We start from the raw sequence: 115,343 nt of genomic DNA, 5'->3' as shown, positions 1-115,343 counted from the left end.
AAATCGAAGATTTACAACAGTTAGCAAATCAAGAAATGCCGAGTGTCTGGCCTTTAGCTAGTGATTCTGACACTATTGGCTGGCTAATTATTGGTAATGCTTCTAGGGAAATTCTCACAGCATCTCAACTCCAACTAAAATCAGAATTATTGACCAGGGTGGCTCAATATTGTGTTGAGGCTTTAGTACGACTTGAACAAATCAAATCTTGGCACCAGCAGTCTCAATATTTAGGTAGCTCTAATCAAGAACTACAAAGAACGAATCAACTCAAAAACCAATTTCTGGCAAACACCAGTCACGAAATTCGCACGCCTCTGAGTTCGATTATCGGCTTTACCCATCTGCTGTTAGCTCAAGGTTATGACCCAAGCAGAGAACGCCATCAAGAATATTTAAATATTATTCAATCTAGCGGTAAACACCTTTTAGCACTAATCAATGACATTTTAGACCTCTCTAAAATTGAGGCTAATCAGTTAGAAGTGCAGTATGAAGAAGTGGATGTACCAGAACTGTGCCGTAATGTTTTAGCTTTAATCAAAGAGAAAGCTGCTAACAAAGGTTTGAAATTGTGTTTAGAACTAGATCCTACAGTTAAAACTCTCGTTGCTGATCCTTTACGGCTCAAGCAGATGTTATTAAATTTGCTATTTAATGCCGTCAAATTTACTCCAAGTGGTTCTGTTGGCTTACAAGTTTTAGTTCAAGGTACATTTTTACGTTTCACAGTTTGGGATACGGGGATTGGTATTTCTCAAGCAGACCAAACTCAAATTTTTAAACCTTATGTTCAGATTGCTAACTCTGTAACTACTCGTGAAGAAGGTACAGGCTTGGGTTTGGTTGTGACTCGCAAACTTGCTGAAATGCACGGTGGTTCCGTAACAGTAGAATCCGAAGCTAACTGTGGTTCGCGGTTTAGTCTGATTTTGCCTGTGAAACAAGTAACAGAAGTGGAGGGAATTGAGGGAGATTCTACCAGAGATATTACGCCTTCATCTCATCTACCTATTACCTCTAGCTGTAACTCAAGCATTTTGTTGGTGGAAGATGACTTACCTAATGGCAAGTTGATGCAAACGTATCTTGAAAGGTTTGGTTATCACGTAACTTGGATTAAAAACGCTAGCCAAATGTGGGAAGCACTCTCACAGAAAAAACCAGGGCTAATTTTAATAGATATTAAGTTACCAGATGAAAACGGACTGAAGCTAGTACAGCAAATCCGTCAGCAGCCTGAATATCAAATGATTCCGATAATTGCCCAAACCGCAATGGCGATGAAAGGCGATCGCGAAACTTGTTTAGCATCAGGCGCAAATGAATATATCTCTAAACCTCTTGACTTGCCACTGTTAGCCAATCTGGTAGGTAAGTATATTAAATTACCGCAACAAGATAAAACTACAAGCAGCTAAAACACTGGTTTCGGCTATAGCTCTAAAATTAAATGTATTAGGAACTGTAAAGCTTTAGCCAGGATTGGGGAAATGACGTTAATAGAAAAACTTGAGCAATTAAAAGCCTTATTTAGCGAAATGGAACGCGCGTTAATTGCTTACTCTGGGGGTGTTGATAGTACTTTAGTTGCCAAAATTGCTTATGATGTGCTGGGCGATCGCGCAATGGCGGTGACAGCTGTTTCTCCTTCGTTGTTACCAGAAGAGTTAGAAGACGCAAAAATTCAAGCCGCAACTATTGGGATTCCCCATCAAATCGTTCAAACCTACGAGATGGAAAATCCTAATTACACATCTAACCCTGTCAACCGTTGTTATTTTTGCAAAAGCGAATTACATGACACTCTCAAACCATTAGCTACCCAGTTAGGCTACCCCTACGTAGTTGATGGGGTAAACGCTGATGATTTGCACGATTACCGCCCAGGAATTCAAGCCGCCAAAGAACGAGGCGCGCGATCGCCTTTAGCAGAAGTTGGTGTATCAAAATTAGAAGTCCGTCAACTTTCCCAACAGCTTGGCTTACCTTGGTGGGATAAACCTGCTCAACCTTGTTTAAGTTCCCGCTTTCCTTACGGTGAAGAAATTACTATAGCTAAGTTACAAAGAGTCGGTAGAGCCGAAATTTATCTGCGAAAACTCGGATGGGATAACTTGCGTGTGCGTTCTGAAGGTGATACAGCACGTATTGAACTAGCACCAGAAAAAGTTAAAGATTTTGTTGTGTCAGTTGATTTACCCTCCGTAGTTTCCGCATTCCAAGAATTTGGATTCATTTACGTCACCCTCGACTTAGAAGGTTATCGTAGCGGCAAATTAAATCAAGTGTTACACCAGAATTTAAAAGTTACAAATTAGATTTAACTTACCAACACTTTCGATATTTAACTGATTACTGTTTACTGACATTAAATAATTTCCGCTTCTACCGACACTAAAATACAGCCGTTGATTCTCCAAGTATCATCGGGTTGTTTTTCCATAAAATATAATGCCCTCAACGGCACGCCATGAGGACTCAGAAGTAACACAGGCTGAGTGATATTGTCTTGGACAGTGGTAATTTTTTCAAAAAAGACTGAACGAGGACGGTAAACTGCTGGGTAATTCAGCATTACCATCCGCAGAAAATTTTCTGCACTTTGAAACTGTTCTTGAATTGCTGGACTAGCAAAAGCAAAAGCTGCTTCAGCATCATCTTGTTGAAAGGCGGCTAATTGACTTTCAATGACAGTTCGGATGGCTATAGAATCTCTATCATTAACTATCATAAATTTTAATATTGCGATCGCAATCTTTCATTTTCACGCTGAGTAGCCTTAAACTCCACTTGTTCAAGAGCCGAGCGCCAAACATCATAACCCTCGTGCGATAAATGCAGTCCATCTGTCGTTAACTCTAGACGTAAATTACCTTCAGAATCGGTAAACCAACCGTGAATATTTAAATAATTAGCTCCCTCTCGTTGAGCAATCACAGCCAGTTGTGAATTAATTTGACGAATCCGACTATTAGAAATTTTTGTTAAGCGTGTTGGTAAAATTGATTGTACAAATATCTGAGTATTTGGGTGAGCCTGCCTTAAGTAGCGAATAATTTGGCGATGATTACGCAAAATAATTTCATCATCTATCCCTTTGCGTAAATCGTTAATTCCCGCCATCACATAAATAACTTCTGGTTTTGTTGCTGAAAATGCTTTTAATCTTTTTAAAATTCCACCAGAAGTATCACCTGATATACCTTGATTGAGCCAGAGTTTGCCACTAGGAAGTTTTTCTGGGGGAAACCACATACTTAAAGAATCGCCAACCATAATGCTCAAATAGTTATGGCCTTGTCCTTTAGTAACGGCTTTTGCTTCTAAAGCTAATAAATTTTTCCAATCTTCATAAGTTAGCTGGTTTTTTTTACTTAACTCCGAAGCCGATTGCGAATCATTATATATACGTGTATAAATTTGACCTGTTTTTAAAGCCGCTAGTCTTTGGTAATAAAGTTGATTACCTGATATCAGTGGTAAACTCGGTGTTTGAAGGCTACGCTCAAATAATGATTGGCTTGGTACTAAAAAACCTTGCTCAATATTTTCTGGCAATGATTCATTAGAATCAAGAATATTTTTTTCATCAATTCTTGACTGTACATTTTGTACAAGTTGTAAAACTTGACCACTAAATTGGGATGATGAGATATTAACACTTAAGTCAAATTTTGATTGCGCTTTTAAAGCTGATAGAGATTGATAACTAAATTCTGATGAGGATTTATTTATATTAGGAGAGTTTTTAATTTGTGCCGTTGAAAATGAATTATTTTGTGAATGCCACAGGGAACTAGAACTTACTGCCAGAATATTCGACAGATGTGTAAGAGCCGATGCTGGTATTACCAATCCTGTTAACAAGCTGGCTGTCAACAGATAATTGTTCCTCATCGCTTTATATTTCCTCATACTTAGTACTTTTCCTTATGACAGCATTAGTTACCTGTGTTCAGGATCAAATTTTGTAGTTAAACTATGATTTTTATGTAAATTTTGTAGTAATGTAAAGTATTTTATCAAGATTATATTGCGATTTTAAAATCTCTTTAAAGAAGCTTTTTCTCAAAAAAGGACATTCTCAGCTATGGAGATAAATTTGATCAAGCACTCATGAGAGTATGTGAACTATTGACTTGTGCAAATTTAAAGTCACACCAAGCTATAAAAACTCAAAGTTTTTTGGTTAACGTAATTGTATTGCTCCTAATTTTGCTATTTACATATACTTTACATTTTGACTTAAGTACTCAATATATTTACGGAACTTAGTTAAATTTATACTTAAGTATAGAATAATACTTGATTTTTGTTTATTCTACGGGTATGAGGACTACTATTTGACTAAAGTATTTTCTCTAAGTTTGTTATTGATGTAAAGTGAATAATTCAAATTCATGTCAAGGCTTACACGCGATCTCTATTTTATTACTGTGTTAAAAATGTATCTCCAAGCACGCTTGCGGATTTGCTAACTAAATACGGACACTGCAAAAATAACTAACAACAACGAGCAAAGTTATTTAAGTAAAATTACTTGTGTTTAAGTATGCATATACCCTCTTTTGAGAAATTAAATTGAATATAAGTTATCTACAAGAACTTAGAGGGAAATGCTAAGATTTAGGCGGTGTCTTGAATGATTTAAATTTGTTTTGTGGCTAGAGCAAGTACAGCGATCGGTGTTAGTCCGATTATTAAGGAGATTGTGCAAAAACAGGCACATTCAACTCGTTTAACTCTCAAAGAAGTCATCCTCATGGGGATGTTAGCGATTGATAAGCTTGACGATGAAAATCGTCAAGACTTGGCAGATCAGGTTCATAAGATGCAAGTGGATGGAGAGATTTAAGTAAAAATTCCTCAGTTTTTACTTTAAACTCTCAATTAGATTTGGCTACTCAACAAACCGACAACGACTCCCCGCAACATAATCCTGATTAATTTCAAAAGAAATCCATTGGCGATGTAAAGTCTCAGCAACAAAACCAGTTGTGTTTGAACCAGCAAATGGATCTAAAACCAGATCACCTTCATCAGTTAGGAATTTGATAAAAAATTCAGCAAACCCCTGAGGGAAACGCGCCGGATGGGGGTGAATTCCTAAAGCTTTACAGCGACGTAAATAAGCACTATTTGATTCTGTGTTGGGAATTTCTAGTAAATTCGGTGGAATTGCACCCTGATTATCTTTTTGAAATTTATCAGAGATTTCATGTCCACTAGGACGCATTTTAGCTTTATAACCAACTTTGAGTAATCGCTGCATACTTTGGCTATAAGGCTTTAAGACTTTTCTATTATCCGCTTTGGGATTTGGCGTTTTAGACAACCACCAAACCACATTAACTGCATCTTTGACCCTAACTCGCCTAATTGTCACCCACTCAGCCGGGGTAGGTAGTCGTGCTGGGTTGTAGTGATAAAATTCTTGCGCCAAAAAAAAGCCGACTTCCTTACATAATCTCACCAGTAATTCGTATTGATAAATACTCCGTACAGGATTACCAGGAAGATAAGCACCACCTAAATCTAAAATAAATGAGCCGTTATCTGTAAGAACCCTTTTAAATTCACAAGCAAAAGGCAGAAACCACTCGATATATTTTTCTGCACTTTCATTGCCATATTTTTTTTTGCGTATCAAAGCAAATGGTGGTGATGTCAAAATTAAGTTAACGCTGCTTTCTGGCAAAAATTTAATTAGTTGCAGACTATCACCTAAATAAATTGAGCCGTAATTTTGCGTGTAATAAGGTGTGAAATGATTAAGTTGTGTTGTATTTTCTGGTTCAGTTGCCAAGACTAATAAATATTAAAAACTATATTATTGATTAATTTAAAGTGGGTTACACAAATTTTTAAAACCCCTCTCCAAACCTCTCCCCTGCAAGGAGAGAGGCTTTAAAAGCTTATTTTCGCATTAAAAACTAATGATATTTAAGCCCCTCTCCGCGTCGGAGAGGGGTTGCGGAGAGGTTCAATAAATTTAAATCTTTCAGGTTTCTATTATAAAATCCTCTGGGTCAGTTTCCCCATTTACCCAGCGAATTGCTTCTCGTGCTGACACCATATTTGGTGGAACGCACAAGACATGAATAAATCCTGTACTTGGACAAGTCATTTTTAATAAATAGATGGGTTCAATATCAATATCACTATCAATTCTCAACAGGGTATATTCAGCCCAATTATCTAATTCAATAGCTTGTAAATCTTGGCAAATGCGACTGTAACCAATCCCTTGAATTAACACTCGTCGCAGTTCAGCATTGGTTTCTGTTAATAACCATTGAGCTTCCCATTGCTGAGGATGAATCTTACCGTATTTTTCAGGCAAGTTTACGCCATGATAAGAGTAAATGCTATATCCATCAGCAAATTGTATTGCAGGTTCCCCTTCGGCGTGGAGGCGGTTTTCGTTATCGAAGCGCAGATGAATCGGGCGATCGCATAAAATTGCTATATTTTCATCAGGGAAAATCCAACCACAATTTTTAATTAAATTTTGTAATATAACCCAATTTTGTTGAAAGCAATCACAATTTAACTCAGATATACCAAAATCAATAAAACGAACTTCCGCTATCAATAGTTCCGGCAATATGTAATTCAAGCTAAAAATATTAAGGTCTAATTGCAGTATAGACGGAGCATATATTGGTAATCTACTATCTATTAACTTGTAAATAATTTCTTTTTTAATAAAATTGACTAGTTCTTTACTCTGTAATTTAAATTCTATATGATTGCTTAACGGACTAAAAATTTTGTTTTCAATTCTGTAAGCATTTATATTAGAAATAGGCTTAACTAATTTCAGCGAAAATTCTTGTAAAGCTGCATAAGGGCTATCAAAAAATACAATCTCTGGTTCATCGAAGCCCATAAATTGATAAACAGCTTTCACAGCTTCAGCCGCTTTCTCTCTATCAATCCGTTCCGTAGAAAGCGCAGTCTTTCGCCACTTCTCTCGATAAACTGGAATCAAAGCCTCTTGCTCAGGCGTTAATTTTTCAATCAGCGACATATCGCCAACCTTCTGGCTCATACTCACGCTGAATTTTAACTACCCAGTTACCTTGAGGTATAGGAATTGCCTGATGTTCTTCATGAGTTAACAAGGCAGTCTCCGATAAAACACGCAGATACAGGCTACCATCCTGCTCATATAATTCTGCTTGTCCCTGACTAATTCGGTGCTTGTGTCCTGTGACTTCACCTTCTGCCAAAATTAAATCAAGCTTTTTTTGCCCGTCAACTTGCTGTACAGGTAGTAAAATGACATCACCTTGACGAATCGCTTTCATTGTCTTAACTCCTAGCAATCAGTAAGAAAATCTACTTCGCTTTTCATCTCAATTTTGATTTAATTTTGGCACAACCTAAAAAGTTACAGAGAGTAGCATACCAGTCAGGATAAATACGTAGTATCAATCTACGCTTACTATGTTTCTGTATTTTCTGTAGTTACAAAATATAAAAAGTACCGTATTAATACACTTGGGCAGTATTTTGCTAACTGTAGTCGCCAATTTGCCTGAGATAAGTTAAAGATTGAAATAGTTGGAAATTCACATCCAACCTTCTCCTATCCTATGCTTTAGGAAAGGCTACACCTGAAGTTTGGCGATTTTCGCACTAACAGGCAGTTTGTGTGAGGATTAAATCACAGCCTCCAAGCTCGAAATTTTATCTTGACATTTCACAAAAATTGCCCCAACTTGACTTTTTAGCTTGACAGCTATCTTTTTTTTTTAAATCTCCATGTCAACTCTCGTCATCGTCGAATCTCCCACAAAAGCTAAAACCATTCGTAACTACCTGCCAAAAGACTATCGGGTAGAAGCGTCTATGGGTCATGTCCGTGACCTACCCCAGTCAGCAAGTGAAATCCCTACGACTATCAAAGGGGAAAAATGGGCGCAGCTAGGGGTAAATGTGGATGCAGACTTTGAACCGGTGTATGTTGTCCCCAAAGACAAAAAGAAAGTTGTTACCCAGCTGAAAGATGCCCTGAAAGAGGCAACAGAACTCATTCTGGCAACTGACGAAGACCGGGAAGGAGAAAGCATCAGTTGGCATTTGTACCAGTTGCTCAAGCCCAAGGTTCCTACCAAGCGGATGGTGTTTCACGAAATCACCCAAGAGGCTATCAAAAAAGCTTTGAAAAACTGCCGCACTATCGATGAGCAGTTAGTACGCGCCCAAGAAACACGGCGGATTTTAGATCGGTTGGTGGGATATACACTCTCTCCCTTACTGTGGGAAAAAATCGCTTGGGGATTATCTGCTGGGCGAGTACAGTCGGTAGCAGTAAGGTTATTGGTGAACAAGGAACGCCAACGCCGCGCCTTCCATGAAGGAACGTATTGGGATTTAAAAGCTTACTTAGAGCAAGGAAAAGCCCCGTTTACATCTCAGTTAGTCACCTTGGGTGGTACGAAAGTCGCCAACGGTAGCGATTTCGATTCGGCAACGGGACAAATTGCGGCTGGGCGCAATGTCGTGTTACTCCAAGAAGCTGATGCTATAGCCCTGAAAGAACGGCTGGCGGGTAAAACTTGGAATGTAACAGATATTGAAGAACGCCCAGTGACGCGTAAACCTGCGCCACCGTTCACGACATCAACCCTGCAACAAGAATCGAACCGCAAACTACGGCTTTCGGCACGTGACACCATGCGGACTGCTCAAAGTTTGTACGAGCAAGGGTATATTACCTATATGCGTACAGACTCGGTGCATTTGTCAGAACAGGCGATCGCAGCTGCCCGTGACTGTGTAGAAAAACTTTACGGTAAGCAATATCTCAGCCCCCAACCCCGGCAGTACACCACCAAATCCAAAGGCGCGCAAGAAGCCCACGAAGCCATTCGCCCAGCTGGTAGCACCTTCCGCACGCCCCAAGAAACTGGGTTAAGCGGACGAGAACTAGCCCTCTACGACTTAATTTGGAAGCGTACCGTCGCCTGTCAAATGGCAGACTCCCGCCAAACTCAAATTACCGTGCAGTTGCAAGTCGAAGATGCAGGTTTTCGTTCTTCTGGTAAACGCATTGACTTTCCTGGTTACTTACGCGCCTACGTTGAAGGTTCAGACGATCCCGAAGCCGCACTAGAAGACCAAGAAATCATCTTGCCCAGCCTGAAAGTTGGGGATCATCCAAATTGTAAAGAACTGGAAGCAGTTGGTCACGAAACTCAACCACCAGCCCGATACACTGAAGCCACCTTGGTCAAAACCCTAGAAAGTGAAGGTATTGGTCGTCCTAGTACCTACGCCAGCATCATCGGCACAATCATCGATAAAGGTTATGCTCAATTAACGAATAATGCCTTAATTCCAACCTTCACAGCCTTTGCCGTCACTAGCTTACTAGAAAAACACTTTCCCGATATTGTCGATCCTGGCTTTACTTCTAAAATGGAGCAAACTTTAGATGATATTGCCGAAGGTGAAGTTAGCTGGCTACCTTACCTCAAGGAATTTTATCTGGGTGACAAAGGTTTAGAAACCCTAGTCAAAGAACAAAAAAGTCAAATTGATGTTACTAAGGCTAGAACCGTAGAGCTAGAAAATTTAGAAGCGAAAGTCCGCATTGGCAAATATGGGCCATACATCGAAGTCGAAAATGGTGAAGGTGTAGTTACAGCCTCTATTCCTAAAGATTTAACACCTGCTGACCTCGATCCTGAACAAGTCGAAGTTTTGTTGCGGCAAAAAACTACTGGCCCTGACGAACTCGGTCGTCATCCCGAAACAGGTGAGCCAATTTATATCAAAATTGGGACTTACGGCCCTTATGTCCAATTGGGCGACAAAACAGAAGAAAATCCTAAACCAAAACAAGCCTCAATTCCCAAAAACTTGCCAAAGGAAAATGTCACTTTAGAAATAGCTGTTGGTCTTTTGGCCCTTCCGCGTACCTTGGGAACTCATCCAGCTACGGCTGGCAGAATTCAAGCAAGTATTGGCCCCTACGGCCCTTACGTAGTTCACGACCAAGGCAAGGAAGGCAAAGATTACCGTTCTTTAAAAGCTACTGATAATGTCTTAACAATTTCTTTAGAACGAGCTTTAGAAATATTATCAGAACCTAAAAAAGGTCGGAGTTCTACTAACAGCAAATCCAAAGCAGCCTTACGCGAATTGGGTTCCCATCCCGAAGACGATTCACCTGTGAATATTTACGATGGCCCTTATGGCCCTTACATCAAGCATGGTAAGACTAACGTAAGTGTTCCAGAAGGGCAATCGGTAGAAGATATGACACTATCTAAGGCTCTGGAGTTGTTAGCTAGTAAAGCATCGTCATCTAAATCTACTCGCAAGACAAGCAAAACAACTAGCTCACGCACTAAATCAACTGCTAAGTCAACCAAAACAACTGCTAAAAAAAATGATGGGTAATACTTAATTAATGTCACAAGTCAAGGGTCAAAAGTGTTAGAACATTTGACCAATGACTATTGACTATTGATACAATATAACCTTCCATCCCTAGAAGCAGTTCATTAGGTTATTGATGTGATACTCTAAAAAGTAAGGGAAATCACAACAGAAAACTTTCCAAATGGCTAATACCAAAAATAAAAAATTTTGGATCAGCCAAGTTAGCAGCCAAACGTGTAATATTAAGCCAATTTCCGCGTAGCTGTTAATTGCAAGAGGTAGTATCTCAGGAGCGGTCAGTTCATGGACTATATAGAAAAGGTACTGGAAAAGCTGAAGGAAATGGCACGCAAGCTGATTGAAGCCCTGCTAGGGCCAGAAGCCGAGCCGGAACCGGAACTGATTCCGATTCCAGTCAATGAACGCTCCCGTCGTCGCTAAATCTAAAGGGACTGAATTTGAGGGTGCAATCTTTAAGCATTTTGGTACTGCATGGGCCAAACCTGAATTTGCTGGGACAGCGAGAGCCTGGGATTTATGGTGCGCTAACTTTGGCGGAAATCAATCGCTTGTTGCAAGAAAAAGCAGACCAGGTAGAGGCGAGTATTTTTGCCATGCAGTCCAATCATGAAGGGGTTTTAGTAGATGCAATTCATGAAGCTTTGGGAAAGCACCAAGGCATCTTAATTAATGCTGGAGCATATACACATACTAGTGTGGCGTTAAGAGATGCGATCGCAGCAGTTAATTTACCTACAGTAGAAGTACACCTGAGCAATATTTACCGTCGGGAAGATTTTCGTCATCATTCTTATATAGCTCCTGTAGTTATAGGACAAATCAGTGGTTTTGGCGCACAAAGTTATCTGTTAGGTTTACAAGCTTTAGTGCATCATTTGAAGAGTCAATAGTCAATTGTCAATGGTCATTTGTATTTTGTAACTATCCTAGCCCCTAGTCTTAAGTCCCTGAATATATGCGCTATTCACTTGTCAGCCGGTTTAGAGGAACTTTACTAGGAACTTTACTAGGTACTAATTTAGCCATAACTAGAGAACAACAAGCTGAAAGTTTCTCCCAAGCGGGTAAATTAATGCTATTGGGTGCTAAAAGCCTGCTGGAGTTAGGCAAATTAGATTTAAATGATTGGCAACAGCGTCAGCAACAAATACTACCTGACTTAAATACAAGTAATAAAGTTACTTTAAGATTAATCATTGCCACCTTACCAGTGGCACTTTTTGTTCATGAACATCCGCAAAAATTGCGCCAAAAACTGTTGGAAGCTTCCCAAATTTGGAGTGATGATTTAGTTGTACGGGATGGAGTATTAGCTATAGGATATGCGATCGCTCAATCTTTAACTGAAAAACTTGATTCTCAAACTCTTATCCCCCAAATAAATGCTTTTATTGGTGAGACACCAACATCATTACCACAAAAATTATTACAAGTTAATGATTTGTTAGCTCAATATGCTGGGTTAGATAAAGCAGCTGCTGAGTTAAGTACTCAAGATAAAACAAGTAGTGCGATCGCAATGGCATTCTACTACTTTCTTAGTACTTTAGAAGACTTTCGCCTGACACTCTTACGGGCGACTCAGCATCAAAGGCTGTTAGATTCCCAAATTATAGGTGCGATCGCAGGAGCATTATCTGGGGCTTACAACAGTACAGCAGGGATTCCTCCCCAATGGAAGGTTCTGTCCTCATCAACAGATTCTGCGGCTGAGGAACGGCTCAATTTTTTGCAAGTGTTAGAATTGGCTGATGCACTTGTGGCTGTGTGGTCGGGAGTATATAGTCTGTCTCTACATTCTAGGCACAGCCAGCTAGAAGGATGTATGATGCCTAACCAACAAGTTTCTGCCTTTGCCGCGCCTCGCGTCATTCGTTCTCGTTAATGCTGTGCCACTATTGATCAGTAAGAAATCTATTAATTTTTTCACAAATTATTTCTGTAGACAGATATCTTAGGTTATCCTTGCTAACTATTTCTGAACACAGCTTAAACTTTTCTTAGGATTGTCTTGTTTTGAGCTATCAAAGTAAGCAACCACAGGTGATGAAAAAGCAGCATTTGTTTAAGAATTTAACCCAGAAGTTGAGTTACTGGCGAGGTTACATTGTATGCCGAACTGAAAAATTCCTGGCTAAGAAAAATCAAAATAGCTATAGCTGCCGTGGTAACTCTGAAAATAACATACTCGGCAATTTACGGCTGTGTTTGTTAAAAATTACTAATGACAGCAAACACCAAAAACGAGCAACGGTATCCAGATCAATGGCAAAATCGGTTAAAACTCATGGTGGAATTAATACAGTCGTTTTAGGCTGGATACACAAAAAACGTTCCTCAGTTGTGTTTGCGATCGCCGTAATATCTCTGACAGGATTACTAGGCCATAAGCTATATAACCAACCAGAATTACAAATAAGTACTCCCTCACCCCAGACGTTTAAAGCACCTTACTCTACTAGTCTTGAAGATAAACAACAAACTGAAGCTCGACGTAAAGCTGTTAGAGGAAAATCTGTAACAGTATTAATGGTCGATACCAACACGACTAAGAAAATTGAACAAAATTTGCAGGAAATTATAGCTCAAGGTAACGAAATTCGGAATGCTATTGGCTCTTTTCCTTTTTTTGATATCTCAGTTCTGTCAGTGAGTACCCAACAGTATTTGCGCGCTTGTTCTGATTTAGAATGGCAAGCACTCTTACTAGGTTTAGAGAATACGATTAAACAAAAACTAGGGCTTTTACAAGGTAAGCAAACTAGTACCGATCAACAAAAACCAGGGCAAGAAAAATTTAGAAAAAGTTATACTTCTCAATATCTTTCTTTATTACGATTATCGACGGATTCCGACAATTTAATTCTGCCCAAGTTATCTAAAGAAGTGCAATTTGTTGAAGTACCCGAAAACAATAGCTTTAAGCAAGCGTTAGCAGAGCTAGACGCTTACCGTATGAGTACCTCTGTGCAGAACTTAAATTCGTTATTAGAGCAAATATCTCAAGTACGCAAAGCATATTCTCAAGCTAAATCGCAACTTTCCCAGTTAGAAAATAAGAATCCAGAGACAGTTTACAAAGAAACTGTGATTTTAGATTTATCTGATGATGATTGGACAACTACGCACACAGCAGTTCGTCAAATAGCCGAGCGCATTCTGACTCAAGGAATCCCAGAAGGCTTACCGCCTGATGTTTTAGAGAATGCAGTGAATCTACACGTGCAAGCTGCTATCCCAAATGATGCTGAAGCTTTGGCGAATAAGCTGTTATTGAAAGTCCTAGAACCAAATTTAAAAAAAGATGAAGAAAAAACCCGACAGCAGGCACAGCAAGCCGCAGAAGGAGTTTTACCAGTAATAGTGCCACTTAAGCGAGGTGAGGTGATTGTTTATAAAGAGCAAAAAATTACTCCTTGGCAGTTTGAGGTGTTGGAACACTATCAACTAATTCGTCGGGAAAATAACTGGCAAGGGTTAGGAAAGTTAGCAGTTTTAGTTACCGGCGCAATTGGAATTTTCATTTGGATAGAAAAGCGAAATAAGTATGGGTTGCGACAACGTGATCATCTTTTGGTATTGCTGTTGGCACTGAGTACACCAGGAGCGATCGCAATGGGTATCGTTCACACTAGTTGGAGTGCCGTTGGTTTATTGTTAGGAAGTTTTTACGGGCGAACTTTGGGTGCAACTGTAGTCGGATTACTCTTTTTGGTTATACCTATAAGTTTAGAAATCAGTAAGATCTCCCTAATAGCTGGTGCAGCTGGCGGGATATTAGCTAGTTGTATAGCTCAAAGACTGCGATCGCGTGAAGAACTAGCACTATTAGGTGTAGCTATTGCTGCCACTCAAGGCAGTGTTTACTTGATTTTAAATCTCTTGAGTGGGGCAGCATTTGGTGCAAGTTGGTATTTAGTTTTTCAAGAAGCCGGGTTATTCACTCTGTCAGGTTTAGCTTGGAGTATCGTAGCTTTGGGTGTCAGCCCCTATCTAGAAAAGCTGTTTGATTTAGTCACTCCAATTCGGTTAGCAGAACTGGCGAACCCTAATCGCCCTTTATTAAAAAGACTGGCTACCGAAACCCCAGGAACTTTCCAACATACATTATTTGTGGCTACCCTTGCTGAAGCGGCCGCTAAACAACTAGGATGCAATGTCGAACTAGTCAGGGCTGGAACTCTTTACCACGACATTGGCAAGATGCATGATCCGCTAGGTTTCATTGAAAATCAAATGGGCGGGCCAAATAAACATGAAACCGAAATTCAAGACCCTTGGAAAAGTGCAGAAATCATCAAAAAGCACGTCAGCGAAGGGTTAGCGATGGCACGCAAACACCTGTTACCAAAAGCAATTCAAGCGTTTATTCCTGAACATCAAGGTACAATGCTGATTGCTTATTTTTATCACCAAGCACAGCAGCAAGCCCAAGCAGACCCCAATTTAAAAGTAGACGAAGCTGATTTCCGTTATGATGGGCCAATTCCCCAATCACGAGAAACGGGAATTGTCATGTTAGCAGATGCTTGTGAAGCCGCATTGCGATCGCTCAAAGATGTCACACCTGAACAAGCTTTAACTACACTGAATAATATTCTCCGTGCCAGATGGCAAGACAATCAACTTGTAGACTCAGGGTTAACACGCGATGAAATGTCACAAATTGCTCAAATTTTTGTAGAAGTTTGGCAGCAATTCCATCACAAACGCATTGCTTACCCTAAGTTAAAGACTAGTAATGAGAAACTGATTAAATAGTCTGTGACATCCACCAAAGAATTAATGCAGTTCCGACAACGCAAATAATCCCTGCTACGCCAGCTAGGGGTTTATTGTACTTACCTGTGTACCACACTGAAACTTTACCTGTGTAAGTTATCAGTTGGGCTGTATCTATACTAGCGATCGTCCATACTAATGCTGTGTGAAGCCCCCAGGCAATACCTAAACTACCCTTATCTGCAATCCTGGCCATAACTAACATCATGCCCATCAGCCACAGTCCAGGTATTTGTGGTGTAGTTTCCTGCTGTTCCCAAACCAAATGCAACAAAGCAAAAATAGAGCTAGAAATTACCGCAGCTAACCAAAGCGGATAATCCCGTTCTAATTCAGTTAACAAAAAACCACGAAAAACTAACTCTTCTATACCACCGACTAATAAAGCTACTAATAAAATCGGCAGCAAGATAGATGGCAGTAATTTGAGATTAGACTTTTCAAAATTACACCAACCCAACCATAATTGCGCCAAAAACATTAAGCTGAGGCTGAATAGTCCCACACTAAAGCCCAGCCCTAACCCTTTTAGTAGAGAAAGATTAACTATTAAGCCATAATTAGCAAAAGACCGTTTATATAAGTAAATAACTCCCCAAAGTACTAAGGGAGCTAATAAATAAAGTGAAACAAGTAAAGGTAACTTTTGCTCTGGTTGTAAAGGTTTGCTAGGTTCCCAATGAAGAAAAACAGCTGATATAGCTGCTAAGGGAATCCAACATCCTACCCAGCTAATAAAAAAAGCCATCAATACAACAGGTACTGATGCATTTTCCATAAATGACAGTGGGATGTTGGCTGATGGCTGAATAAAATTTTTCCAAATAAATAAAAAAAACACGCTAGACCGCTTGCACAATAAATTTTAGGTTTCTTGTCAAGACTCTACTAAAACTTGTAGCTTTAGCCACTTATCTAATCGTATCTTTTTATTGGTACAGCATTCCTAAAAGAGTTATTTACTTTTTTGGTAGGAATAAGTATTACAGCTTTTACCTGCTACTTTCCCCTACCAATGACGAATTTACTCTTCTTCGTCTAAATCTTCATCTATCTCATCAACATCATCTGGGGAGATGTCTTTTTTATCGCTTTCACCTAGTTGAATCAGATGAATATGCTTGTATCCCAGCCTAATTTCAAACTCATCTCCTGGTTTTAAACCCATTGCTTTGGTGTAAGTTGCACCAATCACAATTTGACCATTTTGATGAACACTAACTCGATATGTCGGTTCGCGTCCACGGCCATCTTTAGGAGCTTCTGGACTTAAGGGAATTCCCCTAGCCGATAGCAACGCGTCATAAAAATCAGTGAGATTGACACGTACTTGATTATTCTTAGTAACAGTGTAATAGCCGCACTGCTTTGCTCTTTCTCTTCTTGGTAAATTAGAAAGTTCTTTTACTTTAGCAAGCAGCGCTTTTCCAGTTAATGGTGCGGTTGCAGTTTCAGTCATTACGCTCAATTTTTCCTTACTCTCTCCAAACTGATAAATTAAGTCCTCTGATGCCAGTATTTAAATTTTGAGTATCTACACCAAGATGCTCAAAATACTGGGGTGAAAGATGAATTCCTGCTGATAGAGGAGCCACAAGCGCCTATATTCTGCTTACCTGCAACAGATTAGGGTCAGGATTGTCACAGGTATTTAATTTGGTGATTTTAAGGCACTTTTAACCATGATTTGCCAACGAAAATAAAATTATTTTTTCTTTTGGCACTAGTGTAGCGGTGTAACTTTAAGCCACCTTTACAAATGAGGTTGTTTCTACTCTCAATAATGTAGTAGACCCAAGAAATTGCAGGTTTTCCACTTTCAGTGCTTGTCTTTATTACTCTTGAGTTGTAGGCTTTAACTACTCTTCCTCTTAAGCTTAAGACAGCATGGTATTTGAATATGGTCTGAGAACATACATCCTTGTATCCCAGTTGTAGAGACACAAAATTTCTGTCTCTACATTACGATAAAACAAAGCAGCAGAACCGCGCTTATACGGCGATTAAGACTGATTTAGTTACTTCGTAATTGTATATTAAATACTAGCATGGACTAATAATAGCAAAATAGTTGTTTAATTTTGAATTTAAATTGCCAGCAAATTTTTATCTAAATCATCTAGCTCAAGGACGCAAAAACCAGTAAGGGATTTTCTTTCTGCTTTATTAGCTAGTGTAAGTATTGCTGGATCACTTTTATAAAAATTTATCTAAATTTAGATAAGCAGTTTTGAGCAATCAGCAACATTCTTTGATGTTGGAGATTGAACATAGACAAAAATACAGTCAGGCTTCACCTGTGGGTTTATTGTTGCGTGGCAATCAGCAGACAAGTATTTTGAGGATATGTCTTTAGGGGGAATAAATATGTTGCACATCTGTCAAGTGCTTTAAAACTACCATTAGAAGTTTATTATCAGCTTGAACACATCCAGATCAGGAAAATAAGTAACCATCATTTATAACTATTTCTGAATAGGTAGCTTCTGGCTGTAGCTGATATCTTATAAAGATCTATTAAGCATTTGAGGTATATTGTGTGAGAATAATTTCGCTATGTAAGGAATTAACTTAGCTCACTCTCCGGGAAAGACCTTTTGTTTTGAACTTTTAAACAGGTAAATTGAACACTCAGATGCGATCGCCTGTTTAGTATCAAAGCACAGAGCTTAACATAAATCTTGGTCAAGAAGCTAATTCAACTAAAATTTTAATGGTTATCCTTAAAAAGGAATCAGTAGCTCTTTACTCATCAGCCTATTAACACACGGCAGGGAATTAAGAGCAACAAGAGTATAGCCCAATTTTCGGACTTATCAGCCTTTACTCATGATTTATCTGGCTGATAAAGCAATTTTAAGATGTTGGTTGGTGATAATGGAAGTTATTTTTAAGGTTATTCGGCAACAACAAAATTCTGCTCCTATTTGGCAAAGTTACAGTCTAGAGGTAGAACCTGGTAATACCATTCTTGACTGTCTAAATAAAATTAAATGGGAGCAAGATGGGACATTAGCATATCGTAAAAATTGCCGCAATACGATTTGTGGCAGCTGCGCGATACGAATCAATGGGCGTTCTGCTTTAGCTTGTAAAGAAAATGTTGGCAGCGAAATCGCCAGATTACAAAAAATACAATCCTCAGCAAACACTGCAAATTCAATTCCAGAAATCACGGTTGCGCCTCTGGGTAATATGCCCGTGTTGAAGGATTTAGTAGTAGACATGAATAGTTTTTGGAATAATTTAGAAGCAGTAGCACCTTATGTAAGTACAGCCGCTAGACAAGTACCAGAACGAGAATTTTTACAAACACCGCAAGAGCGATCGCTCCTCGATCAAACTGGTAATTGTATTATGTGCGGTGCTTGCTACTCAGAATGTAATGCCCGTGAAGTGAATCCAGATTTTGTCGGCCCCCATGCTTTAGCCAAAGCCTATCGCATGGTTGCAGATTCGCGTGATAGTGACACAGAAAATCGCCTCGAAAATTACAACGAAGATACTAAAGGAGTGTGGGGTTGTACTCGTTGTTTATATTGCGATTCAGTTTGCCCAATGGAAGTTGCACCCCTAGAACAAATCACCAAAATTAAACAAGAAATTCTCACCCATAAAGAAAAAACTGCCTCTCGCTCAATTCGTCACCGCAAAGTTTTGGTTGAATTAGTAAAAGAAGGCGGCTGGGTTGATGAACGCCAATTTGGTTTACAAGTTGTGGGTAATTACTTTCGTGATCTCAGGGGATTACTCGGTATCGCACCGTTAGGCTTGCGAATGATTGTTCGGGGTAAATTCCCCTTGTCTTTTGAACCATCAGAAGGCACAGAACAAGTGCGATCGCTCATCGAATCTGTACAAAAAACAAAGAAGTCAGAAGGCTAAAATTTCAGACTTTACACTTCAGACTTCATACTTTATTTCATCTAGGGTCTTGGGGTATATTCAAAGGTCGCCCAAAACGGTCATAAACTAAAATATCCCATTGCCCGTTATTGCTCGATTCAAACGCTATCCTACTACCATCAGTACTAATAGTAGGATTGCGAACTTCTGCTTGTAAATTACTCGCCAAATTCCTTGATTGGCGAGTTTCTCTGTCATATAAAAAAATAGCCGATCGCCCCTGACGACTAGCAGCAAACACCACATAACGTCCATCTTGAGAAACACTAGGGTGAGAGGCGATCGCATCTAAAGCATTTAAACCCGGTAAATCAACTAAATTGCGAGTTAGGGTATCAAACATATATACATCTTGGCTACCCCGGCGATCGCTAGTAAACACAATATATCTCCCAGAAGTTTGGGGATTTAATTCTGAAGCCAAACTATTAATACTCCGTCCCCCAGGATCGAAAGGATAACTCACCAACCGGGGATAACCAAAACAACCAGTTAGCAAACTACAGCAAGCAAATATAGGTATAAAAATAGTGCGGTTAGTCATTGGTCAATTGTCAATAATCAATAGTTATTCCCCCCTGCCCCTCTGCACCCCAGCACCCTTACCTCATCAATTAGGCGGCGCATCTACAGTTGCACCATTAGGAATATCTAATTCAACATTGGGGCCACGGTCTAAAACTTCAATATCCCACTGACCACGGCTAGCAGTTTCAAACACAACATAACGTCCATCAGGACTAATACTAGGATTTCGCACCCAACCGCGATAGGCAGGCGTTAAAACTTGTGATTGTTGCGTAGCGCGATCGTAAAAAGCAACTACTGGTCTACCTTGATCGCTAGTCAAATAAACAATATAACGCCCGGTATAACTCAAGCTGGGACTTTCTGCGATCGTCTCTGGTCGATTTAACCCAGGTGTCCTCAGGAATATTTGCTGTTGTAAGTCGTACACCAATAGTTGGTGACTACCGTTACGATTTGATACAAATGCTAAAAAACGCCCATTTCCACTCAATGCCGGTTGTTCTTCTGTGTAGCGGCTATTGAGAGAAGTAGGCCCAAAGGGAATATCACTAGAACTACAGGAAACAAGCAAGCTTGTTAAACTAAAAACCAGGCTCCAATGAATCGGTCTTTGGAGCCAAAAAGTAGGCGGAAAAATTTTCACCTCAACTGTTATTTTTTACATCGCCTCTAGCTTACATCTATCCCAACAGTTTTATACATCATCAAAATTTGTCGAATTATCCGATTCATCATCTGAAGAACCAATCGGTTTATATGGGACATAATCAGCCGGAATTACGTCATCATCTATACTGTCTCGGCGAGAAGTTGTTTCAGTTGGGGGACGGCGTTTTCTTGGTCTGGGAGGAACATCATCTTCACGGCTTTCAGGACGCGGCGTGCCATTACTGCCACGACGAGAAGGTTTTCTTGTCTCATCACTGGAACTTTCCCAATCGTCAACCGGCCTAGTCGAAGAAGAACCCCAACTTTCTTCATCTTCATATCTTTCCGTAGGACGACTGGTTGAACGCCCAGAAGTGCGGCGACGATTTTTATCGGTTGTTTCTGGCCGTTCATTACTAGTGCGACGAGTTGAACGGCGGGGTGGTTGTTCCTCATTGTAGTCATCACGAGATAAGCGTTCATCTCTGCTACCCCGAATTCTTGGGCGTACAGGAGGCTCTTCTTCTTCATAAGGCAGAGGCTCATACTCGTCTTCTACTTCAGCCTCATAGTCTCTGCGTCTCTTATATGAATAGTTATCGCTGACCTCTCGTTCTCTATCCACAATTGGAGTGTTGCGCTTGGCTTGCTGGGTAGCGATACTCCGCAGACGAATACTTTCAACCGCAAAAAACACCGTTGTCCCGACCAAAAGCAACTGACCAAATTGCAGAATTGGGTCTAAACGCCACCCTTGGAAAATAAGAATAAAACCACAGAGTAAGCCGACCGCAGCAAAAAAGATATCTTGATCTCGTGACAGTTCTGGGCGTACAGTCCGCATAAAATACAGTGCTGCCCCAGCCACAGCCAAGAAAATTCCTATAATACTGGCTGAGTTCGTCCCTACATTGACCTGAGCCAGAACACTGGCTGAGTTCAGCCCAAAATTTAGCATTGTTCTTTATCCCAATATCACGATCTATGTTAGCGAGTCACAATTAAAATCACTACTTTAATTAATCACAATATATTTAAGCTTCCAAGCTTTTGGCAAATAACTTCTGAAGCTGTTTATTTATCACCAGCCTAAAAACTGATATCTGTCAGCTAAGTATACCTTGTCCTCACTATGAGGGTTGTTTGCTGTTATGCAATTAGGTACATAGCTGACAGACAATGGATGTATGAGCCTAAATGACCCACCAAAAGATTAAGAACGCTGAATTTTATCTTTTTGACTAATGAAAATTAGGCCAACGGTAGCAGGGATAACGACAATCAAGGTACCCCAAAGCAGACTCCAAAGAAAATTTGCTAAAGATGGTGTCATTGTTCTCAACCTTTTTTTACATACTTCATCATAATTCTAATGGTGTAGCAGTTTCTTGAGAAGTATCTGAACATAAGCTGTAAAGCTAGGGGTTAGAGGCTAGAGACTGGGGACTAGTATTTTTGTCGCCGTATTTCTTGAAACTAGGCGTATATTTTTTAGCTAAAACCTTTAAATATCCTAATATTTAGCAGCAATATTGCTTCTGTGTTATTCAGAACTGGCATTTGAAATAAGATATATATAGAGAAAGCTTTACAAAGCTTAAAATTTTCTCACTTTCGTCTCAGAATTTTCTTTGTTGAAAGATAGTAGCTAAAACTGATGACTGGCGTTAACTTGGCTGTTTGGATTCTTGGCCCTTTGTTGGGGTTGATGACATTTCTATTTATTTTCCGCATTATTCTTACTTGGTATCCGCAAGTAAATTTGAATCGGTTGCCCTTTAATCTTATCGCTTGGCCCACCGAGCCATTTTTAATTCCGTTGCGTAAGCTAGTACCACCAATCGGTGGGGTGGATATTACCCCAATTATTTGGGTAGGTATTTTCAGCTTGTTGCGGGAAATTCTTTTAGGTCAGCAAGGATTAATCACCATGATGTCTCATGTTAGCTAAGGAATAGGGGATGATGCGTTAGCGCAGCTTAACGAAGTTATCGCCTAATTGTCAATCATATAGTAAGGGCGATCGCTCTCTGTACACAGAGGAGCGGAACAGATATCGCTACTGCCTAATAGCCCTCTAGTTGCATATCTACAGATAGTTTAGATGTCGAACATTCCCAATCACCCGCCGCAGAAAACCTCTCGGCGGTCGGTGTGCATTGGGGTTGTTAGGCTGCCACAGCCTCGTTGTCAAATGCAACATCAACCCGCCTGTTATTGATGTGCCTCCATATACGCTCTTAGCAATTTATTGATTTGCGTCTGATAGCCTCGCCCTTGAGACTTAAACCACTCCAATACATCACTATCGATGCGGAGTGTAACTTGAGCCTTGGCTTTTGTCGCAGGTAAGCCCTGTCGTACAACTGCCTTCGCAAACATTTCCGGTGTAATTTCTGGGCAATCTGATAAATCAATATCTTCATCGCTCATCGCATCCAATCGTTGCCAATCAGTTTGAGAGTTGCTCGAAGTAGGTTCGTTGTTCATATTTCGTCGCTTTTCTTGCAGAAATAATACGGGTGCAATCCTCACGTTCTGTATGGACAACGGCAATGACTCGCCCTTGCAACAAACCGAATGTGACAAAACGCTGCTCTCCATAACTGTAACGATTGTCCTCAACCGTTAAGATATCGCCATCAAATACGGTTGGAACATCGATAAAATCGATGCCGTGTTTACGGAGATTAGCAAGACGTTTTGCTTCATCCCATTCATATTCCATAACTGAACGACAGCTACAATAATCAATTGTAGTTACAAATTGTCGTTACAGCCACCATGCCAAGTAATTTTGATTGTGATTACCCCGCAAGTAACTTCAAACTACTGTCCCAACCTCTGACACGAGTTAGCTAGGCAATAGGGCATGATGCGTTAGCGCAGCTTAACGAAGTTATCGCCTAATTATCAATCGTATAGGAAGGGCGATCGCAATCAAGCACAAAATACATTGGCAAATCCACTGCCAATGACTCTCGACCTTACCCTGCTATGCGGAATTAATACCTATCAAGCGCCCTTGCCTAACATTGCAGGCACATCAATCTCTTTAATGCAGGTGGCTCGTGATAAAGAGAGAATGCAATCAATAATGCTGAGAATATCTGTTAAAGGAATTGCCTCACCGCCTGTGAGATTATCTGCTGCGAGATCAGCCAAAACTTCGGGTGTGCCAACATTACCAGGATTAATCACTGTTACACTTATTTGCTGCGATCGCAACTCTTCGCGTAATGAATGCACCACACCCCGTAAGCCAAACTTAGATGCACTATTGGCAACTTCTCTCCCTGGAAAATTATCTCGACCAGAAAGCGCACCCATAAAAATAATTTTCGGATTTTCTGAGCGTCTTAGGGCAGGTAATAAAGCTTTAACCAGCAGAATTGGAGCCACCAAATTCACGGCAATTACCTGAGCAATATCCGCATTAGAGCAATCTTCAAAGCGGTACTGGCTGGTAAACGCATGGGTTTCCCAGGTTCCTCCCATGTATAACAACGCATCCAGGCAATCATCTGCGATCGCTGTTTCTACTGTTTCCACACCTGCCATATCTGATAAGTCCACTTGAAGCCATTCTCCAAAAGGAGCCTGAGTGCGGGATACTGCTAGTAGGCGATCGCACTGGGATACCAGATGTTCGGCAACAGCCAACCCAATGCCACGACTTGCACCAGCAACAAGAATTGTCTTAAATGACATTACTGCTCTCCCAGTTAGTTCAGGCAAAGACCGAACTTAGTAATACCTGAAAGTTTAATCTTAAAATTGCTTCAGAAAGTAATCAAGCGAGAAGCAGATACGTATAGCTTCACTCCTCCCAGAGATTTGGATCAGGAATACTATCTAAATCGTGATTACCTAATGAAGGTCTGTGATGTACCTGCTGACCTTGCGATTTTAGATAGTCACTATATCCCTGAGTTACTTGCTTTCTCAGCGCAATGCAAAACTCAATCTCATTTTTAATCTCAATATATTTTGACAATTTCTTCTTAAGAATATCTTTTCTTGAGGAAAAACTCTCAAGCTCAAATAGTTCTTCTGATGTTGCCTCTATGACATTCTCTTGTAAGTAATCTTGCTCAAGACTCTCAATTCTGTTTTTGAGCCAATCTTAAGAGGGATTCAAACCTTTCATCGATACTTTGCTTACTTTTTTGCGACATTTGTAAACCTCACCCCAAAAATCAACATTGATTTAGGCTTCCTGCCAGTCAGTATTCCCTAAACTTTTGGAGAGGCTAACAGCTTAATTACGATTAATTTAAATTAACCTGAGTTCAGGATCAGGAAAGGGACAGGTATTCAGCTGAAAATAGGATATCTCTCAGCCTTTTACGCTTTCCCTTTACCTTTCTACTTCCTGATTTGCTAAAGTTTCATCTCTTGAATGAAATTGGTGTAAACGTTACCTTGTAAAAACTGTGGGTTTTCCATAATTTTTTGATGAAACCCAATAGTTGTAGGTAGCCCGGTAATAGCACACTCCCGCAGGGCGCGCTTCATGCGGTTGATGGCGGTTGGGCGGTCTGGCCCCCAAACAATTAGCTTCCCAATTAAAGAATCATAGTAGGGCGGAATCTGGTAATCGGTGTAAACGTGGGAATCGATTCGCACACCAGGGCCACCAGGAGGAAGATAACCACTAATCCGTCCCGGTGCAGGACGAAAATCATGATCAGGATCTTCGGCGTTAATTCGGCATTCTATAGCATGACCACGCAAAACTACTTGGTCTTGAGTCAGCTTTAGCCTTTCTCCTTGAGCAATCCGAATTTGTTCAGCTACTAAATCCACGCCAGTAATCATCTCGGTTACAGGATGCTCTACTTGAATTCGGGTGTTCATTTCCATGAAGTAGAATTTACCAGACCGATCTAAGAGAAACTCAATTGTTCCTGCCCCTGTAAAGTTAATAAATTGAGCAGCTTTAACAGCAGATTCACCCATTTTTTCCCGCAAATCAGAGTCCAGAGCCGGACTAGGGGCTTCTTCTAATAATTTCTGGTTACGACGTTGAATTGAACAATCTCTTTCGCCTAAGTGAATAACATTGCCGTAGTTATCTGCCAAAATTTGAAATTCAATGTGGCGTGGACGTTCAATAAATTTTTCTATATAAACGCCAGAATTACCAAAGGCTGCGCCTGCTTCTCCTTGGGCAGCTAAGAAAAGTTTTACAAATTCATCTTCAGAACGTACTAAACGCATCCCGCGTCCACCACCGCCAGCAGTGGCTTTAATCATGACTGGATAGCCAATTTCTTTAGCCAGTGCCAATCCTTCTTGTTCTGACTCTACCAAACCATCACTACCTGGTACTGTTGGCACTCCAGCTTTTTGCATCGTTTCTTTGGCTGTGGATTTATCTCCCATCAACCTTATAGCTTCAGGGGTTGGGCCAATAAAAGCAATATGATGGTCGGCACAGATTTCGGCAAACTTAGCATTTTCTGATAAAAAGCCATAACCTGGATGAATGGCAGTTGCATTGCGCGTTAAAGCGGCAGCAATAATATTGGGAATATTTAAATAACTTTTACTGCTGGCAGATTCGCCAATGCAAACGGCTTCATCAGCGAGTTGAACATGGAGAGCATTCCGGTCAACGGTGGAGTGAACTGCAACAGTCGCAATTCCCATTTCTTCACAGGCGCGGAGAATGCGAAGAGCAATTTCTCCCCGATTAGCAATTAATATTTTGTCAAACTTCATTTTCTAGCGTCGAAATATTAGTACCCGTAGATTGACATTTTCTCTTATCTGATTTGCAACAGAGTTTTTACTTGGTTGCAAATTAAGATCCGAGTTTCCCTAAACCTCATCCTGAGCATTGTATATACGCTCTTAACTGTAAGCCTCTACGGGTCTTAACTAGACTAACAACATCACATTTGCCTGTCTGGGTTAGTTTCCCGCACTAGGCTGATTAAGCGCAGAGCATCTGAGTAGTAGCTATACCCTTTTAAATATCACTTGTGCGCTATTACATTTCTGTTAGTCTGATATCCACCTTCGGGAAATTTGTGAATATGTTCATCTAAATTTTTGGTAAATTTTGCAAAATTAGATATTACCTTACTATAATCACTTTGTTATGCTATATTGGTCATTTAGTGAACTCTCGCGGATGTGGCGGAATTGGTATACGCGCACGCTTGAGGTGCGTGTGGCTTTGCCTTGCGAGTTCGAGTCTCGCCATCCGCATTTTTTGGTGAATAGTCAACTGTCAATAGTCAATAGTCAAGGGTAAAAAGCCTAAGACTGTTGACTATTAACTTTTGAGGCCAGCATGAGTGGAGGTTTTTTGTGCTTTTATAGAAATAGATGAACTTTTGTAAATAACATTGACTGCTATTTTTTCTCTGACAAACAACTCAACAATGCCAGCAGCTTGGCATCGCCTAACTCCAATTTGGCAAGGGGATGAGCAAATCATCCAAAAAAGTTTGCCGCACACGCAGCTAGCTCCTGCCTGGCAATTGCTGCTGTTAGGTGACGGTTCTCCAACTAGGCATTTAGAATTACTGACAGGCGAGCCAACTGAAGTTGATGTCATTGATATGTCATTGATTGGTATGGACTCGGATGATGCGCCGGATTTAATTCAAGCTGTACCAGGGCCACGACTAAGACGACAAGTTTGGCTGCGGACTGCTTCGGGTCAGAGATTGGCTTATGCTACATCATGGTGGGAAGCGAGCCATGTAGACGATTATTTGCAAAATCGTTCATTGCCGATTTGGGCAAGTTTAGCTCGTTTACGCACAGAGTTGTATCGGGATGTGCGAGGGATTTACTATGGAGAATCGACAGCACTCCAGTCTGGTTTTGATGTGGCTGGGCCATTTTGGGGTCGTCACTACTTGTTTTGGCATCATGGGCAACCTCTAACTTTAATTTATGAGGTTTTTTCGCCTTATTTAACCAAATATTTAGGGCCGATGCAGTTGGTTTCTGCTAATGGCAAAGTATAAAATGAGGCAGCGATCGCTAACACTAATTTAACAACTTATTAAAATTGCTAATTAAAGTTAATTTTTAGACCATTAAATGCAAAATCTTTAAGTTATGTCAGTAATAAAGGTTACAGATTACTGATTACTTGCAGCTTTTTGCAGTTAGTTATATCCTCAGAATGTTTGGAAAAAATTATCCCTCATCCTAAGTCTTTCCTGCCAAATAGAACAAAGCGTGTTAGAAAGGTTAACTAATAAAAGTACTACTTTATATAGCTGAACTCGATTATCCTAAGATGATCAAAAGTTTAGAGTAGAGAAATTTATTAAAGAAATGCCCACAATTATGGGAAAAGCTTGAGTTTACTTGACCAAGCAAAGAATTCGCAAGTATGAGGTATTGGTTTCAATGGCGATGCCTATTGTGTCTATTAATAAGAAAAGAAAGCAGAAACCGTCTTTGGCACTAACGCTCTCGGCTACTGGGTTGTTAATTATTGGTGGCGGCGTTGCCTATCGGTTGTTAAACCAAGGAAGTTTATTTTCGCAAAATTCCCTAGTAGGTGCAAATATTATTCCGAGTGATGCTTTGTTTGCAGTTTCTCTAACTACAGACTCCCAACAATGGCAGAAATTACAGCAGTTCGGCACAAAAGAATCGCAAGCAGAGTTACAAAAAAATTTACTACAGTTACGCGATCGCTTTCTGACTAGTAACGGTTATAACTTTGAGCAAGATATTAAACCTTGGGTAGATGAAGAAGTTACCTTTGCAATTCTAGCTCCAGACACTACTCAAGCTACCGCCAAGCCTGTGGCAATTGATAGCGTTGCTGTTAATAGTCAACAATCAATGGTGATGGTTTTGCCAGTCAAAAACTCTGATCTGGCTAAGAAAATCTTGGCTCAACCCAAAGGTTTAAAAACAGGCAAATGGACTGAGCGCACTTATCAAGGGATCGCTATTAAACAAAGCGAAGGAGAATCTGGAACAAACCTTTCAGCGACATTATTGGATGGTCGCTATTTAGTTATCACTGATAATCCGAAAACTACAGAACGGGCAATTGATGCCTATAAAAATAAAACATCTCTAGCCACAGTTGGTGGTTTTGCTGATAATTTTCCAAAAATTGCTGAGAATGGTGCTTTTGCTCAGTTTTATGTGAATGTGCCAACAGCAGCTAAAATCGCTACTACTGCGCCTAATCGCCGCTTACCAGCCCAAGTTTTGGCGCAGCTGCAAAATAATCAAGGTTTGGCCGGAACTGTTACTTTAGAGTCAGAAGGCATACGTTTAAAAGGCGTTTCTTGGCTGAAGCCGCAAAGCCAACGCCTACTATCACTAGATAACACCGCAGGCAATATGCAGGAACGGATGCCAGCAGAAACCTTGATGATGTTATCAGGTAGTAACTTACAACGTTTGTGGGGAGAGTACGTTTTAACATCGCAAGGGAATCCGCTTTCACCCGTATCACCAGACCAACTGCGGAGTGGTGTAAAATCTCTAACGACTCTCGACATGGAGCGAGATTTCCTGAGTTGGATGAAAGGTGAATTTGCTGTTTCTTTAGTTCCTAATACACCAAAAAACAATACCCCAGGAGATTTTAGAGCCGGGTTGGTGTTTATGGTAAAAGTGAGCGATCGCAAATTAGCTGAATCTTCTCTGCAAAAGCTCGATGATGTGATTAAAACTCAATATCAATTTCAGATTCAGCAGGGAACCGTCGCCGGTCAACCTGTTGTTAACTGGATTGGGCCTTTTGGAACTTTAACTGCTAGTCACGGCTGGTTAGATAAAGATATCGCTTTCTTAGTTTTAGGCGCGCCGATCACCGATAAGATTGTTCCTAAACCAAACAAAACACTAGCTAGTAATCTGTCATATCAACAAACAGTTCCCACAGAACCCAATCCCACCAATGGGCAATTCTTCTTAGATGTGGAACGGATGGTAAATAACTTTACTCTTAATACTCTGTTCCCCAAACAAAAAAATTTCTTAGAAGCAACTCGTTCAATTGGTGTAACAACGGCTGTGAGCGATAGTCGCAGTACACGCTACGATATTTTTCTATCTCTAAAAAAAGCTAGTAACTCAAACGCTTCAAGTAATTCAAATATTCATCCCAACATTAGTAGTTCAAATCGTTGAATTTAAACTTAGTTGGGGAATATTGAGGAAAACACCTGTTTTTCTCTATGTTAGTGTGTTTACTTTTATATAGCCTTGATTTATCTATCTATCGTGAGCATATAAATAGGTAGGATCAAAACAGTCAAAATTAAAATTTTCAGAAATCGACTGGGGAGAACACTTTATGAATCTGGTTGTACTCCAGAACTGGCTAGACAATGCCGCATTTGCTGTACTATTCCTCACCATGTTGGTGTATTGGGTAGGAGCAGCTTTTCCAACTCTGCCAGCAATAGCCGCCTTGGGAACAGCCGGAATGGCGATCGCTAATCTTTGCATTGCTACCCTGCTCGGTGCAAGATGGATAGAAGCAGGTTATTTTCCCCTGAGCAACTTGTACGAATCTTTGTTTTTCTTAGCTTGGGGAATCACGACAGTCCATTTAATTGCCGAAAATGGTAGTCGTAGCCGCTTGGTGGGAGTTTTTACTACCCCCGTAGCAATGGGAATCACAGCCTTTGCTGCCTTGACGTTACCATCAGATATGCAAGCAGCAGAACCCTTAGTACCTGCGTTGAAATCTAACTGGCTGATGATGCACGTCAGCGTTATGATGTTGAGCTACGCTGCTTTAATGGTAGGTTCAGTGTTAGCGATCGCTTTTTTGGTTGTTACTCGCGGTCAAAATATTCAACTACAAGGTAGTTCTGTCGGAACTGGTGGCTACCGCTTACACAAAGCAGGTCAACTGATTACTCAGCCAACAACACCGCCTGTAGATAATAACGGTTTTGCGCGTCGTTTTGAAACTAACACTAACAACGGTAACGGTAGCACTGCCGTTTTGAATTTAGTGACTAATCCGCAATCAGAAAGCGCGGTAGTTGCTGAACCGCTTTCTCCTCAACGCTTGGGACTTGCCGAAACTCTGGATAACATTAGCTATCGCATCATTGGGTTAGGATTTCCGCTGCTAACAATTGGAATTATTGCCGGTGCAGTTTGGGCAAACGAAGCTTGGGGTTCTTACTGGAGTTGGGATCCCAAAGAAACCTGGGCATTAATTACTTGGTTAGTTTTTGCAGCTTACCTCCACGCTAGAATTACTCGCGGTTGGCAAGGTCGTCGCCCCGCAATTTTAGCTGCAAGTGGCTTCGTTGTCGTTTGGATTTGTTATCTCGGTGTGAATCTTTTAGGTAAAGGTTTACATTCTTACGGTTGGTTTTTTTAATAGCTTTACCCCTCTTTGCCCATAAAGAGGGGTGAAATTGATTGGTAATTTTTAACTACAAATTATTAATGGTATGGACTCCCCTACATGCAAAAATTCATCGAACTATCAAATCGCGTTATTTATTTAAACAAAATGAACGGCTATTAGTTGCTGTTTCTGGTGGGCAGGATTCTCTCTGCTTAATTAAATTACTATTAGATTTACAACCAAAATGGGGATGGCATTTAAGTATTGCTCACTGCGATCATCGCTGGCGTGAGGATTCGCAAGCTAATGCTCATCATGTAGAAAAGTTAGCTAAAAATTGGGGTTTAAATTTTTATTTAGAAACTGCCCATAAACCTGTAAATAGTGAAGCGACGGCGCGTGATTGGCGGTATCAAGCTTTAAGCGTGGTCGCCCAACAATACAATTATCAATACATAATTACTGGACACACGGCAAGCGATCGCGCCGAAACCCTAATTTATAATTTAATGCGTGGCACTGGTGCAGACGGTTTGCAAGCCTTAACTTGGCAACGTCCTTTATCTGAAGATATTACGCTAGTGCGTCCACTTTTAGAAATTACTCGTCAAGAAACAGGGCAATTTTGTCAAGATTTTCAATTACCTGTTTGGGAAGATTCTACCAATCAAAATGTTAAGTATGCCCGTAATCGTATCCGTCAAGAATTAATTCCCTATTTGCAAGCAAACTTTAACCCCAAAATAGAATCAGCTTTAGCTCAAACAGCAGAATTACTGCAAGCAGATGTAGATTATTTAGAACAAGCCACTCAGCAATTGCGAGAAGAAGCGGTTATAGGGAGTGGGGAGTTGGGAGTTGGAAGTGGGGAGCAAAATTTTCTAACACTAAATCGTCGGGTATTACAGAAAGCACCAAAAGCTTTACAACGTCGAGTTATGCGACAGGTATTGCGAGAAATTTTACCGGAAGCACCTAATTTTGAACATATTGAAAAATTAACGGCTTTAATCATAGCACCTAATCGCTCACAAACCGATCCCTTTCCTGGTGGTGCGATCGCTCAAGTACAAGGTGATTGGATTGTCATATTGTAGAGACGTTGCACTGCAACGTCTCTAATTCTCAAGACGCTAATAATTCTGGCTGACATAACAAACTTTGGAGAGTTTGACGCATCTCGGTAATAATTTGTAGTTGATAATCACCAGTTTCTTGCACGTGAGCCAAAGAATCACTAATTCCTTGTAGTTTGTGCCGCAAACTGTCCAAAGAATCCTGAATTGGCTGTAATGTATTTTGATATAAATTGACTCGGCTCCAGCATTCAGCAGCAGCTACTCTTAAAGACTCTAAATTAGCTTCTAAAGTTTTAACTTCTTGTTGTTTTTGTTCTAAATCATGAGTTTGGTTATCAATCATTCCTTGATCTAGGTCAATTGCAGAGCGCATTTGCTCAATTTGCTGTTCGATTTTTTGTAGCTCTTGCGATTGTTGTTGTCTTTGGCTATTGATTTGAGACAAAATCGGAGCAAAGTCAAGGTGGTTAACTTCTTCTCTAGCAGCAACGGGTTGTCCTTGTCGCTGGAGCAATATATTTTGGTGCTGCTGAATAATTTTTTGATGCTGCAACAAACTACGGCGTTGACCTTCTAAAGTCTTGTTGAGCATTTGATAATGGTCTTTTTCATCTGCCAGTTCAATTTCCAAATTGCTATGCTCCTGGCCAGAAGCTTGGCTAAGTTTGCGTTGTAATTCTTCTATATCTGCCTGCTTATATTGCAGTTCTTGTTCCTGCTCGTGGACGAAGGTAGAATCAATTTCTAATTTTTTTATTAATTCCTGAACTGTTTTTTGCAGTTCATCTAAAGGCATTTTTTCTAATGCTTCTATATCAATTTTATAATTAGAGTTATCGCTAGAAATGGCAGATAAAGAGTTAATTTTATGAGATAAATCTTCTTGATATTGCAACTGTTCTTTGATTAGTTGAGCATATTCTTGCTTACTACTAATCGTTGCAGTATTTACTTTTAATTGAGCCGTTTGCTGTTCTAAAGAATTACGTAGTTGTTGCAATTCGTTTTGGCGATCGCTTAAAGTTTGGGCAAGATGCTCAACTTCTTCTTGCTGTTGTGCTGCTAAGGTTTTTTGCTGCTCCAGTTGTTCCCAGTGAGGGTTTAAAGCTGCTTGTTGCTGTTCGACTAATTCAAAAGCTTGATGCAGATGTTCTCTGACTGTTTCCGTTGGTGCAACACGGCTAGATAAGCGATTTAATAAATCACTCATCACCCGACTTTGTTCTTCATCTAAAACATTACCTTGTTGCAACTGGGCTTGTCGTTCTTCTAAGCGTCGCTGTTCGCCGCGCAGATGCTCCCACGCGCCTTCTAACTCTTGACGGTTACGCTCAATTTCAGCTTTTAATTTTTCAACTTCTTCTCTAGATGAGTCAATTTCCTGTTTTTGCTCTTCTAGACGTTGACAATCATCTTCCAGTTGTTGCAACTGTTCTAAGCGCACCTCCATTTCCATTTCCCGGCGATTCATTTCTTGCGCCTGGAATGTTAGTGACTGCTTCCACTGATCTATTTCATCTTCCTTTAATTTAAATTTTTCTAGCTGACGAGAAAAATTTTGCAATATATTCACTAATGGCCGCCCTGCTTCTTGAATCCTCTGTACTTGACGATTAGGATTCATTTCTACTAGCACTAGTGCGCCATCATTTAATTTACTTGCTTCCTCTGCGGTGATCACATCTTCCGACACAGTACTCCAATTCTGGTCGGTTCGCTGACAAGCTAGCAGTTTCAATTCGGTTTTAGAACCACCACTAAGTAAGCCGCCTTTCTGCTTTTGTACTTCTGCTAAATACAGCACACCGTTCGTCCTTTTGCGTACTTAATGCCCGTGTTTTGAGATATACCTCAGATAATTCTGTTAGCTTGTCTTATTTCACTTTAGTGTAGGAAAACAAGACAGACAAAACTATTTATAGAAGCGATTTGCTCCCGCCTTATATTTTGTACTGTAACAGTGATGATGACTTCCGTGTTATCACTATCTTTACTCAAGCTCTATTACGAAAATTTACGGTTTGTGACTAGATGTATCTCCTGATAGACATTAGTTGTAATAGAAATAATATCGCTAAGACACGGAGCTAATAAGTTACTGTACCTATGGTCAATTTATCAGAAATTAAAGGGCAAACTTAAGCCAGGAATAAAACAAGGAGTAACGTTGAGCTAAATGCAAGGAAATTTAAATGAAATTGATATTCGCAGTATATTGCAGTTGATTGAGTTAGGGCAGCGAACTGGACAACTTTTAGTCGAAGCAGGTTTTGATACACAAGAGAATCTGGCACAAGATGAGTCTGTAAAAAATCACCATAGCAGAAAACAATTTTGGTTTGTCTTTTTCCTTAATGGTCAAATTATTTATTGCCAAGCAGGCGATAGTAATTTATCGCGGATTGACGATTACTTACGTCATTACCGAGTCGAGACTCAATCTAATAATCAAAAGCAGAATATTTACTTAGCAACACAAAATGTGCCTGAGTATGGCTATCTCTGGACACTTTTAGAGCGAAATATTATCAGCCCTAAGATAGCTCATAGTATTATTAATCGCTTAGTGCAAGAAACTTTATTTGACTTGCTGAGTTTACACCAAGGTAATTTTATTTTTCGTCAAGGAGCCGCCCTAGCACCACAATTAATTAGTTTTGAGATTGCGCCTTTAATGGCGAAAATTACACAGCAAGTCCAAGGATGGAAGCGATTATATCCGCAGATTCAGTCGCCTGAACAATTACCGATATTAGCTGACACAGTAGAATTAAACTCGTCACTGTCAGAAACAACGTTTAAGAAGCTACAGCATTGGGCAGATGGCAAAACTACCCTACGCCAAATGGCACGTTATCTCAACCGAGACTTGTTGACAGTTGCTAAGGCTATCTCTCCTTACGTGCAGCAAGGTTGGTTGCAACTAGTAGACTCAGCTACAAATAGTTTGCGGACATTAACACCAGAGTCAGGAGGAGAAGAAAACTATTACCCACGAATAGTTTGTATTGACGATTCAACAACGATATGTGAGGCTGTAGAGTCAATTTTAAAGTTACACGGTTATGAAGCGATCGCCCTAACTAAACCCCTAGAAGCTCTGGGTTTAATGTTTCAACTGCGACCAGATTTAATTTTGTGCGATATCGCCATGCCCGAATTAGACGGTTACGAAATTTGTAATATGTTGCGGCATTCCACGGCATTTCGCTTGGTGCCAATTATTATGCTCACTGGTAAAGACGGGTTTATCGACCGCGTTAGAGCAAGAATGGTCGGGGCTACAGATTATTTAACCAAACCGTTTGATGATTCTGAATTAGTCATGCTGGTTGAAAAATATGTTAATTACAAGTCTTTTATGGGAACACCAAAGAAATAGAAGACTTGTGGAATCGATAAACATGGGGTAAAAAATGTTATCACAGAATCAACCAACCCCAGTGCCAAATTATTATCTAGGAAATAGAAAAATAATAGCATAATTTTATACATAACTTATTACGGAGATTCAGGGAATGTTCCAAAAAGGAACGTCTACATCAGGAGGTAGATGAGCATTTATGAGTACAGTTCTGATTGTGGAAGACAGTATCGCGCAGAGGGAAATGATTATTGACCTCCTGAAAGCCACTGGTTTAACAGTCATCTATGCCAGTGACGGATTAGAAGCCTTGGAGGCCATTCAAAGCTCTCATCCAGATTTAGTGGTCTTAGATATTGTCATGCCGCGAATGAATGGCTACGAATTGTGCCGTCGGTTAAAATCTGATCCCAAAACCCAAAATGTTCCCGTAGTGATGTGTTCTTCTAAAGGTGAAGAATTTGACCGCTACTGGGGGATGAAACAGGGTGCAGATGCTTATATAGCCAAACCATTTCAACCAACTGAATTGGTAGGAACAGTCAAACAATTGCTGCGAGGATAAGGATGAATACAACATGGGCAAGTTACCGGACTTTTTGAGTGGAAATGGTCAAGACCACTTTCGTCCTGAATTACAAGTAGAAAGTCCTGAAGGTGAGTTACATTTACGGTTTTACATTCCCTCGCATCAGGAGTTTGCACTACCAGCCACTGGTATTCGTGAAGTCATGGAATTAAGTCCTGATCGAATCACGCCAATACCTAATGCTTCGCCTTTACTTTTGGGTACTCTAAATTTACGAGGTCGAGTAATTTGGGTGGCTGATTTGGGTCAATTTCTTGGCGAAGTAACTGCGTTAAATACTGATAGAGCAGAAATTTCAGTGATTGCGATTGAGGAGCAAGAAACAATAGTTGGTTTGGCAGTGGACGAAGTTGGAGGCATGGATTGGCTGGATGTCCAGAATTTAATGCCACCAACAAATCTACCAGATACAATGGCTCCCTTTTTGCGTGGCGAGTGGTTAATAGGTGCTAAAAAAAACCAGTGTCTTCGACTGCTCGATCAAACGGCAATTGTGCGGAGTGCGAGGTGGGCAGGATGATATTGGAGGGGAGTAAATGGCAGCTAGTATAGAAGATTACCTGGAAACATATCAGCAGGCTTGTACAGCCTACGCTGAACAAGACTATGAATTTGCCGCTACCTTAGTTGATCAGGTAGTGCAGAATGTACCAGATGACCCCAACTGCCATTTATTGAGGGGTCACATCTACTATGTTTTGCAGCAGTATGATGTCGCCAAAGCAGAATATCAGAAAGTTTTGCAGTTGACTGATGAACCAGACATTATTAGCTTTGCTAAAAATGGGCTGGAGAATATCAATCAATATCTACAGCCGTTAGAGGCTCAGGTAAACCCTGGAGAGCTTGATGAACCAATAAATTTTGCAGATATTGATGCTGCCGAATTAGATACATCAGATTTACAAGATTTAGGAACGTTTGCTAACCTAGATAGCCACAACACTGAGCTAAACAGTTTTGAAGAATCTCAACAATCTTTAAATCCGTTTGATATTCCCACAGATAGTATTGTCATTAAGAAAACGGCTGAGGAATCATCTATTATTGATGATCCCTTTGCATTAAGCCAATTTTCAGATAGTCAGGAACTTAATGCTAACTCAGAGGCACAAATAACATTAGATTTACCAGCTTTCTGGCAAGAAGAGATACCATCGCTAGATTTAGACGAGTCCGAAATTTCTACTAACTCCTTTGACAGTGACATAGATAAAAGTTACGAAAGCTCACCTTTTGCTAGTAATAGTGTTGATTCTCCGTTTGCGCCAGTTGATTTATCAACAACTAATAGTTTAGATACCTCATCTGAATTTATCGGAAAAAAATATCCAGAGCCAGGTATGGCAGATTTGGGATTGAAAGTGGGTACTCTGGATGAAAGTTTACCGGAATCCTCCAAGGATATCCCCAATGTGACAGCACCAAACAATGAATTAAAAAGCAATCAAGAAAATTTATTTACAACTACATCCAGTAATTGGTTAGACCAAGTAGAACTTAGTGGGAATTCTTCAACAACTAACTCATCTGCTACTGATGATTTCTCTTGGCAAAGTCCACTAAAGGCTGGTACTACCTTCGATACCAACTCCTTTGATGGGGATGATAATTTTGACTTTGAAGCATTTGAATCAGCCTTTGGCTCAGATGACGATAATAAAGGTAGTAACAACAGTTCTAAAAGCAATATCGAGTTTTTAGACGATTTTGATGAATTTGATGATCTGGGCAACATTCCTGGGTTTGAATTAGCAGATGCAGAAGCTAGCTTTGGGGATGTGATGTTGTCCGGGCCATTAGAAACTGCTGGTAGTCCCCACAATAAATTTACAGAACCGACAACCAATAATTCCGCAAGCGATCGCGATGAGGAATTGTTCACCATTACAGGTTCTCAAGAAGCAGTCCCGATATTTACGCAAACTGATGTCTCAAAACTAGAAGCGGTTGCTAGTGTTGAGCAAGGTTGGTTAGCACCCTTAGAAAATGCTTCCTTAGATAAAAAGCCTTTATTAGTTGCTGGTACTGTAGGTATATTCTCGGCGTTAGTTGTAGCTATTGTTAGCTTTGGTGCTACTTCCTTTTCGCCAGCATCACAGCGAGAATCCATCCGCAATACAGGTTGGGCAATGTCCCTGGCTGCCGGACTGTCTGGATTTGCAACTGCCGCTTTTATGGGCAATCTCACTATCAAGCAAATTCGTCGGACGACTAAGGATCTGCAAAATCAGTTTGATGCCGTCCGTCAAGGCAATCTCAATGTTCAAGCAACAGTATATTCCGAGGATGAATTAGGACTCTTGGCTACCGGCTTTAACGAAATGGCACGGGTGATTTTCACAACTACCAATGAAGCCCAACGCAAAGCCGATGAACAAGAAGAAGCCAAAGAAAACTTGCAACGTCAAGTAATTCGTTTACTAGACGACGTAGAAGGAGCAGCCAGAGGTGATTTAACAGTGCAAGCTGAGGTGACAGCCGACGTACTAGGAGCCGTTGCCGATGCTTTTAACCTGACAATTCAAAACCTGCGCGATATTGTCCAACAGGTAAAAGTTGCAGCCAGGGAAGTAACCAAAGGTGCGACAAATTCTGAAACCTTTGCGAGAGCTTTATCTAGTGACGCTTTGCGACAAGCAGAAGAGTTGGCAGTCACCTTAAATTCTGTGCAGGTAATGACCGACTCCATTCAACGGGTAGCAGAAGCAGCGCGGGAAGCTGAAACCGTTGCCCGTGATGCTAGTAGCATCGCTCTCAAAGGTGGGGAAGCGGTAGAGAACACCGTCGCCGGGATTTTAGAAATTCGAGAAACTGTAGCAGAAACTACCCGTAAGGTGAAGCGACTAGCAGAATCTTCTCAAGAAATTTCTAAGATTGTGGCCTTAATTTCGCAAATTGCCTCCCGTACCAACTTACTCGCTCTCAACGCCAGTATTGAGGCAGCACGGGCAGGCGAAGCCGGAAGAGGATTTGCGATCGTAGCTGATGAAGTCCGCCAGTTAGCAGATAAATCCGCTAAATCCTTAAAAGAAATTGAGCAGATTGTGATGCAAATCCAAAGTGAAACTAGCTCAGTAATGAACGCAATGGAAGAAGGCACACAACAGGTAATTAAAGGCACAAAACTGGCTGAAGAAGCCAAGCGATCGCTGGAAAATATTATTCAAGTAGCGAATCGGATTGATATTCTTGTGCGTTCAATTACCAGTGATACGGTAGAACAGACCGAAACTTCCCGTGCTGTCGCCCAAGTTATGCAATCAGTAGAACTCACAGCCCAAGAAACCTCCCAGGAAGCACAGCGAGTTTCTGGCGCACTCCAAAACCTAGTGGGTGTATCCCGTGACTTAATTGCTTCCGTTGAGCGTTTCCGTGTAGATACCCTCGAATCAAAGTAATTAGTCATTAGTCCATAGTCAATAGTCCATAGTTCAACTTATTGACTGATGACTGATGCTATTGATTATTGACCTTGACCATTGACTCTTGACCATTGACTCTTGACTAAAAAATTATGCTGCCGGAACAACAACAGCGGATTTTGGGTTACTTTATCGAAGAAGCGCGAGACCACCTGAACACTATTGAACAGGGGTTATTGAATCTTCAAAGTACCTTGAACGACCCGGAAATGCTCAACGAAGTCTTCCGGGCAGCCCACTCCATTAAAGGAGGAGCGGCAATGCTGGGTCTGAGTAGCATCCAGCACACGGCTCATCGTCTGGAAGATTGCTTTAAAATCCTCAAAGAGCATCCAATTCGAGTTGATGAAAAATTAGAGTCTCTATTTTTGGGCGTAGCTGATACCCTCAAAGCTTTGTTAGAACATTTGAGCGGGCCTTTTGGTCTATCGGAAGAAGCCGCCAACACTCTAATGTCGGAAGCTGAACCAGTCTTCACATGGCTGAATGATCATTTAGAACTGCTAGTACAAAAAGGTAATAGTGGCCCAGACCATGATGAAAAGACAGTACTACAAACACCGACAATTGAGAGTGTTAATTCGCTGACAGAAATTTTCTGGCGAAGGGATACTTCAACAGAACAAGAAAAGACTCAACAACCAGCCACATCGCCTTTATCTACGTCATCCCCAGCCGTAACCGCACCAGATAATTGGAGTGATTTTCAAAATCATGTTCTACAAGCTCTGCGGGAAATGTTGCTACTCTTTAAACAACAAGCAACATCCGAATCACGGCAAAATCTTCAACAGTGTTGTCGTCAATTAGAGAAGTTAGGGCAGAAATGGCATCTTCCTAATTGGTCTAATTTATGTCAATCAGCAGCTAATGCGATCGGCAATTATCAAAATACTTATCTTACTTTAGCCAAAATTGTTATTACAGAAATTAAACAAGCTCAGGAATTAGTTCTCCAAGGTAGAGAGGCTGAGATTGTTATTAGTCAGCAACTAGAAGCACTGCTGAGTTTACCCGAACTTGATTTATTTGACTTGACTCTGGGTTTATTTGACGATGAACCAGCTGCAACCAGCGAAACCCAGACTCATGAAGAAGTTTTGCCTGTTGAAACTGTACAACCAATAGACAGTGTTACAAGCCTGACAGAGATAACCCAACAGCTAAAACAAGAACCGAGTGCGATCGCCAGCGATAATATCGATAATCTGACTAAAGCACAGACTGGGAATTCTTTGTTTGGTGAAGACGATACGCCACTAACTGTTAATAGAATTCACCATCACGGGCCAGAGGTTGGATTAGCAGAGTTAAATACTTTAGCTGATTTATTTGAAGGCGAAACGCCAGAATTAGATGAAACTTGGCAACAAGAAGAAATTATTGATATTAATTCTGTTAATGAATTAGGAATAGATATTACAGATATTCCTGCGGAAGATAATGATAGTGACCTAGCCGATTTTCTAACTTTTGATGAAGAAATAAGCTTCGATGATCCATCTGCTACCTTCAGCACAACAGAAGATTTAGGATTATTATTTGATGATAATTTCTTAGAAAAAGAGAATACAGAACTCCAAACTGCTACAAACTCAGCAGAAAGCTTACAGGAATTGTCAGAGGTTGCTAGTCAACCCCAGCAATCTACTGCACAAACAAGTAGAGAGGAAGCAATAGATGACTTATTAAACCTGGCTCACAACGAAGTAGCTCAACCAAAAGTTGAGGTTCCAGTTAATAAAGTATCTGCTGCTCAACAAAGCATTTTAGATGAATTATTCTTAGAAACTTCAGATACAAATATATTAGAAGAAAAACCTAACGAATCTGTAGCAGAGCTTCAGTCAACATCATTTGAGTTAAACACTTTAGATGGACTGTTTGCTGAAACTGAAGAAAATGTCCTGATACCTACAGATAACTTAGAAATCAATGACTTATTTGATAGTCCTGTTGTTATAGAAACAGATTTTGCTCATTCTGATGAAGATTTGAGTAGCTTTTGGAATTCTACTGAGGAAGTAGAAACACAGTCAGAATTTGATGCAGTTATAGAAGAAGATGTCGCCAAAGCTTTAGAAGAAAGTTTATTCGCGGCTGCGGCTTCTGGGGAAATTTTTGGTAATGTTCAAGAATCTGGTTCTGGAATTACAGAAGATTATGGAGATGATTTTGAGCTAACTTTCCTCCAACCAGATATTGAATTTACTTCAGATATTCAAGATGATTTATTTGGGGAATTAATGACCCCAACCTTTGGCGATCGCAATTTGTCTTTGCCAGAGATGCCCAGTTTTAACCAACCTGAGGCTGTAGATTTCACTCCAGAATTCACCTCTTCAGAAGTCTTATCTGGGGATTCTCCGCAAACCTTCGGGGAGCTAGAACTAAATCTATTTGATTCTTTAGATACACAATCTGAGGAAAATCAACCTAGTTCTCTTGAGGAATTAGAATTGTCAGTTGATAAAACTAATATTCAACTAGACATTACAAATAATGCATCTTTGAATTTATTGCCAAATAGCAATTCTCAAGAATTATCTGAAACTAACATAGAAGCGATCGCATCTTTTAACGAAACTATAATTCAGGAAGATGTAGAATTAGGTTTATTAGATGAGTTATTCACTACAGAAACTAGTGAATCAGATGCAGACTTAGATAAGTTAATTGCAGAAACAGAAATAATCGAGTTTTCGCAGTTGCCAGTCCTTGAAGATGATGCAGCACCTTTATTTGCTGAACTATTAAATATAGAAAATAGTCATAGTTCTGAAATCAAAGAACAAACATCTACAGACAATTTTGATTTATTTTTAACAGAATTTACTCCATCAGCCGATGCCAGCTTAGAAGAACTAATGGCAGATCAGGTGGCGGAGGAAGAGGGATTAAAACTAGAGATTTATGAAAATATTAATGAAACTATTGCAATTGATGTATTAAGAGAAACAGCAGATTCATCAGAACTATTATTAGAAACTAGCGAAATATCATTAGATGTACCAATCACTGAGGTGGAAAACATTAATGTTGACATCCCAGAATTAGAGGCAATCTCTCCAACAGAGTTAACAAAAACACCAGAAACACAGGACAATCATGATGAATTTGCTGATCTAGAAGCATTGCTAGGTGAGACACAACCACCAAGCGATGCTGGTGCGATCGCCGCCGAAGATTTTGCTGCTTTGGAAGCATTATTAGGTGAAGACAATCAGCCAACTCCAGCAATTCACAACAGTTATATCCAAGACGTTCCGCCAGCTGCGCTGAATCATCCTGCAAACAGTACTATTTCATCACCAGAATTAGAAGATGAATTTAGTGATTTGGAAAAACTGTTAGCAGAAGCAGATAAAACTATATCTCACGCCTCGCCAGTCAAACCAAACACCAGTACAGTGAATCGTTCTACGGGTCGGCGCAGTGCCAGATTTGAAGAAACGATGAAAGTGCCAGTTAAGCAACTGGACGATATGAGCAACTTAGTTGGGGAATTGGTTGTCAATCGTAATACCTTAGAGCAGGATCATGAACGGCTGCGACAGTCACTTGATAACTTATTAATTCAAGTGCAACAGCTTTCGGATGTGGGAGCAAGAATGCAGGAGTTATATGAGCGATCGCTTTTAGAAGCTTCTTTGCTAGCAACTCGCCACAAAAAACCCAACCACCAGCCAACTTCAGAACATGATACAGACAGGGGTTTTAGTGAGCTAGAAATGGATCGGTTCACCCCATTCCATACGCTGTCTCAGGAAATGATTGAACTGATTGTTCGGGTGCGAGAGTCGGCGAGTGACATTGACTTTGTGACCGAAGAAACTGAGCGAGTCGCAAGGCAATTCCGTCAGGTAACAACCCAACTGCAAGAAGGATTAACACGCGCTCGCATGGTGCCGTTTTCTCAGGCGATTGACCGCTTGCGGCGTGGTGTTAGGGATAACGCTATCAAGTGCGGTAAACAAGTGGAGTTGGTCATTGAAGGTGGTGATACCTTAATCGACAAGATGATTTTGGATCATCTCACCGATCCGCTCACTCATATGCTAAATAATGCGATCGCTCATGGTATCGAAACACCAGAAGAACGTCAAACATCAGGAAAACCACCTGTAGGAGAAATTACAATCCGTGCCTTCCATCAGGGGAACCAAACAGTAATTTCTGTGGGTGATGACGGTGCAGGTATTGAGCCAGAACGTGTTAAAGCGAAGGCTGTGAAAGTTGGGATGATTACTAAAGAGCAGGCAAGAACTATCTCCCGAATGGAAGTGTATGACCTGTTGTTCCAGCCTGGTTTTAGTATGAAAGATCAGGCTGATGAAATCTCCGGTCGTGGCGTGGGGATGGATGTTGTGCGTTCCGAAATTAGCGAAATTCGCGGAACTGTCAATACAGATTCGGCTATTGGTAAGGGAACGACATTCACAATTCGCTTACCACTAACTTTAAGTATTTGTAAAGCTCTCTGCTGTGTCTCCGATAAAGCGCGGATAGCCTTCCCGATGGATGGTGTGGAAGATACTTTAGATATACCAGCCAAGAATATTCAGCATAATGCTGATGGGCAATCGTTTATTTCTTGGCGCGATACAGTATTGCCATTCCGACCACTGAAAGACCTGTTATCTTTTAATCGCCAGTTGAGTCGCGGTAATGTTTACGGTGGTACTCGTGATGATGATACTGTTTCTGTAGTTGTGGTGCGATCGGGCAATACCTTAATTGCTTTACAAATTGACTTAGTACTCAGCGAACAAGAAATTGTAATCAAGCAATTTGAAGGGCCAGCACCGAAACCAATTGGTGTCGCAGGTGCTACCGTCCTGGGCGATGGTCGAATTATGCCCATTGCTGACGTGTTAGAAATTATCGACATCTTCCAAGGGCGGATGTCTAAATACACTGGTGGTTCTACTTGGCAGCAAAAAGCTCCACCTGCTGTTATCGAAGCTCAGGCTGAGAAAATTGATCCAACTGTGCTGATTGTTGATGACTCAATTACAGTTCGAGAATTACTATCTCTGACATTTAACAAAGCAGGTTATCGGGTTGAACAAGCCCGTGATGGACAAGAAGCTTGGGATAAACTTCGCTCTGGATTACCTTGTGATATTGTATTCTGCGATATTGAAATGCCCCGTTGCGACGGTCTGGAGTTACTCTCACGCATCCAAAAAGATTCCAGTCTCAACCACCTACCAATCGCAATGCTCACCTCACGCGGTGCTGACAAACACAGACAAATGGCAATTCAACTAGGCGCAAGCGGTTACTTTACTAAACCTTATCTGGAAGAGGCTTTACTTGAAGCCGCAGTTAGAATGCTCAAGGGCGAGAAACTGGTTAGCAGTAGCTAGGTAAGTAAGTACAAATAATATAGAGACGTAGCATTGCTACGTCTCTACTTAACTATTAATTAAAATAACCTACTGCTGGCTGAATATGAAAAAGCCTGTTTGGAATAACCCAATAATAAAACCTAAAACGCCTCCTAAAGTCACGATCGCCTGTAATTCATTTTTGACAATTCCTTCAATTGCGTCTTCTAAATCAGCCGGAGAAGTTGATTTTACTCTGTCAATAATTACTTGGTCTATTGACAAAATGGGAATTACTTGAGCAACAATAGCTTCTAAATCTTTTTCTAAATAACGTTCTAAAATCAAAGCTAATTCTTGGCTGACAACTTCCAAAGAGGAATTAACAACAGGCGAAGCACTCAGACGATTTAATAGCAGCGTGGCAATATTATCCCAATTAACAGAATCAGTTAAGCCTTGTAACAAATCACTACCACTGGTTTGAATATAATGACGAACTGTTTCGCGTGTCGTTTTGCGTAGCTGACGCACTGTACCAATAGGTAAGTTTTGCAATGATAAATTTTGCAGGATTTTTTTCAAGCGATCGCGCAGTTGCAAATCTTGAGTTAATTCTTGCAAACGCGCATTTGTCGCTTCTTTTTCATCCAAACAAAAAGTTCTTAATCTGGTCAAAGTATTGCGTAAACCAAACAGATTCGCTACTACCCAATAAGTTCCACTGGTTTTTTCTCGAAAGCTTTCATCGATAATTTGAATCGTGCGATCTGTTAAAAAATCAATAATCGCTTGACGCAATACATCTGGTGGTACAACGGTCTGTAATAACCAGTCAGCGAGACGCGTCGCTTGTTCGTCACTCAGTTGTAATTCCAGCAGTACTTGGTCAAATATCTGATTGATTTGCGCCTCTAAAAAATCTTCTCTTCGTGCTAAAACCTTCAGCAACCGTGGCAACGATTCTCCTAATAAGTCACGTAAAATCCCTGCCACAATTTTGGTGCTTTTTTGGTTTTTTTCTGGTTTAATTTGTTCAATTGCTAGGCGTAATAACCATAAAATCGCTCCTTGCACTCGTTCTGTTTGCAACAAGCGCCGCGCCAGTTTTTGTAATTCTTCTGGCGTAAGCAGCGACCCCATAATTGTGTTGGAAATGTTTTTAGCTAGACGTTCCTGGTTGCGGGGGATCAAACCAGGCGTAAAGGGTACTCTTCGTCCACCAATGTATATGGCTCGGTAAGGACGAAATAACATTTTGATGGCTATATCATTTGTGAAATAGCCAATTACTCCGCCTAGAATCGGAGGAGACACATAAAGCCAAAGATGAGACCAATCCACGAGATTTTGGACTTGCCAATTTTGAGTTTGGAAAATTTAGAATCAGGTGTTAATTTCTGGATAATTAAGCTTCTGCTTTGTTACCAGCAGAGCCAATCTAGAATTTAACTCGAAAATCTAAAATTTACTGAGTACCAGCACTCCCATCATACCGTTCGCAATGGGGTAGTGTGTAACTGATGCAAAACCAGCTTGGATAGCTAATGCTTTCTGTTCATCTCCTGTCGGAAAACGATCCAAGCTGGGACTGATATAGGCATACTCTTCTTTTAAGCCCATACTTTCAGCCATTGGTACAACTATAGAGTTTAAGTACCACTGTTGAAAAGCGCGGAATTGCTGATTATTAGGTCGATGAAAGTCTAAAATCGCTGCCTTTGCACCTGGTTTTAAAACTCGGTGAATCTCTCTCAGGCTGCCAGGAATATCTTTAACATTTCTTAAACCATAGCCCATTGTTGCAGCATCGAATTGATTATCCTCAAAGGGCAAATTGAGAACATCTGCTTCTATCCAAGATATAGGAGGCTGGGGATATTGTTGTTGAGAGCGTTCTTTAGCAGTTGCTAGTAAGTTGGATGAAAAATCCACACCATACACTTGTCCTGTTGTACCTACACGTCGTGCCAAACGCAAGGCTAAATCGCCGCTCCCACAACATAAATCAATACAAGTATCTCCAGGTTCAACATCACACCACTTGATAGCCATTTCTTTCCAGATGTGGTGTTGTCCCAGACTCAACCAATTATTTAGCTGGTCATATACTGGAGCAATACTGTTAAAAATGGCACGAACATCTTGATTCATTGGTTAATAGTCAATAGTCAGTGGTCAAGAGTTAACATAACCTCGCTATGGACTATGGACTATGGACTCTTGACTAAACTTGTGCTTAATGGCAACGACTACTATTAAGTGCGATCGCTACCAGTTGCCCTGATAAATTAATCAGGTTCAGTTCATCCTCACGCAGGGAGCAAGGCTGCTTCCATTGGAGTGACAACACTCCTAAGATACCATTCCGGTAGGTAATTGGAATAATTAAATGTGCTTGTACGCCCGAATCTTGATAGTGTGCCAAAGCTGCCAGTTTAGGATCTTTACCTACATTTAAGGCTACTTGCATTTTTCCGGTAGCGATCGCTTCATTTGCCAAGCTGTCTTTTTCTAGCCAATTTACCAAAGTACCAACCTGGCTATGGCTACCTTGAGTTGCAACTAGTTGGTTTCCTTCAACTAACTGCAAAATGCAGCCATCAGCAGCAAAACTATCACTAAAAGCTGTAGCTATCGGCTCCAGAATAGATTCTAAGCTATCTGCGGCTTGAGTAACTTGCACTAAAACCGACAGCAAAGCCATTTGAGCATTAGCACGACGCAATTCTTCTGTACGCTGCTTTAGCAAGTCATAGGTTTCGGCGGCTCTTTGAACTACAGCCTTAAGTTCACCTGGATCCCAAGGCTTTGTAATGTATTTGTAGACTTGTCCAGCATTAATTGCTTCTACTAAGTCCTCAATATCAGTGAAACCAGTTAGTATTATCCTGACTGTATCTGGAAACTGAGGCACAGTTTTGCTGAGAAACTCAGTGCCTTTCATTTCTGGCATTCGTTGATCAGAGATAATGACTGCTACTTCACCTTCAGCTGCCAAAACTTCTAGGGCATTGATCCCACTCTCAGCTTTTAAAACTTGAAAGTCGCGGCGAAAAGTACGATAAAGTAAATCAAGATTATCTGGCTCATCGTCAACTACCAATATCTTCAGTTTTTTTGCTCTTTCTAAGGTAGCCACTGAACGACGACTTGTATTTATTTCCTGTATGGGATTATCCATGAGATAATTCCTGTAAATATTCACTATATTGTTATATTCCAAACTAAGCTTAGTTGATATCGAGTTACTAAGCCTTGGGTAAAGCTACTGATATAGTTCCAAGCATAACTTGTGTGTATTATTCATAACTTATAATTTGGTTTGGCGGTAGAGTGTAAAGGTATTCGGCTGTTAAAGATTAAAATAAGATTTGCCGATCAAATATCAGTACTATTCTCAATTGTTATTTGTCACTTTAGCTTATGACTGATTTACCACCCAACACACAAAATCCTCAACCTCTCGCAAATGATGAGACACAAGAGTTACTTCGCAAGCTGAGGCAAAAGCAAGGTAATTGGGTGGAGTGGGGATGGGCGATCGCTACTCTGCAAAAATCTGGTTATAATCCCCAAGAAATTTTTGAAGCCACGGGATTTGAGCCGATTCAACAAAATCAGGTAGTGGTTGGCGCGCAAGTTTACAATTCTATAGAAAAAGTTGGGATATCAGAAGCAGCGCGATCGCACTACAGTACAAGAGGTAGTGATGTATTGTATGAATTACGCTTGCTGACTCAAGAAGAACGGGCGGCGGCGGCAGAACTAAGTTTTATTCACAAACTTGATATAGATGGCGCAAGAGATATAGCTAAAGCGATCAAAGATTACTTTTGGTTACGTACATTACCAGAGGGATTTTCGGCTCATGTAGGGGATGCAGTTGCTTACCAAGCATGGAAATTAGCACGACAAAATTCAGATTTGGCAGAACGCTCTCGTTTAATTGCTAAAGGATTGCGTTTTGCTCATACCGATTCAGCCAGGAAGCAATTAGAACAACTGCTAGTTGATTTTTCCGTGGTTCCTAAACGTCCGGCTCCCCTGCTGCCTTTCTACCGCCTTGATTCCGAAGAAGAATTACCTCGGATTGTCCCGGTTGTGGGTAAATTTCCTTTGACAGCACAAGACTTGCAAGCTGTACCTATGATTACAGCCATAGAACCATTTCAGATGGTTAAGTTTGCTGGCGAACAAGCTTGGGTACCAGTACCTGGTTGGCAAGTGTTGTTAAATGCACAAGATCCGGTAGTGATGTTAGCAAACAGCGATCGCCTTCCTAATCAAACAAAAACTAGCAAAGAAGAAGTGCTGATAGTTGTAGATCGCGCACAAAGACAATGGGATGCTAATAGCTATTTTGTTGTTGATCATGCTGGAGATTTAGATATTCAATGGCTAGAAACTGAACCAGATATCTCCATTCTGGGAAAAGTTATTGTAATTGTGCGTCCCAAGAGAATTTTGGATGAAGAAGTCATCAAAGAACCCTGGCTGATTGACGAATAGTTAATTTTTTAAAAGTGACGTGGATAGTCGGCTGCTGAAATTATGTTTTGTTACAGCGATAAAGTTGATAGGGAATCCCTAGACGATAGTGCTGTTTAGGATCTATATTGCAAAGAATTTTTTCAGCTAGTGTAATCTGTGGTTGATAATCGCGTCTTCTCATACCAGGGCCGACTATCCATAAATTCAACTGAGGAGTAGCGGGAATAGCTAATTGTGAAAGCTTATTCCAGAATACCGGTAAATTAGATTGATTTTTGATAAAAGCAAAATTATCTAATTTTCTCATTGATGTATTTACATTTCTTAGCGGTTCTAATGCTAAAGCGAAACTTAATCCTAATGCCACATCTTGATAATTACCATAGCCAGTAATTAGCATTAGTGGAGTAGCTGGCTCTAAATTCATATTTTGAGCAACTCTATCTGGTTGAAATGGTTTTTGAAAGGCTAAGTTAGATACAACAAAGGTACAGCTAATAATACTAATAATTACAATTTTTGAGATTAATTTATTATTGTTAAAATTTGACTTTGGCTTGGCATTAATACTAGCTGCTAAAAGCGCGCACATACTTGGATAGTAAACAAAATTATATCTAGGAACAACAGTAATATCTTTGCCAAATAGATAGGTAATAATAAAAAATTCTAAAATTACAAATATACTAAAACATAAAAGTGTCTTGGTAGATAAATGAGTTGTATTGTGTTTCCACAGAAGACTCAAGCCTTGAAATATTTTTAGCCCTAACCAAATAAAAAAGATTACCATTAGTAATCCATTAATGATCATAATTGTTAGCGGCTGGTTTTCTACAGGCAGTGCAATTATCATCAACACCCAGTTAATTATAGTTTGATAAATGGGTGAAATGAAAGTAGGCGTAGGCAACCAGTTTGTTTCTGTACGCTGAACATGATTGAAAATTGCTAGCAACCAAGGAATAAAGCTAATAACAACGCTAGTAAGGGAAATAAAAAGGAAAATAAATATTTTTTTTGTTAAAGCAAAGTCTATTTTTTGATGATAAATTATAGTAATTAAAGTAAGAACTTCTGCGATAAATGCTAAACTAAAAAAGTAGTGAATATAAATACCAATACTATTAATAATAGTCCACAATAGCCAAAGCCAGAATCTCAGACGCGATCGCTCAAAGATATCCCGTTGAATTTGCATCAGTCCTAACAACGATAAAGTGATCAGGAACATCGGCGCAGTATAATGTCTTGCCTCTTGGGATAGGTAAACGGCAAAGGGCGAAGTAGCCATAATCAAGGCTGCTGTAATTCCAGCAGCCTTGGAAAAGGCAATGCGATTTACCAAATAAATTGCAGGGATTATAGCTACACCTAATAAGGCAGGTAGCGATCGCATTTTTGCTACCCATTCTGTGCCTAAAGGACTCATCCAACTTAGCCATTTATACATGGCGCAGAAGAATAACGGTGGATGAGTAGACTGAGTATTGAGAGTCATGGCAATTTGTGAACAGCTTACCCCAGCTTGAAAGGTGAAAAGTTCCTGGACTCGTTCTAAAGGAAAGACCACATCCAAAGGCAAATCTTGATAATTTTTACCTAAACTAAAGATAGAAGTAATTACTTCATCCATCCATAAAGGTTTTAAATCTAAATGCCAAAAGCGCAAAATAGCACCTAGTGCGATCGCCCCAGTTAAACTTAGATAATGTAGATAAAGTCTGTTATTGGTCATTATTGAGTTATGAAAGTTGTTCACCATAAATACACATAAACAAAAATGCCTATTTGTATCTATTGCTTAAAAATTATATAAATTACTCAAGTTAAATATTCATTTCTGAGACATATAGGAGGAAAAGAAAAATTTTTATACTACCTTTTTATTCACTTAATTAGATTGTTTTGCCCATCAGCCAAAAGTATAAAATTCTCCATGTCAGATACTAACTTTACTGCTACTGTACCAGTTGAATCTGTCTCATCGGAAATATCGCAGTCATCACCTGTATCATCTTTAAGAGCAAAAATATTAGCAATTCGCAATGGCTTACGCCAGGGACAACAACAAATGGCGGATTGGCTATCGGGGCCATTGGCGGTTTCTGCTGTTCCTGGTGCGGGTAAATCTACAGGTATGGCGGCGGCGGCGGCGATCGCAATTGCGCGTCAGTATGAAAGTTTAGCCCTTTCGCGTTCATCCGTTCATCGCCAGTTAGTAGTTGTTACCTTTACTCGCTCTGCGGCTGCCAATATTAAAGCGAAAATTCGTAAATATTTACGTGAAGATTTATCACTACCACAAACAGGTTTTGCCGTCTATACATTACATGGTCTGGCATTAAATATAGCTAGTCGTTATCCAGATTTATCAGGTTTAGAGTTAGAAAATCTGACATTAATTACGCCTAGCCAAAGCCATCGCTTAATTCGCACAGCAGTAGAACAATGGATTAACAACAATCCTGAAAAATATTTTCGTTTACTAGAAGGGCAACAATTTGATGGTGAAGAAACTGAAAGATTACGCCGTCAATCTGTGTTGCGAACAGAAGTATTGCCAGACTTAGCAACTACAGTAATTCACGAAGCAAAAAGTTCTGGTCTATCGCCAGAACAACTACAACAGTGGAGTAAACAAACTGCCGATGAATATGCAATCTTAAGCATAGCGGCAGGATTATATGAACAATATCAGAACTTAATGCGATCGCGCGACTTCATCGACTACGACGATATGATTCTCGCCGCCCTACGAGTGTTAGAAAATGACAGCGCGCGCCGCATCGAACAAAACCAAGTTTTCGCTGTCTTTGAAGACGAAGCCCAAGATTCTAGTCCATTGCAAACCCGGTTGTTAGAAATCTTGGCAAGCGATGGTGATGAGGAGAAGCAGAGGAGCAGAGGAGCAGAGGAGCAGAGGGAAGAGAAATTTCCCCCTTACTCCCTGCCCCCTGCCCCGTCTCCTCTTCCCACTCCCCACTCCCCATTAAATTTAGTTAGAGTTGGCGATCCTAACCAAGCAATTAACTCAACTTTTACACCAGCCGACCCAATTTATTTTCGGCAATTTTGTGAGGAGTGCGATCGCGTTGAAAAATTAGCCACAATGAATCAAGCTGGTCGCAGTACGAGAATTATAATTGCGGCGGCTAACTTTGCGTTGGAGTGGGTGAACAGTTTCTACGGCGCGAAAAATCAAAAGTCGCCTCATCTTAACGCCTCTTCACCCTTCCGCCCACAGACAATTTATCCTGTTGATGTCAGTGATCCCCAAAAAAATGCCAACCCTGCACCGGAAGGTAGAGGTTTAGAATTATACACACCTCGTGATATTCATCACACGGTCGAACTACTATCTAAAAGAGTAGTTGAGTTATTTACACCAGACCCAGCAAATACACGGGCGGCGGTATTAGTGAGAGAAAATCGCCAAGGCCGATGGTTAGCAGAAATGCTGGCACCTGTATGTAAAGAGCATAAAATTACACTGTACGATGTAGGAGAACGCGATCGCCGTTCGCACGTACCGCAAGAAATTTTGGCATTATTACAATTTTGCGATCGACCGCACTCACCAGATTATCTTAAAGCTGCCTTAGAAGTATTAGTACAAAGGCAATTAATTCCTACCCAAGACCTCAACGCCCTCGCTAGTTTGCCAGAAGAGTTTTTATATCCTGGCCCTTTAGCAGCACCCCAACCAGAACCAGCAGAAAAAGCGGCTCACCTTTGCCGTAGCCTACTCCGCGCCCGCTTAGAACTTCCTCTTTACCAATTAATTTCCTTCCTGGCTTTGGCGTTGAATTACGACCAAGCAGAATTAGCAACTGCTGACAAACTTGCAGAACGAGTCAATCAGCAAATAGCTGGTGGTAGTTCAATGGGTACAATGCTGTCAGCTTTAAGCGAAATTGTTAATTCCGAACGCTTTGAGCCTGTAGAAACCGAAGATTTAGAAGCACACTATACCCGCCCTAATCAACTCACTATTATTACCATGCACAAAGCCAAAGGGCTGGATTGGGACTATGTTTTTATTCCCTTTTTGCATGAAAATTTAATTCCTGGTCGGTTTTGGGTTCCGCCTCAAAGCCAGTTTTTAGGAGACTTCACATTATCAGAAGTAGCACGCGCCCAAATTCGTGCCGCTCTCCACGGAGAATCTGGTATACCGGATGTTACCCAAGCTTGGGAACAAGCCAAACACTTAAAAACTGCTGAAGAATACCGTTTGCTTTATGTTGCTATGACACGCGCCAAGCGTCTGTTATGGATGTCTGCCGCACATAAAGCACCTTTCACTTGGAGTAAGCCAGACAATTTACAAGAACAAGCCCCTTGTCCTGTGTTTCCGGCATTAAAGCGGCAGTTTCCAGAATCAATTGAAGTATGAAGTGTGAAGTATGAAGTATGAAATTAAACTAACTATATTTAATTGAAAAGAAGTATATGGATAAAGTAGAACTGAAGAAAAAACTAAGTAATGGCGAACAATGGGGTTTTATAAAAGAAACTGATGACCGTGAATATTTGGGATGGATTTTAATTAATAAACTCCAGAAATTATCATTCACGCCTCAAAGAGAAGATTATTTAGACGAAGACCTTTATCAAATTAAAGTTAGAGAAGCCGAAAAGAGAGAAAAAACACCATATCATGTAATTATTAAAGAACTACGGCGAGATGTTCATGAAATTGGAAAATATGAAACTGGAGACGATATAAGACAAAAGGATAACTATTACTTTTCTTGTATAGATGAAGTGGAAAAGTTTATTAACGAATTAGGATATAGTTTTGACAATATTAAACACCGAAGTGAAATAGATGCACCTTAAAATTTCGTTGGTGCGTTACTTATTTAATTCCAAGAGCAGTCAAGCATACTTAACAGAAAAACTATCTCAAACTCTTTTTTCTTTGTGTTCTTTGCGTACTTTGTGGTACCCTGCGGCAAGCCGCTTGCGCGTCTACGTTTCTTGTTACTTGTGCGTAAGTCCTAATATTATAGAAAGCGATCGCTTATGAAGCGAGTTATGCCTTATGTCACTAACAATTAAAGACTTAGAAAAATTACAGTCACAAAATCCTGATTGGCGGATGGAGCTTGTCGAGGGGAACATTATTGTTATGGGGCCATCCGATTATGAATCAGACGAAATAGGTTCTCGTCTGTTGACGTTCTTGAACGTCTGGGTCATGCCTCGCAAACTCGGCAGAGTGACTGGTTCTAGTGCTGGTTTTATCTTACCTAGTCTGGAAACTAATGAAACTCCTGGCGATACTGAAAAGCGAAATTTACGCGCTCCAGATGTTTCATTTGTGCGCGCCGAAAGACTCAAAAAAACTCAGCGTGATTTTGTAGAGTTAGTACCCGACTTGATGGTTGAGGTGAAATCCAAAAGCGACCGCCTCAGACCACTAGAAGAAAAAATTAAATTATTCTTACAACTAGGAGCGACTGTTGGTATTCTCATCGACCCTGACCAACTATTAGTCAAAGTTTATCGCCCTAACCTTGAACCACTCGTTTTAAAAGACAACGACAAACTAACAATACCAGAGCTACTTCCAGGTTGGGAATTAGCGATCGCAGAACTTTGGCCACCAGAGTTTGAGTAATACAATTCGTAATGCCTAAGTAAGTCGGTGAGAAAAAACCTAACTATGTTACGAAAGATTAATTAAGCTAAAAGCCTCTTCTCTTCTGCCTTCTGCCTCTTGCCTCCTGCCTTATCCTGACGATAAATATTCACGACGACCTACTTAATAGCAACAATCAAATCAGATCATCCGTCAACTTAGCTTGAAAAAGTGCAGAGTGCTAAGGAGCCAGTGCGTTGCTTTGGGTTCCAAAGTTGTCATAACTGGCATTACTGAGTAAAAAATACTAGTCCCTAGCCTCTAGCCTGTAGCCTCTAGGTATGACGGTATGGAAAATATTCATTTGTCTTCAATAATCAACAGCACTAGCAAGCTTCCTAAAGGTGTTGTTTTGACCCTTGCGTTAACAAGCTTGCTGTCTGTTGCACAGGGATTAACAGGTAATTACACGGCTGAAGCTGCTCCACGTGGCGAACCAATCCAACTTTCTCAACGCTTACCTGACCACTTTCGTAATCGCTCAAATCGACTACCAAGAGTAATTGCTAACTCCGTAATTCGTGATGCGGCGCGGCGTGAGGGAGTCTCAAATGGCGAGGTGAGAATTACGCAAGCTACACGCAAAACCTTTAGTAATCCTTGTATCTTCAACTTTGGCGAAGTTTGCACTAGGGAGTATAACCCTATTCAAGGTTGGGAAGTTGTTGTTACAGTTCAAAATCAATATTTTACTTACCATGTTGATGAATCTGGTAGTCGTATCGTTTTAGATCCACAAAATGGAGATTCAGATACAGACACTAACACTCGATTACCAAGAGCGATCGCTAATTCAGTTTTACGCGATGCTGGTCGTCGTTCTTCTGATGTAGATACTAGTGATATCAGAATTACGCAAGCTACACGCAAAACCTTTAGTAATCCTTGTATCTTCAACTTTGGTGAAGTTTGTACCAGAGAATACAACCCAATTGAAGGTTGGGAAGTAATTGTGCGAGTTGGGAGAGAGTCTTGGACTTACCATGTTGATGAGTCTGGTAATCGGATCGTTTTAGATCCGCAAATTTCCGACTCAGGTTCAGAAAATAATCAGCGACTTCCAAGAGCGATTGCAGATAAAATCTTGCGTGATGCGGCTCGACGTTCTGGAGAGGATGAGAGGGATTTAAGAATTACTCAAGCTAAACGCAAAACTTTTAGTAATCGTTGTGTCTTCAACTTTGGCGAAATCTGCACTGAAGAATACAACCCCATCGAAGGTTGGGAAGTAATTGTGCGAGTGCGCCGTGAGTCTTGGACTTATCATACTAACGAATCTGGTTCTCAAATCGTCTTAGACCCGGATATTGAACGGTAGATTTGTGAAGCGATCGTCAACAACAAAATGTAGAGACGTAGCTACGTCTCTACATTGGCAATTCAGTAATGAGAATAGTATATAATTATGGATCGTGTCGAATTGTCAAATTTAAAGCCAGCCAATGCCTAAACTAAAGACCCGTAAAGCAGCAGCGAAACGGTTCCGCGCTACTGGTAGCGGTAAAATCGTCCGTCGCAAAGCTTTTAAGAACCACTTGTTAGAACACAAGAGTACCAACAAAAAGCGTAAATTTTCCAAAATGGCAATTGTCAACGAGCGCGACGAAGAAAACGTGCGCTTGATGCTTCCTTATTTGTAATGTAAACTTTTCAGGCTTTCAGGAATTAAAATATGACTCGCGTAAAACGCGGTAACGTAGCTCGTAAACGCCGCAATAAAATTCTCAAATTAGCTAAAGGTTTTCGTGGTTCTCACTCCACTCTGTTTAGAACCGCTAACCAGCAAGTAATGAAGGCACTCCGCAGTGCATACCGCGATCGCAAAAAGCGCAAACGCGATTTTCGTCGTCTGTGGATCACTCGGATTAACGCTGCTGCTAGACAACATGGTTTGAGCTATAGCCAGTTGATTGGCAACTTGAAAAAAGCTGATATCCAACTCAACCGCAAAATGTTGGCACAATTGGCAGTTCTCGATCCTGCTAGCTTTAGCAAAGTAGCTGAACTTGCCAGCCAAGCTAAAGCATAAAGGCGGTATCGGATGAATAACCTTTGAAGGATGAAGTATGAAGTATGAAGGCTGAAACTTACCTTGAACATAAATCAAGGGGTTTAAAAGGGATGAGCTTGTTACTCAAAAAATTAGTGACGCAACAAATCTTTTTTTCATCCTTTATCCTTTATCCTTTATCCTTTATCCGGTTACATCTGGTATTACCCGCTACCATTTATACTTTCTGCTTTTTGACGTTAGTCACAGGACTACCTGCATCTGCCGCAGAAATGCCAAAAATTCAGCGACGTGGTTATTTTAATATTGCGATTAAAGATAACTTGCGTCCCCTAGGATTTAGGGATGCTAACGGCAATCTCCAAGGCTTAGAAATTGATTTGGCGCAACGCTTGGCAGTTGATTTACTGGGTAAAGCAGATGCTGTCAAGTTGCAACCTGTAGCAAACCGCGATCGCTTATCTGTAGTCTTAAATCATCAAGTCGATTTCGCTATTGCCAGAGTTACCGCCACAGAATCACGCGCCCGCCTAGTTAGTTTCAGTGTGCCTTACTACTACGATGGCACTTACTTAATTACCAAAGATACCTCTATACAGCAACTTCGGGATTTAGAAAAGCGGAAAGTTGTTGTACTCAATCACTCTAATACAATTGCTCAAGTACGTTATTATCTTCCCAATGCTGAATTAGTGGGAGTCAATTCTTACCAGGAAGCACGAGAGCAACTAGAAAATAACAAAGTTATAGCTTTTGCTGCCGATGCCAGCGTTCTTAGCGGTTGGGTGCAACAATATCCTCAATATAGATTGTTACCAACTAAGTTATCGACAGAACCTTTATCTGTAGTTCTGCCCAAGGGATTGCAATACGACGAACTGCGACGTAATGTAAATGAAGCGATCGCTCGATATATAGCAGAAGGTTGGCTCAAGCAACGCGCTCAATATTGGCGATTACCATAATTTAGTCATTCGTCATTTGTCCTTTGTGACTTTACCAGGCTGATTGGTTTTGGCTCCATGCATCTGTGCAAGCACTACAAAACTTTTCCCCTAAGCCTCTGCTCTCTACGAACTGAATGATACAGCACATTGCAGGTAAATGAGATACAAATTTTAATAACAAAGCCATATATCAACAGGCTTTCAACCCTATTGCCTATTGCCTGTTGCCTATTCCCTGCTGTAAGTCTTTCACTGAACACGATATCATCCCCCTCCAGGGTTGATAATAGATATAGAAACTAGTTTTAATATTTGTCTTAGCAGGCGATGGATAATAGTCTAGCTGTTGTTTACCTCACGATCATTGTAGGAATTCTCGCATTTGCTGTTGTGAGTGTTTTTCGCCAGATTTTCAAAACTCGGAGGTTAGAAAGCTCATTTTCGCGGTTGCGTAAAAAGTTGGAGAAAGAAAAAGGTACAACTCAAGAATATTATGAGTTAGCCTGTATCTATTCTGAAAAAAAATTGTATAGCCAAGCGATCGCGCTATTTCAAAAAGCTCTCAAAACAGCTGAAGAGGAAGGTGAAGAAGCCGTTGCGCCTATTTACAATGGGTTTGGATATGCTTACTTTGCTCAAGAGCAATATGATTTAGCAATTCGTCAGTACAAAGAAGCACTGAAAAATAAACCAGATTATGTGGTGGCATTAAATAATATCGGTCATGCCTATGAACGAAAAAAATTAAATGCTCAGGCTTTACAAAGTTACGAAGAAGCTCTGAAATTGGCTCCTAATAATGCTATTGCCAAACGTCGTGTTGAATCTCTCCGTCGCTTGGTTTCTGCATAATTAATAAGTGTGTAATTTTGATACTAGCTCCCCGACTTCTCAAAAAAGCCGGGGAGCTATTTCATAAAATCTATCGGTTTTTTGGCTCGTACTTGGAAATAACTATAAGTTCCTTGTTGGCTCATGACAGATGATTAAGAGACTGCGGTTTTCTTTTTTAACCATTAGTATAGTTATCTGCCTTGCTATATTTTTTGGATGGGTAGGAGAAATATCTGCTCAACAATCGCCGATTTCCCATCCACTAACCCCATTAACAGAGGCAGAAATTACAACAGCCGTTAATGTGATTAAAAAGGCAAAAACTTTAAGCGAGATGGCTGTATTTCCTGTGATTTCTTTGCAGGAACCAGATAAAAATAAAGTTTTAAATTTTACAGCAGATCAAGAATTTCCGCGACAGGCTTTTTTAGTAGTATACGAGCGATCTCAAAACAAAACTTATGAAGGTATAGTTGACTTAAAAAAGCAGTCGCTAAGTTCTTGGAAAGAAATAGCTAATGTTCAGCCTGCATTAGTCAATCCCGAATATCAACTAGCAACGCAAGTAGTTAAAGCCGATCCACGATGGCAAAAAGCCATGCAAAAACGCGGAATTAAAGATTTTGATGATGTCAAAATTAATTGTTGGGCTGCTGGAATCTTAAGCAAACAGGAAGAAGCAAAAGGCGATCGCCTTTGTCGGGCATTATCTTATTATCGAGGCGATCGCTGGAATTATTACGGTAGTCCAATTGAAGGTGTATTAGTAACAGTCAACTTAAATAAGGGTGAAGTTGCCAGCTTTATAGACAAAGGAATAGTACCATTCTCTAAAGAAAACTGGAACTATGATATTAAATCTTTAGGTAAATTACTAACAGTACCAAAACCCTTAAAAATTCTCCAACCCAATGGTAAAACTTTCCAAATTAATGGCAATGAAATTAGCTGGCAAGGCTGGAAGTTCCGCTATTTGATGCATCCGCGTGATGGGTTAGTGCTGTACTTAGTATCTTACAAAGATGGGGAAAATATTCGACCAGTTTTGTATCGTGCCAACTTATCAGAGATGGTAGTCCCTTATGGCGATCCTAATCCCACTTGGTCATTTCGTAATGCTTTTGACGTTGGTGAATATAACTTTGGTTTGTTAGCCAACACCCTGGAGTTAGGTAAAGATATCCCTGAAAACGGAGTTTTACTAGATGCTGTATTTGCCAACGAACAGGGAGAACCTTATACAATGCCCAGCGTTGTTGGTATTTATGAGCGCGATAATGGTATTCTTTGGAAACATTATGAATATAATACTCAGCGTAATGATGTTCGTCGTAATCGTGAATTAGTTGTAACGATAATTGCAACAGTTGATAATTACGATTACAGCATTAATTGGATTTTCCACCAAGACGGAACTTTAGAGGTACAGAACGAATTAAGTGGAATTGTCCTGGTACAAGGCACAGAGTTAGAGAAAGAGTCTGCTAATAATTCCTATGGACGGCTGATAGCAAAGAATATTTTCGGTGTAAATCATCAGCATTTTTTCAATTATCGTCTAGATATGGATGTAGACGGCCAAGCAAATTCGGTAATGGAGATGAATATTAATTCTTTGCCGATAAATGATAAAAATCCTATAGGAAATGCGATCGCAGTAGAAGAAACTCCCTTAATAACAGAAAGTGCTGCTGTACGCGATGTAGATATGAAGCATAGCCGAGAATGGATGATTGCTAGTGCAGATAAAAAGAATGTATTAGATAATGCACCTGCATATATGTTAATGCCAAGCGGCAACTCAATATTCTTCCCTACAGAAGGTGCAGAAATTCGTAAAAGGGCAGAATTTGCTACGCATCACCTTTGGGTAACAAAATATAAACCTGATGAACTTTACGCTGGGGGTAATTATCCTAATCAAACTCAACCAGGGCAAGGTTTACCAAAATATATTGCTGATAATGAATCTTTAACAAATGAAGACATAGTACTGTGGTACACGATGGGAATGACACACGTACCTCGGCCTGAAGATTGGCCTGTAATGCCTGTTCACCGCATTGGCTTTAAGTTAGTTCCACGAGGTTTTTTTAGTCGCAATCCTGCAATCAATTTGCCTGAATAAGTTCTTCTGCTTTATAAGTCAATACGGTTCACTTAAGGCTAAAACTCTTGATCAAAGTCAAATTTTTCAACAAACCGCCAAGAACGCCAAGAACGCAGAGAGAAAGAGAAATGCTTAACTGAACTGTTCTGCTTTATAAGTGGATTTGCTATTACTCTTCAGTAATGCAACCAACTTTTCCATTTCATCAACAGATGACTGTTGTAGAATCTCATCAACAGTTACCATGCTGAAATAATTCTGATCTTAAGGCAAGGTCATGCACTGGAAATAATTTGCGATTTTTGCCGCAAAAACAAGATAAGGCTAGAAAAATCTTACAGTAGAGTTAGTGTTTGATACTAATTCGGAATTAGGGCAGAAGGTGGTTATTCATTTTTCCACCGCCTGCCTTATTTTTTTTTGGAAGAATAACCTTGGGATTGATTTTCTTGTCGTAATTGTTGCCGCCCATTGGTAATAATTCGTAACATATCCTTGAGGTCTTGCTCGATATTTTCCAGGACAGTATCAGCGTATTGATCAGCACCATCTTCTATCTCTTGCGCCTGGGCGATCGCATTTTGACGCATTTGTTCTAATTCTTCCATACAAGCCTGCCGCCTACGATCAATTTCGTCCAGGGTTTCTTGCATCATTTTCTCGCATTCTTGCTGGGTTTTTCGCCGTAGCTGTTCTGCTTCTCGTTCTGCTTGTCGCAAAATATCGCTTTCTGCCAAAATTTGCGCTCTTTTGGCTTGGGCTGCTTCTACAATCTGCTGTCCGTATTCTTCTGCTTCTAACATTACCTCCTGCTTGTGTTGCAGAATTGCTGCGGCTTCCTGAAATACCGATGGTAAAGAAACACGAATAAAATCCAGCTGTTCAAACAGTTTCTCTTCGTCTATGAATGTGCGCCCTGTTAAAGGAACTCGCCAACCAGAGAGAATCAAGTCTTCTAGACGGTTGAGTTCCTGCTGAATATCTACATTTCCTGGCTTGGCATTGTCCCCGTTGACGGCTCCATTGGGATACTCTGGAGGAGGATAGTTGCCGTTGTGGTTGGGTTCGCTGTTGGATAGGTGTGGTTGTAGCATTTGTATATATCTAAAGCAATGTGCGGGGGAACAAGATGATCGACAGAACCACCGAATCTTGCAATCTCTTTTACCACACTACTACTTAAAAAACTATATTCATTTGATGTGGCCAGAAAAACTGTTTCAATTTGAGTAGAGAGAGTATTATTTGTGTGTGCCATCTGTAACTCTACTTCAAAATCAGAAATTGCTCGTAAACCTCTTAACAACACTTGTGCTTGGCGTTGTTGGGCATAATTTACAGTTAGTCCATCAAAACTATCTGCTTCGACATTTGGTAAATGTTGCGTAGCTATCCGAATTTGTTCTAGTCGTTGCTGCACAGTAAATAACGGAACTTTTTGAGGGTTACGCAGCACCGCAACAATTACTTGGTCAAACAGCCGACTACCACGTTGGATAATATCGAGGTGGCCTAAGGTGATTGGATCAAAGCTGCCGGGGTAGATAGCAATCACAATATTGGATGTATCAAAGTTATTGACGTGATTATATCTAATTACGGTCTAGCGATCGCTTGAGGTATAGCAGAAGGCAGAAACATTAAAAATTACGTAAGAACTCTCTAAAAATCTTACTCCTCTGCGCCTCTGCGGTTCTTCAATGCTTGTTACCTGGGAGAATCTACGTGCTTTTGTTTAAAAATTTCTCCACACAACGGGCAAATATTTCTACACCCATTGGTAAAACAGTTTCATCAAAATCAAATCGCGGGTGATGATGGGGATAAGCTAAGTTTTTTTCTGGGTTGGCAGAACCGAGGAAAAAGTAACAGCCAGGAACTTCGCGTAAGAAAAATGACATATCTTCGCCGCCCATTGTTTGGCATTCTGGCACAACTCCCACTGGAGTTTCTACGACTTCTTCAGCAACCGATCGCACTAATTCTGCAATACCAGCATCATTAATTACTGGTGGATACAAACTTATATATTCTAAGTCATAGTTGGCACCGTGACTCTGGCAAATTCCGGCGATTATTTGCTCGATGCGCTGTTTAAAAAAGCCTGCAAATTCTGGGTTAAAATACCGGACTGTGCCTTTCATGTTTGCTGTGTCAGCAATTACATTGTGTGCTGTCCCAGCATGGAGTGCGCCAACCGTCACGACTGCGGAATCAATCGGGTTAACATTCCGCGCCACAATAGTTTGTAAGGCGTTGACAATTTGGGCTGCAATTACAATCGAATCAACAGTTTGATGAGGAATTGCACCATGTCCACCTTTGCCTAAAATTGTGCAGTTAAATAACTCTACAGCCGCCATCAATGCACCAGCACGGACACCGACAGTTCCCAAAGGGAGATTATTCCACAGGTGTAAACCAATAATCGCATCAACATCGGGGTTTTTTAGTACCCCCGCCTCTATCATTGGTTTTGCACCTCCCGGCCCTTCTTCGGCTGGCTGGAAGATAATTTTGACTGTGCCGGCAAAGTCTTCTCGATGCTGTTGGAGATAGTATGCTATACCTAATGCGATCGCAGTATGTCCATCATGTCCACAAGCGTGCATGACACCATCATGTTGCGATCGATAGGGTACTTCGTTGAGTTCTTGAATGGGCAAAGCATCCATATCTGCCCGAATTGCTAATACTTTACCGGGTTTTGATCCCGCAATTGTCACTACAATTCCCGTCTTAGCAATGCCAGTTTGATATTCAATTCCCCATGCTTGCAATTGACTAGAGACAAACTCAGCTGTCAGTTTTTCTTGGAAGCCTAATTCTGGTTGTTGATGTAACCGTCGCCGCCACTCGACTAATTGTGGTTGCAATGAGCGAATAGAGAGGCGTACACGCGATAAGTCAACAGAATAGGAATTAGGAAATGTGGAAACCATTGTAACAAGCTACTAGAAGACGGCTGAGATTGGGTTATGTTCTCAGTTTAATATTTCTTTAAAATATTTAGTGCCTCTAAATTTAAACTGGATGCTACTTCAGCGAGTTTATCTAAATCGGTTGGGTTATCAAAATAAGGCAAACAACCTAAAACGGGGATGTGAGTAAATGATTCAATGACTTCTTTGGGTGTCCAGTCTTCAATCTCTGCATCAGTTCGCGGTTGTACACAATTCAGTACAATACCTTTGAGATTTATCCGTGACTGTCTAGCTAATGCCACATTTGCCACTGCTTGAGATATTGCACCTAATCTAACTGGAACTACTAAGACTGTAGGTAAATGCCAGTCACCAGCGATGTCAGCAACAGTTAATTCGTCGGTGACTGGTGAACCTAACCCACCTGCCGATTCTACCAAAAGAAATTCGTAGCGCGATCGCAACTCACATAATGTTTTCCAAACCACAGCTAAATCGACTTGGCGATTTTCTCTAGCGGCGGCGATGGGTGGGGCTAGAGGTGCTTGAAAATACAAAGGTGTAATTTCTTCTGGCGATTGTTCTAGCTTAAACAGATTTTGATACCACTCGCGATCGCCAATTCCCGATTGTACTGGCTTCATAATTCCCCAGTGACGCTGCGGATAATATTTTTGCCAATAGGCGGCTAATGCTGTTGTTAAAACGGTTTTGCCAGCTTCAGTATCAGTTCCAGTAATCAGTAATGTATTCAACAATCTGCTTTAAAAATAGTTATGTAGTGAATTACTTTGATGTAGCTCAATATTAATTATTTTATAGCAGTGAACAACAATCTCCTCGACTTCTTACATAAGTCGGGGATCTAAGCAAGCGAGATTTTTTCAAATCAAATATAAATCCTATATTCCCAGTTTTACGGTGTGTTTTGCGTCTCAGGTGTTGGTTGAGGCGTTTCTACTGGTGGTGTGTTATTGCTGTCGCCTGTAGGAGTAGGAAACTCCAATGTAGGTGTAGGTGTTGGCGTTAGTGTAGGGGTGGGAAAATCTAATGTAGGTGTGGGTGTTGGCGTTAGTGTAGGGGTGGGTGTGGGCGTTGGCGTGAATGTTGGTGTAGGTGCAAGTGGGTTTTCTACTGCAACCCTGAGATTATAATCACTTTCGCTAACTCCTGGGGCAAGTGCTAACTCAATTGTGTATCGACCACTATTTGGCAATATTCCTGTATAGGATGTAACTTGCTGCGCGCTGGTATCAATGGGCTGACGGTTGGGGCTTAAGACAGTAAGTGCAATACCGTTTCCCTGTTCCAGCGCTGTAGTTAACTTAGCTTCGGCTTTGGCAAAGAAAGTATATTGAATAACTTGATTAGCTTGGAGAGAATCTTCTACTGTAACTGTGTTAGCTTCTCCCAGGTTGAGACGCTTTCTGGTAATTGTAGGTTCAACAGTAGGTGTAGCTAATGTTGTCCCGCCAGTAATTACTGGTGAAGGGAAAGCCTGAGGTGTTGGTGGTGTTGTGTTGTCTGGTGGGGAATTGGACTGGCTACGAATGGAACTGACCAACGCCCAAGAACCAACACCCGCTAGGATAAATACAGCACTACCAATTGCAGCTAGGATTAAGGGATTATCTAATACTGAGGAACGGCTGGGAGGAATTACGGGATCAGGTCGGTTAGATGGTTGTGGTGGAACTGCATCGGGACGACGACCGACCGCAACTGTTTGAAAATTTGATAATTCTGGAGGTGTAGCTACTCCAGGTTGATCAATAAATTGTAATGCTTGGATGACATCAGCCGCACTCTGATAGCGATCGCTCGGCAAGGGGTGTAACATCCGATTAAGTACCTGAGTTAATTGTGGACTTACCCTCACCCATCTGTGCCAATTCCAAGTTAGTTGAGTGTCATCAAACAACTCCGAAGGTTTTTTACCTGTTAGTAACACTATAGCTGTAACTGCTAAGGCATATAAATCACTGCTGGGATAGACTTGTCCTGTTTGCATTTGTTCTCTGGGAGAGTAGCCCAATTTGCCAACACTGGTAACGTTGACATTATTATCGGGAGTTTGCAAACGTGTTGCTAATTCTTTAACTACGCCAAAATCAATTAATACAGGCAGGCGATCGCTATCTCGTAAAATAATATTTTCTGGAGAAATATCTCGGTGAATAATGCCGCGACTGTGAATGTGTTCTAATACAGGTAACAATGATTGAAGTAACTGCAATACTTCTGTCTCGGTAAATGCTTGCTTAATAGTTTGCCGCTCAACTAGTAAATCTCTGTAAGTCTTACCTGCAACATAATCCTGCACCAAAAATAAGCGGTGGTCTTGCTCAAATCGTTCCCGAAATTTTGGCACTTGGGGATGTTCAATTTGATACAAAATAGCAGCTTCTCGCTGAAAAAGCTCTTGTGCTTTTTCCCAAGCCGCAGGCCCCACAGCCACAGGAATTAATTCTTTAATCGCACACAGTTCGTTAAAGCGTCGCTGATCTTCGGCTAGATAAGTTCTGCCAAACCCTCCTTGTCCAAGGATTTGAATGATCCGGTAACGATTTTGCAAAACAGTGCCAATTGTAATTGGTGGTTGCATGACAAATAAATTTAAATGTAATGATGAGAAACAAAAACCTGACTACAATCAGTCAGAAAAGTACTTACATATGTCTTACACAAAAAATTCTTCTTTGAGATGGGTTGAGAGGTTAGGTAAATTTGAAAATATCAGCTTTTGAGCGTTTTGAATCGCTTAATGCTAAATATTTATCCTCATACTCCTTAGCTAAAGAACTCCTTACTCATACCATTGATTTTTAATTTTTATGCGTAAGCGACTAGGCAGTTAGTTACCTGCGGCGATATTTTATCCTAAGAAATGGTGCGATCGCTTTTGATTTAATACTGATCACAAGAACTAGAGAAAAACTTGCATAGATATCCAAAAAATATCTCCAGGTATAGCAATAGCAGAGGTAGTTAGGACATTACTAGGTGATAAAACCCAGACATAGGCAGACTTTTAAGATAGTCTTATGCCCCAGGCTATAGCTCTACTCGTGCTAAATCTGGCTAATCACCCCAAGTTGGCAGCTAATTTTGTTAATTTGAAAATTTTTTATCCAATTAATAATCCAAAAACTTAGTTTGTCAGTTTATAATTTTGTAGCTGGTATCATAAAATATTCTTCTGCCCCAGAAGAATTTATTTTTGGGTATTTCTACTGTCTGAGTTATAGTCTGACTTCACTTAAGCTGAAAAAGACTGACCTCAGTTATCAATACAATTGGTAGAAGCATTACTCTACCAGGCTGATCTAGAGGAAATTTGGTTGTTGAGAACAACTCAACTGCGGGGCTAATTTACACACTATATGTCAGTTACAAATTCAATGGTTTGTTTACCACTAAAAACTGAACAATGGACTGATGATAGTTCTATTGAGAAACATTTAAATTTTTTATGAAAGCTTAAATAAAGCTCACAGATGTTTATTTAGCCTATCCCGGTTAAATCTGGTAAATATCTAACTGATAATCTCGCCATGAATGCACTTCGAGGATCTGCTGTGCTTAGTTCTGCCGCTTTAAAAGTGCAGCCAGTTGCAACAGGACTAACTGAAAACCACCGCCTGCGGCTATTTTCTGGCTCTGCCAACATCCAACTGTCTCAAGAAGTAGCTCGTTACCTGGGCATGGACTTGGGGCCAATGATTCGCAAAAGATTCGCGGATGGAGAACTTTATGTTCAAATCCAAGAATCAATTCGAGGTTGTGATGTTTATTTAATTCAACCATCTTGTCAACCAGTTAACGATCACTTGATGGAATTGCTGATTATGATTGATGCCTGTCGTCGAGCTTCGGCTAGACAGGTAACAGCAGTTGTTCCATATTATGGCTATGCTCGTGCTGATCGCAAAACCGCAGGGCGAGAATCAATCACAGCCAAGCTGGTTGCTAATCTCATTACCCAAGCAGGCGCAGACCGAGTTTTGGCAATGGATTTGCACGCCGCCCAGATTCAGGGATACTTCGATATACCCTTTGATCATGTTTACGGTTCGCCAGTGATACTCGATTATCTTACCAGCAAACAACTGCATGATCTGGTGGTTGTTTCTCCTGATGTCGGTGGTGTAGCACGGGCGAGAGCATTTGCGAAAAAGTTGAATGATGCCCCGCTTGCCATTATTGATAAACGCCGTCAAGCTCATAATGTGGCGGAAGTCTTGAACGTAATTGGCGATGTTAAAGGCAAGACAGCCGTGTTGGTAGACGACATGATTGATACAGGCGGAACCATCTCCGAAGGAGCTAGGTTGCTGCGTGAAGAAGGGGCGCGTCAGGTATATGCCTGTGCTACTCATGCAGTCTTCTCCCCCCCAGCAATTGAACGGTTGTCAAGCGGCTTGTTTGAGGAAGTCATCGTCACAAACACGATACCTCTACCAGAAGACAAACGCTTTCCGCAATTAGTAGTACTTTCGGTGGCGAATCTGTTAGGAGAAACCATCTGGCGGATTCACGAAGATACCTCAGTAAGTAGTATGTTCCGTTAGCCAAAAAAAGACTGTTATTCAGATTACAGTCTGGTGTAAATAAACATTAAATTTTGAAGTATGAAGTCAGGAAGTTTTTCTCCTTCGTGCTTCATTTTTATTTTTATGTGGTTGCCAAAATTTCGATTTCTGTGACTACTCGTTCTAATTCGGCAAAAATTTCCAGATTACCAGTTTGTTTAAAAGCATCGACTAGCGATCGGTAATACCACAGAGTACCATCTTTGCCGCCTTGAAAGCGTTGCCAAAGAGAATCCCCCAATAAGCGATAATCTTTGAGAATAGACCGAGCATTGTAGAGTTTATCAGCAGCAGATACAAGCAAAACTGACGGAGAAGCTTGAGGAATATGAGCAATATAAGCTTTTTTTCGTTGTTTCCAAGGCGGTTTGGGTGTAGTGTCAGCATCAGTGCAACCATCAACAATTGCCGTTACATTGTCACCAAAGCGGCAACGAATTTCTTCTCGTGTGCTAGCACCGCCTTGGTCTTCAATGGCATCATGTAAAAGAGATGCGATCGCTTCATCTTCATTAGCTCCATATTCTAAAGCAATACTGGCAACACCTAATAAATGAGCAATGTATGGTACACCTGAACCTTTACGTACTTGGTTGGCGTGAAGTTCTGTAGCATAGGTCAGGGCTTGGGTAAAGCGATCGGAAAGCATGGTATTTTGTTGACGCACTGGTTATTTTAAATCTAACCATTGAAGCGCAGAGTTCACAATGTCTCTAAAGCTAATTAATGATTGTTTTGGTTATTTTTATTTTCGCCATACAGCAGAGAAATATTAGACTTTAAACTACTTTTTGTAATTTCCAGGTATACGAGCCTTCTTTATCCTTTCCAATACCAGAGAGTTGCATACCATCGGATGATAAAATCCCATGATTTTCTCCTAACCTCCAATAACCTGACACTATTCTTATTTCTTTTATATTTACTGTTTTGGTTTCAGCATTAACATTACCTTCTACAGCCACTTTTGATGTTCCGCTCCAAAATTTGTATATTAAAATTCCATCAAATGAATCATTGTTTTGGTGAGTAATTGATAGAGTTGCTTTTCCACTTCCAAACTGACCGTACCACGTACCAAGCATTGCTGGAAAATTCACAATAATATTTTTTGTTAAAATTAATGCTAACCATTCTTGTACTGATTGAGGTCTATTTTCTAACTTCAGTTCCATACCTCTGATAATCGCTTGATTCACTTTATTGCTAATACTAGAGTTAATTTTTATTGGTTCCTCTAATGATGTACCTATAGCCCTGATAGGAGCTATTGTAGGTATTTCACCTGTTAACAAACAATATAATGTTGCTGCTAAGGCATAAACATCTGTGTAAGCACCTCGTTTTGCTCGCTTGTCATATTGCTCAATTGGTGCAAAACCATCGGCTAACATTTGTGTATGAGTTTGAGTTAAATTCTGCGAAAATTCCCTTGCAATACCAAAATCAATTAATACCGCCTCTGATTTACCTGCCCGTAACATAACATTGTGTGGCTTTATATCTCGATGCAGAAGTCCGTTATTGTGAACAACTATCAAAGCCTCACCAATTTGCTGAATATAACGTAATGCTTCTGCTTCTGATAAAACGCCTTGGCTTTCAACCCTACTGGCTAAATTTTCACCATCAATGTATTCCATCACAATGCACCATAAGGAATCCTCATTAATAACCTCATGAATTTGCACAATATGGGGATGGCTACATTTAGCTAATTTGATTGCTTCATTAAGAAAGTCTTGCTGAAATTTAGCAAAATTAGAACTGCGTTGTACTTGATCATTCAGTGTTTTGATAACAACGTAATCCCCATTATTATCTCTAGCTCGATAAGTTATACCAAAACCGCCTTCGCCTATTTCTTTCTCAATAGTGTATTTGCCACTCTGTAATTGCTGCCCCGAAACCCAAGCCATTGTTATTTTGCTACTAAATTCAGTGTCAATCTTGGCATTTTCAATACATAAATGCCCTGAGAGAAATTAACGATCTGTTCTGTGTAAAGCAAAAACTACTGATTTCTTCAGACCACCTGATTTTTTCATCGCTGACACATTTACAAAGTCACCCTAGAATTGTGTCAATTACGCTAGAATTGTTAAAGGTTCTTTACAGAATTTGCTTAACATCCCCAATTCTGTTACAACAGCCTAGACCTAAATGTAAATTGTAAAATTCTCTCTAGATTCACTAAAAGCCTCTATGACGCTCCCAATTCGTAACGTCGCCATTATCGCCCACGTAGACCACGGCAAAACCACCTTGGTTGATGCACTCCTCAAACAATCCGGCATTTTCCGCGAAGGCGAAGACGTTCCGGATTGCGTCATGGACTCCAACGCCCTCGAACGTGAGCGCGGAATTACAATTCTGTCTAAAAATACAGCAGTTCGCTACAAAGAGACGCTGATCAATATTGTTGATACTCCTGGACACGCTGACTTCGGTGGTGAAGTTGAACGTGTACTCGGTATGGTTGATGGTTGTCTGCTAATTGTTGATGCCAATGAAGGCCCCATGCCCCAAACGCGCTTTGTATTGAAAAAAGCTTTGGAAAAAGGGCTGCGCCCCATCGTTGTAATCAATAAAATCGACCGCGCCAAAGCCGACCCCCACGTTGCTGTTGATAAAGTCTTAGATCTGTTCTTAGAATTAGGCGCAGACGAAGACCAGTGTGATTTTACCTATCTGTTCGCCTCCGGTATGGCAGGTTATGCCAAAGAAAGCATGGAAGCAGAAGCAGTGGATATGCAACCCCTGTTTAATGCGATTCTGCAACACGTTCCACCACCAGTAGGTGACGTTAATAAGCCCCTACAGTTGCAGGTCACAACCCTAGATTATTCTGAATATCTGGGACGGATTGTGATTGGTAGAATTCACAACGGTACAATCCGCGCTGGACAGCAAGCGGCTCTAGTAACAGAGAATGGCAGCATTGTCAAAGGCAAAATCACAAAGTTGATGGGTTTTGAAGGGTTGAAGCGGGTCGAGTTGGAAGAAGCTACCGCCGGTTATATTGTCGCGGTGGCTGGTTTTGCTGATGCTTACATTGGTGAAACAATCACTGACCCAACAGAACCCCAAGCTTTACCACTAATTAAAGTGGATGAGCCTACCTTACAAATGACCTTCTGGGTAAATGATTCACCCTTTGCTGGTCAAGAAGGTAAATTGGTAACATCAAGACAAGTGCGCGATCGCCTATTCCGCGAATTAGAAACCAACGTTGCATTACGTGTTGAAGAAACCGATTCTCCTGATAAATTCCTAGTTTCCGGTCGTGGAGAACTGCACTTGGGTATCTTAATTGAAACCATGCGCCGCGAAGGTTTCGAGTTTCAAGTATCCCAACCACAAGTAATTTACCGCGAAATCAAAGGTCAACCTTGTGAACCTTATGAACTCTTGGTTTTAGACGTTCCTGCTGATGCGGTTGGTAGCTGTATTGAACGTCTGGGACAACGCAAAGGCGAAATGCAAGATATGCAACCTGGAAGTGGCGATCGCACCCAGCTAGAGTTTGTCATTCCCGCCCGTGGTTTGATTGGTTTCCGTGGTGAATTCATGCGGATGACCCGTGGTGAAGGCATCATGAACCACAGTTTCCTAGACTACCGTCAACTCAGTGGTGATATTGAAGCCCGTAACAAAGGCGTTCTCATCTCCTTTGAAGAAGGTGTTTCTACCTTCTACGCCATGAAGAACGCCGAAGATAGAGGCTCATTCTTTATCACTCCCGGTACTAAAGTTTATAGAGGTATGATTGTGGGCGAACACAATCGTCCTCAAGACTTAGAATTGAATGTCTGCAAAACTAAACAGTTAACTAACCACCGCGCTGCGGGTGGTGATGAATTGGTTCAGTTGCAAACACCAATAGACATGAGCTTAGAGCGTGCATTAGAATACATCGGCCCCGATGAGTTGGTGGAAGTTACACCTCAATCAATTCGCTTGCGGAAGATGTCGAAGAAGTTGGCAAAACGCTAATTAAAGCTATCATTTAATTAATTTAAAAAGCCCACTAATGTGGGCTTTTTGTTATTGATATATTTTGCACACGCGGATTTAATTTTTACTGACCACTGCTAATTCTTAATTTAGTACCACATCTTTTACAAAAAGCCGCATCTAAGTCATGAAAAGCCAAACCACAACCAGAACAGACTGTTTCTACCTGGTTGGCATTTTTCACTAAACGCTTAATTAAATCTCCGACTTGCCAAGGAATTAATACTACGCCTGTCAAAATCATCAATACTGTTAACAGCCGACCAACTTCCGAAATCGGTGTAACATCACCAAATCCTACAGTTGTCATCGTCACAACTGAAAAATAAAATGCATCCAAAAATGTGCTGTAAACTTGGGGATTAACTGGATGCTCAACTTGATAAATTAAACCTGAATAAATAAAAATAATTGCAAATAAAGTAAATAATATCCGTACAGAAATTAAACTATCTTCCGTGCTGATACTACTAAATAAGAATTTTTGGTTAATAAACCTAATTAACCGCAAAATCCGAAACCATCTGAGTAGGCGAATGAAGCTAATATCTATTGCACCTAGAAAAAATGGTAAGATAGCCATTAAATCAAGAATTGCATAAAAGCTAAAAATATATTTGACTTTATTTTCTGCGCTCCAAACTCGGAGAACATATTCTGCTGCAAAAATAATGAGGATGACATTATCAACTAAATCTAGCTCGAACCTAATATTATCAGGAAGATTATAAGTTTGGGCAACAAAAATTACTGATGAAATTAAAACTAAAACAGCAATTGTGAGATTGATGGCTTTACCTGTAAATGTTTCCAAATCAGTTAAATAAAATTCTGTTTTTTCTCTAGTTAGTAACATATTTTTTCGACCTTAAACATCTTTACTTACATCTCATGATGAATGAGATATGATCGACCATGATTTTTATCTAGGGATAATAACAATGAACCAAGAATATTTTATGCGTTTAGCTCTGGAAGCGGCAAAAAAGGGTGATTGGCCCTATGGTTCTGTGATTGTCAAAGATGACGAAGTTGTTGAGGTAGCATATAATACTGTGCAGCGAGATAGCGATCCATCTGCCCATGCAGAAATTAATGTTATTCGCAGTTTAACAGCTAAATTAAAAAACCCTTCATTGGAAGGCTACACCATATATACAACTTGTGAACCTTGTCCTATGTGTGCAACAGCTTGTGTTTGGACAGGAATATCAGAAATTATCTATGGTGTTTCAATCCAAGATTTAATCTCGACTCATCAGTCACAGATAAATATTTCTTGTGAAGAGATAATAGCTAAGTCCTTTAGAAATATCAAGGTGACAAAAGGTGTTTTAAAGGATGAGTGTTTAGCTTTGTTTCATGATTAGTTACAACTGAGATCGTATCTAATCAGGCTCATCTAAATGTGATAAAAATGTATTAGCGATAATAGCAGCCTGAGTGCGATCGCGCAAATTTAACCGATTCAAAATATTGGTAACATGGTTTTTTACCGTTCCCTCAGAGATGTATAGCGTCTGGGCAATTTCGCGGTTACTAGCACCTGTAGCAATTAACTTTAATACCTGTTTTTCTCTAGGTGTAAGTTCAGCTAAATTAGGCGGGACTGGCTGTAATTGAGTTTGCTTATTACCGTTAGAAAATTGATTCAACAGTTTTTTAACTATTCCTGGCCCTAGTTGAGTATAACCTTTATACACAGCGCGAATTGCCACAGCTAATTCTTCTGAAGGTGTATCTTTGAGTAAATAACCCATCGCCCCATTCTGTAATGCTGCTGTTACATATTCATCATCATCAAAAGTGGTCAGCACTAAAATTTTAGTATCAGCAAAACGCTGTTGAATTTCTCTGGTAGCCGCTACTCCATCCATGATAGGCATTCTAATATCCATCAACACAACATCTGGCTGTAATTGTGCTACTAAATTTACAGCTATTGCACCATTTTCTGCTTCTCCAACAATTTCTAAATCTGTTTCTAATTCTAATAATGCTTTTAGCCCTTGCCGGATTAAACTTTGGTCATCTACTAATAAAACTTTAATCATTTCATAAACCTTGGTAAAGGAAGTTCAACTGTAATTTGACAGCCAGAACCAGGATTGCTGTTAATATTAAAATCGCCACCCAAGGCTAAAGTGCGATCGCGCATACTTTGTAAACCAAATCCAGTAGTATTTTGTTGAATATCAAAACCTCTGCCATTATCTTGAATCATCAGATATAAACTATTTTTAGTAGTAGTTAGTTCTAAGATAATTTCTGTTGCATTTGCATATTTGGATATATTAGTTAAGGATTCTTGAATAATGCGGTAAACAGCAATATTAATTTCTGTTGGTGGAGGATTATCGATATTGATTCTAGATATTGGGATAACACCATGAGCGCGATGAAAATCATCTAAAAGAATAGCGATCGCCTGTGCTAAACTTTTATCTTGCAAAGGATTAGTCCGCATAGCTGAAACTGATTGGCGAACATCTTTTAAAGCTTTAGAACCAAGCTCTTTTGCTCTTGCTAAAAATACCTGTGCTTTTGTGGGATTAGATTGCCATAATTTTAAAGCTGTTTCCAATTGAAGATTTAAAGCTGTTAAAGAGTGTCCTAAAGAATCATGAATTTCCCTGGCAATACGGTTACGTTCTTCTAATGTAGCTTGATTTTCAATTCGCAACGCATATTGCCGGAGTTGTTCGTTAGCGATCGCTAGTTTTTCTCGACTCTGACGTTCAGATAAAACTGTATTCATTAACAATAAAACAAAAAGCAAACTCAATCCAAATAAAAGTGCTGTATTAAAAGTAAAAAACCGAAACTTTTCTATATCTTGTGGCTGTAAACGTCGAGGTGAGCGAGCATTTAAGGTTATTAAAAACAAGGCGAACGACATTCCTGTAACTACTAAACGTCCATACAATTGAAAAATTAAACAACTACGAGTTACTAAAATTAGATATAAAAAAGGAAACAATCTAGCAGTTTTGCCACCATATAAACCTATTAGCAATAGTAGTAAAATTTCAATTGCTGTGTAAATTATCTTATTTTTCTGGTTGCTTGTAGGTAATCTTAAACCCATTAAACCAAAGACAATTAAACATCCAATAGTAAGCTCAGGAAACTTACTTGCTAATCGTGGCGAATGCTCTGGTAGCATAGAGGTTGAAATAGCAAGCGTTAGTAATATCCACTCTAAATATAATAGAAACCGAAAGGGATGATTGTTAAATTGGATAGGACGGCTCATAAGGATTTTAGAATTTAGATTAAAAGTTGCAATTTCGGAATCATGACTTATTTGAAAAGTCATGATTTTTTTGATTCATAGATTATTTAGGACAAATATAATAGTTTGATCTAACTATGGTATTTACAATTTATTGTTACTTAAATAGCCAAGAAAGTAAGCATGACTAAAGTCATAGGTATAAACGTGACTTTATGCTCATGTGATTACTAAGAACAAATTCTTATGATGATGACATACCCAACGGGAATGGAAAACAAGGTAACAAATGAAATTTAAATCATTATCGTTGATTGCTAGTGCAGTTGCTCTTACGTTAACTACAACCTCATTTGCTGTTAAAGCTCAAACATCTTCTGCTTCTCCTTTGCTATTAGCGCAAGCACAAGAACAAGGCCCTCGTCAAGGGAAAAAAGGTGCTTGGGCAGAATTAGGACTCACAGAAGCTCAACAAACTAGACTTAAAGAAATTCGTCGCAATACTCGCACACAAATTGAAGGTGTGCTGACTCAAGAACAAAAAGACCAGTTAAAAGCAGCTGCTGAAGCACGCCGCGCCCAACGTCAAGCAGGTCAACCAGGACAACGCCTAGGTCGTGGGGGTAAGGGTTTTGCTGATTTGAATTTAACTCAAGACCAGAAAAACCGCATTCAAGCCATCAAAGAGTCTGCTAAACAGCAGATGGATGCAGTATTGACTTCAGAACAAAGAACAAAACTTCAGCAATTACGTCAAAATTGGCAGCAGCGTCGTCAACAAAACCGCTAACTACATCAAAATTTTACAAACTTCCTTGCAGAAGATAGCGATAGGGGAAAAGTTTGCATCCCCTTTCGCGTTCCCTAATTTCCCAACAGATTTCTTTTACTTCAATTAAATCGGCAATCCCTTTAGTATAAAGTTAGGAGTTAATTCAAACTTCTAGCTTTTTTCTATGTCCAAAGAATTCACTATTGGTAGTAAAGTCAGAGTTATCGCGCTACCACCCTACGTTAAAACAGCCGACCCAATGCCGATGCTGCGTCCTCCAGATGTGATTCATCTTGGCGAAGAAGGTATAGTTCTTGACCGCCGTCCTGGAGGATATTGGGGTATCCGCTTTTCTATGGGTGCTTTCTTATTAGATAGCCAATATATTGAAAGCACAGACACACCTAGTGAATCTGACCAGGGTGATAATAGCAACCAAGAATTGTAAACTTATGTAAAGTTGTGATTCTGGTCTGTACCATGATTTCTCGCCGCAATTTTTTCAGCATCTTAATTGCTAGTTGTTTTGCTCTCATCAGTTGGTTAAACTTATCACCTGCGGCTAATGCGATGGGTGGTAAACTACCAACGGTAAATCAAGCCGCACCAGAGTTTACATTGCCGACTAACACAGGCGATGGCAAAATCTCACTTTCTGACTTGCGTGGGAAGTGGGTAGTACTTTACTTTTATCCCAAAGACTTTACTGCTGGTTGCACTATCGAAGCACGCCGTTTTCAGCAAGACTTACCTAAATACTTAGAAAAAAATGCTCAAATTATTGGTGTTAGTGCTGACGATGTAGATTCTCATGCTGAATTTTGCGATTCTGAGGGATTAAAATTCCCTCTGTTAGCTGATACAACTGGCTCAGTCAGCAAAGCTTACGGTTCTTGGATTGGTTATGTATCTATGCGCCACAGCTTTATCATCGACCCCGAAGGTATCTTGCGTGAGACTTTTGTAAAAGTTAATCCATCTGTTCACAGCCAAGAAGTGCTGGCAAGATTAGAACAATTGCAATCTTAGCTTTACATAGCAGCCTATTTAATTTACAAACTAGTCGTGGAGGCAGGCAATAGGCAATAGGCAATAGGCAACAGATTTTGTTGGATCTCCTACACGGTTTGCTATAGATTTGATTTTTATGTCTATGTGTCTTTGTAGTGAAATTTGAACAAAACACATAGACATCAAACTTATTTGCGCGACTTCAACTGATTCGCTAGGCTATTTGTATCCTGTTTCTTCTATAGCCTGCTATGGAATTTGAAGGCAAAGCCACCGTTACAACCGCTACAGAAACTACAGAGTTTGCTCAATCAGCTACAACGCGGAAACCACTAGAACTATTGCGAGATACTGAAGCTTTGTTACGTCGTCCTGCTGTAGCTACATTAGTGCCAATTTTGCCGCCCAAGCTGAGTAATAGAATGCAAGCAGCCTCAATTGTGGCGGAGGAATCTTTACAAGAATTAGCAGAAATTGATTTAGAACAAATTAATGATTGGGAATTGCAACCTGTACGGCTGCGTGTAGGTTTAAGCTTTGTGGGTTTTGGCGCACTGATGATCCTGGTGCTGTTACTGTATTTGAAGACCTTGCATCCAGAACTGAGTACAGTAGAACAGATTCGCAAATATTGGTATCAATATGTTTGGTTTGTTTGCTTAGGGATCGCAGGAATGTTTGTTCTCGGTCGAGAAACAATGCGACCAACTGTTAAGCCAAAGATACTAAAAAAACGGTAGCACAGGCGATCGCACCTTATATATTTCATCCTACATCCTTCACACTTCATACTTTTTATGAATCATGATGCATTTATCGTTCCTCCAGGTTCAAAGATTTCTCTGCGGAAAAACTATGACCCTGCTTATACAGCCAATTATCATGACAGAAATGATGCAGCACTCAAATTACGGTCAGACATAGAAAGATTAGCAAAGTATCAAGATATTCTTTACGCCCACAACAGCTATGCATTGCTAATTATGTTTCAGGCGATGGATGCTGCTGGCAAAGACAGCACCATTAAACACGTAATGTCGGGGATTAATCCCCAAGGTTGCCAAGTTTTTAGTTTTAAATCTCCCAGTAGTGAAGAATTAGACCATGACTACCTTTGGCGAAGCATGAAGGCTTTGCCAGAAAGGGGAAGAATTGGCATCTTCAATCGTTCCTATTATGAAGAAGTGTTAGTTGTTCGTGTGCATCCAGAAATACTCCAAAAGCAGCAAATCCCTCACATTCCAAAAGGTAATAAAATCTGGCAGCAGCGTTTTACAGAAATCAATAATTTTGAAAAATATTTGGTCGAAAATGGCATTATTGTGCTTAAGTTCTTTCTGAATGTTTCAAAAGCAGAACAGAAAAAAAGGTTTTTAGCCAGAATAGATTCTCCAGAAAAAAACTGGAAGTTTTCGCTAAATGATGTTAAAGAAAGAGCATTTTGGGACGATTATATGGATGCTTATGAAGATGTTTTTTATCACACTAGCACTTCCCATGCTCCTTGGTATGTCATCCCTGCCGATCGCAAATGGTTTATGCGGATGGTAGTGGCTGATATTATCTGTTCTAAATTAGAAGCACTGAACCTGAAATATCCTACCGTCAACGAAGAATTTAAACAGCACCTTTTACAAGCAAAGTATGCCTTAGAGCAAGAAGATTAACTGATTAACTATATAAACTTCTGCAAATAAGTTTAACTTTTATAAACTTGCTCTATCTCAAGGCTGATAAAAAGTTAATGCTAATATGGCATTCTGAGCAAAGCATAGATAACTTATAGTTGTTTAGCTGTGTCTGCTTGAAGCACAAAATTTCACTATATTTATTGATGAAGGCATATTAGTGTTAGAAATTAGCTAGCCTAAATGCTCTATTACTTCACAATTTCCTCAAATATTTTTGATAATTTTAGAGTAGAAGCAAAGCGTCCATTGTTTTGCTTTTAATTCCTTGATTACTTACAAAGGAACAACTTATGGATATTGCTGTTAAATACGACATCGAAATTATCAAGGAAGAAGCTCGTCAATTGGTCGAAAAAGGTCTTATTAGTCGTCAACGACCAATTTATGCTTTATGCAAATATATTCCTGAGCGTGACTGGGCATTTTTTGAACTTGAGCTAGAAAAAAACGAATTCTTGCTCAGAGACAGAATCATTGACCTATTGGGCAGCGAAAGCTGGAAAGAAGATTGAAGTCTAACATCCAAGTTGATTCAACTTACAGCTTTCCCCAATAAATTTTAAGTTAATTAAAGTTAATATTCAAAACTTATTCATGCCCTGCTGATCGTAGCTATTATTTGGAGCTATTTTCAAAAGAAGCAGGGTTAGTCTTGGGAATGATTGGGAAATAAGTAGGCGATCGCAGCCCAACCAGATGCAGTCAGTAAACTAACTAAGATAGAAGCCAATACAAAAGTAGTCATATCGAAAATTAATTAAACACTCGATATTGAATATCTTCAAACTATCAATTGAGTGTGTCTTTGATGCGACTAGCTTGTGACAAATTCTTGTATATATAGGGAACAGGTGACAGGTAACAGGGAACAGAGTAAAAAGGTTATAAGGGTGTAGGGATTTTGAATAATGAAAAGGATAAAACTTAGACAAAAAAACACTTTTAAGGCTATCACCTGTCCCCTGTTACCTGTCACCTGCTATTTCAAGCTAAAGGCAGACAGAAGCTAAATATACTGCCAACACTTAATTCGCTTTCTACTTTAATCTGACCACCTTGTAATTCCACTAAACGCCGAGAAATAGTTAAACCAATACCTGTTCCCCCCGAATGGCGATCGCGTGATTGGTCAGCGCGCCAAAACCTTTCAAATACGTGGGGTAAATCATCAGGGGCTATACCAATCCCAGTATCTATAACGGCAATCCAAAGTTTAGCAGCTTCCGTCCAAGCTTGCACAGTAATTGTCCCTTTGGGAGTGTAGCGGATAGCATTTCCGACAAAATTAACTAAAACTTGTTCAGTGCGATCGATATCTGCTAACACCATAGGAAGTAATGATGGACATTCCAAGCGCAGTATCGGCCCATCTTCTAAAAGTTGTTCGCTAAATCTTTCGACTAAAGACTCTAATAAAGGACGCAGATTTACTGGTTGGATCTTAATTGGCAGATAACCGGCTTCTGCCTTAGATAATTCTTGCAAATCGTTAACTAATCTTTCTAAACGCCTAGTTTCCTTGGCTAATCGCCGATAAACTTCTGGTGAAGGTTCTATTTCGCCATCGGCTAATTCTTCTAAATAACCGCGCACAACTGTTAGAGGTGTCCGTAATTCGTGAGTCATATCACCAATTAGTTCTCGCCGCCGTGCTTCCACACCCTCTAAACTAGCAGCCATACGATTAAAACTTGCACCTAAACGATTCAGTTCGGGAATCTCAGAAAGAGGTAAACGTGCTGTTAACTCCCCAGCAGCAAACTTTTGCGTAATCTGTTCCATCTGGGTTAACCGCAGCATAATCCGTTTCGATACCCAATAACTTAATCCTCCCGCCGCAGTTGTACCCACCAAAACCGACCAAAGTGTACTGCTGCGCCAAGCTGTTTCAAATCCTTGAACTAGTTCAGTCCGAACATGAACTAATTTCAATCCTCTACTTTCTAATCTCTCCAAGTGCAGCACAAAAAAACGTGGAGAAGATACCTTACTGATGATCACAAGACTAATTATTCCCACCATCATCACTACTAAGTGGGAGAAAAACAGCCGGGATGCCAAAGGTAGAGACTTCGCCCAATGCCAACTCATTTTGAAAAGTAAGTTTTAACTATAGGTATAGGAATCATATTTAATTTCTGAAAAAAACATTATATCCAAACAAAACTCTTTGCTACTCTCTACTCCCAACCTAATATGCAATGGCGATTGCTTCTTCAACAAAACCGCATCAATAATTTTAGTTGCTGATAGATGCGATCTCCTATAGGGCGATCGCATAATTTCAAAGTGAGATGGGGAATCACATTCTCAGTAGTTGCCCAGTGGCAGCAATATCCTGTAAGCGCGCATCTCTATATACTACTGCTGAGTGGCTAAAGCTTGATTACCAAATGTCCGGGGTAGCTGTATTGCTAGAACGAACATATTAATTGCCATATAGGATACAAGCGACATCCACAGGAGTTGGTTATTATGAACATACCATGCCGTAATCGCCAGAGGCAGAAAACCTATACCAAAAGCAATTAAAACTGCGTTACGTAGGGTTGCACCTTCTTTTAAACCGATAAAGTACCCTTCTAGCATGAAAGCGATCGCAGTTAATGCTAAAAGCGGCAGCAACCAAATAGAATAATTACTGATATGTTTGTTAACCTCTGTGTGATTAGTCAACAATCCAAATACGGCATCGGGAAACAGCACCGACACGGCAGCAAAACCTAATGCAATCACCAGACTGGTCAATATAGAAACAGTCAATAGAGAACTCATCTGGTCTTTACTACCTTTACCCTGAAAGTTGCCTGTCAGTGTTTGGGTTGTCATACCGACACCTTGAACTGTAAACTGACTCAGCAATGCAATCTGTAAAAGTAAGCCGTTTTCTGCTAAGGTTTCCGTTCCCATCGCTGCACTGAAGTTGGTGAAAATGGCGTAAGTAGAAATCAGCACTAAAAATCGGATTAAAATATTGCTCTTTAGCACCACAGTATCTTTCAAGGCAACCCAATCGAAAACATCTTGTAAAGCCGCAGGTAAAGTTTGCCAAGAAATACTCAAGCCAGCATAAATAATCCCAGCCAACAACGCTAAATATTGACTAATAGCTGTCGCTAGCCCAGCACCCATGCTTTCCCAACCCCATCGAGAAATCATCAGATAGTCCAGCAGCACATTAGAACCATTACCAATTACAGACATCAGCAGGACGACACTGTTCTTTTCTTGTCCCATAAACCAGCCAATTAACACGAAGTTCAACAATACGGCTGGCGCACCCCAAATTCTGGCTTGAAAATAATCAGCCCCAGCAATTTCAATGTCTGGGGAACCACTCAAAATCATAAAACCAATCTTTTGCAATGGGTATTGCAGCAACAGAATTCCTAAGCCAATTCCTAAAGCAATTACGCCACTACGTATCCCTGCCAAGAGTACAGTTTTTTGATCATCAAGTCCCACTGCTTGTGCCGTCAGTGCATTGACGCTGGAGCGCAGAAATTTTAATACTCTGTAAAGGTAGTCAAAGATGATGGTTGCTAGGATAACTCCCGCTAAGTGACGAATGTCTGCTAAATGCCCTAAAAAGGCAATGTCAACCAAACCTGCTAAAGGCACCATCATATTGGAAAGTACACTAATGCTTGCCAACTTGTAAAAGCGAGGCAAGAAGTTGTACTGGGGAGAGACTGCAATTGTCATAAATTGTTGTCTGTACTGGATATGAACTAGGGGATAGAGGCTAGGAGTTAGGAGTTAGAGAAAAAAGTTTTTCAGGTTTGGTTGTGACTCATGAATAGCTATTCACAATGCCGAGTAAAAAAACTAGTTTCTAGCCTCTAGCCCCTAACCTCTTTCCGTCCCATTCTACCTAGTTCATCACAACTGCTTAATTTCCTTGCAACTGTGCATTCAAGGCTTTCTCGATGCGATCGCGTGTTTCGAGAATGTGGGCTTTGCTATATTCATCGTTAGAATTTACCTGGGCGAGTTTTTCATCTAATTGCTTGAGTTTATACCAAGCTAGAGTCCGGGCATCTTCTGGGACGTATTGTTTTCGCAACACCATGTCAATTAAGATGTCGAGATATTCTCGTTGCAAGCCACGTCGCAAACTAGATATCTGCAAACCTGAACCTTGGGGTTTGATTACCTCTGTCCAAATTCCGTTTTGCAACGTATCAAATAACTCTGGTAATGTCAGTGCTTTTTCGGGCTGATTTTTTAGTTCTAGATCCTTGAGGCGGTAGAGGCGATCGCCTGAGAGTAAATCCCGCAATACCCCACTCTGAAAGAATAAAACTAACTCGTGAATTGGATAATCTAAACGGCCAACACGTGGATAGCTACCCCAATGCCGCCAGCGAGAAGGTGCTAATTTATTCAGTAAGTCGGGAGAAAATTTTAAGGCATCTTCGGCAAACACATACTTTTGGAGAGTTTTTAAAGCTTCCCGTTGTTCTTCTACTGGTACTGGTTCAAATGGTAATTTATTTTGGCCATTGCTGAGTTTGTTAGAGGCAACATCCCCACCTTTGACACGATAAAAAGATTGCCCACCAATATATTTACTGACATAGTAAATCTGTTGAAAATAATTACCTAAAACCGTACTAAAGCGTTCGCTGACATCACTGTAGCTTTCACCAGCTGTAGGATAACCCTTGTTCAGACGATCCCACATTACCCGCGAATTATCTAGTTGCCATTGTGAATACACCAGCACATTATTACTATTGTCCCAAGCATCGGCTGTAGGATCGAGGTCATAGACATCTTCATCTGTAGAATAACTGTACTCTGGCTTATATGACTGATTGGCAATGTCTTGCAAAAATGACTTTTCAGCAATGGGAGTTGTGGCTTGAAATGGTTCATAACCATACTGAATTGCCCAATCATCATATGCACCCACCGCATTCGGGAAATAATCTCCTTGCTTTGTACCTTGAGGTGCAATATTCGGCGGAATGTAGTCCATTACCGAAGTCGTTAAACCTTTGTTTTGGGTAATCTCCTTATTATTCATATCCTGAGGAGATAGTAAGGTACTACCCCGGAAGTTATGCCGCAAACCAAGAGTATGACCAACTTCGTGGGCAATAATGAGACGTAAATATTGATGAATATATTCTTTTAATTGGTCTTGGCTGCTTTTATTTTCTGGCAGAAGCGTCATGGCTAACGAACCAAAGGCAAATTGGTTAGCAGCTTCCATGCCATAGCATAAATCATACTCTCCAGCCAGTTTGGATAAATTTCGTAACAACCCACTTTGTTCTGGCTGTTGAGGATTTTTATCTTTTGTTGCTAAACCGCTACTACACAAAAAGCGATTTTGCATCCATGCTGATAATGATGTGCGGTTTTCGTTTTGGCTTGGTTGAATAATTTTGCGATACTCACTCTTGAGCGCCCGCACAAAGCTAGCATCTACTAAAATATCTGCATCTAGAATTTCTCCAGTTAGGGGATTAACGCGAGATGGCCCCATTGCAAAGTAACCATCTACTGTATTAATCCAACGAATTGTGTTGTAACGAATATCTGCTGGATCCCAAGTAGCATCATCTGGCCTTTGCCGGGCTTCAATGGCATCTTTAAACCCGGCTTTCAGAAAAGCTTTGTTCCACATCAGTATGCCTTCTTTAATGGCATCACGGTATTCAAGGGGAACAGCATTATCAATCCAGAAAACAATCGGTTTTTTCGGACGGGAGATAGCTGCTTTCGGGTCTTCTTTTTCTAAATGCCAACGATTGATGTAGCGTACAAAGGGATCATCATTGTCTTTAGTTAAGTCTTGGTAAGCCGTGATGAAGTAACCAACCCGTTCGTCAGCTAAACGTGGACGGTAACCATTATTAGGCAATTGTGAGAAACTATAGTGAACCCGCAAAGTATAACCGCGAGAGTCTGGTAGTGTGACAGAATTCAATACTTCTTTTTCACTGCTGTTAGCACCACTAGAAAAATTCAGCACTGACTCAATTTCTACGTTATGGGGAAAAGCCTTAGCATCACCAAAATAAGACTGATCTGAATTTGCCGTTACACCTAAACTACTAGATAATCCCGCTAAGTCTGATAGTAACAAATCACCTAAATCAACCAAAATGGTTTTGCGTTGTGGATGAATGCTTTTGATATCTAGCATATAGAGGGTAGAATCACTAAATGACCGGGCAAGCGATCGCGCTTGTGGATCTCCCTCCCTTGTCCGAAAATTGACATTACGGACGATAAACTGTAATTTATTATCCACCCTTTGCCAATAAAACAGAAAATCTTGCAATGGCATCCCACTGTAAATGCCACGTTCTCCAATTCCCGATTCTAATGTGGCAGTTGCTAAATAATTGTCATTTAGCTGTTCTGGTTTAATTTCAAGATAAATTTTATTCTTTTTTTTATTACGATAGAGGGTAAACAGCCCCTCCTTTTTCTCTGTATCTTTAACTACTTCATCAAAAGGTTCTAAATCATCCTTACTGGATGGTTTCTCAGTAGAACTAGGCTTCGTTCCGGGCTTTTTTGCTGCTTTACCAACTTCTAAAAATGGTTGCTGTTGGGCTTTTTTGGTATTTTCTACTACCCAAGCAAAAGGCTGACTTTCGGGCTTTTGCTGCTGATTAATTACCCAAACTTGCGGCGATGGTAATTTTTTCCAGGCAGGTTCAGTATTAATCTTGTTAACTTCTGTGTTTTTTTTAGTACTTTGAACCTGTAAGCTAGGTTTCGCTTTTTGGTTATCGCGTAAGTTTTTATCGGTTAAATTAGTAGGTAATGACTCAGCACCAGCTGTTCCTATTCCTAACAATAAACTATGCAACAAAATTACATAAAAAGTTACTTTATTCATTTATCTCATCCCTGATAAACATAGATATAGCAATCCTATTTGATTTACAAACTTCTTGCGGAGGCAGGCAATAGGCAATAGGCAATACATTTGTTGGAATCTCCTACACGGATTGCTATAGTTAATTTTTAATTTTGCAAAGCAAGGCATTTCCATGCCATCAGTAAAGATAACTAAAAAAGTACCTTACCTATTTAGAAAACAAAAGCAGATCTTTCCGTTCCGTTAGACTTTTTACTGTAATATTTTTCTTAATAATTCCTTGTGTAACCCTCTGTAAATATCATTTTGCCACCAGCTGAGTAAAGTTGCTGGTAAAAACAGCACAATTTAGTCAAAATATTCTAAAAACTTTATTTTTGCTAATAGAATAACTATTTTTATAACTAAACCTAAAGTCTAACTTGGATAAATAACTTTTTATATCTGTGCTTTAGTTATTGTTAAAACATTTACTCAAGAGAATAAATATATTACTTTATACTTTATTCACAGTATCTCACAACAACAGCTAATACTAAATGTTAAGCAGATTTTAATCATAAATATTAACTATTAGTAGCAACAGATACAAAAATGTCAAAAATATCTCAAATATGGAAGCTTTTTAAAAGCTATATAAGTGGTAATAAGTTAAAAGATATACAAAATTTTACCTCTATGGATACAGTAAGAAAGATAGTAAAAAAAACCGAAACAAACAATAAATTTGCTTGGGCTAATTCCCAACCAGAAATTATATTACCAAGGCTGCAAAAAAGCTTGCAAGCATGGACAGAAACCGGAAATGCTGGTTTTATAATCAGCGATCGCCAACTCTATGAAGAAATTTACGATAGCTTAAGCAATGCGGTCTTGACAAGAGAGATTCTTACACAATTAATTGACTCACTTATTGCTGCCAAAAAAATTAGGTTTGTCTTGCTTTTTCAACGCCTAGCAGATTTTTATCACCGTTGGTGTCGTGGCGACTTTATTGATGCGGTACCAAACGACAACTTACCGCAGCAAAAAATGATGAATATGGCCGCACAAAATATTGCGGTAGGAATCAGACAAATTGATATCCAAACAGGACTAAACGTTCTAATTTTACTTCTAGAGATACACTGCCACGCCCAAAAACACAACGAACTGCGGCAACATATCAATTTTTATCCATCCACGCAACCAGACACAGACAATTTTTTTACATCTCAACTACTGCGAGTAATTAACTATAGTGATGCCCTGGAAATTGGCAATTTTAGTAGTATTGTTGGGGAGTTTCTTAGAGGTGGCAACTTTGAAGGTGCTTATTTAGGTGATGCTAACTTGGTAGGAGTCAACTTTAGCGGTGCAAATCTTACTCGTGCCTACCTTGGGGATGCCAACCTCACGGGTGCTAACCTTAGCAGTGCTAATCTCACACGCGTTAACTTCGGTGATGCCAACCTTAGTGGTGCTGACCTTAGCGGTACCAACCTTAGCGGTGCTGACCTGAGTAGTGCTAACCTTAGCGGTGCTAACCTTAGCGGTGCCAACCTGAACCGCGCTGACCTGAACCGTGCTGACCTCGGTAGCAGTAAGCTACAGGATGCCGAACTGTGTCACGCCAATCTCAGTGGTGCTAATCTTAAGGATGCGGAAATAAGTAGTGCCAACCTCAGCAATGCAATTTTGTTTGGTGCTAACCTCAGTGATGCTTTTCTTAGCAAAGTCAACCTCAGCCATGCTGACCTCTGCCGCGCCGACCTCAGTGGTGCTAATCTCAGCCAAGCTATCCTTAACGGTACTAACCTCAGCGATACCATTTTATTTAGCGCTAATTTAACTGAAACTGTTCTGATCGCCGCAGACCTCAGCTACGCCAAACTGAACGGTGCTAAACTCAACAACGCTCAACTTAATAGTGCGATGTTCATGGGTGCTGACCTCAGTGGTGTAGACTTAAGCAACGTTTTCCTTAACGAAGCTGATTTGACTGGTGTAAATCTCAACGAAGCAGACTTGAAAGGTGCAGACCTTACCGATGCAATTCTGTTTGGGACTGACCTTAGCTACGCCAACCTCAACCATGCCAACCTCAGTGGTAGTAACCTCAGTGGTGCGATCTTGAATGGTGCTAACCTGAGCCATAGTAACCTGAGTTACGCGATTCTTAGCGGTGCTGATGTTAGCGATGCAAATTTGGCAGAAATGACCTGGGGAGAAAAGCAGCAGTGGGAAGGTGTAAGGGGGTTAGAGACAGCAATGAATATCCCCACAGCTTTGAAGCAGCAATTAGGGTTGAGGTGATAAATAGGTGACAGGGGACAGGTGATAGGGGACAGAGTTAACAAAATGTAGGGGTTTAAATCCCTGGCTGCTATCAAGCCGCAAGTTTTGTGGCGGAGTCTCAATCCTCGTTACAACACGGAAAAAGCGAATTACGAATTGCGAATTGCGAATTGCGAATTGCGAATTGGTTTAAATTCCTGCACCGTCGAGAAAGTCTTCAATTACTGAATCGCTATTTGTCTTACTATTGTGTAAAATTTCGATTTCACTATCTACCCCAGTGGGTAATATTAATGTTGGCTGAGTTTGTAGTTGTTCTAGTTGTTTTTCTAGTGTTTTGACACGCTCAAATAACGCTTGAATAACTTCCGCTTCGACATCTCGGATTTTGTTATGCCCTAGCACATCAGCAGTGACGTTATTTTGACGAGTTACGCGTCCGGGAATCCCGACAACAGTCGTATTACTAGGCACATCGCGTAAAACTACAGAACCGGCTCCTATACGGACGCGATCGCCTATATTAATATTGCCTAAAACTTTAGCACCTGCCCCGACAACTACATGACTGCCTATAGTAGGATGGCGTTTACCGCTTTCTTTGCCAGTACCACCAAGGGTCACGCCTTGATAAATTAGCGCATAATCACCGACAATTGCTGTCTCTCCAATTACCACACCCATACCGTGGTCAATAAATACTCCTCTACCGATGACTGCACCAGGATGAATCTCAATTCCTGTGAAAAATCGGCTGAGATGGGAAATAAATCTTGGGATAAAAGGAAGACCTCTTTTATACAGCCAGTGTGCTAAACGATGCAACACTATGGCTTGGAGTCCAGGGTAACAGAACAAGACTTCCAGCCAGTTGCGGGCGGCGGGGTCGCGATCGTAAATAGTTTGTAAGTCAGTTAATAGCATACTCTGTTGAAGTTTTTGGTGAGTCAGTCAAAACGGTGTAATTCACAAGATGTCTTTACTTTGCCTAAGCGGCCTTATGTGGTATATGAGGTAAACATCACAAACTAAATTAATTCCTGTAAAAAACGAACTCAATTGGAACATTTTGTAGGATAATCTACGGTAAAACGATAGGCTTATAGCTATTTGCTCTTGATAAGTGGGATGCTATCACATCCAACACCAAGACAAAATTAATTTTGCATAAAATGCGAAAAATCAACCGATTAACCGTAGTATTTTGATTGAGTACAAATCTTGAATAGCCAAAATTACACTCTCCTGGATCTGTCTTCCAAAGTTGAATACGCGCTCCTAGCACTTATAGAACTGGCCAGCCACCATGAGAAAAAAGTACCTCTGACTATGAGCGAAATTACCTCTAAGCAACCTATACCCGAACGTTATCTAGAGCAAATATTGACCAACTTGCGACGCGCTGGTGTAGTCCAAAGTCAACGCGGCTCGAAAGGAGGTTTTGTGTTAGTTCGTGAACCTTGGCAGATTACTGTGTTAGAAATTGTCACTTTAGTCGAAGGTGAACGCAAAGAGAAAGAGTCTTCCGAAGCTCCCACTTTAGAAAAACGTCTAGTTTATGAAGTTTGGGATCAGGCTAATGTTGCTTCTATGGAGGTTTTGAACCGTTATACACTCCAAGATTTATGCCAAGAAAGAGAAGCTCGTTTACAGCAGAGTCCGATGTATTACATCTAAGAAGTATGAAGTATGAAGTGCAGAGTCAATAGTCAATAGTCATTTGTCATTGGTTATATTCTCCTTTCTCCTCCTCTGCCCCCCTAGTCCCTATTGCCTGTTGCCTATTCGGCTTCTGCTGTGAAAGACCGAATTGGGATCAGTATGGTAACAGCAGCAGAGGAAGCAGGTTTAATTCACCCTGGCAAAACTACTTTAGTTGAGCCTACTTTTGGTAATACAGGAATTGCCCTGGCAATGGTGGCGGCTGCTAAGAGATACCATCTTATTCTAACGATGCTCGACACTATGAGCCAGGAAAGACGGGCAATGTTGTGTGCCATAGGCTCTCAACTAGGGGACTTCCAACTAAAAAAATATCCAATCATGATAGGAGCAGAAGGAGCAGAGGGGGAAAAAGATTCTGATCAATATCTTTGATAGTTGATGGTTGAATAATTTAATTTCTGGAAGTCCCTAGAGTGAATGCGAGGCGTATAGACGCAAAGCGGCTTGTCGTTAGACATCACACTGGCCGAGGAAATTGTCGCCAAAACTCCCGATGCTTATATGTTGCAGTAGTTTCGCAATCCTGCTAACCCCAAAATTCATAGCCAAACCACAGCCGAAGAAATTTGGGAAGACACCCAATACGGTTCGGATAAGCATTTTGAACTCAGAATTGGTTTGGGGAAAAGGTTAAAGGGTAAGGGTTAAAGGTTTTTTCTTCCCCTTTCCCCTTTCGCCTTTCCCCTTTAACCGAACCGTATTGGGAAGACACCGACGGACAGGTAGATATTTTCGTGGCGGGAGTTGTTACTGATGGGACATTGACCATTGACCATCTTTAATAAGTACTTCGTCCTTCAGTCTCCTGTTCATGAGTAGAAGCTGCGGGTTTTTTCCCTGAATTACGCACGTTGACAATCTTACTTAGTAAATCAAACCAAAAAGGCGCACCCATCGAAATTGCAATTCCACTGATAAACCAGCCAGCAGCCATTGTTAAATATTTGGTGAAAGGAATAAATTTTTTTCTGTTACCAAGTTGCTGATCTAAGTTAGTGTCATTCCAGCCGATGGGGAGAGCAGTAGTTGTCAAAACTTGGTCGGTTTCATCTCTCAATCTTCGCAAGTTTTCTTTGGTATCAGTACTATTTGTTTGAACTATCTCGCCAGCATTATTGACAATCGCTGTGCGAATAGCGGTATCTTTAGACAATCTGTTAACAATATGCAAAGTGTCTGCATTAGCAATGATAGCGATCGCAAAGCCAATTAACAATGCCACACCTTTAGCGTTACGCTTATAAACTCCAGAGGCTCGCTCCATTGAATTATTGAAAGTTTGCTCAATTTCTCTGCGTAATATATTAATGCCTTCTTCAGTTGACTTAGCTTTCATTTGAGCGCGTCTTGCTAATATCGCCATGTTACCTACTACAGATGGCGGTAGTTTTTGCCTGAGATATTCTAATCGTTGAATCAGGTCTTGAAATATTTGGTATGCTTCACTATCTTTATTTTTAAACTCATTAACAAACTCTTGCTGAACCTCACTGCCTACATTGATTAATTGCACAATTTCGTTGATGTTTGGGCGCAATGCTTTTAAACAGATTGTCTGTTCAATATCATCAAAAGTATCTTGTCTTAAAAATTTTAATCGCTGTAGAGATTTATTGATTAATTCATGCTCTGGCATCTCGGCTTCAAAACTACTGATATATCTATCTAAGCTTTTAGCCATACGGTTAATAGTAGTATATAAATCAGCTTTATCTTTTTGAAAATTTGCAATAATAGCTCGAAAATCACCTTCAACTATTTGGTTAAATTCTGTAAGAGTATGCGTTAAAAATTGGCAAATATGATCATCACTATTATCTAACCTTTCTTGTAGCCTTAATAATACGTTTTGGATTTCATGTAATTGCTCATCTGCAAAATTAATTAGTCTTGATTCTGTTAATTTATCTACCAGTGTTGGCAACCCTAATGTATCCATCAAGGTTGTAGCAAAAGTTTCAGCAGGTATATAAGAAGGCGCGCTATGTTTTAGCTTGTTGGTAGTTTCTTGACCATTTTTGACATAGCCAAAAATACTTTTTTTTCTTTTTTCTCCTGTGAGAGACAACATTACAGGAATATAGGATAATAACCAAATAAACTTGCGAGGTAATGTAGTTAAAAATCCTTTAGCCTCTTGGTTGACACTTTGAATTAAGGGATGATTATATAAGTCGTTGACTAACTGAAGTACATTATTATCATCTGATTTACTGACATCCCCTGCTATTAAAATCTCGATGGATTTTTTTAAGTGGACAGCACGCCACTGCAAGATTGTAGTAATTAATTCCTGTATTTCTGATGCTAACAAACTTAAGATTAAGTAAATAAATGCTAATCCAATTGTTACATCTAGTATAAAAGGTAAACTCATTGACTGCTTCCTAAGGAGTAATTAGCATAGCTAGTTGCTAATAGTTGTATCATTCATATCATTCAATGAGTATTAAATAAAGTGAAAAAAAATGGTATGTTGACTCAAAAAAATTATCGCTAGTCAGAGAAAATTGAGTTAACCTTGGAAACTAGCAATTGTAAAGACAAATGTTGTAACTGGGTGCAAAATTAGAGATGGCTTTGTTCTCTAGGTAATTAAACCAGCTAGTAAAATGATGATCGTAGAATATGCAACAAGGAAGCTTTATTTGGGGTCATCGAGAAAAGCAGCATCGTGCGCTTGACAAATGGATTGATCGAGTTTGGCTAGCCGTACTGTTGTTCGCGGCGATGCTACTGTTTAGTGTTAATTTAGGAAGTTTGCCCCTGCGAGATTGGGATGAGGGAACTGTCGCACAAGTTGCGCGTGAAATTTGGAATGCCCCAGCCGGTTCCATGCGTTGGCTTTATCCTACCTTAGGTGGCGAACCGTACTTTAACAAGCCACCTTTGATGCATTGGCTAATTGCGGGGGCTTACTCTGTTGCCGGGATGAGTGAGTGGACAACACGTTTCCCCGGAGCAATTTTAACAGCCCTTTCTGTACCGTTACTTTATTGCATTGGTCGAGAAATCTTTCGCCAGCGTTGGGCGGCTATTTATAGTACTTTAATTTACCTAACAATGCTGCCTGTGGTGCGTTATGGCAGATTGGCGATGTTAGATGGTGTAGTAGTCACCTTTTTGTTAGTGATGATGCTGTGCGTGTTGCGATCGCGGCGTGATTTGCGTTATTGCTTAGGAGTTGGCGTGAGTTTTGGCCTAATTTGCTTAACTCAAGGATTTTTTGGCATATTTCTCGGTGCGATCGCAATTGTATTTTTGTTTTGGGATACACCCAGATTACTTAGCAGCTATTATTTCTGGACAGCAATTCTGATTGGAATTGTGCCGCCACTGGGTTGGTATATTGCCCAACTATGGCAATATGGTTATGCTTTTGCCGAAGTCGGCTTAGTGAATCAATCGCTTAACCGTGTTGAGACATTTCTAGCTAAGAATTCTCATGCACCTTGGTATTACATTCTAGAACTTCTCAAATGGACATGGCCTTGGTTAGTATTTTTACCACAGACTGTGCGCCTGACTTGGGAAAATCGCAACCTTAGCTGGGCGAAACTTGTATTAGTTTGGGGTGGGGTTTATTTAATCATCATTTCGTTAATGGCTGCCAAACTCCCGTGGTACATATTCCCAATCTATCCAGGTTTAGCTTTAGCTTTCGGAAACTTATTAGCAGACACAGAAAACTCATCTTTAATACCAACTTACCCGCGTAGTTGGGTCATTACTTTGTCTATACTGGCTGTTGTAGCTTCTGCTGGCAGCATTTATTTTAGTTGGGGTATACCACCTAAAACTGATTTACAACTGATTTTTGCCGCAATAGCTTTAACCATGATTTTGGCAGCTATTTTGGCAGAAAGAAGCGACGGACAATTTTTAAGAATTTTGTTTTGGGGAAGTTATATTTCACTATTTTTATTAATGAAATCTAACTATTGGGTTTGGGAATTATCTGAGACTTATCCTGTTAAACCAGTCGCCGCCATGATATCCCGTGCCAAACTACCTGTGAAAAAGATTTATACCTCTTTTCCTTACCATCGTTCTTCCTTAGATTTTTATAGCGATCGCACAATTATTCCCGCTACACTTGGAGAATTGCAATACTATTGGTACTACAACGGCAAAGAATTACCATACTTTTTACTTAACTCAGATGCTCTTCAGAATCTCCAACTAGATTCGATAAAAGTAATTGATCAAGCTGAAGGTTGGAAATTAATCACAAGAGAAACTCCTCGTGTATAAGGGAATGAGGAATTGGGTTCTGGGGATAGAGAAATTTTTATTCTCTGCTGATTAATAGTTCCTAGTCTCTAATTCCTTGTCCCTACTTACAAAATCTCTAAAATTTCTTCTAGAGAAATTTATTCTAGACTCAAATATAATCTTATATAAAATGCATCTAAACAGATGTGGGGCAGCAATTATTTATAATTGCTGCCCCACATCTAACTATTTCTATCTAAGCATTTACTTAGGCAGGAATTAATACTGTGTCAATAATGTGAATGACACCATTATCAGCAGCAACATCTGCTGTTGCAACAGTAGCATCATTTACTTTGACACCATTAGAAGCGTCAATTTTCACATCAGAACCTTCTACTGTGGTAGCTGATTTCAGCTTAACAACATCACCTGATAGTACCTTGCCTGAAACGACATGATACGTCAGAATTTTTGTGAGTTTTGGAATGTCTTTAAGTAATTTATCTACTGTTCCTTCTGGAAGTTTAGCGAAGGCTTCATCAGTAGGTGCAAAAACAGTAAATGGGCCAGCACCTTTGAGTGTATCTACCAGATTCGCAGCTTTGATTGCAGCAACTAGGGTATTGAAAGAACCAGCCTTAACGGCAGTATCAATTATATCAGCCAAGGTTTTTACCTAGTTTTGTGTAATCTATTCATCACTATAGCCTACTTTCTAAAAAATAGTAGCTACTGTTACAAATTGGTCTAATCAATTAAATTGAAATATCCAAATTTACTGGATCTATTTTATACAAAAAAATATAAATTTAATTTCTCCAGTAATACTAAATCGATACCTAAAATGCCTAACTGTAAAAAAATGAAATATAACTGCTATAGTGAATAAGTAAGTGTAAAAAATGGCAGTAATCTTACATTCATTAGATTAAAAATGAATCTGTCCGTGGGAAGAACCTATTTTTGTTCTCATTACTTTTTCCCTTTTAATTCTAGACTTGTAAGCATTGATAGAAAGTAAATACAAATTTCAACTAGTAGCTGCTCATCAGTTAACTATAGCCATCTGTTTAGGATATTCAAATAAATCTATTGCCTGCCTCAATCAGTAGTTTGTAAATCAAATAAGATTGCTATAGTTAGTCAGCCTTGAAATATTGCTGTAGTAAACGTAATTTAATTTTTTGCAGGAGTCTATATAATGAGCCTAATTATTAAATCAATTCTCAATGCAGATGCCGAAGCTCGCTATTTTACCCCTGGAGAGCTAGAGCCAATTAGAAACTTTGTTAAAAATGGTGAACGCCGTCTGCGCGTTGTTCAGGCTTTAACAGAAAATCGGGAGCGCATAATTAAACAAGCTGGAAATCAGCTGTTTCAAAAGCGTCCAGATATTGTCTCACCTGGAGGTAATGCTTACGGTCAAGAAATGACTGCAACTTGCCTGCGCGATATGGATTATTACCTGCGTTTGATTACCTATAGTGTCGTGGCTGGTGATACTACACCCATTCAAGAACTTGGGGTCATAGGCGCTCGTGAAATGTATCGCTCTCTTGGTACTCCTCTTGAAGCCGTAGCCGAAGGTATCCGTGGGATGAAAAATACCGCCACCTCTATGATGTCACCAGAAGACGCTAACGAAGTGAACGGTTACTTCGACTATTTAATTGCTGGTCTTCAGTAGAGCCAATACGGTTCGGTTTGGATAAGAAGTTTGCTTGTGAAGATAGACGGTGAGCCTCATCGCATCCCACCAAAGTCTAACAGCTTTTACTATTTATTCAACAGTCGTAGCGTAACACACTAAAACCACTGGAAACAGTGCGTTAGGCTTGCCTTAATACACTTCAACAAACCTGAAATTTATAAGGTAAGCTTGTGTCTGATTTAGAACTACACAAATATCTTCCCAAACTTCCCGAACCAGCACTGCAAGAATTTACAGAATGGTGTGTTTTAGAGCAGTCAAAAGCCGCCGGTATAGAATTTACTCCTGACCCAACCAAGTTACAAGATTTAATTCCCAATGAGTATATTTGGCAACTTATTGACCAGTTCATGAAAGTGAAACCAGACCCAATCAAAGCGGGTTTAGTATCCACAATTGCTGGTCAAGAAGCTGATAGTCACGGTTTGATTGGTTCGGCAGTCATGGCTGATTTTGTTGCCATTTATATTAAGTATTCAATTCCCGAAAATGGCACACCTCCTGAAGAGGCACAAAAATTAATCACAGAAGCAGCAATTCAGCAGTATGAAAAAATATCTGAACTTGCTGATAAATATAATGTAACGTTTTAGGTTGCGGTTACAGCAGGGAATAGGCAATAAGCAACAGGGTTGCAAGCATCTCAGTCTATGGCTTTTTGAAGAAAATTTGAATCTCATTTACCTGCAATGTATTATATTTAAAGGCTTTGTCTCATAACAGAGACAAAGCCTTTGAACTGTATTGTTGAATATATTTTTAGGGGTTTTGAAACTAGCAAAATAGAGCTAATAACCTGCTGTTTGATCTACGACATTACGCAGAGGTTGACCGTTGCGATAACGACTAAAATTGTCGAGAAAAAGTGCAAGCGATCGCTCTTTCGTTCTCGGAGAATTACCTGAACAATGGGGTGTAACAAAAACGTTGGGTAAAGACCATAATAAGCTCTCTGGCGGTAGCGGTTCTGTAAATACCGTGTCTAAAGCTGCCCCGGCAATTTCCCCATTTTGGATTGCTTGAACTAATGCAAATTCATCGACAATTGCACCACGCGCAATATTAATTAAATAAGCATTAGAACGCATCAATCGCAATACCTCAGCATCAATCATGCCTTTAGTATCCCAGGTTAAAGGTGTGGCAATCACAACATAGTCGGCTTCACCTAAGAGTGCTTTCCATTCATCTGCACCAACAACTTTATCAAAGTTAGGTAATGGTTGTGGATGACGACGACTGCCATAAATTTTCATCCCAAAAGCTTTCGCGCGGGATGCAATTTCTTGACCAATACCACCAGCACCAATAATTAATATGGTTTTATCTAATAATTCTTGAATTGATAAACCTCTTTGCCAGTTATGTTCTTGTTGTTGTTTGTGTAATTTAGGAAGTTCTTTGGCATAAGACAGAATATAAGCAATCACAAATTCAGCAATGGGGATCGCGTGAACTCCTGCACCGTTAGTCAAAATGAGGTTACGTTCTAAATATTTGGGTGTGACGATGTGATTTACACCTGCATTTGGTGCATGATGCCAACGCAATTGCGGCGCAGATTCTAATACTTTATTTAATGTTGTCGGTTTGAGATAAAACCAGCTAAAGTAAACTTCCGCATCTGTAGCATCTCCATCTAAGTTACCTTCGTTGTCTACACGCACAACTACTACATCATCAGGCAGATGAGTTTTAAGTTCTGTGGCTATGTCTTTTGGCAGAATAATTTTCAAAGCTGACAACTCCCTTCACGTCGCTTTGTTAGTCAATTCTCAGCATTTGGCTATAGTTATCCTTTGACCAAGAATTAATGCAGATATGTCCTACCTTTTGAATTGGATATGAGTAAAAAGCAGGTGCGAGCCTAGATTTAAAAGTTACAGCAGATTGCAGGTGAATGAGGTACAGACTTTCAGAAAAAAGCCATGTATTAGAGGACTTTCAGCCCTATTGCCTGTTCCCTGCTGTATATCTTTGACATTTTCTCACCTGCCATCAGGTATCCATCTCTTAGGTAAAACATTGCAACCTCTTGCTTGGCTCAAAGAAGCATAGCCTTCAGCAGCAATGATGACTGCGTGCAATCACTTCGCCCTAGCGGAAGCGATCGCATTCTCTAATTATACTATTCATCAGTCGATTTACCGTAGTATTTTTTGATAAAAAAACTTTGCACAATTTTTTAGAAAATCAAGTTTTCTATGCAATCTTAAAGGTTTACAGACATTCAAGAATTGAAACCCGCGCCGGTGGATTTTGCCTGTGTGCAAGACGAACAGCGACATCAGCCGCCTATTGTCCTGATGACTCAGGCTATATTACACATTACGAAACAAACAATAAAAATTTAATAGTCTTCCAAAACCAGCATAACGATGACCTCTTGCGTGACTCATACAAATTGATACCTTTTCAATTGAGCTATTATCTAAGTCAAATGTGCTACGTTATCCCGAAAAAGATACCGCAGTTAATTATCAGTTTCATCAACTGGAACATAAGATGTTGGCACAATGGCAAGGCTTTCAAACTGGCAAATGGACTGAAGAAATCAACGTTCGTGACTTCATCCAAAACAATTACACCGTTTACAATGGCGATCAATCTTTCTTAGCAGGTGCAACCCAAACAACTCAAGCACTCTGGGATCAAGTCAAAGATTTAATGGCTCTTGAGCGCGAAAAGGGCATTCTAGATACAGATACAGAAGTTGTTTCTACAATTACCTCCCATCAACCGGGTTATATTAACCGCGAACTAGAACAAGTAGTAGGATTGCAAACTGAAAAACCTCTAAAACGTGCAATCATGCCGTTCGGAGGGATTCGTATAGTTAAAGATTCCTTAAAAGCTTACGGTTACGAACTCAATCCCAAGACCGAAGAGATATTTACCAAATATCGCAAAACCCATAATGATGGCGTATTTGATGCTTATACTCGTGAAATGCGCCTATGTAGACACTCTGGGATCATTACCGGATTACCTGATGCTTATGGACGCGGCAGAATTATCGGGGATTATCGACGAGTAGCTTTGTATGGTGTTGATGGTCTTATAGATGAAAAAAAAGCCCAACTCAAATCTTTGGAGTTAGATGCTATTGACGAAGATACAATTCGTCTACGCGAAGAAATTTCTGAACAAATCAAAGCACTCTTTCAACTCAAGGCAATGGCGGCAAGCTACGGGTTTGATATCAGCCAACCCGCAGCCACAGCTAAAGAGGCTGTGCAGTGGCTATATTTTGGCTACCTCGCAGCTGTCAAAGAACAAAACGGCGCGGCGATGTCTTTGGGAAGAGTTTCGACATTCCTAGATATTTACTTTGAAAGAGACTTAAAAGAAGGAAAAATTACTGAATCCCAACTGCAAGAACTCATAGACCATTTTGTGATGAAACTACGAATGGTGAGATTTTTGCGGACACCAGACTACAACGAACTCTTCTCAGGCGATCCCACTTGGGTAACAGAATGTGTTGGTGGTGTAGGTGAAGATGGTAGACCTTTAGTAACTAAAAACAGTTTCCGCATCCTACATACTTTGTATAATTTAGGGCCTGCACCAGAGCCAAACTTAACGGTTTTGTGGTCGGAAAATCTACCAGAAAACTTTAAACGCTTCTGTGCAAAGGTTTCTGTTGATACTAGTTCGATTCAGTATGAGAACGATGATTTGATGCGTCCATACTGGGGAGATGATTATGCGATCGCTTGTTGCGTCTCCGCCATGAGAATTGGCAAACAAATGCAGTTTTTCGGCGCGAGAGCCAATTTGGCCAAGTGCTTGCTGTATGCTATCAATGGCGGTAAAGATGAAAAATCGGGTGAACAAGTTGCACCTGCGATCGCGCCGATAACTTCCGAATATCTCGATTACCAACAGGTGTGGGATCAGTTACAAACAATGATGGCGTGGTTGGCGAAAGCGTATATCAATACTCTCAACGTCATCCATTATATGCACGATAAATACTGCTACGAACGCATCGAAATGGCACTGCACGACCGCGACATTTTACGCACAATGGCTTGCGGTATTGCTGGTTTATCGGTAGTAACAGATGCTTTATCCGCCATCAAATACGCAAAAGTCAAAGTTTTACGCAACGAAGCCGGATTAGCCGTTGATTATGAAATCACTGGCGACTTCCCTAAATACGGCAACAACAACAATCAAGTTGATGAAATAGCGGTAGATTTAGTTACCAACTTCATGAACGAATTGCGTCAACATAAAACCTATCGCCAAGCCGTCCCCACACAATCAGTATTAACAATTACTTCCAACGTTGTGTATGGGAAGAAAACAGGCAATACACCCGACGGTAGAAAAGCCGGAGAACCGTTTGCGCCTGGTGCAAATCCTATGCACGGAAGAGATACAAAAGGTGCGGTAGCTTCCCTAGAATCAGTAGCTAAACTTCCTTACTCATGCTCGCAGGATGGGATTTCTAACACCTTTTCCATCGTACCTGCTGCTTTAGGAAAGATGGACAGTGAGCGAATCAGCAACCTCGTGGGAATGCTGGATGGTTACTTCCATGACGACGGACACCATATCAATGTGAACGTCTTGCAGCGAGAAATGTTGTTGGATGCAATAGATCATCCTGAGTTATATCCGCAGCTAACTATCAGAGTTTCAGGTTACGCAGTCAACTTTATTAAATTGACGCGAGAACAACAACTTGATGTGATTCAAAGGACATTCCACGAACGCTTTTAGATTTCAGAACGCCCTAAAATCCGCCATATAATTAGATCCCCGACTTTTTAGAAAAGTCGGGGATCTTGTTTTTCAAACGCCACAGTACCAGTGATATCGTGTCCGGTTAAAGACTTATGAAGGCCGCAGGGGGGCAAGGGGGCAGCTTTCAAGGGCAGGTTTTTATTTTTTAGGCAGAAGAGAAGTTGAGATGAGTAGTCCAAGGTTCAGGGAAAAAGTGACCAAAAGGAAGAGGCTGACCCAATAACAAAGCAACGATAACCTTGATGAAACCTCGACGAAAACAACTCAAAAGGCGTGTGGGTTGGAAAGCAGGAGGTAAATTACGTGCCACATGATTTGCTGGTAAATCATCATAACTACTGCCTGTGTTGGTAGCATCAGCCTCACCACCAACACTGACCAACCATAAAATTGCCAGAGCGATGGCTAACCAATGTCGTTCAGCACGTTTGGGGTCAGTCATTTTTGTGAGATGCCAGTGTAAACCACCACGTTTAGTATCTTTGAAGCAGCATTCCATCCAAGAACGCATTCCATACCACATAGCAGATGCTTCCAGTGGTGGAAAATCAGTAAGTATCAGCCAGGGGTCAGCATAACCTACTTCGTGACGAGCCAACAGTGTACATTTAATAGGATTGCTTTTAAAGCACCAAACACCACCACACCAAGTACTGCCAACAAAGGGGACAGTATCACTCAGAGGTATCCAATCCGTAGAATCTCCTGGGCGGAATTGTCCACCTAGATTGATACGTAAAAAAGGATGCCAACCTAATTCCATGATTTTGGCATACAACCAATCAGCATATAATCCTCGGTCAGCAGTAACAATCACAGTCATTTGTTTGGGAACGCTATCCTTTAACTGGTCAAATAGTTCCAACCAGTAAGGTTTCCAAGCTCCTGCTTGATTGGCTTTGACTACTTTCCATGCTACTGGTACAGCACATCCACGAATCAACACACTAATTGCCAAGACTGTGAACCGATTACCCAAGGTGGTTGCATCCATTCCTAACGCCAGTTGGCATTCCCGTGAATGCCACTGTTGGACTATCCAACTCAGTAATGGTGCAAAGCACTTTGTCACATCGATTTGTTGTCGATGACTACCTTTTTTATCACCTGCATCTCGATACCATTCCCTTAATCTTTGCCGGACTGTATTTTCTTTCTCACCCAATAGTTCTGCTAAAAATACTGCTACTGTTGTTAGACCGCTTGATTGCATCATTCCCATTCCAAAACTCCACATTGCCAATACCTTCGCCTGTGGCTGACTTAGATGTGGTAGCTTTTGGCTAACGATCGCTATCCAACTACTTAAACCTGAATACTCGTTCATGACCCAGTTTGTGTCACGATGGTTTTATCCTATCATCTACCCAGTTCTAAAAACCTGCCCTTGAAAGCAAGGGGGCAGGGGTGCAGGGGAGAGGGTTTTGTCGTTTTTGCACAGATGTATGGAATCACAACTGATTAGCCGGACATGATATGAAAATCAACTATTTATGAATAGTACCGTCAGGCATAATTGTTCCAGTTAAAAAAGTTTCACTCATATCTGTGGCATCTAAATTTGCCCCAGTCAGGTTGACCTCACTTAGATTTGCTTCGCTTAAATCAGCACCACTCAGGTCAGATTCTCGCAAATCAGCTTTCCACATCCTTGCTCCGCTCATTTTGGCATCACTGAGGTTTACACGCTGCAAGTTTGCGGCACTGAGTAATGCCATATGCAAACTTGCATCACGTAAGTCTGCACCACAAAGATATGCACCACTAAGGTCTGCTTCATTGAGGTTGGCTGTTGTCAGTGTAGCTTCACACAAATCAGCTCCACTAAAAATCACTTCCGATAAATTTGCGTGTTGTAGGTTCGCACCTTGAAGATTTGCTTTACACAGGTTAGCTCCACTCATGGATGCTTGGGCTAGGTTAGCTCCCTGTAGATCCGCTCTACCAAAGTCTACACCGCCCAAGTTAACACCTCGTAGGTCTGCTTTTGTTAATACAATACCGTGGAAGTTTCGTTCTCCGGCTGCGTATCGACTTAAAAGTTCTTTAACATCCATAGTTTTAAGTTTTGAGTAAATTTTAGTTTTCTATTAATGCTGTTGTAGTAACAATCTTTCCTCAGTATCTAACGCTGTTAGGGGATTTTCTGTGTCTATCCATGAAACCTGTGCTTCTAGCTTGTCACAACATTCAAGTACTAAACGCAAACCAACATCTAAGGTCAGTTGAGCAGTTGTCGGGGTGAACTCTTGTAATATTGCAGCTTCTATTGTCTGATAATGATCGAGGTCTTGGCTAAGTTTTCTCAAAAAATTTGCTCCTTCGCCACCATTTGCCACCGCAAACTGCAAAATTGAATCGACGTAAGCCTTAACTTTGGGATTTTTGACTCCCTCTGTTGCTGAGGTATAGAGTAATTCACCATTTAGATATTCAAAATCTGGTACATAAAGGCGATCGCCTACTAATTCAAATATCTGCGTTCCTTTAGCTGGTCTAACTGTTAACTTCTCGCGTCTAACTCTATTAGCCGCATTCTCTAGTAGTAAAATTACAGCTAATATCACTGATGGATAGTTACTATCTATACATCTTATTTCTACAGTGCCGAGTTTGTTGAGTCTAACTGGATTCCAAGCTGACTTGAGTAAGCTTCCTCCCGCTTCTAGAAACAGGTGAGGTTCAATTCCAGCTTTTTCTATCGCTTGTAACCAAGCGTAATAACGGGCAAATTGTTGTTCAACTAAACTTTCTACACTCTCGGCATAAGGCATGAGTCCGCCCACAGGCTGCAAATGGGTGTAAACTCCTTCCCAACCGAAGGCTTGACTACCTCGATAACGAATTGTGTGCGAGGCTAGCCCGATGGCTTGTCCTTCATAAAAGGGACAAGCCCGCGTCAAGGAAATGAGTGCTGAATCGCAAGCTGTAGCTAAATTGTAGATATTCAGTAGTTCCTCTCGCTCTGCTGCTGTTGAGTTGTAAGATACTGCAACACGAGGGTCAATTACCCCAGGCGGAACTTCCAAATGTAGATGTGTACCAGTACATTTGCCAGCGTGCAGAAATTTATCATAGCCGACAGTCCTTGCTTGGATATGGTAATTAGGGCGATCGCGCATCACTGGCATGATATGCAAAGGATAGCTAGACAGAGGATAAAGGCGTAAATCCATCTGTCGTGCCACGGAAAGTGCCAATTTGAGATTTTTAAGATAAACTCTGGCTAATTCTGTACCAGTGTAGGCAGGGGGTGTGTTAATTTCTACCATACTCTTGACAAACTCTGGCACAAAGTAATTTGGGTTTAAACCTTGTGCTTGCGCCATGAAGTGACAACCCTGCAAAAATTCATCGGCGCGATTGCTCATCTGGCCTTTTTCATCTACCAGAAAAAACTCTTGCTCAAGACCAATTCGACGCTGTACTACATTCATTTAAAGCTCCACCGTCATCCTTTTATACTCCATGATTGAGGTAACGCCTAAACCATTGACTAGCCAATTGTGCTACTGCTGCCAATGCACCTGGTTCTTCAAATAAATCGGTGGTTTTGGGAATAATCTCCAGATGTTTTGGCGATCGCAATTGTTCTAATGCATCTTCGTTCATTGCAATCACTGGTAGATCATACCCGCCCACAATCATTAGCGTTGGTGCTTTGACATCAGCTAAGGTTGCACCAGCTAAATCTGTTCGTCCGCCACGAGAAACCACAGCCTTGACAACTTCTGGACGTTGTGCTGCTGCAACGAGGGCTGCACCACCTCCTGTACTGGCTCCAAAGTAACCTATCTTGAGATGACTAGTGTTTGGGTTCTGTGTCAGCCAATCTGTAGCCCCTACTAACCGCGAAGCCAATAACCTAATGTCAAAGCGCAAATGCCTTGTCCGCAGGTCAATTTCTTCTTCCTCTGGAGTGAGCAAATCAAATAGTAAAGTTCCTAGTCCCGCTTGTTGCAAAACTCCAGCTACATAGCGATTACGCGAACTATAGCAGATGCTACCACAGCCATGAGCAAATAAAACTATACCTGTAGTACTATTCGGTATAACTAAATTGCCCTCTAGCTTCACCTTATCTGCTGTGACTAACACCAGACGTTCTTGAGGGTTCTGTATTAATGTCCTATCCATTTTACTTGGGAGGCTATTTGTCCGTAGTTGGTCTAAAGGTGATTTTTTATTCTCAGCCTAAATCTACATAAAAAATTTGAGAAACTTGTGAGCTTCCCACGGGCGCTTTCTTCGCTCCCACAATGTTTTGTCACTCTCAGAAATCAATAATCAAGATATGTGAAAAGAAAACTACCCTGCGGAGAATTCGTAAGAGTAGTTACTGACGCATCTGGGCGATCCCCCCAAAAGTTAAGTATTCTTACGGTCGAACCACACTACATAAGTGATTAAAAGAAATAAGGTAAACTCATAATTTTGAGATCTACTTAGCTTCCTTAAGTCAAGGTTAAAAGCTCCAAAAGTCTATTTAGATATATATCTACGGGGGATCACCTACAACAAAATTTAATTTCTAAAATTGACCGTGTTGAGCAGTATTTCCCCACAAGTTCCTCACATTTGGTATCTATAACTTAGGGTAGAGACGAAAGAGAGATTGATAAAACTTAGGGTAGAGACGAAAGAGAGATTGATGAGCTATGTCACATTAGGTAATATTCATGCACAATCTAGAATTCCCAACTTCTCCACTTGAACATTGCAAACATGAACATAGTCATACAATGCCAGAAACTATTACATCTGGCTACGTACATTCAGTAGAAAGTTGTGGAACCGTTGACGGGCCTGGTATTCGATTCGTAATTTTTACATCTGGTTGTCCATTACGTTGTCTTTATTGCAGCAATGTTGATTGTCGTGACCTAGAAAATGGTAAACAAACCAGCATTGACGAACTGGTAACAGAAATTCAGAAATATTCATCCTATATGAAATATTCTGGTGGAGGTGTGACAATCAGTGGTGGAGAGCCACTAATGCAAGCTGGATTTGTGCGAGAATTATTTAAACGTTGTCAAGAATTAGGAATTCACACAGCGTTAAATACTTCAGGATTTTGTAACCTAGAGTCTGCTAAATCTGTATTAGAATTTGTTGATTTAGTTTTGTTGGATATTAAATCATCAAAACCAGAAACTTACACTAAAGTTACAGGTAGAAACTTTGAACCATCACTAGAATTTGCGAAATATCTCAATGAAATTAATAAACCTACTTGGATTCGGTTTGTTTTAGTTCCAGGGTTAACAGATGACCCAGAGAATATTGCTGGTGTCGCTGAATTGATTGCCCCATTCAAGAATGTTGAAAGAGTAGAAGTTTTACCATTTCATCAAATGGGTGAATATAAATGGGAAGCATTAGGTTATGAGTACTTGTTAAAAGATACCCCTACACCATCTCCAGAACAAGTAAAAGCAGCATTAGATATCTTTCACAGTAAGAATCTTTTTGCGATTTGACCAATTAAATTATGTAGGATAAAGTTTGATTTGTTGATGCTGAATAAGTGAATTCTCTAAAGTAAATTCTGCTAAAGGATAAAATATGCACGTGACCAATATTGAAGAATTAGAAGTACTTGTGCAACGGGTGAAAAACGCGCAAGTTAAATATTCAAATTACTCTCAAGAACAAGTTGATTTAATATTTAAAAAGGCTGCATTAGCAGCTAATGCAGAACGGATTCCCCTAGCAAAAATGGCTGTTGCCGAAACAGGAATGGGAATTGTAGAAGATAAAGTAATTAAAAATCACTTTGCTTCAGAATTTATCTATAACAAATACAAACACGAAAAAACCTGCGGTGTGATTGAAGAAGACCCCTCATTTGGGATTCAAAAAATTTCTGAACCTGTAGGTATTGTTGCCGGAATTGTACCTGTAACTAATCCGACAGCAACAACAATTTTTAAAGCATTGATTGCGTTAAAAACTCGGAACGCGATTATTTTTTCACCGCACCCGAAATCTAAAAAATGCACGGTAGAAGCGGCGAAAATTATTCTGAAAGCGGCGATCGCGGCAGGTGCGCCAGAAGATATTATTGGTTGGATAGATGAACCAACCGTAGAGTTATCCAAAGCTTTAATGCAGCATCCAGAAGTTAAATTAATCTTAGCTACTGGCGGCCCTGGAATGGTACGTGCTGCTTATTCTTCCGGTCATCCATCCTTAGGTGTTGGTGCTGGTAACACGCCAGCGATAATTGATAGTAGCGCAGACATCCAAACGGCTGTCAGTTCGATTTTATTAAGTAAAACCTTCGACAACGGCATGATTTGTGCTTCTGAACAATCAGTTGTTGTGGTTGATGATGTTTACGAACAAGTCAAACAGGAATTTACCTCTCGTGGTGCATATTTCCTCAATGACGAGGAAAAAGAAAAGCTGGGTAGTATAATTTTGCAAGACGGTAGATTAAACCCGGCCATTGTCGGACAATCAGTAGACAACTTAGCCAAGATAGCCGGAATTTCACTACCAAATGCAGCAGATAATTCTGCCCAAGCACCAAAATATAAAGTTTTAATTGGTGAAGTCGAAACTGTAGGATTGAGTGAGTCTTTTGCTTACGAGAAATTATCGCCCATTTTGGCGATGTACCGAGCCGAAAATTTTCAAGAAGCTGTAGATAAAGCTGAGAAGTTGGTAGAATTCGGAGGCTTGGGACATACATCGGTATTGTATACAAATCCCGCCAATCGTGATGATATTTCCTATTTTGAACATCGGATGAGAACTGGACGCGTCCTGATCAATACTCCATCTTCTCAAGGTGCAATTGGTGACTTATATAACTTTAAACTTGACCCATCCTTAACTTTAGGTTGTGGTACTTGGGGAGGTAATACAGTTTCCGAAAACGTTACACCTCATCACTTGGTCAATATTAAAACGGTGTCGCAACGTCGGCAAAATATGTTGTGGTTCCGTGTTCCACCTAAAATCTATTTCCAATATGGATGTTTACCTGTAGCTTTACAAGATTTAATTGGTAAGAAACGGGCGTTTATCATTACAGATAAACAATTATTTAAGCTGGGGATAGTTGATAAAGTTACCCAGGTGTTAGATGAACTTGGCGTGAAACATGATGTCTTTCACGATGTTGAACCTGATCCTACATTATCTAATGTCAATCAAGGATTAGCTTTACTTAACAGCTATCAACCAGATGTGATTATTGCCATTGGTGGTGGTTCACCAATGGATGCAGCCAAAGTCATGTGGTTGATGTACGAACATCCCGATGTCGAGTTTGATGGCTTGGCGATGCGGTTTATGGATATCCGCAAGCGGGTATATGAATTACCACCTTTGGGACAAAAAGCCATCATGGTGGCTATCCCCACAACTTCCGGAACAGGTTCAGAAGTGACACCTTTTGCGGTGGTGACAGATGACAGAGTAGGTGTGAAATACCCCTTAGCAGATTATGCACTAACTCCAAATATTGCGATCGCTGACCCGGAACTCGTCGCACATATGCCGAAACAACTCACAGCATACGGTGGGATTGATGCCTTAACTCATGCCTTGGAATCTTACGTATCAGTAATGGCAAACGATTTTACAGATAGTTTGGCACTGCAAGCAATCAAATTATTGTTCCAATATTTACCAAGTGCTTACAAAAATGGTGCTAAAGACCCCGAAGCACGAGAAAAGGTACATTATGCTGCCACAATTGCAGGTATGGCTTTTGCGAATGCTTTCTTGGGTATTTGTCACTCAATGGCGCACAAACTCGGTGCAACTTTCCATGTGCCTCACGGTCTTGCTAACGCTTTGATTATCTCGCACGTTATCCGCTATAACGCTACGGATATGCCATTTAAGCAAGCAATTTTCCCACAATATAAATATCCTAACGCCAAAGAGAGATATGCTCAAATAGCTGATCACCTGCGTTTAAGCGGGAATACAGACGATGAGAAAGTGGAATTGTTGATTGCTGCGATCGAAAATCTTAAACAGCAAGTGGATATTCCGACCACGATTAAAGAAGCGTTAGGCGATGAAGATCAAGAGTTCTACGCCAAATTAGAAGAGATGGCAGAACAAGCATTTGACGACCAATGTACAGGTGCAAACCCACGCTATCCACTGATGAACGACTTGAAAGAATTGTACGTCTTAGCTTATCAAGGTTGTCGGATTGATGCAGCACTCTATCACACCACACCGGAATTTTTGAAGGGTGATGAGTCGATTCTGACAGCACTACCAGTAAGAGTGTAGACAATACGGTTCGGATAAGCATTTTGAACTAAGAATTGGTTTGGGGAAAAGGTTAAAGGGTAAGGGTTAAAGGTTTTTTCTTCCCCTTTTCCCCTTCGCCTTTCCCCTTTAACCGAACCGTATTGGGAGTGTAGAGGATGTAGGGGTGCGATCGCTAAAATTGTAGAGACAATTCAAGCATTGCAAAATCCCCGCGAAACAAGGTCGATAATTTAAGTTAACTCAGATGTTGCACTTAGCCCCGACAAATGAAGTCGCCTCGTGCAATATCTGAGTTTCTTTGTGTCCATATTCTCTGCTGACAGCTAAGTTGCCGCTTTTTATCCATTAGATACCATATAAATACACTTCAGTAAACAAGATTTTGGAATAATAACCATAGTATTTTGGAATAATAACCATAGAAATAATGAATAATCTTGCTTGTTAATTCTTCCCAAAAATAGTATTTACTATAATTTAATACTTGTTAAGAAAAAGAAAAAACTATGTTCTAATAAGCAAAATCAGCTAAGGAATTTTTGATTTAAAAAAATTTAAATTTAGCAAGATTAGCTTCCTAAGACTACATTAAATTTATTTATCAGTAGCATTAGAACATTAATATCAAGTTTTTCATATTTAGTATAGTGTGGGGAGTTGTTATGCCAAAGCATCTACTAGCTTTTCCTAGTGGAGTAGTTTTATTATGGCTATTGTGCGGGTTATTGCCTGTACAAGCAGTCACGCCTTCAGACTTAGCCGATAAAAATTTAGAAGCTAATCAAGGTAGTACAACTAGTAAACAAATTGATGAGTATGACAGCACTATTTCTGGCAAAGTTCTCATCAATAATCCAACAGTAACGAAACCGCCAGAAAGTCAAGATTTAGTAGTAGATTCTACTGTTAATTCTGGGCAATCAACTACACCACAACCGACAAATTCATCTTCCCAATCAGATGAATTTTCCCAGGTAACATCCGTATCGCAATTCTCGGATGTACAACCGACTGATTGGGCATTTCAAGCACTACAATCATTGGTTGAGCGTTATGGTTGTATTGCAGGTTATCCTAATGGCACCTATCGCGGCAATCGGGCGATGACTCGTTATGAATTTGCAGCTGGCTTAAACGCTTGTTTAGAACGCATCAATGAACTAATTGCTACTGCAACTACTGATTTAGTTAAAAAAGAAGATTTAGCAACCTTACAAAGACTGCAAGAAGAGTTTGCAGCAGAACTGGCAACATTGCGGGGTCGAGTAGATGCTTTAGAAACCCGCACAGCAGAACTAGAAGCTAATCAGTTTTCTACTACTACCAAACTTAATGGTGAAGCAATTATTGCTGGTATTGGTGCCACTGGCGGCGCTCCTGGTGGGAGTGACCCTAACATCATCTTAGTAAATAGAGTGCGGTTAAATCTGACTACTAGCTTTACAGGAAAAGATTTATTAATTACTGGCTTGCAAGCTTACAACTTTTTGGGTGGTACAACTGGCGAAGGTAGCTTGCAAAGCAGTTTGGGATTAGCTTCTGGTGTACTAAGTTCAAGTAGCGCGCGTACAAGTTTTGAACCACAGTTTCCAGGTCTTGACGTTAAAACCTTATCAACAATTGGCGCAAACAGTGTTGACCTTTATAAATTGCTGTACATTACGCCTATCAGTGACAAATTTACTGTCTTTGCAGGAACTGCGGCGGAAACATCTGATGCTTTTCCTACAATTACACCTTTTTATGGTGAAGGACAGGAATCAATTTCTCGGTTTGGAAATTTAAATCCTGTGTTACGTGTCTCTGGTGGAACTTCCGGTACTGGTCTAGCATCAGCAGCAGGATTTATTTTTAATATTTCCCCAAGTTTGGATTTCAGGGCTTTATACGGCAGTGTTAATGCCAACCTGCCCCAAAAATCTCCTGATGAGGCAATACCAGGTTCAGGAGTTTCTACTACACCTTTGGGGGCTGGTGTGTTTAGTGGTAGTAGTGTTATAGCTGCACAGTTAACCTTAAAACCATTTCGTGATCTCGATGTTGGCTTAAACTACTCTCACAGTTATCACGAAATCAATATTTTAGGCACAGGATTAATTAGCAGTGACATCGGCGCTTTAGCTGGTGTTCCGGTGGGTACACCTGTCACACTCGACTCTGTAGGGGGTACGGTAACATGGCGTTTTTCTCCCAAAATAGCTTTATCTGGCTACGGTGCAGCAATATTTGCTGATGCTTCATCTGATACGATTAATGCTTCTACTACCTTTACAAGTTGGATGGTAGGGCTGCACTTTAACGATTTATTCAACGCCGGAAATGCTGCGGGGATTATTTTTGGTCAGCCGCTTTATCGTAGTGATGCTAGTGGTGATGCCCTACTCACCCCAGATGGTGAAGATCGCGCTACTCCTTACCATTTAGAAGCATATTATCGCCTGAAAGTTAGCGATAACATTAGCATTACCCCTGGTGCGTTTGTTTTGTTTAATCCAGAGGGTAATAGCAACAATGATACTACAACCGTTGGTGTACTTCGTACTACTTTTACGTTTTAGTTTCAGGACTTACGCACTCAGATCCCCCAAAAGGTTTAAAAAGGGGGCTTTAGACTTTCCTCAAAAATGAAGAGGCTTAGATTCCCGACTTCTTAAAGAATTCGGGAATCTTGTTATTTACGAATGATTGAAGAAATTATAGTGCGTAATCAATAACAGCAATATTTTTATCTAATGTGCTTTAACTAAATTTGCAGATGCTTTAGTAACTCAATCTTGATGCTAACTATTATTGGATGCGGCAATCTCAATCGCTGCGATGATGCTGTAGGTGTAATTATTGCCCAACGCTTACAACAATATCTAACCGAAAATCCTCACCCTAATGTGCGCGTGTATGACTGTGGAACCGCAGGGATGGAGGTAATGTTTCAAGCTAGAGGTAGTAAACAATTAGTAGTTATTGATGCAAGTTCAACTAATTCCGAAGCGGGTGCAATATTTAAGGTTCCGGGCAAAGAATTGGAAGCTTTGCCGGAACCTAGTTATAACTTGCATGATTTTCGATGGGATAATGCATTAGCCGCCGGACGGAAAATATTTCAAGGTGATTTTCCTGAAGATGTGACAGTTTATTTAATTGAGGCGGCAAATCTTGGCTTTGGACTAGAGTTAAGCCCTGAAGTTAAACATTCTGCTGACCTGGTTTTTGAAGAGGTAGTTGCAATTATTTGTAATTGGTCAATGGTCAATGGTCAATAGTCAATTGGCCTCTCCTACTCTCCTCATTCACGCACTTTTCTAGCCAGCCATGTCACGGTAAACAGCGAGTTCATCTACCCTCATTTCAAAAGGTATACCTTGGCTTTCAGGAGGACAAACGCGAATTTTTGCACTGCTAACAATGGTCTGGAGTAATGTTGCCATTGGTACGATTTTCTGTAGGACTCGCCAGTTGGTAACGGGATCTGTACATTCAATTACCAATGTCATTGCATTGGCATCGGTTGTGACATACCATCGACAACTAGATAGAAGATTTTGAATTGTGCGATCGCACGCTTCGTAAAAGTATCTACTAATAGAATGCTCTAATTGTTGACGTAAAATAATATCTGCCGATGTCAGCTGCATTGGACGATAATCATCATTGAAATAATACATATACCTAACCATCCCTACTTACAAAACTACTAATTGCCAATAGCTATTGCGTAGAGGATATCTTTTGTCGTTTCTAAGAAACTCTGGGTTTCATCATCATAAAAAGCACCAATTGCGCTACATTGTATCCCCAAGTAATTACTACTCAGGTAAACTCGGTGTCCTAGAAAACCTGCTAATTGCATAGCGGTTTGATAATTTGTATAGTCGGACACTAAAAACAAAGTTACTGCACAATCACGAGCAATAGCTTGATTAATGCATAAATAACCAGTATGTTCGCTAAAATTGCCACTTTTTATTAGCTGGTTGTCTTGATATAACCCAGGGGATATCCCCTCAACCCGATGCACGACTGAATAAACTTTTATTGCTTCACCACTTTCTGTTGGAATTGGTTGCTTTAGTTCTAGCAATATCCTGAAATAATCTTCTTGAGAAATTACCTGTTTCCGGAAACGTCTACTTGAACGTCTATGCCAAACAGTTTGATAAAATTTGTCCTTGTCAAACTTAAACTTTGGATGCTCTAGCTGTTGTTGGGAACTCTTTTGTAACGCTGTTACCTCATAGCTATCTTCAATAAATTGATTAGCTTCAAAATAATCTGTGCCACAAACAAAAGGAACTTTCAGCCTTAAGCGTCTGAGATTCTTTTCTTCTACATCCCCACATAAAACACAAGCAGTCACAAACTCTTTATTCTCAAAACCTAAGTCTAAGTTAAGAGCTAACTTATCAAAGTCAAAAATTAGCTGGATATCTTTGTCATGAAGATAAGCCGATGCGGCAATTGTACCCAAATGGTGTCCGCTATCTAAAAAGCAATATCTCAGACTTCTGTTTTTATATTTCCAACTAGACCTATAATAAACGCAACTAATTAAAAAAATGATTCCCCTGATACATTTGCCCGGTATAATATAACTTTCTAAGCCATCATCTATTAATTCATAGATGAGTGTTAGACAATTATTCTCAACTTCTAGATGGTAGATGCCATCAACTATTTCAGGAATTCCTCGAATTTGTACATAAATCTCGGTAGGATATAGCCCACCTGCCGAGGGATTTACACGTAGTTTGTAGGCTACATCCTTATAAGCCTTTTCTAGGGTGATTGCACTTGTTAAATAAATGAATGAGTGGATTGGATGATTGAGATTTAATTGCAATCTGCGATAAAATTTTGGATATCGCTTAAAAGCAGATGGTTGAGTTGTAGAGTCTATATAATTAGGATCAAGCTGCACTGATAGGTAAGAATGTTTAGTCGCTTGATGAAAGTTTTTGCTAGATAAATCATTTTGCAGCATCTTTCAGCATCCTTAAAACTTCGACAGTACTGGCAAAATCTATAGCCTTGTAATCGTCTAAATTTTTTAAACTCAAATTGGGATGATGTTGTAAAAGTAACTTGACAACTTCTGCTTTGCCTGCCGAAGCTGCATACATTAAAACAGTCGCGCCATTATCATTTTGGTTATCGATATTTATTTTCATTTTTAAAAGCAAATTAATTAATTCATAATGATTGCCAAAGCAAGCAAACCATAAGGCATTGTTATTATCGTTATTCCTGGCATTAATATCTGCACCCACACTAATCAATTCTTGAACGACTGAAGAATTACCTTCTCTGGTAGCTTTCATCAAAGCTGTATCGCCATTTTCCCCAGGTTGATTTAAATCTTCAGGATTGTAATTGTTTGCTACTAACCATTCACAAGTTGTTTTACTCAAACTTTGTTGGCTGTGTTGCTTCATAAATTGCCTCAAGTCACTAACAAAAGGGAATGGTGGACAATGCCCACCATTCATAAAAAACTGTTTGAAAATACTGTCTATGAGATGAACTTTTACCCCTCCCTAACCCTCCCCTTGTAAAGGGGAGGGAATTAGATTTATTAGTTTCCCCCCTTGTAAAGGGGGGATTAAGGGGGGTAATCAAGAGAAGTATGAAATACTTCTCTGACATCCTCATTAGACAGCATTCATTGTCTGGTTAGGCTGTTCCCCAGATACCATTGGTTTCGGTTCTTCAGAGAATAGCTCTCTGGAAGATTTCTCTTGCTTGGGTGCGCCATAAAAACCAGCTTCAGCTTCGAGTTCATCTACGAAATCCCAAGCTTCAATTGTGCGTTTAGAGTCGGGGCCGTAGTTCGCAGAAATTGCCCGTGCATTCGAGACAGCTTTATATATCTCTTTTTGCAAGAATAGGAGTTTTGGTTTTTCTACAAAGTCGCCTTTGTGGATAATATCGCTGATAGTAATCATCCCAAGTAATTCACCTCGGATGACAGGCGCACTCCGCATTCCTGTATTTATCAATAACCTTGCAGCATATTCTAAATCAAGGTCAGGATCTACAGTGACGCAGGGTTTGCTCATTATTTCATAAACATAAATTCTTTGAGGATCTTTTCCATAAGCAACCACTTTGCCTGCAATATCACTCTCAGTCACAATACCGTAAGCATCACCACTATGACGAGGTTCTACAATTAATTCTTGCAGTTGTTTGAGCCTTAATAATTTCACTGCTTCTGCTACTGTAGCAGAGCCGCGAATGGTAGCTACATCTTGAGTCATAATATGTTTGGCTCGCATAATTCCTGCTCCTTATGTATTGCAAGTAAGGGAATTTCTAAACTGCTGCACTTATTCCCAAACTGTGTTTGCTTAGTTTAAGCATTAGGAAAATTAGACACAGGTATTACGCAGTATTAACCCTAAGTTCTACTTAGTAGAATCATTAATTGCAAGTATAAGATTTACACATTTTCCCTAAAATCTTGTTGAAGCGATCGCATCGTCTGTCTAACTTTCAGATGTACCAGGATTTAGGTAGAAACGTCTTAGATAACCCTGTAATCATTTGCTGCTGAAGTTTGGTTCACTAGCAACAATTTAGCTTACTTATATATTATCACTCTGATCAGTTTGTTCCATAAACAAGTGTGTATTCTCTTAAAGATATTAGTTAATTAACTCAAAAAATTATCAAAATGCATCAGGAAATACATTAGATTTTAAAAAATATGCTTTTAACTCAATCTGCTTTTAAAGCCAACGCTCTATATAAATATAGGAATCCGGTTTGATTACTGAACATACTTGTGTAGTCAGGCAATAGGCAACAGCAAAGAAGGTAGGTAATAATATACTGAATTTTTTCAAAAGTAAAAAATGAGTCTTATATGTTTATTTTTTGGG

General features: G+C 40.2%; 93 protein-coding genes, 1 tRNA gene and 1 pseudogene (1 of these 95 only partly in view). 50 read left to right on the top strand and 45 right to left on the bottom strand.

Features of this window, described 5'->3' with window-relative positions; translation table 11 throughout:
* Nucleotides 1-1,421, top strand: the 3' portion of a protein-coding gene (hrmK, locus tag H6G76_RS02875; RefSeq protein WP_190695114.1) for a hybrid histidine kinase/response regulator HrmK. Its footprint begins 376 nt before the window's first position; only the last 1,421 of its 1,797 coding nucleotides appear in the window; the start codon falls outside the window, past its left edge; it ends in the stop codon at nt 1,419-1,421.
* A gap of 72 nt (nt 1,422-1,493) precedes the next feature.
* On the top strand, nt 1,494-2,321 hold the full coding sequence (gene larE / locus H6G76_RS02870; protein WP_190695111.1) for an ATP-dependent sacrificial sulfur transferase LarE: 828 nt from the start codon (nt 1,494-1,496) through the stop codon (nt 2,319-2,321).
* A gap of 50 nt (nt 2,322-2,371) precedes the next feature.
* On the opposite strand, the gene H6G76_RS02865 is transcribed toward larE, so the two are convergent.
* Both H6G76_RS02865 and H6G76_RS02860 read right to left on the bottom strand, forming a co-directional pair.
* On the bottom strand, nt 2,372-2,734 hold the full coding sequence (locus H6G76_RS02865) for a DUF4864 domain-containing protein (RefSeq protein WP_190695109.1): 363 nt from the start codon (nt 2,732-2,734) through the stop codon (nt 2,372-2,374).
* A gap of 5 nt (nt 2,735-2,739) precedes the next feature.
* Entirely contained in the window at nt 2,740-3,900 is a 1,161-nt protein-coding gene (locus tag H6G76_RS02860; protein ID WP_190695107.1) for an SGNH/GDSL hydrolase family protein, read from the bottom strand.
* Between the two features lie 763 nt (nt 3,901-4,663).
* Between H6G76_RS02860 and H6G76_RS02855 the strand changes: the two genes are divergently transcribed.
* Complete coding sequence (locus tag H6G76_RS02855; protein ID WP_190695105.1) at nt 4,664-4,858, top strand: hypothetical protein; 195 nt, start codon at nt 4,664-4,666, stop codon at nt 4,856-4,858.
* A gap of 45 nt (nt 4,859-4,903) precedes the next feature.
* On the opposite strand, the gene H6G76_RS02850 is transcribed toward H6G76_RS02855, so the two are convergent.
* The 3 genes from H6G76_RS02850 to H6G76_RS02840 all read right to left on the bottom strand — a co-directional run bounded on the left by H6G76_RS02850 (nt 4,904) and on the right by H6G76_RS02840 (nt 7,316).
* Entirely contained in the window at nt 4,904-5,809 is a 906-nt protein-coding gene (locus tag H6G76_RS02850) for a site-specific DNA-methyltransferase (RefSeq protein WP_190695103.1), read from the bottom strand.
* Nucleotides 5,810-6,004: 195 nt separating this feature from the next.
* Nucleotides 6,005-7,057 carry a DUF6745 domain-containing protein gene (locus H6G76_RS02845; protein WP_242056296.1) on the bottom strand — a complete coding sequence of 351 codons (1,053 nt, stop codon included), beginning with the start codon at nt 7,055-7,057 and terminating at the stop codon, nt 6,005-6,007.
* Nucleotides 7,023-7,316, bottom strand: coding sequence for a hypothetical protein (locus H6G76_RS02840; protein ID WP_190695101.1), 294 nt, complete (start codon nt 7,314-7,316; stop codon nt 7,023-7,025). Before H6G76_RS02840 ends, H6G76_RS02845 begins: the two co-directional genes overlap by 35 nt.
* Nucleotides 7,317-7,773: 457 nt before the next feature.
* Between H6G76_RS02840 and topA the strand changes: the two genes are divergently transcribed.
* The 5 genes from topA (at nt 7,774) to H6G76_RS02815 (ending at nt 15,183) form a co-directional block, all read left to right on the top strand.
* Nucleotides 7,774-10,419 (top strand): type I DNA topoisomerase, encoded by a 2,646-nt coding sequence (gene topA, locus H6G76_RS02835; RefSeq protein ID WP_190695100.1) that lies wholly within the window; start codon nt 7,774-7,776, stop codon nt 10,417-10,419.
* A 324-nt stretch (nt 10,420-10,743) separates the two neighbouring features.
* The gene (locus tag H6G76_RS02830; RefSeq protein ID WP_162491113.1) at nt 10,744-10,842 is read left to right on the top strand and encodes a DNA topoisomerase I; all 99 of its coding nucleotides are present in this window, start codon (nt 10,744-10,746) and stop codon (nt 10,840-10,842) included.
* 23 nt (nt 10,843-10,865) lie between these two features.
* Nucleotides 10,866-11,312, top strand: coding sequence for a type II 3-dehydroquinate dehydratase (aroQ, locus tag H6G76_RS02825; RefSeq protein WP_190695098.1), 447 nt, complete (start codon nt 10,866-10,868; stop codon nt 11,310-11,312).
* A 65-nt stretch (nt 11,313-11,377) separates the two neighbouring features.
* Nucleotides 11,378-12,307, top strand: a complete 930-nt coding sequence (locus tag H6G76_RS02820) for an ADP-ribosylglycohydrolase family protein (protein ID WP_190695096.1) — start codon at nt 11,378-11,380, stop codon at nt 12,305-12,307.
* Nucleotides 12,308-12,468: 161 nt separating this feature from the next.
* On the top strand, nt 12,469-15,183 hold the full coding sequence (locus H6G76_RS02815; protein WP_190695093.1) for an HD family phosphohydrolase: 2,715 nt from the start codon (nt 12,469-12,471) through the stop codon (nt 15,181-15,183).
* Here H6G76_RS02815 and H6G76_RS02810 read toward each other — a convergent pair.
* Together H6G76_RS02810 and H6G76_RS02805 are read right to left on the bottom strand one after the other, a co-directional pair.
* On the bottom strand, nt 15,176-16,045 hold the full coding sequence (locus H6G76_RS02810) for a lysostaphin resistance A-like protein (RefSeq protein ID WP_397333636.1): 870 nt from the start codon (nt 16,043-16,045) through the stop codon (nt 15,176-15,178). The two genes, H6G76_RS02815 and H6G76_RS02810, sit on opposite strands and share 8 nt — an antisense overlap.
* Before the next feature lie 183 nt (nt 16,046-16,228).
* Complete coding sequence (locus H6G76_RS02805) at nt 16,229-16,663, bottom strand: AbrB family transcriptional regulator (protein WP_190695089.1); 435 nt, start codon at nt 16,661-16,663, stop codon at nt 16,229-16,231.
* A 1,418-nt stretch (nt 16,664-18,081) separates the two neighbouring features.
* Here H6G76_RS02805 and H6G76_RS02800 point away from each other — a divergent pair.
* A complete protein-coding gene (locus H6G76_RS02800; RefSeq protein WP_190695087.1) occupies nt 18,082-19,089 on the top strand; it encodes a succinate dehydrogenase/fumarate reductase iron-sulfur subunit in 1,008 nt (335 codons plus the stop codon).
* A 37-nt stretch (nt 19,090-19,126) separates the two neighbouring features.
* Here the strand turns inward: H6G76_RS02800 and H6G76_RS02795 are convergent, their stop codons facing one another.
* The 4 genes from H6G76_RS02795 to psbX form a co-directional block, all read right to left on the bottom strand.
* Entirely contained in the window at nt 19,127-19,654 is a 528-nt protein-coding gene (locus H6G76_RS02795; RefSeq protein ID WP_190695085.1) for a PD40 domain-containing protein, read from the bottom strand.
* Nucleotides 19,655-19,720: 66 nt separating this feature from the next.
* Nucleotides 19,721-20,284 carry a PD40 domain-containing protein gene (locus H6G76_RS02790; protein WP_190695083.1) on the bottom strand — a complete coding sequence of 188 codons (564 nt, stop codon included), beginning with the start codon at nt 20,282-20,284 and terminating at the stop codon, nt 19,721-19,723.
* Between the two features lie 51 nt (nt 20,285-20,335).
* Nucleotides 20,336-21,247 carry a Ycf66 family protein gene (locus H6G76_RS02785; protein ID WP_190695081.1) on the bottom strand — a complete coding sequence of 304 codons (912 nt, stop codon included), beginning with the start codon at nt 21,245-21,247 and terminating at the stop codon, nt 20,336-20,338.
* Nucleotides 21,248-21,502: 255 nt separating this feature from the next.
* Complete coding sequence (gene psbX, locus H6G76_RS02780) at nt 21,503-21,622, bottom strand: photosystem II reaction center X protein (RefSeq protein ID WP_190685664.1); 120 nt, start codon at nt 21,620-21,622, stop codon at nt 21,503-21,505.
* Nucleotides 21,623-21,946: 324 nt separating this feature from the next.
* Between psbX and H6G76_RS02775 the strand changes: the two genes are divergently transcribed.
* On the top strand, nt 21,947-22,240 hold the full coding sequence (locus H6G76_RS02775; RefSeq protein WP_190695080.1) for a YggT family protein: 294 nt from the start codon (nt 21,947-21,949) through the stop codon (nt 22,238-22,240).
* Between the two features lie 263 nt (nt 22,241-22,503).
* On the opposite strand, the gene H6G76_RS02770 is transcribed toward H6G76_RS02775, so the two are convergent.
* The 4 genes from H6G76_RS02770 to accC form a co-directional block, all read right to left on the bottom strand.
* A complete protein-coding gene (locus H6G76_RS02770; RefSeq protein ID WP_190695078.1) occupies nt 22,504-22,779 on the bottom strand; it encodes a BrnA antitoxin family protein in 276 nt (91 codons plus the stop codon).
* Nucleotides 22,742-23,017 (bottom strand): BrnT family toxin, encoded by a 276-nt coding sequence (locus H6G76_RS02765; RefSeq protein WP_190695076.1) that lies wholly within the window; start codon nt 23,015-23,017, stop codon nt 22,742-22,744. Before H6G76_RS02765 ends, H6G76_RS02770 begins: the two co-directional genes overlap by 38 nt.
* Before the next feature lie 287 nt (nt 23,018-23,304).
* Nucleotides 23,305-24,000: an SDR family oxidoreductase gene (locus H6G76_RS02760; RefSeq protein ID WP_190695074.1), complete on the bottom strand. Its 696-nt coding sequence runs from the start codon at nt 23,998-24,000 to the stop codon at nt 23,305-23,307.
* A gap of 672 nt (nt 24,001-24,672) precedes the next feature.
* Complete coding sequence (accC, locus tag H6G76_RS02755; RefSeq protein ID WP_190695072.1) at nt 24,673-26,016, bottom strand: acetyl-CoA carboxylase biotin carboxylase subunit; 1,344 nt, start codon at nt 26,014-26,016, stop codon at nt 24,673-24,675.
* Nucleotides 26,017-26,427: 411 nt separating this feature from the next.
* On the opposite strand from accC, the gene H6G76_RS02750 reads away from it, so the two are divergent.
* The 5 genes from H6G76_RS02750 (at nt 26,428) to tilS (ending at nt 31,701) form a co-directional block, all read left to right on the top strand.
* A tRNA-Leu gene (locus H6G76_RS02750) sits at nt 26,428-26,508 on the top strand.
* Between the two features lie 140 nt (nt 26,509-26,648).
* Nucleotides 26,649-27,278, top strand: coding sequence for a chorismate lyase (locus H6G76_RS02745; protein WP_190695070.1), 630 nt, complete (start codon nt 26,649-26,651; stop codon nt 27,276-27,278).
* A gap of 391 nt (nt 27,279-27,669) precedes the next feature.
* Nucleotides 27,670-29,421, top strand: coding sequence for a DUF3352 domain-containing protein (locus H6G76_RS02740; RefSeq protein ID WP_190695067.1), 1,752 nt, complete (start codon nt 27,670-27,672; stop codon nt 29,419-29,421).
* Between the two features lie 166 nt (nt 29,422-29,587).
* Entirely contained in the window at nt 29,588-30,634 is a 1,047-nt protein-coding gene (ccsB, locus tag H6G76_RS02735; RefSeq protein WP_190695065.1) for a c-type cytochrome biogenesis protein CcsB, read from the top strand.
* A gap of 68 nt (nt 30,635-30,702) precedes the next feature.
* The gene (gene tilS, locus H6G76_RS02730) at nt 30,703-31,701 is read left to right on the top strand and encodes a tRNA lysidine(34) synthetase TilS (RefSeq protein ID WP_190695063.1); all 999 of its coding nucleotides are present in this window, start codon (nt 30,703-30,705) and stop codon (nt 31,699-31,701) included.
* Nucleotides 31,702-31,729: 28 nt separating this feature from the next.
* Here the strand turns inward: tilS and hmpF are convergent, their stop codons facing one another.
* Nucleotides 31,730-33,487, bottom strand: a complete 1,758-nt coding sequence (gene hmpF / locus H6G76_RS02725; protein ID WP_190695061.1) for a pilus motility taxis protein HmpF — start codon at nt 33,485-33,487, stop codon at nt 31,730-31,732.
* Between the two features lie 372 nt (nt 33,488-33,859).
* Between hmpF and H6G76_RS02720 the strand changes: the two genes are divergently transcribed.
* The 5 genes from H6G76_RS02720 (at nt 33,860) to H6G76_RS02700 (ending at nt 44,433) form a co-directional block, all read left to right on the top strand.
* Complete coding sequence (locus H6G76_RS02720; protein WP_190695059.1) at nt 33,860-35,065, top strand: response regulator; 1,206 nt, start codon at nt 33,860-33,862, stop codon at nt 35,063-35,065.
* A 181-nt stretch (nt 35,066-35,246) separates the two neighbouring features.
* A complete protein-coding gene (locus H6G76_RS02715) occupies nt 35,247-35,612 on the top strand; it encodes a response regulator transcription factor (protein WP_190695057.1) in 366 nt (121 codons plus the stop codon).
* A 13-nt stretch (nt 35,613-35,625) separates the two neighbouring features.
* Nucleotides 35,626-36,156 (top strand): chemotaxis protein CheW, encoded by a 531-nt coding sequence (locus H6G76_RS02710; protein ID WP_190695055.1) that lies wholly within the window; start codon nt 35,626-35,628, stop codon nt 36,154-36,156.
* 16 nt (nt 36,157-36,172) lie between these two features.
* Nucleotides 36,173-39,037, top strand: coding sequence for a methyl-accepting chemotaxis protein (locus H6G76_RS02705; protein ID WP_190695053.1), 2,865 nt, complete (start codon nt 36,173-36,175; stop codon nt 39,035-39,037).
* A gap of 116 nt (nt 39,038-39,153) precedes the next feature.
* On the top strand, nt 39,154-44,433 hold the full coding sequence (locus tag H6G76_RS02700) for a response regulator (protein ID WP_190695052.1): 5,280 nt from the start codon (nt 39,154-39,156) through the stop codon (nt 44,431-44,433).
* A gap of 69 nt (nt 44,434-44,502) precedes the next feature.
* Here H6G76_RS02700 and H6G76_RS02695 read toward each other — a convergent pair whose 3' ends face one another.
* The 3 genes from H6G76_RS02695 to H6G76_RS02685 all read right to left on the bottom strand — a co-directional run bounded on the left by H6G76_RS02695 (nt 44,503) and on the right by H6G76_RS02685 (nt 47,578).
* Complete coding sequence (locus H6G76_RS02695) at nt 44,503-45,738, bottom strand: DUF445 family protein (RefSeq protein WP_190695050.1); 1,236 nt, start codon at nt 45,736-45,738, stop codon at nt 44,503-44,505.
* Between the two features lie 117 nt (nt 45,739-45,855).
* Nucleotides 45,856-46,548 carry a bifunctional demethylmenaquinone methyltransferase/2-methoxy-6-polyprenyl-1,4-benzoquinol methylase UbiE gene (gene ubiE / locus H6G76_RS02690; RefSeq protein ID WP_190695048.1) on the bottom strand — a complete coding sequence of 231 codons (693 nt, stop codon included), beginning with the start codon at nt 46,546-46,548 and terminating at the stop codon, nt 45,856-45,858.
* A gap of 85 nt (nt 46,549-46,633) precedes the next feature.
* Nucleotides 46,634-47,578 carry a response regulator gene (locus H6G76_RS02685; protein ID WP_190695046.1) on the bottom strand — a complete coding sequence of 315 codons (945 nt, stop codon included), beginning with the start codon at nt 47,576-47,578 and terminating at the stop codon, nt 46,634-46,636.
* Between the two features lie 242 nt (nt 47,579-47,820).
* On the opposite strand from H6G76_RS02685, the gene H6G76_RS02680 reads away from it, so the two are divergent.
* Nucleotides 47,821-48,906, top strand: a complete 1,086-nt coding sequence (locus H6G76_RS02680) for a RuBisCO accumulation factor 1 (protein WP_190695044.1) — start codon at nt 47,821-47,823, stop codon at nt 48,904-48,906.
* Nucleotides 48,907-48,946: 40 nt separating this feature from the next.
* On the opposite strand, the gene H6G76_RS02675 is transcribed toward H6G76_RS02680, so the two are convergent.
* Nucleotides 48,947-50,626: a phospholipid carrier-dependent glycosyltransferase gene (locus tag H6G76_RS02675; protein WP_190695042.1), complete on the bottom strand. Its 1,680-nt coding sequence runs from the start codon at nt 50,624-50,626 to the stop codon at nt 48,947-48,949.
* 201 nt (nt 50,627-50,827) lie between these two features.
* On the opposite strand from H6G76_RS02675, the gene H6G76_RS02670 reads away from it, so the two are divergent.
* From H6G76_RS02670 to H6G76_RS02630, 9 genes are all read left to right on the top strand, one after another.
* Entirely contained in the window at nt 50,828-53,287 is a 2,460-nt protein-coding gene (locus tag H6G76_RS02670) for an ATP-dependent helicase (RefSeq protein WP_190695040.1), read from the top strand.
* Between the two features lie 56 nt (nt 53,288-53,343).
* Nucleotides 53,344-53,733, top strand: coding sequence for a hypothetical protein (locus H6G76_RS02665; RefSeq protein ID WP_190695038.1), 390 nt, complete (start codon nt 53,344-53,346; stop codon nt 53,731-53,733).
* A gap of 205 nt (nt 53,734-53,938) precedes the next feature.
* Nucleotides 53,939-54,517, top strand: a complete 579-nt coding sequence (locus tag H6G76_RS02660; protein ID WP_190695036.1) for a Uma2 family endonuclease — start codon at nt 53,939-53,941, stop codon at nt 54,515-54,517.
* Nucleotides 54,518-54,827: 310 nt separating this feature from the next.
* Nucleotides 54,828-55,856, top strand: a complete 1,029-nt coding sequence (locus H6G76_RS02655; RefSeq protein ID WP_190695034.1) for a hypothetical protein — start codon at nt 54,828-54,830, stop codon at nt 55,854-55,856.
* 124 nt (nt 55,857-55,980) lie between these two features.
* A complete protein-coding gene (gene rpmI / locus H6G76_RS02650) occupies nt 55,981-56,178 on the top strand; it encodes a 50S ribosomal protein L35 (protein ID WP_190695032.1) in 198 nt (65 codons plus the stop codon).
* A gap of 32 nt (nt 56,179-56,210) precedes the next feature.
* Entirely contained in the window at nt 56,211-56,567 is a 357-nt protein-coding gene (gene rplT / locus H6G76_RS02645; RefSeq protein ID WP_190685724.1) for a 50S ribosomal protein L20, read from the top strand.
* A 44-nt stretch (nt 56,568-56,611) separates the two neighbouring features.
* Complete coding sequence (locus H6G76_RS02640; protein ID WP_190695030.1) at nt 56,612-57,514, top strand: transporter substrate-binding domain-containing protein; 903 nt, start codon at nt 56,612-56,614, stop codon at nt 57,512-57,514.
* A gap of 309 nt (nt 57,515-57,823) precedes the next feature.
* Nucleotides 57,824-58,348, top strand: a complete 525-nt coding sequence (locus H6G76_RS02635) for a tetratricopeptide repeat protein (protein ID WP_190695028.1) — start codon at nt 57,824-57,826, stop codon at nt 58,346-58,348.
* Between the two features lie 130 nt (nt 58,349-58,478).
* Nucleotides 58,479-60,458 (top strand): primary-amine oxidase, encoded by a 1,980-nt coding sequence (locus H6G76_RS02630; RefSeq protein WP_190695026.1) that lies wholly within the window; start codon nt 58,479-58,481, stop codon nt 60,456-60,458.
* A gap of 392 nt (nt 60,459-60,850) precedes the next feature.
* Here H6G76_RS02630 and H6G76_RS02625 read toward each other — a convergent pair whose 3' ends face one another.
* The 5 genes from H6G76_RS02625 to H6G76_RS02605 all read right to left on the bottom strand — a co-directional run bounded on the left by H6G76_RS02625 (nt 60,851) and on the right by H6G76_RS02605 (nt 65,969).
* Complete coding sequence (locus H6G76_RS02625; RefSeq protein ID WP_190695025.1) at nt 60,851-61,534, bottom strand: DivIVA domain-containing protein; 684 nt, start codon at nt 61,532-61,534, stop codon at nt 60,851-60,853.
* Nucleotides 61,423-61,995 (bottom strand): pantetheine-phosphate adenylyltransferase, encoded by a 573-nt coding sequence (coaD, locus tag H6G76_RS02620; RefSeq protein WP_190695023.1) that lies wholly within the window; start codon nt 61,993-61,995, stop codon nt 61,423-61,425. The genes H6G76_RS02625 and coaD overlap by 112 nt, the downstream gene beginning before the upstream one ends.
* A gap of 166 nt (nt 61,996-62,161) precedes the next feature.
* Complete coding sequence (locus H6G76_RS02615) at nt 62,162-63,382, bottom strand: M20 family metallopeptidase (RefSeq protein WP_190695021.1); 1,221 nt, start codon at nt 63,380-63,382, stop codon at nt 62,162-62,164.
* 47 nt (nt 63,383-63,429) lie between these two features.
* Nucleotides 63,430-64,119 (bottom strand): dethiobiotin synthase, encoded by a 690-nt coding sequence (bioD, locus tag H6G76_RS02610; protein ID WP_190695019.1) that lies wholly within the window; start codon nt 64,117-64,119, stop codon nt 63,430-63,432.
* Nucleotides 64,120-64,280: 161 nt separating this feature from the next.
* A complete protein-coding gene (locus H6G76_RS02605) occupies nt 64,281-65,969 on the bottom strand; it encodes a serine/threonine-protein kinase (RefSeq protein WP_190695017.1) in 1,689 nt (562 codons plus the stop codon).
* 949 nt (nt 65,970-66,918) lie between these two features.
* Here H6G76_RS02605 and H6G76_RS02600 point away from each other — a divergent pair.
* Nucleotides 66,919-67,935, top strand: a complete 1,017-nt coding sequence (locus tag H6G76_RS02600; protein ID WP_190695015.1) for a ribose-phosphate pyrophosphokinase — start codon at nt 66,919-66,921, stop codon at nt 67,933-67,935.
* A 103-nt stretch (nt 67,936-68,038) separates the two neighbouring features.
* On the opposite strand, the gene H6G76_RS02595 is transcribed toward H6G76_RS02600, so the two are convergent.
* On the bottom strand, nt 68,039-68,605 hold the full coding sequence (locus H6G76_RS02595; RefSeq protein WP_190695578.1) for an HD domain-containing protein: 567 nt from the start codon (nt 68,603-68,605) through the stop codon (nt 68,039-68,041).
* A gap of 130 nt (nt 68,606-68,735) precedes the next feature.
* Nucleotides 68,736-69,875: a serine/threonine-protein kinase gene (locus tag H6G76_RS02590; protein WP_190695013.1), complete on the bottom strand. Its 1,140-nt coding sequence runs from the start codon at nt 69,873-69,875 to the stop codon at nt 68,736-68,738.
* Nucleotides 69,876-70,161: 286 nt separating this feature from the next.
* On the opposite strand from H6G76_RS02590, the gene typA reads away from it, so the two are divergent.
* On the top strand, nt 70,162-71,952 hold the full coding sequence (gene typA, locus H6G76_RS02585; protein WP_190695011.1) for a translational GTPase TypA: 1,791 nt from the start codon (nt 70,162-70,164) through the stop codon (nt 71,950-71,952).
* Between the two features lie 85 nt (nt 71,953-72,037).
* Here the strand turns inward: typA and H6G76_RS02580 are convergent, their stop codons facing one another.
* Entirely contained in the window at nt 72,038-72,829 is a 792-nt protein-coding gene (locus tag H6G76_RS02580) for an ion transporter (RefSeq protein ID WP_190695009.1), read from the bottom strand.
* 85 nt (nt 72,830-72,914) lie between these two features.
* On the opposite strand from H6G76_RS02580, the gene H6G76_RS02575 reads away from it, so the two are divergent.
* Nucleotides 72,915-73,343: a nucleoside deaminase gene (locus H6G76_RS02575; RefSeq protein WP_190695007.1), complete on the top strand. Its 429-nt coding sequence runs from the start codon at nt 72,915-72,917 to the stop codon at nt 73,341-73,343.
* A gap of 18 nt (nt 73,344-73,361) precedes the next feature.
* On the opposite strand, the gene H6G76_RS02570 is transcribed toward H6G76_RS02575, so the two are convergent.
* Both H6G76_RS02570 and H6G76_RS02565 read right to left on the bottom strand, forming a co-directional pair.
* Nucleotides 73,362-74,027: a response regulator transcription factor gene (locus H6G76_RS02570; RefSeq protein WP_190695005.1), complete on the bottom strand. Its 666-nt coding sequence runs from the start codon at nt 74,025-74,027 to the stop codon at nt 73,362-73,364.
* The gene (locus H6G76_RS02565; RefSeq protein WP_190695003.1) at nt 74,024-75,229 is read right to left on the bottom strand and encodes a sensor histidine kinase; all 1,206 of its coding nucleotides are present in this window, start codon (nt 75,227-75,229) and stop codon (nt 74,024-74,026) included. The genes H6G76_RS02570 and H6G76_RS02565 overlap by 4 nt, the downstream gene beginning before the upstream one ends.
* Before the next feature lie 268 nt (nt 75,230-75,497).
* Here H6G76_RS02565 and H6G76_RS02560 point away from each other — a divergent pair, with 268 nt between their 5' ends.
* The 6 genes from H6G76_RS02560 to H6G76_RS02535 all read left to right on the top strand — a co-directional run bounded on the left by H6G76_RS02560 (nt 75,498) and on the right by H6G76_RS02535 (nt 79,194).
* A complete protein-coding gene (locus tag H6G76_RS02560; protein ID WP_190695002.1) occupies nt 75,498-75,998 on the top strand; it encodes a P pilus assembly/Cpx signaling pathway, periplasmic inhibitor/zinc-resistance associated protein in 501 nt (166 codons plus the stop codon).
* Nucleotides 75,999-76,164: 166 nt separating this feature from the next.
* The gene (gene sipA, locus H6G76_RS02555) at nt 76,165-76,428 is read left to right on the top strand and encodes a regulatory protein SipA (protein ID WP_190695000.1); all 264 of its coding nucleotides are present in this window, start codon (nt 76,165-76,167) and stop codon (nt 76,426-76,428) included.
* 32 nt (nt 76,429-76,460) lie between these two features.
* Nucleotides 76,461-77,009: a peroxiredoxin gene (locus H6G76_RS02550; protein WP_190694998.1), complete on the top strand. Its 549-nt coding sequence runs from the start codon at nt 76,461-76,463 to the stop codon at nt 77,007-77,009.
* A gap of 233 nt (nt 77,010-77,242) precedes the next feature.
* A complete protein-coding gene (locus H6G76_RS02545) occupies nt 77,243-77,731 on the top strand; it encodes a hypothetical protein (RefSeq protein ID WP_190694997.1) in 489 nt (162 codons plus the stop codon).
* 57 nt (nt 77,732-77,788) lie between these two features.
* Nucleotides 77,789-78,658 carry a polyphosphate kinase 2 family protein gene (locus H6G76_RS02540; protein WP_190694995.1) on the top strand — a complete coding sequence of 290 codons (870 nt, stop codon included), beginning with the start codon at nt 77,789-77,791 and terminating at the stop codon, nt 78,656-78,658.
* A gap of 314 nt (nt 78,659-78,972) precedes the next feature.
* Nucleotides 78,973-79,194, top strand: coding sequence for a DUF4327 family protein (locus H6G76_RS02535; protein ID WP_190694993.1), 222 nt, complete (start codon nt 78,973-78,975; stop codon nt 79,192-79,194).
* A 472-nt stretch (nt 79,195-79,666) separates the two neighbouring features.
* Here the strand turns inward: H6G76_RS02535 and H6G76_RS02530 are convergent, their stop codons facing one another.
* The 3 genes from H6G76_RS02530 to H6G76_RS02520 form a co-directional block, all read right to left on the bottom strand.
* Nucleotides 79,667-80,773 carry a cell wall metabolism sensor histidine kinase WalK gene (locus tag H6G76_RS02530; protein ID WP_190694991.1) on the bottom strand — a complete coding sequence of 369 codons (1,107 nt, stop codon included), beginning with the start codon at nt 80,771-80,773 and terminating at the stop codon, nt 79,667-79,669.
* A gap of 270 nt (nt 80,774-81,043) precedes the next feature.
* On the bottom strand, nt 81,044-82,387 hold the full coding sequence (gntT, locus tag H6G76_RS02525; RefSeq protein ID WP_190694989.1) for a guanitoxin biosynthesis MATE family efflux transporter GntT: 1,344 nt from the start codon (nt 82,385-82,387) through the stop codon (nt 81,044-81,046).
* A gap of 187 nt (nt 82,388-82,574) precedes the next feature.
* Nucleotides 82,575-85,547: a zinc-dependent metalloprotease gene (locus tag H6G76_RS02520; protein WP_190694987.1), complete on the bottom strand. Its 2,973-nt coding sequence runs from the start codon at nt 85,545-85,547 to the stop codon at nt 82,575-82,577.
* Between the two features lie 576 nt (nt 85,548-86,123).
* Between H6G76_RS02520 and H6G76_RS02515 the strand changes: the two genes are divergently transcribed.
* Nucleotides 86,124-87,824 carry a pentapeptide repeat-containing protein gene (locus H6G76_RS02515; RefSeq protein ID WP_190694984.1) on the top strand — a complete coding sequence of 567 codons (1,701 nt, stop codon included), beginning with the start codon at nt 86,124-86,126 and terminating at the stop codon, nt 87,822-87,824.
* Between the two features lie 171 nt (nt 87,825-87,995).
* Here H6G76_RS02515 and cysE read toward each other — a convergent pair whose 3' ends face one another.
* The gene (gene cysE / locus H6G76_RS02510; RefSeq protein ID WP_190694982.1) at nt 87,996-88,730 is read right to left on the bottom strand and encodes a serine O-acetyltransferase; all 735 of its coding nucleotides are present in this window, start codon (nt 88,728-88,730) and stop codon (nt 87,996-87,998) included.
* A 297-nt stretch (nt 88,731-89,027) separates the two neighbouring features.
* On the opposite strand from cysE, the gene H6G76_RS02505 reads away from it, so the two are divergent.
* Both H6G76_RS02505 and H6G76_RS38205 read left to right on the top strand, forming a co-directional pair.
* The gene (locus H6G76_RS02505; RefSeq protein ID WP_190694980.1) at nt 89,028-89,483 is read left to right on the top strand and encodes an Rrf2 family transcriptional regulator; all 456 of its coding nucleotides are present in this window, start codon (nt 89,028-89,030) and stop codon (nt 89,481-89,483) included.
* A gap of 111 nt (nt 89,484-89,594) precedes the next feature.
* Nucleotides 89,595-90,110: pseudogene (locus H6G76_RS38205) on the top strand (pyridoxal-phosphate dependent enzyme); the annotation flags it as partial.
* A gap of 199 nt (nt 90,111-90,309) precedes the next feature.
* Here H6G76_RS38205 and H6G76_RS02495 read toward each other — a convergent pair.
* Nucleotides 90,310-91,908, bottom strand: coding sequence for a hypothetical protein (locus H6G76_RS02495; protein WP_190694978.1), 1,599 nt, complete (start codon nt 91,906-91,908; stop codon nt 90,310-90,312).
* Between the two features lie 251 nt (nt 91,909-92,159).
* Between H6G76_RS02495 and H6G76_RS02490 the strand changes: the two genes are divergently transcribed.
* Nucleotides 92,160-93,785, top strand: a complete 1,626-nt coding sequence (locus tag H6G76_RS02490) for a glycosyltransferase family 39 protein (RefSeq protein ID WP_190694977.1) — start codon at nt 92,160-92,162, stop codon at nt 93,783-93,785.
* Nucleotides 93,786-94,014: 229 nt separating this feature from the next.
* Here the strand turns inward: H6G76_RS02490 and H6G76_RS02485 are convergent, their stop codons facing one another.
* Nucleotides 94,015-94,416, bottom strand: coding sequence for a fasciclin domain-containing protein (locus H6G76_RS02485; RefSeq protein WP_190694974.1), 402 nt, complete (start codon nt 94,414-94,416; stop codon nt 94,015-94,017).
* 534 nt (nt 94,417-94,950) lie between these two features.
* Between H6G76_RS02485 and H6G76_RS02480 the strand changes: the two genes are divergently transcribed.
* Both H6G76_RS02480 and H6G76_RS02475 read left to right on the top strand, forming a co-directional pair.
* Nucleotides 94,951-95,436 carry an allophycocyanin gene (locus H6G76_RS02480; RefSeq protein ID WP_190694973.1) on the top strand — a complete coding sequence of 162 codons (486 nt, stop codon included), beginning with the start codon at nt 94,951-94,953 and terminating at the stop codon, nt 95,434-95,436.
* 194 nt (nt 95,437-95,630) lie between these two features.
* A complete protein-coding gene (locus H6G76_RS02475; RefSeq protein ID WP_190694970.1) occupies nt 95,631-96,053 on the top strand; it encodes a hypothetical protein in 423 nt (140 codons plus the stop codon).
* 195 nt (nt 96,054-96,248) lie between these two features.
* Here H6G76_RS02475 and H6G76_RS02470 read toward each other — a convergent pair whose 3' ends face one another.
* On the bottom strand, nt 96,249-97,196 hold the full coding sequence (locus H6G76_RS02470) for a D-2-hydroxyacid dehydrogenase (protein ID WP_190694968.1): 948 nt from the start codon (nt 97,194-97,196) through the stop codon (nt 96,249-96,251).
* A gap of 769 nt (nt 97,197-97,965) precedes the next feature.
* Here H6G76_RS02470 and pflB point away from each other — a divergent pair.
* Nucleotides 97,966-100,194: a formate C-acetyltransferase gene (pflB, locus tag H6G76_RS02465; protein ID WP_190695575.1), complete on the top strand. Its 2,229-nt coding sequence runs from the start codon at nt 97,966-97,968 to the stop codon at nt 100,192-100,194.
* Between the two features lie 169 nt (nt 100,195-100,363).
* On the opposite strand, the gene H6G76_RS02460 is transcribed toward pflB, so the two are convergent.
* The 4 genes from H6G76_RS02460 to H6G76_RS02445 form a co-directional block, all read right to left on the bottom strand.
* Nucleotides 100,364-101,545, bottom strand: coding sequence for an endonuclease (locus H6G76_RS02460; protein ID WP_190694966.1), 1,182 nt, complete (start codon nt 101,543-101,545; stop codon nt 100,364-100,366).
* A 160-nt stretch (nt 101,546-101,705) separates the two neighbouring features.
* Entirely contained in the window at nt 101,706-102,275 is a 570-nt protein-coding gene (locus H6G76_RS02455) for a pentapeptide repeat-containing protein (protein WP_190694964.1), read from the bottom strand.
* Between the two features lie 33 nt (nt 102,276-102,308).
* Entirely contained in the window at nt 102,309-103,655 is a 1,347-nt protein-coding gene (locus H6G76_RS02450; RefSeq protein ID WP_190694962.1) for a glutamate-cysteine ligase family protein, read from the bottom strand.
* A gap of 22 nt (nt 103,656-103,677) precedes the next feature.
* A complete protein-coding gene (locus H6G76_RS02445) occupies nt 103,678-104,355 on the bottom strand; it encodes a dienelactone hydrolase family protein (protein ID WP_190694960.1) in 678 nt (225 codons plus the stop codon).
* Nucleotides 104,356-104,897: 542 nt separating this feature from the next.
* Between H6G76_RS02445 and pflA the strand changes: the two genes are divergently transcribed.
* From pflA to H6G76_RS02425, 4 genes are all read left to right on the top strand, one after another.
* Complete coding sequence (pflA, locus tag H6G76_RS02440) at nt 104,898-105,701, top strand: pyruvate formate-lyase-activating protein (protein ID WP_190694958.1); 804 nt, start codon at nt 104,898-104,900, stop codon at nt 105,699-105,701.
* Between the two features lie 85 nt (nt 105,702-105,786).
* Nucleotides 105,787-108,483 (top strand): bifunctional acetaldehyde-CoA/alcohol dehydrogenase, encoded by a 2,697-nt coding sequence (gene adhE, locus H6G76_RS02435; protein ID WP_190694956.1) that lies wholly within the window; start codon nt 105,787-105,789, stop codon nt 108,481-108,483.
* A 644-nt stretch (nt 108,484-109,127) separates the two neighbouring features.
* Nucleotides 109,128-111,023, top strand: coding sequence for an iron uptake porin (locus H6G76_RS02430; protein WP_190694954.1), 1,896 nt, complete (start codon nt 109,128-109,130; stop codon nt 111,021-111,023).
* Nucleotides 111,024-111,242: 219 nt separating this feature from the next.
* Nucleotides 111,243-111,725 (top strand): hydrogenase maturation protease, encoded by a 483-nt coding sequence (locus tag H6G76_RS02425; RefSeq protein WP_190694952.1) that lies wholly within the window; start codon nt 111,243-111,245, stop codon nt 111,723-111,725.
* Between the two features lie 39 nt (nt 111,726-111,764).
* Here H6G76_RS02425 and H6G76_RS02420 read toward each other — a convergent pair whose 3' ends face one another.
* The 4 genes from H6G76_RS02420 to H6G76_RS02405 form a co-directional block, all read right to left on the bottom strand.
* Complete coding sequence (locus H6G76_RS02420; protein WP_190694950.1) at nt 111,765-112,139, bottom strand: hypothetical protein; 375 nt, start codon at nt 112,137-112,139, stop codon at nt 111,765-111,767.
* 17 nt (nt 112,140-112,156) lie between these two features.
* Nucleotides 112,157-113,443, bottom strand: coding sequence for a nitroreductase family protein (locus tag H6G76_RS02415; protein ID WP_190694948.1), 1,287 nt, complete (start codon nt 113,441-113,443; stop codon nt 112,157-112,159).
* Entirely contained in the window at nt 113,430-113,894 is a 465-nt protein-coding gene (locus H6G76_RS02410) for an ankyrin repeat domain-containing protein (RefSeq protein ID WP_190694946.1), read from the bottom strand. The genes H6G76_RS02415 and H6G76_RS02410 overlap by 14 nt, the downstream gene beginning before the upstream one ends.
* 216 nt (nt 113,895-114,110) lie before the next feature.
* Nucleotides 114,111-114,737 (bottom strand): CBS domain-containing protein, encoded by a 627-nt coding sequence (locus H6G76_RS02405; protein ID WP_190694945.1) that lies wholly within the window; start codon nt 114,735-114,737, stop codon nt 114,111-114,113.
* Nucleotides 114,738-115,343 lie beyond the last annotated feature (606 nt).

This window comes from Nostoc sp. FACHB-152 (assembly GCF_014697475.1).
Lineage (GTDB): Bacteria > Cyanobacteriota > Cyanobacteriia > Cyanobacteriales > Nostocaceae > Nostoc_B.
This window is presented reverse-complemented; position numbering and strand designations above follow the sequence as displayed.

Excerpts from the sequence above, each read along its gene's own strand:
- larE (WP_190695111.1), top strand. The coding sequence starts at position 1,494 with ATGACGTTAATAGAAAAACTTGAGCAATTAAAAGCCTTATTTAGCGAA.
- H6G76_RS02865 (WP_190695109.1), bottom strand. The coding sequence starts at position 2,734 with ATGATAGTTAATGATAGAGATTCTATAGCCATCCGAACTGTCATTGAA.
- H6G76_RS02860 (WP_190695107.1), bottom strand. The coding sequence starts at position 3,900 with ATGAGGAACAATTATCTGTTGACAGCCAGCTTGTTAACAGGATTGGTA.
- H6G76_RS02845 (WP_242056296.1), bottom strand. The coding sequence starts at position 7,057 with ATGAGCCAGAAGGTTGGCGATATGTCGCTGATTGAAAAATTAACGCCT.
- H6G76_RS02840 (WP_190695101.1), bottom strand. The coding sequence starts at position 7,316 with ATGAAAGCGATTCGTCAAGGTGATGTCATTTTACTACCTGTACAGCAA.
- topA (WP_190695100.1), top strand. The coding sequence starts at position 7,774 with ATGTCAACTCTCGTCATCGTCGAATCTCCCACAAAAGCTAAAACCATT.
- H6G76_RS02830 (WP_162491113.1), top strand. The coding sequence starts at position 10,744 with ATGGCACGCAAGCTGATTGAAGCCCTGCTAGGGCCAGAAGCCGAGCCG.
- H6G76_RS02820 (WP_190695096.1), top strand. The coding sequence starts at position 11,378 with ATGCGCTATTCACTTGTCAGCCGGTTTAGAGGAACTTTACTAGGAACT.
- H6G76_RS02815 (WP_190695093.1), top strand. The coding sequence starts at position 12,469 with ATGAAAAAGCAGCATTTGTTTAAGAATTTAACCCAGAAGTTGAGTTAC.
- H6G76_RS02805 (WP_190695089.1), bottom strand. The coding sequence starts at position 16,663 with ATGACTGAAACTGCAACCGCACCATTAACTGGAAAAGCGCTGCTTGCT.
- H6G76_RS02800 (WP_190695087.1), top strand. The coding sequence starts at position 18,082 with ATGGAAGTTATTTTTAAGGTTATTCGGCAACAACAAAATTCTGCTCCT.
- H6G76_RS02795 (WP_190695085.1), bottom strand. The coding sequence starts at position 19,654 with ATGACTAACCGCACTATTTTTATACCTATATTTGCTTGCTGTAGTTTG.
- H6G76_RS02785 (WP_190695081.1), bottom strand. The coding sequence starts at position 21,247 with ATGCTAAATTTTGGGCTGAACTCAGCCAGTGTTCTGGCTCAGGTCAAT.
- psbX (WP_190685664.1), bottom strand. The coding sequence starts at position 21,622 with ATGACACCATCTTTAGCAAATTTTCTTTGGAGTCTGCTTTGGGGTACC.
- H6G76_RS02775 (WP_190695080.1), top strand. The coding sequence starts at position 21,947 with ATGACTGGCGTTAACTTGGCTGTTTGGATTCTTGGCCCTTTGTTGGGG.
- H6G76_RS02770 (WP_190695078.1), bottom strand. The coding sequence starts at position 22,779 with ATGAACAACGAACCTACTTCGAGCAACTCTCAAACTGATTGGCAACGA.
- H6G76_RS02765 (WP_190695076.1), bottom strand. The coding sequence starts at position 23,017 with ATGGAATATGAATGGGATGAAGCAAAACGTCTTGCTAATCTCCGTAAA.
- H6G76_RS02760 (WP_190695074.1), bottom strand. The coding sequence starts at position 24,000 with ATGTCATTTAAGACAATTCTTGTTGCTGGTGCAAGTCGTGGCATTGGG.
- accC (WP_190695072.1), bottom strand. The coding sequence starts at position 26,016 with ATGAAGTTTGACAAAATATTAATTGCTAATCGGGGAGAAATTGCTCTT.
- H6G76_RS02740 (WP_190695067.1), top strand. The coding sequence starts at position 27,670 with ATGGCGATGCCTATTGTGTCTATTAATAAGAAAAGAAAGCAGAAACCG.
- ccsB (WP_190695065.1), top strand. The coding sequence starts at position 29,588 with ATGAATCTGGTTGTACTCCAGAACTGGCTAGACAATGCCGCATTTGCT.
- tilS (WP_190695063.1), top strand. The coding sequence starts at position 30,703 with ATGGTATGGACTCCCCTACATGCAAAAATTCATCGAACTATCAAATCG.
- H6G76_RS02720 (WP_190695059.1), top strand. The coding sequence starts at position 33,860 with ATGCAAGGAAATTTAAATGAAATTGATATTCGCAGTATATTGCAGTTG.
- H6G76_RS02715 (WP_190695057.1), top strand. The coding sequence starts at position 35,247 with ATGAGTACAGTTCTGATTGTGGAAGACAGTATCGCGCAGAGGGAAATG.
- H6G76_RS02710 (WP_190695055.1), top strand. The coding sequence starts at position 35,626 with ATGGGCAAGTTACCGGACTTTTTGAGTGGAAATGGTCAAGACCACTTT.
- H6G76_RS02705 (WP_190695053.1), top strand. The coding sequence starts at position 36,173 with ATGGCAGCTAGTATAGAAGATTACCTGGAAACATATCAGCAGGCTTGT.
- H6G76_RS02700 (WP_190695052.1), top strand. The coding sequence starts at position 39,154 with ATGCTGCCGGAACAACAACAGCGGATTTTGGGTTACTTTATCGAAGAA.
- ubiE (WP_190695048.1), bottom strand. The coding sequence starts at position 46,548 with ATGAATCAAGATGTTCGTGCCATTTTTAACAGTATTGCTCCAGTATAT.
- H6G76_RS02685 (WP_190695046.1), bottom strand. The coding sequence starts at position 47,578 with ATGGATAATCCCATACAGGAAATAAATACAAGTCGTCGTTCAGTGGCT.
- H6G76_RS02680 (WP_190695044.1), top strand. The coding sequence starts at position 47,821 with ATGACTGATTTACCACCCAACACACAAAATCCTCAACCTCTCGCAAAT.
- H6G76_RS02675 (WP_190695042.1), bottom strand. The coding sequence starts at position 50,626 with ATGACCAATAACAGACTTTATCTACATTATCTAAGTTTAACTGGGGCG.
- H6G76_RS02670 (WP_190695040.1), top strand. The coding sequence starts at position 50,828 with ATGTCAGATACTAACTTTACTGCTACTGTACCAGTTGAATCTGTCTCA.
- H6G76_RS02665 (WP_190695038.1), top strand. The coding sequence starts at position 53,344 with ATGGATAAAGTAGAACTGAAGAAAAAACTAAGTAATGGCGAACAATGG.
- H6G76_RS02660 (WP_190695036.1), top strand. The coding sequence starts at position 53,939 with ATGTCACTAACAATTAAAGACTTAGAAAAATTACAGTCACAAAATCCT.
- H6G76_RS02655 (WP_190695034.1), top strand. The coding sequence starts at position 54,828 with ATGGAAAATATTCATTTGTCTTCAATAATCAACAGCACTAGCAAGCTT.
- rpmI (WP_190695032.1), top strand. The coding sequence starts at position 55,981 with ATGCCTAAACTAAAGACCCGTAAAGCAGCAGCGAAACGGTTCCGCGCT.
- rplT (WP_190685724.1), top strand. The coding sequence starts at position 56,211 with ATGACTCGCGTAAAACGCGGTAACGTAGCTCGTAAACGCCGCAATAAA.
- H6G76_RS02640 (WP_190695030.1), top strand. The coding sequence starts at position 56,612 with ATGAAGGCTGAAACTTACCTTGAACATAAATCAAGGGGTTTAAAAGGG.
- H6G76_RS02635 (WP_190695028.1), top strand. The coding sequence starts at position 57,824 with ATGGATAATAGTCTAGCTGTTGTTTACCTCACGATCATTGTAGGAATT.
- H6G76_RS02630 (WP_190695026.1), top strand. The coding sequence starts at position 58,479 with ATGATTAAGAGACTGCGGTTTTCTTTTTTAACCATTAGTATAGTTATC.
- H6G76_RS02625 (WP_190695025.1), bottom strand. The coding sequence starts at position 61,534 with ATGCTACAACCACACCTATCCAACAGCGAACCCAACCACAACGGCAAC.
- H6G76_RS02615 (WP_190695021.1), bottom strand. The coding sequence starts at position 63,382 with ATGGTTTCCACATTTCCTAATTCCTATTCTGTTGACTTATCGCGTGTA.
- H6G76_RS02605 (WP_190695017.1), bottom strand. The coding sequence starts at position 65,969 with ATGCAACCACCAATTACAATTGGCACTGTTTTGCAAAATCGTTACCGG.
- H6G76_RS02600 (WP_190695015.1), top strand. The coding sequence starts at position 66,919 with ATGAATGCACTTCGAGGATCTGCTGTGCTTAGTTCTGCCGCTTTAAAA.
- H6G76_RS02595 (WP_190695578.1), bottom strand. The coding sequence starts at position 68,605 with ATGCTTTCCGATCGCTTTACCCAAGCCCTGACCTATGCTACAGAACTT.
- H6G76_RS02590 (WP_190695013.1), bottom strand. The coding sequence starts at position 69,875 with ATGGCTTGGGTTTCGGGGCAGCAATTACAGAGTGGCAAATACACTATT.
- typA (WP_190695011.1), top strand. The coding sequence starts at position 70,162 with ATGACGCTCCCAATTCGTAACGTCGCCATTATCGCCCACGTAGACCAC.
- H6G76_RS02580 (WP_190695009.1), bottom strand. The coding sequence starts at position 72,829 with ATGTTACTAACTAGAGAAAAAACAGAATTTTATTTAACTGATTTGGAA.
- H6G76_RS02575 (WP_190695007.1), top strand. The coding sequence starts at position 72,915 with ATGAACCAAGAATATTTTATGCGTTTAGCTCTGGAAGCGGCAAAAAAG.
- H6G76_RS02570 (WP_190695005.1), bottom strand. The coding sequence starts at position 74,027 with ATGATTAAAGTTTTATTAGTAGATGACCAAAGTTTAATCCGGCAAGGG.
- H6G76_RS02565 (WP_190695003.1), bottom strand. The coding sequence starts at position 75,229 with ATGAGCCGTCCTATCCAATTTAACAATCATCCCTTTCGGTTTCTATTA.
- H6G76_RS02560 (WP_190695002.1), top strand. The coding sequence starts at position 75,498 with ATGAAATTTAAATCATTATCGTTGATTGCTAGTGCAGTTGCTCTTACG.
- sipA (WP_190695000.1), top strand. The coding sequence starts at position 76,165 with ATGTCCAAAGAATTCACTATTGGTAGTAAAGTCAGAGTTATCGCGCTA.
- H6G76_RS02550 (WP_190694998.1), top strand. The coding sequence starts at position 76,461 with ATGATTTCTCGCCGCAATTTTTTCAGCATCTTAATTGCTAGTTGTTTT.
- H6G76_RS02545 (WP_190694997.1), top strand. The coding sequence starts at position 77,243 with ATGGAATTTGAAGGCAAAGCCACCGTTACAACCGCTACAGAAACTACA.
- H6G76_RS02540 (WP_190694995.1), top strand. The coding sequence starts at position 77,789 with ATGAATCATGATGCATTTATCGTTCCTCCAGGTTCAAAGATTTCTCTG.
- H6G76_RS02535 (WP_190694993.1), top strand. The coding sequence starts at position 78,973 with ATGGATATTGCTGTTAAATACGACATCGAAATTATCAAGGAAGAAGCT.
- H6G76_RS02530 (WP_190694991.1), bottom strand. The coding sequence starts at position 80,773 with ATGAGTTGGCATTGGGCGAAGTCTCTACCTTTGGCATCCCGGCTGTTT.
- gntT (WP_190694989.1), bottom strand. The coding sequence starts at position 82,387 with ATGACAATTGCAGTCTCTCCCCAGTACAACTTCTTGCCTCGCTTTTAC.
- H6G76_RS02520 (WP_190694987.1), bottom strand. The coding sequence starts at position 85,547 with ATGAATAAAGTAACTTTTTATGTAATTTTGTTGCATAGTTTATTGTTA.
- H6G76_RS02515 (WP_190694984.1), top strand. The coding sequence starts at position 86,124 with ATGTCAAAAATATCTCAAATATGGAAGCTTTTTAAAAGCTATATAAGT.
- cysE (WP_190694982.1), bottom strand. The coding sequence starts at position 88,730 with ATGCTATTAACTGACTTACAAACTATTTACGATCGCGACCCCGCCGCC.
- H6G76_RS02495 (WP_190694978.1), bottom strand. The coding sequence starts at position 91,908 with ATGAGTTTACCTTTTATACTAGATGTAACAATTGGATTAGCATTTATT.
- H6G76_RS02490 (WP_190694977.1), top strand. The coding sequence starts at position 92,160 with ATGCAACAAGGAAGCTTTATTTGGGGTCATCGAGAAAAGCAGCATCGT.
- H6G76_RS02480 (WP_190694973.1), top strand. The coding sequence starts at position 94,951 with ATGAGCCTAATTATTAAATCAATTCTCAATGCAGATGCCGAAGCTCGC.
- pflB (WP_190695575.1), top strand. The coding sequence starts at position 97,966 with ATGTTGGCACAATGGCAAGGCTTTCAAACTGGCAAATGGACTGAAGAA.
- H6G76_RS02460 (WP_190694966.1), bottom strand. The coding sequence starts at position 101,545 with ATGAACGAGTATTCAGGTTTAAGTAGTTGGATAGCGATCGTTAGCCAA.
- H6G76_RS02455 (WP_190694964.1), bottom strand. The coding sequence starts at position 102,275 with ATGGATGTTAAAGAACTTTTAAGTCGATACGCAGCCGGAGAACGAAAC.
- H6G76_RS02450 (WP_190694962.1), bottom strand. The coding sequence starts at position 103,655 with ATGAATGTAGTACAGCGTCGAATTGGTCTTGAGCAAGAGTTTTTTCTG.
- H6G76_RS02445 (WP_190694960.1), bottom strand. The coding sequence starts at position 104,355 with ATGGATAGGACATTAATACAGAACCCTCAAGAACGTCTGGTGTTAGTC.
- pflA (WP_190694958.1), top strand. The coding sequence starts at position 104,898 with ATGCACAATCTAGAATTCCCAACTTCTCCACTTGAACATTGCAAACAT.
- adhE (WP_190694956.1), top strand. The coding sequence starts at position 105,787 with ATGCACGTGACCAATATTGAAGAATTAGAAGTACTTGTGCAACGGGTG.
- H6G76_RS02430 (WP_190694954.1), top strand. The coding sequence starts at position 109,128 with ATGCCAAAGCATCTACTAGCTTTTCCTAGTGGAGTAGTTTTATTATGG.
- H6G76_RS02425 (WP_190694952.1), top strand. The coding sequence starts at position 111,243 with ATGCTAACTATTATTGGATGCGGCAATCTCAATCGCTGCGATGATGCT.
- H6G76_RS02420 (WP_190694950.1), bottom strand. The coding sequence starts at position 112,139 with ATGGTTAGGTATATGTATTATTTCAATGATGATTATCGTCCAATGCAG.
- H6G76_RS02415 (WP_190694948.1), bottom strand. The coding sequence starts at position 113,443 with ATGCTGCAAAATGATTTATCTAGCAAAAACTTTCATCAAGCGACTAAA.
- H6G76_RS02410 (WP_190694946.1), bottom strand. The coding sequence starts at position 113,894 with ATGAAGCAACACAGCCAACAAAGTTTGAGTAAAACAACTTGTGAATGG.
- H6G76_RS02405 (WP_190694945.1), bottom strand. The coding sequence starts at position 114,737 with ATGCGAGCCAAACATATTATGACTCAAGATGTAGCTACCATTCGCGGC.